The following is a 115,343-nucleotide window of genomic DNA, read 5'->3' as shown; positions in this document are numbered from 1 at the left end:
GCCATTTTGTATACAAATTAAGTTGAATGCTTACGATTAGATTGTTTGTCCAGCTGCACGCAATTCTTTAACTACTGCATACAAACCGTTTTTGTTGATGGTTCTTAACGCATCAGCAGAAACTTTCAAAGATATCCAGCGATCCTCTTCCGCCAGGAAAAAACGTTTTTTCTGCAGGTTAGGCAGAAATCTTCTCTTAGTCTTAATGTTAGAGAAGGAAACATGGTGACCCGTAATAGGCTTCTTTCCTGTCACCTGACATACTCTTGCCATGATAGAAAAATTTTGGACTGCAAAAGTCGCAAATTATTTTGAATTTGCAAACTATCACATCCCGTGATTAATGAATAAAAGTATTTATTGTAATGTTTTTCAACATTAAAGCGGTGGTCATCAATCATTTACAAACGCATTGCGCAAATAAATATTAATTATCCACACCTTAGAAACCTGATTAAATGACCACCTTCCGGCAGTACTTTAATAGCTTTCCTCTTCAACCAGTAACCGGTACAGCCTTATGGCGGACAATACCTGCTACCTTCGATGGTTAGCCCCGTCCTGTTTTACAACAGTATTTAACCAGACTTCCGCACCTTGAAAAATTTATCCACATTAACTGTCGGCAGGCCATTCATCCCTCCGAAATGCCCATGGCAATGACGAATTTCAGGATTATTGTTCTTTCGGTAAGATCTTTCCCGGTAAGAAACCTATCACTTACAGTAACACGATTAAACTTCTCAAAACCGCGCCCAGCCTAACTGCATCTAAGATACGGTTCTGGGTGGTGCCGTGTTTTATCAGTGCTTCTTCGTGCGAAGATACACACATTTCACATCCGTTCAAAGCAGAAACTACTAAACTTATCAATTCGAAGAATTCTTTCCCTAAAATCGGGTTCGCCATGATACTCATACGGATACCTGCTGGCTGGGTAGTATAGAACTCTTTCTTCACAAAGTGACGGAAACGGTAATATACATTATTAGCTACCAGCAGACTGGTACAGCTGATCACTTCTGCCACCTCTTTATCATTCGCACCCTCTGCTATTGCCAGCTTTTCAAATGCTGCCTGCAACTCAGCGTTCTTCTCATTTACCGCTACTGACAAACCGATCAGGTAAGCTTCCTTCTTGGTTAAGTTGCTGGAATTCAGACCATTCGTCACATTTATCTTCAAATCTTTCAGATATCTTGCGTCTGCATTAGCCAATGCATGTAAACGTGTAGATAATGCACTCTCTGTCAATCCCACTGCCTGCAGCAACTGCACAGCTGTATCCTGGTTGGATGTTGCGAACATATATATAATATTACAAAGTTACGGGTAAGAAAAAGTCCATAGCCGGACAACCTGAAAGGCGCTGACTATGGACCTCGAAATAAAAAATTACGCGTTCAGGGTAGCCTGACCTTTTTCCCAGTTACAAGGGCACAGCTCGTCTGTCTGCAATGCATCCAGTACGCGCAGTACTTCCTTCACATTACGACCTACGTTCAGGTCATACAGGGATACCCAACGTACAATACCTTGAGGATCAACGATGAAAGTAGCACGGTAAGCAACTTTTTCATTTTCTTCCAAAATACCTAATTCTGTAGCCAGAGATTTGCTGGTGTCAGCAAGCATTGGGAACTGCAGACCACGCAGATCTTCGTGATCTCTTCTCCATGCTGCGTGTACGAACTCACTGTCGGTAGAAGCACCGATCAGGATCGCATCACGGTCTACGAAATCCTGGTAAGCTTTGTTGAACTCAGCGATTTCTGTAGGACATACGAAAGTGAAATCTTTAGGCCACCAGAACATCACTAACCATTTGCCGGAAGCTTTCAGCTCCTCTGAAGTCAGTTCGTAAAACTCTTTTCCTTTCTCGATAGATACTACTGCCGTTTTCTTAAACTCGGGGAACTGTGCACCCAGAGATAAAGTTGCATTCTTCATGTGCTTGATGATTATTTATATTGTTGGTTACTATTTCTTGCTGCGGTTAAATTTTCGGTGCAAAGGTCACAGTCTATTCATAATTAGTCAAATAGATTTTTCCTAATAGGTTATTGAAAAAGTCTATATACTTCGTTGCGCCTGTACTGCATTGAGGAAATTCAAATCTTGTTTCACTTTTTCCCCTGTTTAATACTTTCTTAACGATTTTCGAAAGGAAACGTAACTTTTTGGCACGTTATTTAGTTATATAAGTATACTCATCCATTCACAATAAAACGACAGGATATGAAAGCGAAAAACGTACTCTTAGTGATTATAACGATAGGCCTTGCTCTGATTCCGTTCATTAAAAACAGTTTCAGTAAACATGATGAATTTGATGCCACTCAAGATCTGTTCATCTAATGTTTGAAGGGCAACGGTGTACCGTACTCATACCATTTTCTATTCCCAACCCGGGAATCAGATTCTTATTGCCCTTAATTATTCCAATCTTTTTAATAATATAAAATGTCTGTTCCTTCGCTGTTATATATGGCAAAGGAACAGTGTGTTTTAAGCGCCACAGTTCTACAACAGGTTCCACAAATTAGTTATTCCCAAGCGCCCCAACCTCAGGTAACATTTCCAATAAGATCATTAAAACTCCTGATTCCCAGCATTTTAGCTGTCGTAAATCCTTCTGCATATGCTACCCCCACCAGCTGGCCAAATGATCTGTCACGGCTGATAATATTCTCAAAAAACGCAGGTGAAGAAATATAAGTAGCAGGCTCATTGTCTGCCGCCGGGGCTAAAAACTGTGTTTTAAAACTCCTGATCGCTTCCTTCTTCCGCTCTATTACCCCAGAGATATCTACCACAAAATCAGGGTTTTCTATTTTATTCTGCAGCATATGGAATACCTGTTTCGGGCGCCAGGCTTCCTGCTCTTGTCCTTCTAATGTTGTTGTTATCTTCCTCAAACCAGATAAAAAACAACTATCCGCCACCAGCACCGCCGCACGTCCATGATCCGGATGACGGTCCTCACGGGCATTCGTCAGCACTATTTCAGGGCGATATTTCCTGATCATCGCTATCACCTGCAATTGCTCTGCTGTATCATTTCTGAAAAAGCCATCCGGCAATCCCAGGTTTTCTCTTACATCCAGTCCCATAATCCTGGCAGAATCTGCCGCCTCTGCTGCACGGGTTTCGGGGGTGCCCCGCGTACCCAATTCTCCTTTTGTCAGGTCCAGTACGCCTATTTTCATTCCCTGGGCCGCATGTACCATAAGGGCACCTGCACAAGCCAGCTCCACATCATCGGGATGCGCGACTATTGCTAATATGTCTAATTTCATCGTGAATTCTTTCCTTTCGGGTGCAAATATAACCCTAATGAGGAAAAACATCCGTTTTGAGCGGAATATGTGACCCTTGGGATAAAGGATGTTTATATGGAATAGAGAATAAACATCCATTTTGATAGGAATACCTGATCCTTTCGGATACCAGATGTTTATTTTAAATGGAGAATAAACATCCATTTTAAAATAAATACCTCATCCTTTCGGATATCAGATGTTTATTTTAAATGGAGAATAAACATCCATTTTAAAATAAATACCTCATCCTTTCGGATACCAGATGTTTATTTTAAATGGAGAAATACAGCCTTCCTGAAACTATACCTGCCTCTTTCATATAATGAGTTATATTTTTTGTGAGTACCCCCCTCACAACCAGGTTTCATATCGTTTTATTTCGATGTAATAATCACCCCCACTTTCCTATCCTTCACATCATACGTCTTCTTCAGCGTATCTCCATCCACCACTACCAGGCTGGTAATATTTTTCTTTTCCAGCGCCGCCAGCATATTCACCGAGTTGTCATCTATCTTAGTACCATCCAGTATGTACTGAAATTTACTATCATCCCCATATTTCTTAATCGCTGCCTCAAAAGCAGGTGACAAACTCGTAAATAACCGATTATACCGCCTGCGTGCAAATGGCCTGGTCTCAATATACATGATCCCATTCGCCGCCTTAGCGCCATACTGCGCCTGTAAAGTCGGACTTTTCACAATATTAATAAGGGCGATCTTGTCGGGTGTAAGTTGCTCAAGGCCATTCGTCGCCTCTACACTGTCAACAATGTACAATACGCTGTCCTGGGCCATGGTTGCAGCACTCCAAAGCAGGAGGCCGCCTAAAATAATTTTGAATCGCATGTGTGAAAGTTATAAAAAAAGCGGCAACCGCCGCTTCAAAGTCTTGTTAAATATAGGTTGGGAGCCTTGTCGTTATAATCTTTAAAATCATTTAATTATTATTCCTACACCACTTAATTGGATGCCCTCGATCCCCGATATATCTCTATCTCCTGCACAATCGCCTCTATATCCTTATCCTCATTCAAATCATACTCACTCTTCAAATTCCCCCCGAAAAAGAAAGCCACCGTTTGCCACATCCGTGCAGAAAACCCTCCCTTCAATTCCTTAATGATCTCATAACAGTTCTGACCAGTCTGCCTGTTTATCAACTTCATTAATATACGCCCCTGATAAATTGACAAATTCTCCAGCTTATCGCCGAACTGCGCCTTCATCTGTTTCTCTACACTTGCCAGGTAAGCCTTCCGATCCTTTTTGTCATGTAAAGTAGCCAGTCTGCTATTCACATCTTTCAGAATCCTGGAAGCCTGTACTGCATAAGGATAAGTTACATACACCGCGTTGCGCAGACGAGTCCATGCTTCACGCTGTTTACGGAACTTCTTTGGCAATTTATCGATAACTTCTACTATGCGGAGAGTAATGCTTGGAATGGTGTCGCCATTGACTATAACAGCACTGAGAGGAATACTATCCAGACCGTGTTTGGTCTGGGCAAAGACCCCTACACTACTAAAGAGGCAAAGCATGATAAAAATGAAAAATGCGGATATTGAACGACCCATTTCTTAAAGTATTCCTAATACTATGCTAAAGTTAAGGTAAATATCAATAGGAACTGATATTAATCTTTTATGATATTTCCGGGGCTTTCTCCTTCCGCAAAATGGCCTGTGGCCGGCATTAAGCGCAATTCCCTGCATCCACAAATCTCAAATAAACTCAATTATCCGCCTTCTGCATCACCGTATCCATCTTCAACTTCCGCTGCGCAAACTCATTAATCGCCTTCTCCACACCCTTCACATCATGCGATGTCATATAACACCCAATCACATGACTCCCCGCCTCCGGTATTGCCACCGCCTCCTTCAAACTATCCGCCGTACCCAGCCAATTCTCCATTTTCAATATCGCACTCACCTTCACTGTCGGATCCTGGTGTAAAGGATCCTTATAATAATATAAATTCAGTACCGGCTGCTTTATCTTCCTGAATGTAGCCGGCACCATCGTCGTTTCCAACAATCCCTGCAACTCCCCTACCGCTTCCAGCCTGTACCGCGTGTACCAATACTGCGCCCGCAACGGATCCTTATCCTTCGACTCACTATAATTCCCATGCATCACAATCCTCGACAACTGCAACCCCCAGGGATTATTTGTCAAAAAAGCCATGTCATTATTAATCTCAATATTTGGCGACAAATTAATCACCGCATACACATCATTCGGATACGTCGCCGCCAGTTCCAATGCCAGCGTACCACCTGTAGATGTACCCATCAAAATCACTTTCTCCCCCAATCCCTTGCCAATCGCCAGCGCTTCTTTGGCATCCTTCCATAACCCTGTCGCCGTCATTGTCAGCAATGGCTCAGTCGTATCCAGTCCATGCGCATCCAGCCTGGACAGGTACAGGTTACACCCATATCGCTTTGCAAAATTCAGGTGCACCGGGTTCCCCTCTCCCTGACTGGCAGAAAAACCATGCAGATACACCAACGCATATTCCGTTTTCGCATGCAGGGAATCACGCCACACGATCCTCGCCTCATTATCCGGCTTCAGTTTATGCTGTGCCTCTTTCTGACGAACGTATTTGTCCAGCTCCGTAACATTGTCCGGTACCTGCGGAAACTTTGGATCATACACCGGCACAGCTGGCCTTGGCCCCAGGTAATATACCAGCACCAAAGACGTAAGGATCATAAGAGAAACGCGCAGCCATCTGCTATTCATGGAGAGTCAATTATTATTAAAAAACAATACAGGTAATAACCGAGATTATTACCTGTATCAATTCATTCATTTATATCGTCAGACTATTAAACCACCTTTTCCTTTGTCAAAGGTTTCTTTACAGCTGGCTTTTCTTTGTTTTGACGCAGACGCTGGAACATACTCATAATGAATCCGATCACCGTTACGATCACCCCTATCCACAATACATTGATGAATGGGAAGATGAAGGCTTTCATCACTATGTAATCCCTGAAAACGGTGGATTCTTTTACTTCAAGTTCAACCTTTTTATCCTTTGGCAGGATTTTACTAAAGCGAACATAGAGTGACAGTGGTGCCACGGTATCCGGGATATTATATTCGTAACTACTGTCGCGGATCAGGTAAATCGGCTTCAGGTTATACTGGTCATTGTTCTTGGTATATACTTTCAGGGTTGCACCCACAGCCAGGTCATTGGGCTCAGCAGCATAGTTACGGCTGGTTGGCTGAGGGTCAAGGCCTTCCATCACCATGTACCCGTTGGAGAAGAAGATAGAATCACCCTGTGCTACCACATGCGGCTGATAAGTAGCCGTATCGCTGTCATCTTCTTTCAAAGGAACAGCTGTAATATAAGTAAAGATATCCTTGTTCCAATAATGTTTTGAATCCGGGTTGGGTGTCAGCGTCGCTTCTCCCTTGTTGCTCAGGAACGCATCCGGATGTAAGGTAAACGCTTCCAGTGTTTTACCGGTAGCTGGATCTTTACGATCGTACCTTACCAGGTAGAATGTCTTCGATTCGCCCGCCGGCAGGGAGTCACCTGCGTAGGTGACGTGGTAATCCCCCATCTGTACAGGGAAATTACGTGGCAGCATCAGGTTCTCACGTGGATTCTCCTTACTGTTCGCTCCAAAGAAACCGCCATCCAGCATTTTCATCCTGTCGATTGAGATGGTTTCTTTCTTGGACGAAGTGATCACGATACCCAGCAGCACCATACCAAAACCGATATGTGCCACAGAAGCACCTGCCGCCTTTAGCTTACCTTTCTGACCGATCCAGATGTAAGCAATGTTCGCAATGATCGCATAGTAGCTCGCAAACATCATCAGGTAGATCGCCATCAGGAAACCCGCGCCGTAAGCATCATAGTTTACTTTGCCCAGCCAGCCGGAGAGCACGGTCGCTACCAGTGCCAATGCTGTCGGGATCATCAGTTTACGGGTAAACTCCCCTCTCGGCGTATCCTTGTATTTCAGGAACTGCACGACAGCGGTGAGTATACCGATCACGATTGCGACCCAGATCTGGATCTTATTATAATGGAATACACCATCCGCAGGAGGTGCTATATCATTTGTCAGGTTCAGCAATTTCTTGATACCCAGGTTGTTAATCAGCTTGTTCCACACCGGGATGGAAGTGGTAAAAGTGATCTGGATAGCGGCAATCATCAGGATCAGGGAACCGATGAAGAGCCAGAACTCGCGGGAATAAGTACTTTCTTCTTTGTGAATGGCCGGGATCTCTTTCCTGCGCGCGATCAGCATGGCAAAAGCCGGAATGAACGCAAAGAGGAAGAAGGCCAGTTGTCCGCTCATACCCAGATCCGTAAAGGAGTGTACAGAAGTGTCACCCAATACGCCACTACGGGTCAGGAAGGTAGAGTACAGTATTAAAATAAAGGTAATGAAGAAGAAGAAGAAGGTCGCTTTCAGCGCATGGCCGGACGACTTAAAGGCCAGTAAAGTGTGAATACCCGCTACCAGCGTGAGCCATGGCACGAGGGAGGCATTTTCTACCGGATCCCATGCCCAGTAACCACCAAATGTCAGCGACTCATACGCCCATGCAGCACCCATCATAATACCAAGACCCAATGCAGCAGCGCTGAACAGGGCCCATGGCAGGGCTGGTTTGATCCATTCTTTATATTCCCGGGTCCACAGACCTGCAAAGGCAAAAGCAAAAGGTACAACTGTAGAAGCAAAACCTAGGAACAATATCGGCGGGTGAATCACCATCCAATAGTTCTGCAGGGACAGGTTCAGACCATTACCATCTTTGATAAAGTTGAGGTAGTTCGGACTATTTACCCATGGCAGCCCCTGGTTTTCCGCTGCATGGCGCAACAACAGGAACGGGTTGCTACCCACTTTGTAATCTAAAATGAAGATACCGATCAGCATACTGCCCAGGCACACCTGTGCAAATGAGAGCATGGTCATCACAGGTGCTTCCCACTTTTTAGTGGTACGGATCAGTACGAGACCCAGTATGCTCTGCCAGATAGACCAGAGCATAAAACTACCTTCCTGGTCAGACCAGAAACTGGACAACAGCAAACTAACCGGAAGATCACGGCTTGAGTTGCGCCAGACATATTTATATTCAAAAAAGTGATTGTACAATGCATAATACAGGCAAGCAAATACGGCGAATACGGATGCCGCCTGAATGATAAATGCCCAACGGCCCTGCAGCTTCCATGAACGCTTCTTTACCTCATCGTCGGTACGTACGCTCACCCAATAGCTGGCAGTGGCCACTATCGAGGCTACGAACGCCAGAACTGCAAAAAAATGTCCAAACTGCCCTGGCAATAAATGCTCTCCTATATATGTCGTCTTCAAGATAATTGGTGCTAGAATGAAGAAATAGCCCGACGGTGCGGGCCATTAACTACTATTTTAATATTATAAGGCGAATGGCTTATACTTTGTTGCCAACCGCTACCTGGTCGTTTTTATATTTAGACGGGCACTTCATGAGGATCTTGCCACAGTGAAATTCACCATCTTTGATCATTTTGCCAGTCAGCACAACGCTTTCTGCTTTTTCGAAGTCGGTGGGTTTAGTACCGAAATAAATTACTTTGCAGACTTCACCGGATTTGTCCTGCACATAAAAGGTAAACAGGTTAGCATCCTTTGCAGGATCATACAGCATAGTTTTGGTGGTATCCAGTTTTCCGATCACCTGGAATTCTTTTCCTTCTTTCTGACGAGCTGTGGCGAATGTTTCATAGGTGCTGAAATCACCGGCCACTGTTACAATCACCCCTATTGCTACAGCAATCAACACCAATAAAACAATATTAGACTTCTTCATATCGTAATAGATCTTAAGCTTCCCCTTAATGTGTTTTTTTATCCATCAATGCGCTTCATTCACACTTCGATGCGCAAAATTACGGCAAAATGAGGTTTGAAAGTGGAATTTTTACATGAAAGGGAACATGATATTTATCATAAAAGCCGGCTCTGCCTTTATGCCTCCATTTCGGGGCCACGCTGTGCAATACCGCTTTATATAGAAAGTACTATCTTTGCGCCGAAAATTAGTATAAGAACTTCATAATCATGGCGGATTTATCCAACTTTGATCCTAATTCTGTCAGCCTGGTATCCAATAATATCTTTGGTTTACCAACCACTGAAGAGGATGCATCACTCGTTTTACTCCCCATTCCATGGGAGGTGACGGTTTCCTACTGTCACGGTACGGCAAGAGGACCTGAACAAATCTGTAAAGCGTCGTTACAGGTCGACCTCCTGGATCCTGATGTAAAAGAAGGGTGGAGAAAAGGCTTTTACATGCGTGACCCGGACAAGCACATGTTGCTCCGTAGCGATTACCTCCGCAAAGAAGCTGAGCTCTACCTCAAATTCCTCATAGAAGGTGGCGATATTTCCGAAAATGAATTTCTGAAAAAGACGCTCGTAGACGTGAATAAAGGTACGGCACTCATGAACGAGTGGGTATATAGTCAAACGAAATCCTTACTGGAACAGGACAAGCTCGTAGGCCTGGTAGGTGGAGATCACTCAACCCCGCTTGGTTATATTAAAGCGCTGGCGGAAGAGAAAGGTGAATTCGGCATCCTGCAGATCGATGCACATTGCGATTTGCGCAATGGGTACGAAGGTTTCCAGTACTCCCATGCATCTATTATGTACAATGTACTGAACGAAGTGCCAGCCGTGACGAAGCTCGTTCAACTAGGTATACGTGATTACTGCGAAGAAGAACTGCAATACATAGAAGATAATAAGGAAAGGGTCCATACTTTTTTTGACAGGGATATCAAACACCGTCAGTACGAAGGGGTGAACTGGGCGACGATTGCGAATGAGGTGATAGACTGTTTGCCACAACAGGTGTATATCAGTTTTGATATAGATGGTCTGGATCCGAAATTGTGTCCGCATACGGGTACGCCGGTGCCGGGTGGGTTTGAGTGTGAGCAGATTTATTATCTATTTGCAAAGATCCTGGCGAGTGGTCGTAAGCTGATTGGGTTTGATCTGAGTGAGGTAAGCAGTGCACATGAAGAGTGGGATGCGAATGTGGGTGCGAGAGTGCTTTTCAAGTTATGTAATTTGATGGTGCATCCGGATAATAAGTAATGCCGGCGGGGTTTTCAAAACAAGTAATTACACACATGCAATCTTATAAAATAAGGATCTTACATCCCAATGCCATGACCCGCTTGCGGTTGCAGCCAGCTATGCATGGCCTCATCGGCATACTTTTTTTATTAATTACCATCGGTATTTACAACAGGCCCAACCCTAACTGGTTCGTGGCGGGTTTCTTTTTCCTGCTGGGCATTGGTAGCCTTGTCTTCCCTTTTATGATGAGGAGGTTTAAGAATATACAGTCTGCCAACAGTCTTGCACGTACCGTACAGGCGTTTGCCTGTCTCACAGGGTGTTTGTATGTGTTAACCCATATGCAGCCGCTGGTAGCCGGTTTCCTGTTCCTCACAGGTATTGCCACGGCGTACATTGGTTATGCAGAATACAAGATTTTCATGCCTTCATATATTAAAGTAGATATCAATGGTGCTATCCTGCCTACCACCTTCTCAGAAAAGGTGATTAGCTGGAGCCGCCTGAATAACTTAATTTTGCGCAACGACCTGCTCACTTTAGACTTTAAAGACAACAAAGTACTGCAACTGGAAGTTTTGGATGAACCCGGTGCAGATAAAGAAGCTGAAATGAATGCATTTTTTAAGAGCAGGCTTTAATCACAACTCAGTATGTTAAAACAGTCGCCGTACATTTTATATTCCGACGGTCAGGGGAATATTTTCGAAGATACAACCATGCTTACCACCGGCCGTAGTGGCTGGGATGCATGGCCTATAGAACTGGACGAATGGATAGAACTGCCGGAAGGCGGGTCATTGTATGAATTGCCTGGTCGTCGTGGAATTGGATTGAATGCCGAAACCGGCGAGATGCAGTTGTGCGATAAAGGATGGGCGGTAGCTGCCTTTATTCCCCCTGCGCATACAGGATTTTATATAGCGGCATATGAGACCTTGCCGGATGCTCCTACGCTGCCATTGTTCTGCTATACAGCAGTAGGTTGGCTGGATGGAAAGTTTTATGTACCGGCAGTGAGAATTGAAGATGATATCAGACAGGAATGTGGTGGTTTTGATGAGAAGAAAGTAAAGCAGGGAGTAAAAGACCTGATCCAGGCATATCCGCACAACAGATTGGTAAAACACCTGGCTGATAATTGTGCGTTGACGTATCATTGTCCTGCGGCGCGTAATTATTTTATGGGTCGTTGGGAATGTCCGATTCCTTCATCACCGGCTTGTAATGCCAATTGTATTGGTTGTATTTCGTTCCAGCCGGAAGAGGAAACGATTGTTTCTACACAGGATCGTTTGCGGTTTAAGCCGACAGCGGAAGAGATTGTAGAATTCACCGTACCCCACCTGGAAACAGCGCCTTTCCCGATCGTGTCTTTCGGACAGGGTTGTGAAGGAGAGCCGTTGCTGATGTGGGAGACGATCCGTGAGTCGATCATTGAGATGAGGAAACATACTTCGAAAGGGAGTATCAATATCAATACGAATGGTAGTAAGCCGGATGCGGTGAGAGAATTGTGTAAGGTGGGGTTGAATAGTATTCGTGTGAGTTTGAATTCTGCGCAGGAGAAGTATTATACGCCTTATTACAGACCGAATAATTATCAGTTCGAAGATATCGTGGAGAGTTTGAAAGTGGTGAATGAGTTCAATGGATGGACTTCAATTAATTACTTCGTGTTTCCAGGAATGACGGATAGTGAGGATGAATATGAGGCGCTGCGCAAGCTGATCAGGGATACGAATCTGAAGATGATACAGTGGAGGAATTTCAATATTGATCCGGATTGGTATCTCGGAAGATTAGGAATTACAGATCCAGGTCAGTGTTTGGGTGTGAAGCAATTGCAGGATTTGATACATGAAGAGTTCCCGCATTTGAAGTATGGGTATTTTAACCCGCCGATGGAGAGGATAACGGGAGATTACACGCAGGATTTTGCTCATTTTTAGTTGGAAGAATATTTGAATTAAAAGAGCTTGTATCAGGATAAGATACAAGCTCTTTTAGTTATTTCAATTCTTTAACAAGAAATTCTGATACGGCTCTTTTCTCAGCTGAGAAATTAATACCGACAGCTATTTTTTTTCTTGGATCCAACTCGTAAGAACGAAGATATCCCTTCTCTACAATCTGATCAATTGCACCCTGTGCATTGCCATTCAGCTTCAGTTCTACAGCAAAAATATATTGATCAGTAAAAACCAGTACATCGCACCTTCCGGTAGCGCTATGCACTTCGCTACGGACATCAAGACCTAAACGTTTAAAGGAGAGATGGACAATGATGTGAAAAATAGATTCACTTTCTGCTTTCCAATGATCATATGGGATGGTGGATAAAAGTACATCGAGTGCTTTTATCATTCGGGGGATATCATTATTCTTCAGTGCTTTGCCCAAATCATTAGTAACCGCCATCGAGTCATTACCAGGATATACATTTCTGTAAGCGCTCAGTAAGGCATCATTCAAACTATCCTCGACTTCCTTATTGGGATATTTTAACTCATAAATTGTATCATTATAATTTTTAATAGTCAGATAACCTGTCTGGAACAAAACAGGGACAGTAGCAATGTTTTCGACATTAAAATTGCTCAATGCATTTTCCCCAATTTCAATATTTTCAAGGTTAAACTCCCTATTATGCTTCATTAAGTTTACTAACCAGGTAGGTGTCCCCGTTTGAAACCAGTAATTTCTAAAATCACGGCCATCCATATATTTCAAAACCGAAAAAGGATTATAAACCCGATCAGCATCCTGATGCCAGGCATATCCATTGTACCATAGCTTTAATTTGCTTAATAAATCAGGCTGCTGTGTCTGTATATCGGCTATCTCTTCTGCAAAGGTTTTCTCCAGTTCCTGCTGAGTAATACCAACAATAGTGGCATAGTTACGATGGATCGTAATATCATTAAGATTATTTAAATCTGAGAAAATACTCACCTTGGGAAAACGGCTTACGCCTGTGATAAGTAACAAACGGATATATTCGTCGGCGTCTTTTAATACAGAATAAAAACTTTTAAACACTGCCCTGTGCTTCTCCACTTGTTCCAGATCTTCCAGATAGTCTGTAATGGGTTTATCATATTCATCAATCAGGATCACCACCCGGCCATTCTTAGCCACTTTCCTGATCAGTTCCCTGAATTTCAATGCAATACTTTCTTCACTTAACTGAATGCCAAATTCTGATGCTAAAAAGTCGAGCTCTTTACTAATCGCTTCTACCAACCCGAGTCCCTTATAATCAATCTGACTATATCTGAGATGTATCACAGGATGCTTTTGTTCCCAATTCCATTTATCATGTATCCACAGCCCTTCAAAAAGCTCTTTGTTCCCATTGAAGATCTCCTTAATAGTTGACAGTAATAGTGATTTTCCAAAACGCCTTGGACGACTCAGGAAATAATAATTTCCAGAATCTATCAGATTATAGATTGGTTGAGTTTTATCTATATATATAAACCCCTCCTTTCTTATTTTTCTAAAATCCTGTAAGCCTATTGGATACTTATTCATGTAAACAAATATAAATTAAATTCCACGACAATGCAGCAAGGTATTGGGCAAATGTTCCTGCGGCCTTATCACTGCGATCATTTCTTACTAAAATACCCCAGATGCACCATTTTTATTACTTTTTCTTTTAAGGATGCGCCATACTTTCTACGCATATTTTTTGTTCTTTTGCTGTCTTTGTTTTGTAAAGTTAAATAAATTAACTGTCTGGATCTAATGTTGCATCTCACCATTAGTAGTAAGAATATTTAAAACAAAAGAGCTTGTATCTTTTGTTGATACAAGCTCTTTTGTTTTAAGCAAAAATCCGAAGCGATTATTTGTGCATCAATACCTGATCAACCACATGAATCACGCCATTGCTCTGATGAACATCCTTAATCGTTACTTTTGCCACATCACCTTTTTCATCCTTGATCATCAGTTTACCACCTTCCATCCAGAGCCATAATTTCCCACCCTGCACCGTTGTTAATTCCGCTTTGCCATTCCCTTTTTTAATCAGCGCTGCAATCGCTTTACTATCCAGATTTCCGGCTACTACATGGTAAGTGAGTACACCCTGCAGCATTGTTTTGTTTTCTGGTTTAAGCAATGTTTCGACAGTACCTTTTGGCAATTTATCAAATGCCTTGTTAGTAGGTGCGAAAACGGTGAAAGGACCTGCTCCCTGCAGTGTTTCTACAAGACCAGCAGCTTTTACTGCGGCAACGAGCGTAGTATGATCTTTTGAATTAACAGCATTTTCGATGATATTCTTAGAAGGATACATAGCAGCACCTCCTACCATAACTGTTTTTTCCTGCGCCTGAGATGTAGATGTTATAATTGTTGCAAAGGCGATCATTGCAAACAGTGCCAGTTTTTTCATAATTGAAATTTTTGATTAGGATTGTTAACACCTTTATCTACGGGGGATGTAAGAGGCTGGTTTTCAAGAAAATGTTATTGTTTAAAAGGGGCAAAAAGGGAAACTGAAAAGTGGATTAGTGCGTATATAGGGAGTTTTGGTAACGCTGGTGAAGCTGTAACGATCCTGCTATAAGTTCAACATAAGGACATTAAAAGGATTGGCAGTATGGGGTTTTAAACCGCAGATAGAGAGGACATCGGGAGATTACACCCAGAATTTTAATAGTAAGGATATCTGAATTAATAGCGCTTGTATTTTGATATAATGCTTAACTATGTATTGAACATTACAATTTAAGGAGAAGCATTATAGAACTTGTTTCAGGTATACATTTATGTGAACCATCTTTTTCCTACTGCTTCCGCAAGCATCCATCCCATTACACCAAACTCAGAGTCTTCAAGTTCATTTACTGATCCTAAAAATAAGGTCTTGCCATCTTTAGATATTGATATTCCGTCCGACTCTATAAAATCATCTTTGATGGATTTCCATCCCTCGCTGATACTCCTCAAAATACATCCATCACAATAATGATCAAGTGGGCTTTTAACAACCTTACATTCCTTATCTTTACAATAAAAAACAGCCGCTTTCAATTCTTACTTAGAAGGTTCAAATTCTTCAAGATAGTCACTTACATTATCCCTATTAAGGGCATGTGATACAATACTAAAGACGGTCAATCTTCTACCTATAATAACAGGCTGACCAAATCCTCTTTTTGCATTACGTTCTATATGTTTCATAACTAACTAATTCTGGGTTTGCTAAAGAACTACTTTACAGGAAAAAATATCGAAGGTTTAGGCTGCACTTTATTATCCAATATTCTGGTTAAAGGAACAATTGTTTTATAAACCTGATAATTTTGTTTTGACAATCAAAATGGATTATGGATCTTACACGTTGATATAATATATGGTTCCCATATTTCAGGAAATTGCTCCGTTCCCAATTTTCGAATAGATCCAGCAAAATTACAATAGATAAGCGATATCATTTCCGACAACAAAATTAAACATCATAAGGCCACACCGAAATTATTCTCAACATACCTTATTCAAAACCCCTTGTGAACTCTTCATATGAATTAAGATTTAAAAACTCTTCCATTCGCATAAGTGTTCCGTGGTCATTATCAATGATAATTTTTCTTTCCGGGGGAATAGCTGCTACTATGCTTTTCAAATAACTGAATTCATAAAAGAGGCAGGCAAAAATATTGAAAGTAATAAACTCAGATCTGATAAGATCCTGTTCATTATTTTCCATTAAATTAAAAATAGTATTATCCTTTGATATGGAAAAATAACTTTCCTGTTCATAAGGAATATAATATTCAATTTGAAATTCATTTGCGTCATTAAATTTAAATAAGCTCTTTGCATATTCTTTAAAATTGGACAATTCAAATTTTGAGTCTGTGATAATAATCGCATCTTTCATAATTTCTATTACATTTTTGATGTAACTCTGTTTAGTCAAATTATAGTTCTTTACATATTATAGTCGAAACTTTGCACGGAAGCGGGTTTTGCATACCTTTGCATCATCCCAAAAGAAAAGCCCAAACAGTAGAAACCGAACGGGCTTAATTAATAAACAAAAATATGAGTCGAAAATAAGCAATTTCCGACTCGTAGAGAGTCGGTTGTTACAATTTCTTCTCAGCTTCACATTTTACTTTAAAAGCAAGACAAAAGACGGAACAGCAAATGCATCTTCTTATTTGAAGGGCTTAATGGTTAGTCGACGACGTAATTGCCAGGTGATGGCTCAGGAACTTCAGAATACTAGTCAGCAATGCTTACACCATTTTATAACCGTTGGCAAGTGGTGTTATTCGAAGCTGATGGATAAGATAACTTTAGACTTCTGGCATCTTTTACAACAGTGTGGACTGGAAGACGATACTTGTTTTATAGTTGATGAAAGCGGCAATCCTAAAAAGGGGAAGCTCTCTGCAGGGTGAAAAGGCAGTACTGCGGCCAGATTGGAAAAACAGACAACTGTCAGGTTGGTGTGTTTGGAGCTTTATGCGGAGGTAGCCTTGTTAATCTTGTTCAAGCCAGATTGTCTTTAGGATCAGAAGCCACTAAAATTGACCTTGCTAAGGAAATCATTGATCATGTAGTGCTAAAATTAAAGGTGAAGGTAAAATGGGTCTGCTTTGATGCATTTTATGGCCGAGATGCAAATCTATTGTGTTATTTGATAAAGATAGGTTTACCATTCGTTGCCGATGTACCAGATAGCCATGGGATCTGGCTGGAGGCATTCCAAATGAGAGTTCCAGTCAGCGTACCAGGAAAAAGAGGACCTAAAAATGTTTACGCACGACCAAACAGAGAATCTATATCAATCCGTAAATACATGTCTGGATTGAAAAAGAAGGATTGGACGTGGATGAAAATACGTCATCAAAGCAAAGGAAAAAAACTGTTTGCCTGGTTCCATTGCAGAGAGATTTATATATTCAATCCGTTAACAGAGAAGCGTCAGGTGCTTCAATTATTAATTAGAAAAGATGTTGATGGTACCATTAAATATAGCCTGTGCTATAAACCTGGGGCATCAATAAAAGAGTTGGCTTATATGCAGTGCAAGCGATTCTTTATTGAAAAATCATTTAGAGAAGGTAAAAAAGAGTTAGGACTAAATGAGTATCAGACCCGGAGCGCTCAAAGCTGGCATAAGCACATGGCTATGGTGATGTTGGCGCAACTGTTCCTGAACACTCAAAAACTCTTTTGCTATGAAGAAAAGGTTTGGGTAACAACACAAGACATCATCTTATTGATAAGATCTGTTCTCAAATTAACATTACGATCAATACGAAATATCATAGATGATATTCTTGCAAAACAGCCACCAGATTATAGAAAAATGAAGAAATTATTATTTATTCGAATTTGACTAAATCAAGGTAATATATTCAAGTAAATTTTTTAACCTCCAAAAGACCCGCTAAAATGAAGGATGTATCTCCTAAACTCTTATTATAATAATTGGAAAATTCAATGATAGAACGTTCTCCTTTCCTACCCGCCTTACCACAATAACCATTATTAAAATCAAATTTTCTGGATAAAACCACTACTGCTTTGAATGATTTAAATACCACCTCACTTTCCCCATTCACATTCACATACACCGCCAGCACATTCCAGGTCTTATCCGTCATCCCATCATGCCTATAACACTTATACACCCTATTTGAGTATTTCGCACCAAAACCAGCCACTAATTTCACATAAACCAGCCAAATATTCCGCGTGAAACCCGGCCAATTATTCCTAAGATAATTAGCAATATTCTCCTTTTCATTTTAAAACCAGCCAAAGTTTTCATCTGTTAACCAGCCAAATATTTCACGGCAAAACCAGCCAATTCTTTCATATAGTATCCAGCCAAAGTTTTATGGCGTTGATAATGAGGGCATAACAATCTGTAAAGATTGATTATTGGAATATTACTTATCCGATATATTAATTCGTTGATTATTAATTTATTGTCAACGAGTGGTATGCCTAACAAATTCATCAACATGCTAATAGTAAGAAGGCTGATTCAGTTATTACAAAGAGAATTCTCAATGCGAAACATTGCCATTGAGCTTGAACTGAACAGGGAAACAGTTTCTGTTTATGAGAAAAGAATTAAAGCCACAGGAAAAAATCACGATGAATTACTAGAATTGAATGATGAAGAATTAGCTGCTGCTCTTCAACCCAGACAGGCATCGGAAGAAGATCCGAGGCTAACTGATTTTATGGCCCGGAAGGAATCTTTTTTGAACGAATTAGGAAAGAGAGGAGTTACCAGGAAGTTACTCTTGAAGGAATACAGGAAAGTGTATCCGGATTGCTATGGTTATACCAGGTTTTGTGGGTTGCTGGATGAACAAATAGCCCTTAAAGGTGTCAGCATGCATCATGAACATAAAGCAGGAGAAATTATTCAAATTGATTTTGCTGGTGATAAGATGTCTTATGTAGAACCTGAAACCGGTGAGTTGATCGAGTGCGTGATATTTGTAGCAGTCTTACCTTTTAGTGGGTATACCTATGTAATGGCTCTTGCAGATGCTACATTGCCTCATTTAGTGAAGGCATTGAATAATTGTCTGCTATACTTTGGAGGTGTAAGTGTTTACATTAAATGCGATAACATGAAGCAGGCCGTTATTAAACCCTGCCTCTATGAACCTACATTGAATGAAATACTAGAGCAATGGTCGGTATATAACAGCACGGCCCTGCTTACAGCGAGAGTGAGAAAGCCCAAAGACAAACCGCATGTTGAACAGGGAGTACATCTTTCCTATCAACGTATTTTTGCTCCATTGCGCAATGATGTGTTTTTTAGCCTGAAAGAACTCAACGATGCTATCTGGCGTGAGTTGGAAAATCACAACCATGAACCTTTCCAGAAAAAGAGATTTACACGGTATGAACGGTTTATTGACGGTGAAAAATCTAAGCTGTCACCCTTACCACAATTTCCATTTGTGATAAGGCATAGACAACAAAAACTTGTTGCTCACAATTATCACTTTCATCTAACTGAAGATAATCATTACTACAGTGTACCATACCGTTTTGTAGGATTTAAGCTGACTGCTATTTATGATACTACAACTGTCGAAATCTACAATGGATCAGAGAGGATAGCTACGCACAGTAGAAGTCCTGTTGCAGAAGGCTATACTACAGAAACCTCACACATGCCATCCAATCACCAGGCATTTAAAAAGCAGAAAGGATGGGATAGCACTTATTTTTTACAGGAAGCAGGCAGAATTGGCTCTCATGTGCATGCCTATATGGAAGCATTACTAAAGTCCAGACCGCAGGAACAGCAGGCATATAATGCTTGCAGAGGCCTGCTGAGTTTAGCGGTTAAGAAGCAAATTGGCCCGCAAAGATTAGAGAATGCCTGCCTTCGTGCCTTAAATGCGGGTATTGTATCATACCGTACAATAAAAAATATGCTGGCAAATAACATGGAAAAAGAAGAGTTGGGAGTAAAATCCAAACTTCCTTCCCACCAAAACCTCAGAGGTCCGGAGGAATACAAATAGTTCATTATATCACTCTAAAATCATAATACATGGAACAAAAAAAAGTCATTCGTATCAATATTCCTGGTAGCATTGATAACCCACAAAGCACCACATTATTGGCAAATCTTGACACTGAAAACGATCAGCACGAGGAAATGATTAGACATATTGAATATGCTGCAACTTGTGAACCATCAAGTATACAGGACTTTTTCATTTTATTAAATGAACACATCAAAAACCATATTTAAAAAATCATCTTAAAATCAAACACATGAACACACAGCACACTTACGAGAAACTGGTCTCCCTAAAATTAAATGGTATGGCCAGTCGATACAAAGCAATAATGGATACCCCGATCCACCAACAGCCCGAAATGCATAGTCTTCTGGCTTTATTGACAGAAGCGGAAGAAGAGTATAGGGTTCAAAATCGAAGTGACCGATATCTTCGGCAATCACGTTTAAGATATGATGCAGTCATAGAACAAGTCAATTGCTCCATCGATCGTGGGTTAAGTAAAGAAAGCTTCCTAAAATTATGTGACAATAGCTACATTAAAAAAGGGCAAAACATACTGATATCAGGGTCTACTGGTTGTGGCAAATCCTTTCTGGCATGCTCTCTGGGAAGACTGGCCTGTGATCATGGATATCCTTGCAGCTTCTTCCCGGTTAACAGGTTGATGGATGAACTGGCGGCTGCAAGACTGGATGGATCATACCGCAAGGCGTTGAAGAAGATTGAAAGGACACCACTAATTGTTCTCGATGATCTGGGGTTAAAAACATTAGACTTAAGTAGTAGTCTGGCTCTTATAGAAATCCTGGACGATAGATACAAAAGAGGTGCAGTGATTGTAACCTCTCAACTGCCAGTGGACAAATGGTATGAACTGTTTGACGAGGCTACGCACGCAGATGCCTTTATGGATAGGCTAACAGCAAATGCACATAAAATTGATCTGAAAGGTGGATCTTTGAGAAAAGGTTAATTTAGTTAAATTTGACCGTGCGAATCAGTTCTTTATAAGATTGTTATGCCTTTAGGATAAGCATAAAGATGCTATGTAACTCTTTAAATAGCCAGGAATACAGTGAATCCAATGGCAGGATTGAAAAATGAAATCCACGAATAATTTGCTAATTATTTTAGTTCACCTGGCTGGGTTTCACGCGAAATAATTGGATGGTTGATGTGTGAGACGGTGGCTGGTTTTTTGTGAAATACTCAATTTACCTTGCCGCTCACCAGGTCATATTGATAATCCACCTGCTTCACCCCCAGATCCTGCACCTGCTGCCACAAAGTTTTTACATTCCCTATCTGGTCATAACTATAATAACTCGCCTGCAACGGCGTAGTTCCCGCATCCTGGTAAGTAGTCGCCGACACCCGCTTACGCAGGTTCTCCTGGTTTAAACCCGCTGCCACATACGCCTCATCATAATATGTTCTCGTTATCTGTGCATCACTTCCCGCACCCAAAAACACCTCCGGCGAAGACATAAATATCTCCGACGCTGTCAGGGTAGCACCACTCTTCTCTCCTACCTCTATCACTCTCCCCTGTGCATCATACTTCGTATAACTATACCTCCCTGTAGCCCCACCATTCACCGGCGCCACCTGCTCCGCATTCTGCGACGTTACCAACCGCCCCAACCTGTCATACCAATAGAATCAATAAAAATAAACCGAGTAAGATGATAGGTGTGGTTGCCTTACAGCGAAAGATGCTGATCCTGGCCTATACCTTATGGAAGAACAACACGGTTTATATGCCATTAGAGCAAAGAAGTAAGTAAGGGAATAACAATAGAAATACCTATAAAAGCAAACAGGCAAACCCTTGAGTCTGCCTGCACAGGATAAACCTTTGCCATTTTGAATCGACATAAGTTTTCCTTCTTAATTGCAAAGATTAAAATTTATTTGGTATTTATCACAGTACCTTTTTTCTTCCCTTTTTTCTTCCCTTTTTTCTTCCCTTTTTTCTTCCCTTTTTCCTCCTGTTAATATCTTTTGCAAAAAACTATTTTTATCCACACTTTTGGACACCTGGGTTTAAAAACTACCGAACTATTGTAATAATAAAAACATCCTCGTATCATAATTTTACAAATGGTAGCTCTTTCAACATATCATATACTTTATCGGATGTTGTATATTTAGTTAAATACTTAAAATTCCAACTTACGGAAGATATTTTAGTCCCAATATCATCATCTAGCCCCTCAAATAAAACATCTAAATTATCAGGCCATTTGATTGATCTTAATAATTCAACATGTAACGCAGGATCAAACAAAGTGAAATTCGGCCATTCCGGGAATCTATTACTTTCTGCACTGCTATCCAAAATACGACAAGAAGCCAAATCACATTTTGAAAAATCACAATTAACAATATCCCCTATTCTTTTCTCGTCATCCCGAATAAAATAGGATGGCCAATTTCCAAAATCATTGCCTGATAACTGCCCCTCAAAAGAACAGCTATCAAAAAAACAGTCAGCCCAGCAATAATTTGTGAATCTTTTTTTGAATATTAATTTTGAATTAATAAAGGAAAGATTGCGTGTAACTAAGAATTTGGAGGTTACATTTATAGTAATATTACAATTCTTAAAAATAGTTTCTCCCCAATAGGAGCTATTGTCTATAATAATCTTTTCTCCCTCAACTAAAGTATAATAAAATGGTACCATAATTTATTTAAAAAGTAATTAAACGATAATCTATATTGCTCATCCTTTTAGAATGCAGTGGGAAAAATATTAATGGCCGAAAAAGACATCTTGCTGTTTATAGCCTTGGCTTACCAATAGCTATAAGTGTAAGTGCTGCAGATGTGCATGATTCCATGGGTGGATATGACTTATTATGGAGAATAGAAACAGTTAGTTCTAGAATGAAGCTGATTCGTACTGATAAAGCTTACAGAGGTGGATTCACTGATATTGTTGAAAAATATTATAAATGGAACATTGAAAAATGACCCCATAAAATCTCAGTCAATTCCACACCCCCTTTTCCATGCATTAAAGAAACTAATAAGCTGGTGTTCTGTATATGTTTTCTTGTGAATTTTATTAGCAGCATTTTTTACCACAACAAAGGGGTTTATCTCAAATTTCTTTTTCTTAATTATTGGTTGCCCATAATCAGCAGACCTGATATTTTTATCCAATCCCCACATGATAGAGCTATCTAATGCTATCATTAATTCTCCCATATAAATTCCGATATCATAACAAATTGAAATAGTCCTACGATCTAGTATAAAGTCTGGAACATTTGCTATTTTTTTTAATCGATCGGACATTCCACCATATGCTCTATCATATTCATCTTTAGGCATAGGCACTGTCCCTACTGAATTAAACAAAAAGTTTTCAACCACTTTTAAATTATTCTCAGATAAAAAATCATAATCTCTATTAAAAAGATAAGTGCCAAGTTTCATTAACCTATCATGCTTAATATGCAGAAACCAATTGTAATAATCTTTTATTTCCTGCACGTCCAGATCCTGAAAAGACTTTTTATAATCTACGGGTATAGTTAATGTTTCATAGTTACTTGCCATTAGTCATTTTTTAACATTCTTGTCCGGGTAAATTGTGTATAAAATAGCCTGTATTGCATTGTGGGCAAAGTTTATAGAGTATAAATTTATTACTTCAGAATCAGGGGGAGCTCCCCCCTGATTTGACTATGGAGAAAATCCAAGTGACAGATCATGTGTTTCCTCCATGCTTTATATGTATCTTTTATAAAATCAAGTAATTCTACATAACTCATCAGATGTAACCTGATCACAGTAATCATATTGGCAAATGACTTTTTGGTAGCTACCTTTTTACGGATTACAACCACAGCCAGGCTAAACGCCGGGCTTAATACGCCAGTTTAAAAACGGCTTACTACGGAGCGTAACACAAAGTTATAAGGAAATATCTTTACCCCAAGTAAAAGGAGCTAAACGGAATTGAATAATAATTTGGAACATGATTGTTAAATCTGAATCCTATTGAGGATATGAAATTAACACAAGAAATTTTCTAGTCTCTAATTCTTTATTACAACATTCATTTTATAATCACATTTAAACATCCGGTCACTGAATATTAATTTTATTAAACATTCACAAGTAATTTACATTATCCTTATCTCTTAAAACACCTTTTTCCCCGTCCCAAATATCGATTAAATTGTCATAAATACTTCTTGCTAAATTTAGTACTTTCAAGTGATTATATTGGTCTGGCTTGGCTAGGCTTAGCCCAACTGCATTAGATAGATCCGCATTCGTTTTATTACAGGAAATAGATAATACATGTGACTTACTAAAATCTAACCCAGACTTCAGATAAATTCGACAACCTAATTCATCAAGAATATTTCCAACGTCATCATATTTCCTGCTTGAATCCAGTAGTTTAATTATACCTTCATAAGAGCAATCGACAGCCTCTACAAGCTGATGTTTTTTTGGGCTTTAATGTAGAATACCAGTATGTAAAACTTTGATCTAATTGCTGCAAAAATTTAAATGTTTGCTCAACCCTTTTCGCACAATCTTCAATAGATTGATACCTTGGGCTCCAATAAATGCCGATAAACTCAATGTTCATAATTTATTAAGGCTTGATATATGGTGTATAAAATACCTGAATATTAATATTTTCATTTTGAAATAATTGCCTAACAACATTTGCAGCTTCTTCCTCTGCGAAATGCCATTCAATTCTTAACCCTTTTGCCGCAGCTACTTGTCTTTCTGCCTGTTCCAATAGTTTCGTTTGTGCCCAACCCTTTTCCAACAAGAAAGCATACTTGCCTTTTGCATCAAGTGCTCACTCCAATGGAAAGATTGATATCATCACCCGCCTTACAGACTGTGGTAATTTGGAACGAAGCCATGTTACAATTTAAAAGGGAACTTTATTGAACTCGTTTCGGGATAATCATCATTTTGAAATACAAATCTGTAATAATCAGCATATTCATTACCTCCAACTGCCGTAACAACCCTCTCCCTAAACATCAAACCAACTCCATTCTTATTTTTTATTTCATTTGGCATAATCCTATATTCCAGATAAATCCGAAGATAACTAAGAAATCCGCTCTCACTATCAGCAATGTAGGTATACAACTTGTCCATATCATCGAACAAAATTACTTTTCGACTAACCAAATCAAAACCAATATCCAAATTATAATTACTATCGCGACCAAACAATACAAACCTGTCCTCTACATAAAATGGTTGCTCAAAGCTAAATTGTGGCAACACCTGAATTACCTCTACTAAATTGCTATTTTCTAACAGTTGAACAAACATTCCTTTAGTATCATTTCTTTCCATTCCCTCCATCTTATACTTAACTAAAATTTCACCAAAATCGCTTTCATCAGGCACAAGCGAATCAAATATTGCTCGTACCTGATAAAATACTGCATACTGATAAATACTAATAAACTCCTTTAATTCTAATGCATCCATTTATTGTAATTTATTTGTAAATGTGTTGTGTACTTTGTTTGTAGGCATTTCCTCCGGTTTTACCATTTCGATAACGTTTACCGGTGTAAATCCCTTTGATCCATTTTGCTGGAAAAATATTACGGCATGCGTCACCGTCTTATTAAGTTTTGCAGATGCCTGTGATGCATCCTGATAATAGGCATTCCATCCACCTACAACAAATGTCTCTGGACCAGCTTGTGAGAGGTTGAAAAACTGAAAATTTGCCATCTCACTTTCTGATGCGTAATAAATCCCAACAGTTCCTGGACGCATAGATCCAGTTCTGGAATTATTACCACGAGCGAAACGAACCACTTGTTGATAATCCTTCTGACCAAGTCCGGCCTCCACCATCATCAACTCATCTTCATGCCATTTAGCATCAGTAAAATCACCTACCAATAAAGGATCTTGACCGTATGTTTGCTGGTAAACTGTTAGCATCATGCCTAAAATACTTACTGCTCCCCCAAACTTATGCCAAAGAGAAGTAAAGCCTTTCCCACGATGTAATTGTTGTGGTAATGCAATGCCTACTTTGTTTTCCTGATTTAGATGGTGTATGTCCAACGTTTGTCCCTTAAAAGCTTCGAATGCTGGAAACTGCCTTACAAATTCGGCATCAGCTTTAGGTGAGAAACCATTATCCATAGCATATTTGTTTGAATTACTCCAAGTGATTGATGGGTTATTATTACGTATCTGATCCCAGCACCATGGAGCATTCTCCTTTATACCATTCAATCTGGTATTAGTCGACTTAATCCCTGTACCATTAGCCAATTTATGCGAATCTGGCATCTTTGTCAGATCAACCTTCAACTTATTATAAATATACTTCTTACTACCCGGAGGTGTGCCCGTAGAGGCGCCATTCTCATCTATGAACCTAATAGGATTGTTTGACGCATATGAATAGGGACTGAGCCACGCAAATTTGTTCATGTAAGGATCTAACGAGGAAAACATACCAATCCTAGGATCATAAATTCTCGCACCAAAATCGATCTGATTCCCCTCTCCCTTCACCTCATTATCATTCTCCTTCCCATTAAACCCGTACCTGTATCCACCAGACTCTATTCCATTACTTCCCGTGTTATTGCCAGTACTAACTAAAAACAACTCATTCAAAAATGGTAATAGAATTTAAATATTTTTCTTTTTTAAAGTATTAACCCTTTTCTTATTTCTTATCGCAGTGATCAGTTTTTCAATTTCTTTATCTCTTTTTTTATCTACTCCATTTAACTTACTTTTTAAAAAACCTATATCATCCAAAGTAGCGTATTTTTTATAGGGCATAATCCAATAATCTGAAAAATGCCGATCGAAAATTAGCTGCAAAAATGCAATCAGTTCTTCGTTTGTATTAAAACCTCCCTTTCCAGGGAGTCCAGGTATTAGGCTTGCTGACTGAAATAAAACCACTTCATTTAACAATTTGTTCCTCATCCAATTTGAGATATCATAGGTTGGAGCATATGACAATACATTACCTATACCATCTTTAATAACATCGTTAAGCTCACTATTATCATATAAATCGATTAATACACTCGGATCAAATGGCTCCGTTGCTACAATTAAAGAACGTGCCAAAATATCTCCGGTACCCAAATGCTCTTTGTAGGCTTCAGGCAGATACTTCAATATTATATCAACTTCCGCTAATTCATGAGTCTTCTTATCAAATATCTTATTAACATCTCTATAGTTATACCCAGCTTCTCTTAATTCAATCAATATTTGCTTTTCTATTTTTCCCATTTGAATACTATTTTTTTGTTTTAGGTATTTGCTTAATTATTATCCTCCCATTGTCAGCTTCCTCTTTTAGTTGTTTTGAGATATTTTTAGGATCTCTTAGGTATAAGATAAATTCCCTACCTATTTGTTCAGCATATGCGAGGGCATTCTTAATTTGGCTACTATAGTACATGTAAGCCACATTTTTAACTTCCGTCAAGAACTTCTTTGTTAGCTTATCTGCTTTTCTTGACTTGCCAGTTAATGGTCCTCTGTAGGTATGTTGCTGTCCAGGCGGATCTGCATTTACTCTCTTTTCTGCTTCCTTACCTAAATTATTCGCATCTTTCCCTCCTTTTGCAAATAGGAAAGCGGGCATTTTTAATAACGCAAGAGAAAAGGACGTTAGTTGAACCAGTTTATTCGAACTAACCAATGCCAAACCGGGAGATGCAGGAGGTACTCCTTCTCCTACCACCAAATCGACACCAGGGGCAAAACTACCGGTTACAGTTGCATAATCATAAGCTGCTGCATATTTTTCATTGAGCCCAATTTGTTCAGCTGTTCGACGATATGCTCCGAATGAATGATTAGATAACATCCCATTCATTGTACCAAGAACTGGTGGCATAACTGCGTCTAATAGCATATTCAAATTTTGCCGCCCTGTCACTGTTGGGAAAATATAATCCAAAGGATTAAGGCCAAAAGTCGGAGCCAAATCCGTATGTGTGAATACATATACAAACGGATTAGGATCATCGGGCTTACCGGGCCCCATACCTAAAACATCAATCAATTTGATTGGACTATTCCCTGCAAAAATATAAGAACTCAATCCTGGGTATTCACCCGTCAACGGATCTACACTCAAAAACCTCCCCAACCTCGGATCATACACCCTCATCCCATAATCCTGCTCATTCCCCTCCCCCTTCACCTCATTATCATTCTCCTTCCCATTAAACCCATACCTATACCCCCCCATTGAATATTTCCTATCCCCCATCCCCATCCCAAAAGGATAATAATCCCCCGCACTCATCACCTCCGCAACATAATGATCCCCCTCCAACACAGCCTTATCACTCACCGTCGCCAACACATTCCCCAAATGATTCACCAACTCATACCTCCTTACCCCCACCTTATTCCACGTCGAATCCACCTCGCCACCGACTACCAACCCCGGCTCCCACAATCCCAACCGACTACTCCCATACAAATGCTGTTCCTTCCAATACTTATCACTCCCTCCTCCAACATTCCCATACACCGCCAGCACATTCCCCGCCGCATCACGCACATACCACGTCTTATCCGTCACTCCGCCATGCGTATAACCCTTATACACCCTATTCCCACCCGCATCATACCTGTATTCCAAAGAGCTCCCATCCCCCTTCGTAATCCCACTTATCTTACCATACACCGTCCACTTTATATTAACTATACTATCCCTAACATTGCTAATCTTCTAAAATTCCAAATGACGATGCATTAGCTGGATTCTGATACGTATATAAACAAAACTCACTTCAAAATATCCACTCCGTTTTCTTTGCCGATGTGAACCACGTATCTTATGTAAAAGAAATTAAAGCTTAAATGGGAACGTTATATTAACAATTTCCTCATTTTGATGTCCCGGAAATACAAACCTGTAGTAATCATTATATTCTTCCCCTCCAACCGCTTCAATAACTCTCTCTCTAAACATTAGACGAACTTTATAATCATTTTTTAATTCATTAGGCATAATTTCATACTCCAGATAAATCCGAAGATAATCGAGGAATCCACCTTCGCTATCCGCGATATAGGTATATAACCCATCCATATCATCAAACAAAATAACTTTGCGGTTGACCAAATCAAAACCTATATAAAAACGATCATTATCACGCCCAAACAATATAAATCTGTCTTCCAAATATAACGGCTTAATAAAGTAAAAATAGCTTAATACCTGAACTACATTTGCTAAGTTGCTATTTTCAACCAATTCGGCAAACAATCCTCTTTCTTCGTTTTCTCCTGTAAGCGATCTATTATAGCGAATCAAGGTTTCAGGAAAATCGTCCTTGTCCGACGGCTCAAGCGAATCAAATATTGCCCTTACCTGGGAAAATACTGCGTACTGATAAATAGAAATAAACTCTTTTATAGCTAAAGCATCCATCTATTGTAATTTATTTGTAAATGTGTTGTGTACTTTGTTTGTCGGCATTTCCTCCGGTTTTATCATTTCGATAACGTTTACCGGAGTAAACCCTTTTGATCCATTTTGCTGGAAAAATGTCACTGCAAGTGTCACCGTCTTATTAAGTTTTGCGGACACCTGTGAAGCATCCTGATAGTAAACATTACATCCCCCTACAACAAATTTTGCTGGATCAGCTTTTGAGAGGAAAGCTTTTTGAAGTGCCTGTCGATCATGAAGATGCTGTAACTCTTAAAAGCATTTGGAAGATAAAGTAGCAGCGTGTAGTGGTATAATAAATGTCTCGCCTTTACCGCACCCTGGCCGGCATGCCTTATAAGCGCACCTGATGCGGTGTGTAATAAAGATACATCAGGATGTCCCGGCAGGTGCCATAAAGGTAATATGCCATCTTTGACACGAGCCTTCAGATATTTCCCTATACCAATGGGAGTAGATACAGAAATACGAAACCTCGCTAAATTATCCCAGCCATCTCCAGGATCTTGTTCCGAAAAATTATAATAAGTTTTCCATTTGACAGAAAGGGAGTGTAAAATATTTTGTGTAAACTCCTTCCCCATTGTTTGAAACCCTGCCGGGATGGGGAAGGGAGAATGGCGCGGCAGCAGCGACTTCCCCAGTTTTTGGGCCGATTGAGATAATTCACCACCATAGGCCGTTAACGCAGGAAATTTTACAGTCTCGACAGAAAAAATACGTCTCTCCCTTAAGATTCTCTAACGTTGCATCATCCCAATTGAAATCATATACATAAATTCGCGACATATTTCTCCTTTGAATTACTTGCCTATTTATTAGTAGTCGTACCACGACCAATCGTGGTATAATCAACTTTTTATCGACTTCAATGTGAAAAATATATTTGTCTGCTTCAGCTTCTACAATACCTTTCACTTCATCTGAAATTCTTTGCTCAAAATCACATCAAGTCCTATTCTAATCAATAATTAAAAAGGCAACAATTTCTTTCTTATATCTTCTATAACCCGTATTATTTCATCAGGAATCTCACCTTCTTTACACCTTTCCAAACCTACTAATCCCGCCCACTTTAAACAGAGTCTCAAATACTCAATAAAAGAAATTGTTTCAACAAAACCGATTATATTACTATCTATCCGTTTTGTCTGGTGCAGCTCTAATTCATATCCCATATCGCCACTTAAAATTTCCTTAACATATTCGCCTGGGGAAATAAGCACCCTCTGGGATACCATCTATTTTTTTTAAAATGAGGGTCCCTGTTCTTTACAACATTCCCATTCCCCCCAGATGCATACATTTGTAAACAACTGATTCCATTACAAATTAATTGCCCACGCATCGTAATTTCCATTTTTCACTTCAAATGAATATCCCACTGGTAATGCCAAAAATTGTATTAAATCTCTTCGCCTTGGAACAAATGAAAAAAGATCAATTACATTTAAACTATTTATATCCCCATTATAACTGTCTGAAGTTATATACCATCCGCTCATATGCGGAGGCGCATCATATCTAATTCCTTGTACCTCCTCTCCGCCTAATGTACCATTATCTACTGCAATCTTCTGATTTAGATTTGGCAACATGGATTTTACACCTATTTCTTTACAAACAATCCTTTGTAGCTCAAGGTAATAAGTTGCATTCTTCGCTCCCGTTACCCAATCAGAAAAATCAGCATTCAATTCGTGTATGCTAAGCAATTCTTTATCAGAAAAGAGCTTTAGGCTCCACAGACCATATGTGATAGTTGCATCTTCCTTTAGTATTATATTTTCCTCAATAATATAATCAACTAAAAATCTCAATAGATTCAAATCAGCTTCTTCGTTATTAGAAGCTTTTAACCGTAAATTCTTTTGATTAAATCTTTCGAGATTCCGTGTAATAAAACCATTGTCATTTTTTTCAATTTCAATTAATTTATATTTCATAATATTCTATTGATTTCCTGGTAATGATTGATCAATCGGTGGAGGTGAGTGACCTGGCACAGCTCTAGTCGCTTGTCTAACCTCACCACCTTGAACCCTTGAGCAATTTATACAATGTGGATATAACTGTTGCGGTCCACCACTGGGATTTAGCTGATTGGCAGGTTGATGATCTGGTACAAAATTGCCACTTTTAGTCCCTGGATTCGTTGCTCCACATGTGTGACAACCATCTGTTTCACCTATTTGGTTTATCGCATCCCTTTCAGCTTGAGTAAAATTTCGAGCCGGCCCCCTAGCTGGTATTGATCTTCTAGCATATGGCCCGACTTCCAATGTTGATGTTCTTACTGAATTAGGACTGGCAGGCGTAGCAGTTTCTTCAGCTGTAGCATTTGTTTGAACTTGTATAGGTCGGACAACCCGTGTATTTAATAAAGATGCACCTTGATATTCGGCATATGCTTTTAAGCCTGTGTTTATTGTATTCAGAGCTAAACCAGCACCTGACATAAACAAGTGCTCGGGCCCCATTAAATCGCCATTCTTAAATTTATAGGCTGTTGGATTATTTAACCAATGATTAAACTTATCGATTGTATTAACACCCTGAGTAATGTAGCTATGCTCAGAAAATTTATAACTACGGCTTCCGAATGGTCCTTGAGGATAATCGACTATATATACAGTCCCAAATAACTTCTGATAAGAAACACTAAATAAACCTAAACTATATTCTAATTTTACACTAGTTAAAATCAATTCAGGCTTACCAATCTTACTATTAAATTTAAGTGTAAAGTGGAGCTCCTCTTCACCATCTAAATCGATTGACTCAATCGGTTTATTACCTGCATAACTATAAGGAGTATAATGTGGGTAATCCTTACTTAATGGATCCACACTCAAAAACCTCCCCAACCTCGGATCATACACCCTCATCCCATAATCCTGCTCATTCCCCTCCCCCTTCACCTCATTATCATTCTCCTTCCCATTAAACCCATACCTATACCCTCCTAAACTCCACTTCCTATCCCCCATCCCCATCCCAAAAGGATAATAATCCCCCGCACTCATCACCTCCGCTACATAATGATCCCCCTCCAACACAGCCTTATCACTCACCGTCACCAACACATTCCCCAAATGATTCACCAACTCATACCTCCTTACCCCCACCTTATTCCATGTCGAATCCACTTCTCCACCTACTACTAACCCCGGCTCCCACAATCCCAATCTGCTACTCCCATACAAATGCTGTTCCTTCCAATACTTCTCACTCCCCCCTCCAACATTCCCATACACCGCCAGCACATTCCCCGCCGCATCACGCACATACCACGTCTTATCCGTCACTCCACCATGCGTATAACCTTTATACACCCTATTCCCACCCGCATCATACCTATATTCCAAAGAACTCCCATCCCCCTTCGTAATCCCACTTATCTTCCCATACACCGTCCACTTTATATTAACTATACTATCCCTAACATTGCTAATCAAATTACCAATATTATCATAAATATAATTATTTACCCCCTGACTTGAAACATCCTCCGTATAAGGATCACCCGCAATACTATCCAACACCTGCGTCAGCTTATTACTACTCAGATACCCCTGACCATCCCGCGCATATACATACTTCAAACTATCCATCTGTAGCTGCTTGCCATCCGCTCCACTCCCATACCGCGTATACCGCAATATATTCCCATTCCCATCATAACTGATATCCTCCTTATATGCATTACCAACAGATACCGTACTCCATGTAGCCGCTCCACTACCAAGCGTATGCTGACGCATCGCCGTCAAACGGTTCAACTGATCATACCGGTAAGAATACCCAACAGGATTCCCGGAATTGATTTTTGAAAGCGCTAAAGTACTCCTGCTGATATTCCCATTATACAAATTCCGACCCATCACATCCCCCGTCTGTCCAACCCATCTCAAACCCAATGAATTTGTATCTACAATCGCCTTATAATCCCCCGCATAATAATCCAGGCTATATGCATACGCATCCCGCGCAATAGCCCCTCTAATGCCCCCTATCACCCCATCACGACCCATATCAGTTCCTGCTGTCAAATAGTTCCCATTCACACCCTTTAACCACCCCTGCAAGGTATACGCATAATCTACCCCCTGCACCAACTCCATATCCCCTAATTCCATCCTCGCCAATGGTCCATGCAGATAATAACGATACCCCGCATCTGTCTTCGGATTCATAATCTCCCAGCCATCTGCCGATACACTATCTATGCCTGTTCCCGCCTTCGTCAACCTATTCTCCGCATCATACTGATAATTATAATAAAACCGATCTGCTGCCCCCCGCTGATAACGTACCTTATTCACCTTGCCACTTACAAGGTCATATTGATAATCCACCCGTTTCACCCCAAGATCCTGCACCTGCTGCCACAAAGTTTTTACATTCCCTATCTGGTCGTAACTATAATAGCTCGCCTGCAATGGCGTAGTTCCCGCATCCTGGTAAGTAGTCGCCGCCACCCGCTTACGCAGATTCTCCTGGTTTAACCCCGCTGCTGCATACGCCTCATCATAATATGTTCTCGTTATCTGTGCATCACTTCCCGCTCCCAAAAACACCTCCGGCGAAGACATAAATATCTCCGACGCTGTCAGGGTAGCACCACTCTTCTCTCCTACCTCTATCACTCTCCCCTGTGCATCATACTTCGTATAACTATACCTCCCTGTAGCCCCACCATTCACCGGCGCCACCTGCTCCGCATTCTGCGACGTTACCAACCGCCCCAACCTGTCATACCAGTAACTACTTACCCCCGCATCCGGTGTACGCTGTTGCGTTATTCCATTCAACGACTGATATCCATAAGACGTCGCCAGCGTATGCCCCGGATACACCGCCGAATACTGCATCTCCACCGTACTACCACCTGTGCCAACAGCAGGCAGATTATACCGCCCCCAATAACTCAATGCCCCATTCAACACTGAATCATACGCCGGACTTAACCCCAGACAAGGAACAGCCGCATTCGCCGCTATCTCCGCCCCCGACAATAACCTGTTGTATAACCGAAAATGCTTCAGCGTACTCAAATTCTCTGGATAGATAAACCCTGACCCTGTATTCGTCAACGTCCACCCACAACCGCCTGCCGGCGCGCCTGCACTCAATGGACACGATACCCCATTCACATACACCCCCAGATCTCCACTGTTCAACCCCTGACCCTGCAATACCACATGTGTCCACTGCCGTAACGGTAATACCGCCTGCAGATCTGCTACCAGGTGCTTTGATATCGCAAAATCTATGGTCGCACCATCCACCGCCGGTGCCATCGTATAAATGGACATATACAAATACCGTCCACTGATACAGGTATTAAACAGGTACTTGTTCCCTCCTGTCGTAGCTAATACCTGGTTATTATCCATGGCAGGATTATACAACCACCACTCCATTGCCGAATTGGTACCCGCCTGCAATACCGTACTTAACCTGTTTAAAATCGTATCCTTATTGGCCGCTACTACTGGACCACTATACGTACAGGCAGATGCTACATTATCCCGTGCATCCCATACCTGTTGCTGATAAGACGCATCCAGCAGGTGTACTCCCTCCGGTGGTATCGTGCGCACAAGGTTACCTGCCTGATCATAATAGTATAATGTAAAATGGTACAATTGCTGTAAAGCCGTCAGTTCCAACTTTGGCTTCACACTGCTGCAATAAGCGATGTACCCTTTCCTGAATTGCCGCTCCTCTTCCGCTATATATTCTTTATAAAGTACAATCCCACTTAATGCCGCATGATTGATCAGCTGCTTCATACAGCTATATGGATCCTGACTCACGGTCGCAAACACAGGCTGATTCGTTAATACTGCCGATGAATTCACCAGCAACCTCGCCTCAAAATCTTTATAATCTGCATAAGACAACGTAAAGCCCCAACGGTGATTCAGGTAAGTGGCATAAATGCTTTCGTAATTAGCACTGGTCGTATCCAGGGACATCTCCGATTGCATGGCCGCTACTCCCTGCTGATAACCAAAGCCGCTAACGTACCCCTGCGCTCCCGGATCCATAAATACAGGCAACTGTATCTCATCCGCCAATAAGTAACGGCAATTGTTACAGCCATTCTGCAGACTCGTAAGTTCTGCTTCACTCAGCGTCATCGCTGCACCAAACTTATTTACAAGGAACTGATAAAATCCGCCCGCTGCGTTATTATATTCCTGTGTTAGTGCTGCCAGCTGTGCACAAATACCACTATCCGTTCTTTGAATAGTAACATTTGTCGCCTGTAGCTTTACATTATATGGATAAGGTGCATCCAGTAACCACGGGTTACAAAGCATATCCAGGCTGGTAATGCCCAATACTCCTTTAATGGCCTCTTTAAAGGATACATAACCTCCGGAAGGCGCTGCACCAGGTACTGTACTCGCTCCATTCGGATGATCCACATCACCTCCCGCCTTACATACCTGCAATAATTTTGTGCGCAGCAAAGCTGCCTTTGATGCATAAGCTGCATTGCTGTTTAAACAACCCGCCAACTGCTGCATCCAGTAATCTGCCTGCGCTTCACAGTTCTCACTCACAGACTGCGTTACCGCCGTTGATACCTGCGCCGCTAACGCGGTCGTATCTGTTGATACCCCTGTTGTACTATAAGAAACACTGTTGATACGGGAAACTTTATATTTTAAAGCCGCCGCACAATTGTTAGTGACAGGTGTAGTAGGATTAGGATTACTACAGCCCGAACCTTCTATCGTTCCTCCCGCATCACTTACACCCTGCAATACATACGTCAGCGATTTTGTACTACCTGTAAAAACATAACTGTAAATTTTCGCACCCGGATTCTCATGAAATGAAAACTCCACGCCCACTGTTACACTCGCCCCTGACGGAATATCAGGCCCGGAATAATGCATGATACAATTCCAGTTCGCAATACCTGTTGCCGGATCGTAGGTAGTATTATCCCTTTGAATACTCAGCGTGAAGTTTGACAAACTCTTCGCCGCATCGCAATCGAAAATAACGCTACTATCATCAGGACGACAGGAAATTCCCTCCACCAGAACTGAACTCGTATTGATGGCACTTGAAATACAGATAGATGCTTCCGTCTGACCCGCTGCAAATGCCACCGAATCGACCTGTGTCAATCCAGCATATTCGTCAGGATAATAACTTTAGCGGTGGAAATGAGGATAAAATATGGTCAAGAGGGCGGTATTTTTATGGAGTATGAGGATTATCAGAAAATGCTTCAACAACAAACCCCAATAAATTCATAGTCAGAGATATGCCATTGGCAGTTTTTGCTACCACGCTGGATTTTGGGTATTTTAAAGGATGTAACTCTTTCGTATAGTTATTATGAAAACTTTCAGAGATAGCAGTAGCAACTTCTCCCTGATTAATATGATAATGTATTAACTTTTCTCCTTTAAATGCTTTATGGGTGGAATTTGCTTCAATCCATACTTCGTCAACTTCTGGCGCCTTTCCATTAGCAATCCATGCCAAATTTCTTGGGCTATTACAGGCATTAAAACATTTGATCGGTAAGTTTCCTTTGATTTCCACCCTTTTTCATTATAGTGGTTTAAAAAGTGAGACAATAATATAAATCCGCCTTTTGGCAGGATGGCTAAAGACTGGATAGCATTTGGAATGTCTCCTCCCTGGTTTCTATATCACCATAAAATGCACATATTTCACTCAAGTCATTTTCAGATGATTTGCATTGTGCTTCAACAAGAAGTTTATACTAATTTTTTCACCGAATGCTACCAGAAAATCCGCACCAATATGAAGTTGGGTCAAGTCTTCATGCTTGCCATGTAATTTTTCAAAAATATAGAACCCTATTTAAACAATAACCTAAATGGCGATAATCTTTTCCCTTATTCCTAAAATAATGTTCAGTATATCATTAGGAATCTCACCCTCTTCATACTTATCTAATCCTACTAACCCTGCCCATTTCAAACAAAGTCTCAAATACTCAATAAACGATATTGTTTCAGTGAAATCTATAATATTAGTATCTATTCTTGGGGTTTTAGTTAACTCTAATCCATAACCTATTCCACCGCTTACATTTTCTTTCACATGTTCATCCGGAGAAATAAGCACCTCATATCCCCAAGTTTTTTCATCTACCATAAATTCACCTCGGTATTGATTTACGTCTAAAAAACCATGAAGTGAATAGATATAAATAGCATCCAGATAATAAGGATTCTCCCAATTACTAAAATATCCCCTAAAATCTATAGTTCTTATTTTTTTATAAAAGTAAAGTAAAGAGTAAGGTATAAATCCTTCTGGAAATATTTTCTGTAAACTCAATAAGTCAACTTTTTCTTGATTAGGTTCAATTATGCAATAATCCGGATTAAGTTCCTCTATATTTTCAAAAATGTATCCATTTTCTTCCAACTCCTTTTTTATCATGATAAAATTATTCAATACCCTTTCCATACAATCTTCCAATACTAGTAAAACATCATCCAAATAAGGTTCTGTTAAAACCAAATCTCCTAACTCAACAATTTTCTTCCACACGATTTCTTCTTCTCCCTTTTTATTATATTGTAAATAAAGGTTACTCTCCATATTATTTTATTTTAGATTTACTTTTGGTTACTCTGGTTGCTGTTGGTGTAGTATTTCGTCTTCTTAACTCTTCACAATTTCTACAAAATGGTCTACTTGGATCAATTGAAGTTATTGTCAAACCCCATCTTTTTGCAAATTCATAAATATTGCCTTCTGCATGTGCATCTGGGTCGCTAGCTGGCACTAAAATCTCCCCTGGTTTCAAACTTGCTATTAATGTTTTCATAATAGCATCAAACTTTCTCATACTAGAATTAATACCAATTAATCTAAAGTGCTTCCCATCTAAAGTCTCTGCATCAGCAACAGCAATAGTAACTACATTACGCCTCACATAATCAGATATATCCATATTGGTTAACAAATCATTAGCCCTATCTTTCGTTGGTTGAGCACTTATAAATGACGAAAATAATAAATCCTGAGCAGTTCCATCGCTTGTCCATAACCTCTTTCTCGCTGCTTGCTTATCTGCCTCTGTTAAATCATTCGGATTATTAGTTATATGTTCATATGAACTAGCAGAACTTTGAAGGTGATGCTGAGGCACTTCATTCCCATCCTTACTACCTGGTCCTCTATAATCAGCATTTGCAGGCTTTAATAAATAAGTCAAAACATTTGAGGCCCCATTGAAGAATTGGGCTATTTGAATGAGGTTACCAGCCCTGAAGAAACTTGTTTGCTTCGGAGATTCAGGCGGTTCTGGGACCTCCGTAATCGTTCTAATCCTCCTAATTGTATAGCTTTTATCTGGTCTAATTTGAGGCGTGGTCTTTGTAGGAGGATCTGCAAAACTAGGTCCAGCCCCATAAACATCTACTAAAAATATTGGAGAATTAGCTGCAAAACAGTATACGGATTGATAAGGATATGAGTTAAATAATGGATCAATACTCAAGAACCTCCCCAACCTCGGATCATACACCCTCATCCCATAATCCTGCTCATTCCCCTCCCCCTTCACCTCATTATCATTCTCCTTCCCATTAAACCCATACCTATACCCTCCTAAACTCCACTTCCTATCCCCCATCCCCATCCCAAAAGGATAATAATCCCCCGCACTCATCACCTCCGCTACATAATGATCCCCCTCCAACACAGCCTTATCACTCACCGTCACCAACACATTCCCCAAATGATTCACCAACTCATACCTCCTTACCCCCACCTTATTCCATGTCGAATCCACTTCTCCACCTACTACTAACCCCGGCTCCCACAATCCCAATCTGCTACTCCCATACAAATGCTGTTCCTTCCAATACTTATCACTCCCGCCTCCAACATTCCCATACACCGCCAGCACATTCCCCGCCGCATCACGCACATACCACGTCTTATCCGTCACTCCACCATGCGTATAACCTTTATACACCCTATTCCCACCCGCATCATACCTATATTCCAAAGAACTCCCATCCCCCTTCGTAATCCCACTTATCTTCCCATACACCGTCCACTTTATATTAACTATACTATCCCTAACATTGCTAATCAAATTACCAATATTATCATAAATATAATTATTTACCCCCTGACTTGAAACATCCTCCGTATATGGATCACCCGCAATACTATCCAACACCTGCGTTAACCTGTTACTACTCAGATAACCCTGACCATCCCGCGCATACACATACTTCAAACTATCCATCTGCAACTGCTTGCCGCCAGCTCCACTCCCATACCGCGTATACCGCAATATATTCCCATTCCCATCATAACTGATATCCTCCTTATAAGCATTTCCAACAGATACCGTACTCCATGTAGCCGCTCCACTACCAAGCGTATGCTGACGCATCGCCGTCAAACGGTTCAACTGATCATACCGGTAAGAATACCCAACAGGATTCCCGGAATTGATTTTTGAAAGTGCTAAGGTGCTCCTGCTGATATTCCCATTATACAAATTCCGACCCATCACATCACCCGTCTGTCCAACCCATTTCAAACCTAATGAATTCGTATCCACAATCGCCTTATAATCCCCCGCATAATAATCCAGGCTATATGCATACGCATCCCGCGCTATTGCCCCTCTAATGCCCCCTATCACCCCATCACGACCCATATCAGTTCCTGCTGTCAGATAGTTCCCATTCACACCCTTTAACCACCCCTGCAAGGTATACGCATAATCTACTCCCTGCACCAGCTCCATATCCCCTAATTCCATCCTTGCCAATGGTCCATGCAGATAATAACGATACCCCGCATCTGTCTTCGGATTCATAATCTCCCAGCCATCTGCCGATACACTATCTATTCCACTACCCGCCTTCGTCAACCTATTCTCCGCATCATACTGATAATTATAATAAAACCGATCTGCCGCACCACGCTGATAACGTACCTTATTTACCTTGCCGCTCACCAGGTCATATTGATAATCTACCTGCTTCACCCCAAGATCCTGCACCTGCTGCCACAAAGTTTTTACATTCCCTATCTGGTCATAACTATAATAACTCGCCTGCAAAGGCGTAGTTCCCGCATCCTGGTAAGTAGTCGCCGCCACCCGCTTACGCAGATTCTCCTGGTTTAAACCCGCTGCCACATACGCCTCATCATAATATGTTCTCGTTATCTGTGCATCACTTCCCGCTCCCAAAAACACATCCGGTGCAGACATAAATATCTCCGACGCTGTCAGGGTAGCACCACTCTTCTCTCCTACCTCTATCACTCTCCCCTGTGCATCATACTTCGTATAACTGTACCTCCCTGTAGCCCCACCATTCACCGGCGCCACCTGCTCCGCATTCTGCGACGTTACCAACCGCCCCAACCTGTCATACCAATAACTACTTACCCCCGCATCCGGTGTACGCTGTTGCGTTATTCCATTCAACGACTGATATCCATAAGACGTCGCCAGCGTATGCCCCGGATACACCGCCGAATACTGCATCTCCACCGTACTACCACCTGTGCCAACAGCAGGCAGATTATACCGCCCCCAATAACTCAATGCCCCATTCAACACTGAATCATACGCCGGACTTAACCCCAGACAAGGAACAGCCGCATTCGCCGCTATCTCCGCCCCCGACAACAACCTGTTGTATAACCGAAAATGCTTCAGCGTACTCAAATTCTCAGGATAGATAAACCCTGACCCTGTATTCGTCAACGTCCACCCACAACCGCCTGCCGGCGCTCCTGCACTCAATGGACACAATACCCCATTCACATACACCGCCAGATCGCCACTGTTCAACCCCTGACCCTGCAATACCACATGTGTCCACTGCCGTAACGGTAATACCGCCTGCAGATCTGCTACCAGGTGCTTTGATATCGCAAAATCGATAGATTTGAATTTGTCTATACCCCAAAGCATGGAAGTTGGTTAAATATGGCGGAAATAGAATTACAAGTATTGAATGGGCAGTGTTTAAATAGACATCTATCTACGATAGAAAAAGTGAAAGAAGAGATTTCAGAGTGGCAAATAAACAGAAATAACAAAAACTGCCAAATAAATTGGCAGTTTACAAACAAAGAAGCAAGAATAAAGTTAAAAAGACTCTATCCGTCAATTAATTGTTAACATAACACTAGTTTGTATTTTTTATATCCTCATACCTCTCCCATACCGTTCTTCAACGCTTCCCATTCACCTTCCATAACTCCCCATAACTATATACTAACCTCTACCCGCATGAACAATTCCTCATAATAGGGGTTCAATGCGGAAGGTGTAGCCCCTGTGAAAAATCTTTCTGAACAAGGAAGATAAGCTATACCCGAATTTTAAAATCTAACTCTGATATAAATACATCAGATAATGGGACCAGACTTTCTGATCACCTGAGGCTGGAAATAACGATACTGAAACCAGCTGAAGATTTTATAACAAAAGTCTACTCCATTATCTGTTCATCAAGAGAAAAATTTGTTCAATAGTAAAGAACAATTAGCTTCACTAAACTCCAAAGAACTATATAACTCAAATACTCTACATCCCTCCCCTAACAAATACATTATACTTCTCTCAATAAATTGTATAGTATCTGCATAATCATCCTTTTTAAGAATGGACATTCCAATATAATTTCTGTTCACACTGGAAAAATAGGTTATAGGAAAAAACTCAATGTACCTATTTGCATTCAACTTCAAAACACTATTCAACTGAACCCAACTATGATGCTCAAGATTCGTTTCAATTAAAATACTAAACGCCATAAAATATTAAATTAATATTTCAATTTCAATTCCTAAAAGAGATGATTTATCCTTAATAACTGCATTGATTATATCTTCTTTCATTTTCCTTGCACGATTAAGTAGTGTCAAGGCTTGTCCTCTTAAATCTAACACGACCTTATAATTACATGGTGGAATATTTTTCATCGCCCATCTTAATTTGCCTACTGCAAATATAATACCTCTTTCTACTCTCTCTTGCGATGATATGTCAAAATTAAATATAAAAACCACCTCATTTTTCTGCTCATTATACCCTTCAGGAGTGATATTACCCCAATCTAAACTAAATGGATCTACTACTTGCATTATTAATCTGTTACTCTGTTTTAAAAATTACATTAACATTATTACCTGCTTGCGTGCTTAATCTATTTCTTACATTCTGCATTAATTTTATTGATAAATCTTGCCCTCTCACATCTAGCACAACATTTTGTATCGTACCTTTCGGTAGATTAACGTTTCTCTGCCTTACTTGTCCTACCACATTTCTAATCATACTCTTAATTCCCTTCTCAGTAGTTAAGTTATAATTTTTCACCTCTATAGAGCTTCCTGGCTTAATACCTTCGGGACGAACTGACCCTCTTGATAAATTGGGAACCCTTTTACCATTTTTGAATGACACCTGTTGTTCATAGTCTGGTGTAACGATATCAGCTTCAGATTGTTGCCATGATGGCCGAGATGGCACATTAGCCTCCTCTGCCTCAACAACAGCTTCAGCGACAGCTTTAACAGGTGCCACTGTCTTTCCTTTCATACTAGCTATACGCTTACTTAAAGCGATTTGCGCTACTATACCTAACAGTTGACCTTGCGCTTCCTTATTTCCATCATAGGCAGATCCAACAAGTTGACTAGCGTTTTCTACAATTCCTACAACTGATAGCGCATAAGCTTCTTTTTTGGCACCTTCAATATCACCCGTCAACACAATTTTCCACCTATCGTACATGAGTGAATTGATATCCAATGATCCAAATGAATTTATAAAACCGCCTAACATCGGATGGCCTGCAGCTTTTGCTTTGTCAGCCAACCAACTAGTGGCAATTCTTATCTCTCCCCCATCCAAATCGACTCCTTGTATAGGCTTATTACTCGCGAATTGATAAGGCGTTAACTCAGGATAGTATTTCGTTAGCGGATCTACACTTAGGAACTTTGCGATTCGTGGATCGTAAATTCTCATCCCATAATCCTGCTCATTCCCCTCTCCCTTCACCTCATTATCATTCTCCTTCCCATTAAACCCATACCTATACCCTCCTAAACTCCACTTCCTATCCCCCATCCCCATCCCAAAAGGATAATAATCCCCCGCACTCATCACCTCCGCAACATAATGATCCCCCTCCAACACAGCCTTATCACTCACCGTCGCCAACACATTCCCCAAATGATTCACCAACTCATACCTCCTTACCCCCACCTTATTCCACGTCGAATCCACCTCGCCACCGACTACCAACCCCGGCTCCCACAATCCCAATCTGCTACTCCCATACAAATGCTGCTCTTTCCAATACTTATCTCCCCCGCCTCCAACATTCTCATACACCGCCAACACATTCCCCGCCGCATCACGCACATACCATGTCTTATCCGTCACGCCACCATGCGTATAACCCTTATACACCCTATTCCCTCCCGCATCATACCTATATTCCAAAGAACTCCCATCTCCCTTCGTAATCCCACTTATCTTACCATACACCGTCCACTTTATATTAACTATACTATCCCTAACATTGACCTTACGAGACTTAAATGGGTAATTCTATATAATTATTTACTCCCTGACTTGAAACATCCTCCGTATAAGGATCCCCCGCAATACTATCCAACACCTGCGTTAACCTGTTACTACTCAGATACCCCTGACCATCCCGCGCATACACATACTTCAAACTATCCATCAGCAACTGTTTCCCATCCGCTCCACTCCCATACCGCGTATACCGCAATATATTCCCATTCCCATCAAAACTGATATCCTCCTTATATGCATTCCCTACAGATACCGTAATCCATGTAGCCGCTCCACTACCAAGCGTAGTCCAGAGTTATATCTGTAAAAGTTAATCCTTTAATTAATGCAATCACATCATAGGCCACAAAATTCACTTTAGCACTGATCAGTTCATACTGGTATAGTTAAATCGAAGCATAGAAAATATCCCTCAATCAACCTAATAGCATTTGATAAAATTCAATATAGCTGGATCCTCCGGCCTTATCTGCACACTCTTCTATCATTGCAGTTCTTATTTCATCATTTTCACGAAACTCATCATCAAATCTGCCTTTTGTTATATAGCTATCACAAATTAATAGTGCATCTAATAATTGATCTCCATTAACAGCGCAGTCACATAAGATATGAGATGGATTATCGAATTCCAAAACCTGTATTATTCCGGTCAACTTACTTTTAACAATCAAATCTACTTCTATGTTACCTATGTAATAATATTCATCGTCCTCTATAAGTTCTGATTTAAAAGTTATCATGCCAATCTGAATTTTACTTAAATCATAATCATTTACTAAATTCAACAAACTATCACTATATAACAACAAATTATTTCGCTGTTTAATATCATACATAGACAATTCCTGCTCTATATAATCTTCTGGCAAGCCCATACCATTAAAAGATTCTCGATCTGGTACCTGCATTTTAAAAGTGATTACAAATGATTCTGCGGTCATATTTAATTATATTTAATCATTATTGTCCGGCAAAAAATATACTTATTCGGATGTAATCCTCACCGGTAAGTGGTTATATCCGATTTTCAATTAATAATAAAAGTATATAGTTCCTCTTCTAAGCGGAACTCAGCACCGGATTATTTACCCTTCGCCATGCCAGATAAGTATCTTTTATAAAACTTAATAACTCAACATAGCTCATTAGATGTAGCCGGATTACTGTTATCATATTGGCAAACGACTTTTTCGTTGCAGATTTCCTTCTTAAAACTACCATTAGCAACTGAGCTATTAAAACACAATAGATCTGAGTTTTAATAGCATTTTGGCTATCTCCCCAAAAATATCTCAATGGGAAGTTCTGCTTTATCTGTTTAAATAACAGCTCAATCATCCATCTGTATTTATAGATGCGGGCAACCTGACTAGCACTGATCTTGAGATTGTTTGTTATAAACACATATATCCGTCCGTCCTCTGCCTTGTAAGTAACTCTTCGCATACGCAGCCGTATTACCTCCTTTTCCTGCTTGTAACCGACTGTTATCAGCTGGTCTTTAAGCACTCCATTACATTTCTTCTTTCTGGTGTTGTCTGTCAATACTTTACAAACATGATATACTGCGTTTTCTTTCATCCTGCATACAAACCAAACTTGCTGGTTACTCCAGGAATGGAACTGCCGATAATCATTGTAAGCCTTATCAAATACAATAAAGCTTTCCTTTGGTAACTTCAATTTTAACAGGAACTGCCGGTCATGTACTTTGGCTGGTGTCATACGCACAAACTCTGTGACACCACTAAACGCATCCATCAGGGCATGTACCTTGATTCCGCCTTTACGTCTTGCTCCATCCAATCTGGGACGACCTACTCCACGCAGAATATCTCCGAACAAGCTTATTGTGCTACTGTCAATGATCTTGAGATTGCTTATGCTTAATCCCTTTAGCCGGCTGTCCGATATAATTCCATGATATTTCTCCAATAACTGCTGATAGATAGTTGCAAATACTAAATAACTTCTACTACTATTTGCATCTGAAAGGGTACTTCTGGCTGGGGACTTATCAAATCCCAGATGTGACAGCTTCCCTTCACAGGCCAACAGACCTTCACAAAGCTCCCGCAATCCATTACAATAGCTAAATACTCCGTACAATAAACTAACCAGGTGTACACGCAGCGGCAATTTTTTATAATAACGATTGCTATGATGCTTATGCGCAGCGGCCTGTATCAGCTTCGTGGATAATATCTGAGACAATATCGGCTGTCCGGTAAATTTTCTATCTTTATCCAAGTTTATTTGTTTAAGGTGTGGTAACCCAAACTTATAAACTATTGGGGGCTTGGCCCCCTTTTTTTCTCTTAATCATTTATTTTACCCGGACAATACTGATATTTAATTAAAGCATTTCAACTTGTTTAGTGGATGTTCTGTTACCATTAGAATCATAATTCCATATTTCTGTCTTTGTTGCCAACTTATTTATCCCTATATATTTTTCATTATCTTCATCCCATGCGTAGTCAGAATAAACGTCAAATGTTATAGCTTTTGATGTAATCTTGCCTTTTTCATACTGAGTGCTAACACTGTTAACTGTATAAAACAATTCACTTTTGACATCTTTTTGCACCCTACCTATGAAGTCTTCAGGGGCACATCCAATACAAGGAAACATTGCCATTAGTGATTCCGGATTACCATTCATAAAACTGAAAATATCTCCTGCCGTACTTAATATACCTAAAGCTGTTCCCAATGTCGAACTAATCTTAGCCCCTCTCAATTGACCTTTTAACTCAGGATGCAATTTCTTAAAATAATCAGTATGTACTTTTTCAGGAATGGCGGCTGCCAAATTACCCTGCTCTATATGATGATGCACCAATTTACTGCCTTCATAACCAGCATGCGCAGGATTATAAGTAAGCCATTGTTCATCTACAATAGGGGCTCGCTGCGCTTTAATGGCCATTCTATTTTGTTGGCTAAACATTTCTGGGTGTTGTTCTAGGATTTTAGACCAAAACCATCTTGAGTTTCTCGGGAAACCGGCAGCATTAGCTGGACCAGGAGCAGTAGTCATGTCTAATTGCGGGGCATGAGTATAAAATGCAGCTACCTCTGGATCTACTTTCTCTAATCCATCAAGATCAATATATTTAATTGGATTATCTCCTGCAAACTGATATGGTGTATAGTAAGGATAAGATTCGAATAACGGATCTACACTCAAAAACCTCCCCAACCTCGGATCATACACCCTCATCCCATAATCCTGCTCATTCCCCTCTCCCTTCACCTCATTATCATTCTCCTTCCCATTAAACCCATACCTATACCCTCCTAAACTCCACTTCCTATCCCCCATCCCCATCCCAAACGGATAATAATCCCCCGCACTCATCACCTCCGCAACATAATGATCCCCATCCAACACAGCCTTATCACTCACCGTCGCCAACACATTCCCCAAATGATTCACCAACTCATACCTCCTTACCCCCACCTTATTCCACGTCGAATCCACTTCTCCCCCTACTACCAATCCCGGCTCCCACAATCCCAATCTGCTACTCCCATACAAATGCTGCTCTTTCCAATACTTATCACTCCCGCCTCCAACATTCCCATACACCGCCAGCACATTCCCCGCCGCATCACGCACATACCACGTCTTATCCGTCACTCCACCATGCGTATAACCCTTATACACCCTATTCCCACCCGCATCATACCTGTATTCCAAAGAACTTCCATCCCCCTTCGTAATCCCACTTATCTTACCATATACCGTCCACTTTATATTAACTATACTATCTCTAACATTAGTAATCAAATTACCAATATTATCATAAATATAATTATTTACTCCCTGACTTGAAACATCCTCCGTATAAGGATCACCCGCAATACTATCCAACACCTGCGTTAACCTGTTACTACTCAGATAACCCTGACCATCCCGCGCATACACATACTTCAAACTATCCATCTGTAACTGCTTGCCGCCAGCCCCACTCCCATACCGCGTATACCGCAATATATTCCCATTCCCATCATAACTGATATCCTCCTTATATGCATTACCAACAGATACCGTACTCCATGTAGCCGCTCCACTACCAAGCGTATGCTGCCGCATCGCCGTCAACCGGTTCAACTGATCATACCGGTAAGAATACCCAACAGGATTCCCGGAATTGATTTTTGAAAGTGCTAAGGTGCTCCTGCTGATATTCCCATTATACAAATTCCGACCCATCACATCACCCGTCTGTCCAACCCATTTCAAACCTAATGAATTCGTATCCACAATCGCCTTATAATCCCCCGCATAATAATCCAGGCTATATGCATACGCATCCCGCGCAATAGCCCCTCTAACACCTCCTATCAACCCATCACGACCCATATCAGTTCCTGCTGTCAGGTAGTTCCCATTCACACCCTTTAACCACCCCTGCAAGGTATACGCATAATCTACCCCCTGCACCAACTCCATATCTCCTAATTCCATCCTTGCCAATGGTCCATGCAGATAATAACGATACCCCGCATCTGTCTTCGGATTCATAATCTCCCAGCCATCTGCTGATACACTATCTATTCCACTACCCGCCTTCGTCAACCTATTCTCCGCATCATATTGATAATTATAATAAAACCGATCTGCTGCACCACGCTGATAACGTACTTTATTTACCTTGCCACTCACCAGGTCATATTGATAATCCACCTGCTTCACCCCCAGATCCTGCACCTGCTGCCACAACGTCTTCACATTCCCTATCTGGTCATAACTATAATAACTCGCCTGCAACGGCGTAGTTCCCGCATCCTGGTAAGTAGTCGCCGCCACCCGCTTACGCAGGTTATCCTGGTTTAACCCAGCTGCTCCATACGCCTCATCATAATATGTTCTCGTTATCTGTGCATCACTTCCCGCACCCAAAAACACCTCCGGCGAAGACATAAATATCTCCGACGCTGTCAGGGTAGCACCACTCTTCTCTCCTACCTCTATCACTCTCCCCTGTGCATCATACTTTGTATAACTATACCTCCCTGTAGCCCCACCATTCACCGGCGCCACCTGCTCCGCATTCTGCGACGTTACCAACCGCCCTAACCTGTCATACCAGTAACTACTTACCCCCGCATCCGGTGTACGCTGTTGCGTTATTCCATTCAACGACTGATATCCATAAGAAGTCGCCAGCGTATGCCCCGGATACACCGCCGAATACTGCATCTCCACCGTACTACCCCCTGTGCCAACAGCAGGCAGATTATACCGCCCCCAATAACTCAATGCCCCATTCAACACTGAATCATACGCCGGACTTAACCCCAGACAAGGAACAGCCGCATTCGCCGCTATCTCCGCCCCCGACAACAACCTGTTGTATAACCGAAAATGTTTCAGCGTACTCAAATTCTCTGGATAGATAAACCCTGACCCTGTATTCGTCAACGTCCACCCACAACCGCCTGCCGGCGCTCCTGCACTCAATGGACACAATACCCCATTCACATACACCGCCAGGTCTCCACTGTTCAACCCCTGACCCTGCAATACCACATGTGTCCACTGCCGTAACGGTAATACCGCCTGCAGATCTGCTACCAGGTGCTTTGATATCGCAAAATCAATCGTGGAACCATCTCCTGTCGGTGCCATCGTATAAATGGACATATATAAATAACGACCACTGATACAGGTATTAAACAGGTATTTATTACCCCCCGTCGTTGCCAGTACCTGGTTATTGTCCATAGCAGGATTATACAACCACCACTCCATTGCCGAATTGGTACCCGCCTGCAATACCGTACTTAACCTGTTTAAAATCGTATCCTTATTGGCCGCTACTACTGGACCACTATACGTACAGGCAGATGCTACATTATCCCGTGCATCCCATACCTGTTGCTGATAAGACGCATCCAGCAGGTGTACTCCCTCCGGTGGTATCGTGCGCACAAGGTTACCTGCCTGATCATAATAGTATAATGTAAAATGGTACAATTGCTGTAAAGCCGTCAGTTCCAACTTTGGCTTCACACTGCTGCAATAAGCGATGTACCCTTTCCTGAATTGCCGCTCCTCTTCCGCTATATATTCTTTATAAAGTACAATCCCACTTAATGCCGCATGATTGATCAGCTGCTTCATACAGCTATATGGATCCTGACTCACGGTCGCAAACACAGGCTGATTCGTTAATACTGCCGATGAATTCACCAGCAACCTCGCCTCAAAATCTTTATAATCTGCATAAGACAAAGTAAAGCCCCAACGGTGATTCAGATAGGTGGCATAAATGCTTTCGTAATTAGCACTGGTCGTATCCAGGGACATCTCCGATTGCATGGCCGCTACTCCCTGCTGGTAACCATATCCGCTAACGTAGCCCTGCGCTCCCGGATCCATAAATACAGGCAACTGTATCTCATCCGCCAATAAGTAACGGCAATTGTTACAGCCATTCTGCAGACTCGTAAGTTCTGCTTCACTCAGCGTCATCGCTGCACCAAACTTATTTACAAGGAACTGATAAAATCCGCCCGCTGCGTTATTATATTCCTGTGTTAGTGCTGCCAGCTGTGCACAAATACCACTATCCGTTCTTTGAATAGTAACATTTGTCGCCTGTAGCTTTACATTATATGGATAAGGTGCATCCAGTAACCACGGGTTACAAAGCATATCCAGGCTGGTAATGCCCAATACTCCTTTAATGGCCTCTTTAAAGGATACATAACCTCCGGAAGGCGCTGCACCAGGTACTGTACTCGCTCCATTCGGATGATCCACATCACCTCCCGCCTTACATACCTGCAATAATTTTGTGCGCAGCAAAGCTGCCTTTGATGCATAAGCTGCATTGCTGTTTAAACAACCCTCCAACTGCTGCATCCAGTAATCTGCCTGCGCTTCACAGTTCTCACTCACAGACTGCGTTACCGCCGTTGACACCTGCGCCGCTAACGCGGTCGTATCTGTTGATACCCCTGCCGTACTATAAGAAACACTGTTGATACGGGAAACTTTATATTTTAAAGCCGCCGCACAATTGTTAGTGACAGGTGTAGCAGGGTTAGGATTACTACAGCCCGAACCTTCTATCGTTCCTCCCGCATCACTTACACCCTGCAATACATACGTCAGCGATTTTGTACTACCTGTAAAAACATAACTGTAAATCTTCGCACCCGGATTCTCATGAAATGAAAACTCCACGCCCGCTGTTACACTCGCCCCCGCCGGAATATCAGGCCCGGAATAATGCATGATACAATTCCAGTTCGCAATACCGGTAGCCGGATCGTAGGTAGTATTATCCCTTTGAATGCTCAGCGTGAAATTTGACAAACTCTTCGCCACATCGCAATCGAAAATAACGCTACTATCATCAGGACGACAGGAAATTCCCTCCACCAGAATGGAACCCGTGTTGATGGCACTTGAAATACAGATAGATGCTTCCGTCTGACCCGCTGCAAATGCCACCGAATCGACCTGTGTCAATCCAGCATATTCGTCAGGATAATACAAAGACAAGGTAACTGCACCCGTCAACCCCGCACCACTATATGTAATTTTCAGGGATTGTAAATCAGTGCCACAGGTGGCAGTTCCCGCCTCTACTTTAAAAGCAGACAACTCCGGACAGGTGGTTATGGCATAACTCAATGTATCGCCTACTACGCAAACTCCTCCACAATAAGCCGAAGTGCTCCGCGCTGTTGCGTAGTATCTTTCCTTCAACTCAAGATACTTATCACGATACATCCGCCACTCCAGATCTGCTATCCGGCAACTGGATACCGGCGAACAGGAAGACCAGTTATTTGCATTCGGTAACGGGTTATTATTTGTGTTCGTACTCCCTGTATTATCCGCACAATACAACAGGTAATCTACATAGTCCGGTAAATTTTTAACAGCATAACCAGAGGCATTAAAACCAACCACATTTTTGCTATAATCGGTAAGATCTGCTATAAAACTGGTCTTATAACTACTTAACACACCACTAAATGCTGTATCCTGCGCTACCAGCCAACTGATATTACTTTTATCATAAACAGCAGCTGGTAATACACCCGTAATTCCTGCTACCGTTTGCACCTGCTTTATCTTATCATCCCACTGATACGCCGTACTGTTATCATAACAAAACCGCAACGCACAATACTCCGGATGATATTTAATAAAACGTGCCGCCCATTCCGGCTTCCAATACCGCAACAACATCGTCAGCGTAAAATGCGCATCATAGGGAGACATCACCGAACCATCCTCCATCTCAAACTGCGCTTCAATATATTCACTACTGGTCGCACTCTTTATCGGAAACTCCTCCCGCCAGTGGTTATACAATACATTTATGCTTCTTTCCAATGCAGAATCTCCATCAAATAATGCATACTGCCCTCCCGGACTTACATCCAGTTTTAACGTATTTTCCAGATCTTCACAGGGCGATGATTGACAGGAAGCCTGCAAACGCTGACATTGTGCCAACAATGAATCATACAATGTATTGGACCAGGTATTAATCGCAGTACCCGTCACCCCATTCTGCGCTAACCTGGACACCACAGCAGCCGTAAAATCCGTCTTTGCACCCAATGATGTCAGACAGGTACTACAATCGCTAAAACAGCCTGAAAAGTCCTGACTTTGCAAGGCCTGCTGTACAAACTGCCACTGCGTCTTCAGATTGGTATTCCTCTTTATAAAATCAGCCGTATAATTAGCAATGGCTGAATCATTCAGCCCTAATTCAAAAGACACGTAATACTCTCCGATCTGGTCAAAATTCAAATTGATTAACCCAGTCAAAGCATTCACATCATTACAATTGCTGACCAGACTTCCAACAGGCCTTGCCCCTGCACTATCATACAAGATCCTGTTACAGTTGTCCGTAACCCGGATCTTTAAGTCATAATAACAGTTACTACATATTGTAACACCACTCTCACTATAGGTTTTTATCAGCTTATCTATATTATACCTGAGCGTAGCAGGACCAGGCACTGCCGATGAATAGGTCGTGGTTGCACTCAGCTTCAGCTTTGCAGGATCAAATGTATACTGGCTGGGTTCTATTAATAAAAATGTCTCTTCGGTAGAATCAGGCTTCGAAGGTAATCCATCCAAATTAGCAGGCGCCCCACCCGCCAGTGCCGTCGCTATCGTCTTACCCGCTGCGTTCAGGTAACTGACACTTACCTGCCCATTTCCATCCATTACCATGTTTTTCAGGTAATGAGATGCATAACCTACATCATTGCCAAACATCCTGTCTAATTCCCATTGTGCAGGTTTCCCATAATATAATTTCGTCGCTTTATTCCCCGGCTGAAACAACTCTCCCACTCCCCCCTGCACACTCATCCTTCCTGTATTATCAGGCGTATAAAGATTTACAGCAAATGGATACCCATTCGCATCCGGGATAAATTTATTCGTACTGTCACTTAAAAACGGGTTCAAAGGAGAATAATAACGTGCCGCCCCTGAATCATTACTCATCTTGCCCGGAACAGGAATACAGTCTGTCGTATTTCCATACACATTTGCATAAGTATAGTTTCCACCCCCTAATGCAAGATGCATACCCGGGTAATAATTCAACCTGCTCTGTGTAATTGGTGCCGGCAATATATTCACCAGCGGACGCCCAAATTCATCATACAGGGTCTCCTGTATCATAGCCCGCTGATCAGAATTATTGACCGTTACTGTCTGCCGGGTACGAAGCGTACCATCAAAATAACTAACCACCTCCTTCTTCTTTCCGCCCTCCGCATACACAGCACTATACTGCCAGTTCAAATCAGAACGGTGCCTCGCCGAATCCAGCAATATTACCGACGGTCCTGCAACCCCACCTTGTTTCAACTGGTAAAACCAGTCTCCTTCCTGCCTGAAACCGTCATCCGTATACTGAACAGGCCTTATCCTGATTGGTAAATACTGGGATATATGAATAAGCGATATCTCAAAATACTCCCGCGGAATCGTTACTCTCGTTGCATTATTACGGAACAAACCAGCCAGCGTAGCCGCAGTAACATTACTTCCCTGTTGCGCCAGTAAGCTGCCATTATCTGACAACTCATCGATGAACGTCCATTCCAGGTCATACTCCTCCGCTCCTGTATATTTCTCCCAGGTAAGCATCACGGCAGAAGTATCGACTACAGCAACCGGCACAATTGTTTTGGTGAGATCCCAATCGTATGACCGCTCTACCACTACCTGCCCCATCAACCGGAATATGGTTGGCAATGTTGTCCCTAATTCTGCACTGGTGATACTATTGACGGTGACCTTCACCTTAAATCCATTCAGGAATTTATACGTATCGGCAGCACTGTAAGCCACGCCTTCCGTCGGATTATAAGTCACATGCAATTTCACATGATCATTCGTAATCGGATCTACCTGACCCGGTTGTGACCAATACTCTACCTTCAGGTCTATCTCACATTTGAAGGCAGTTGCTGGCATAGTCCCCCCATCTCTATACAATCCAAACGTGATGATATTCGTCACTGTCCGGTTATGAATTTTTGTCCAGTCAACATTACTATTCAAAAACTTCTCGTCCTTGATTTCCAGCACATCCCCCTGCTTTAAATCTCCCTGCAGCTGGTTCTGATATGATTCAACTGCAGTAAAGGCCTTTGCTGTATACAAAGTGCATAACATCACAGCCAGTAACATGATCTTCTTAAAAGCGGAACCCATATAAAAAGATTAACGATCTTTAATTAATTCATACCCGGTAAGCGCCACTGCCACGCCATTGCTGATTTTAATATAACGGCTGCTGTTCAGCAACTCCTTGCGCACTACACCCGGTTTACAACTACTGATGCGGATACCGATAAATTTATCTCTGGTGGTATCGGTAGGATGCGCTTCATCCGTCACTCTCATATACGTCTGCTTTATCCACCCTGTACTGTCAAATGTGATATCATAAGCACGGCAGGTAGGATGCCTGCGGTTTAATAAGGAAATATGTACGCCCGCTTCGTTCACACGCCGCGTGATTGCATATCCCTCCTCCGCCAGCAGGGTCGTTTCCTTCCCTACAGATAACTTCATCGGGTTCACTACCTCCCTGGGCGGTGAAAGAAATACCTTATGTACATCATGTGCCACCACGATATATGCATCCTGCAATGAAATCATCTCCTGCCGACCCACCCGGTAATATGCTTCCTGCCCATTCCTGGTATAACAAAAAGTCGTCTCCATATTCCGCGAACTATCCACCAGATCCCTCGCCGTAATAGTTCCCTCTATCGTGAGCACGGTCAATGTGTCCATTTTATGTAGTACGGTACTCAGCTCCTGCAAAACACCTGTCTGATCAGGAGCAACAGGTTTACTTGCTGCATTCGTACCCGGTCTGATCACCGCATAACCAACAGCCACCAATATCAATACAGGAATCACCAGCAATATTTTTACCTTCATAATCCAGCAATTAATTTTTTCTTAATGCAGAACGGTTTTCTTTAATAGTCATAATTCCACGCTCGGTTTCCTTCTTCACGCGTATCAATGATCCTTCATCATCATACTCATAGAAGGTGGCATAGTTATTCTCATCTAACTCTGCCATCACCCGCATATTTTTATCATCATAAGTGAAAGTCTTCAGCTGTCCGTCATAAGGAAATATGCGGATGTCATCTATCGACACATTCGCACCACCGCTCAGTGTTACATCCACAGCAGCCATATCACCCGTACCTATCCAGGTGGGAATCTCCAGATTACCTTCTACCAGTTTCCACCCTTCTACCACCGCTTTCTTTTTAAAGACGACGGTATTGTTATTCACTGTAAGCGTAATACCCGCACTCGCACTGGCTGGTTGTCCATCTCTTACCCATGCTGTGAAAATATACCGGCGATTGGTCACAGGGCAGAACCCGCGCAGGCCCAGCCATCCGTCTGGTTTACGGAAATACTCTCCCCACTGGTTATTGTTCAGATAAATACCTGGCGTATGCTCGTAGGCATATACATATGTTTTCAGGTTAATCGGGCTGCTTAATTTCAGGCTATAATTACCACTATGCGCATTGACACTATCCAGCCGGCTCACGTAATTATCGCCCAGGGCCTTGCGGATATCAAATTCATCCGGCTTACAGGGTAGCACATTCACACAGGATGCGTTGAATTTATAATCATCAAACCCATCGTAAAATATCTCTCGCTGTCGCATATTGGCACCTACAGCCACTGGCAGGGAAGATTTAAATCCAAAACGCACGGCACTATATATCCCAAGTGCATTCTTCGTTTCCTGCTCCTGTGCGTATTCATCATATAAACCAATTGTATTGGATACGACCCAACCATTATTGGTAGACATCCCCCAGCCATTGTTATAGAACCAGTAGGCACTAAACTGCTGATAGGCCCCATTATTTCGTATATCTGCCTTCACGGCATTATTTGCTGGTAACTCCTGCCCGGTGCGGGAAGTGAGCCATACCATTTCCTTCCATGGCAGCCAGTTACCCAGGTAACCGGTTACATAAGGATTTAGTACCTGACCATTAGGAATAGCAGGACAACCAGCCACACTATCACATAAACTCACTGGTCCGCCTGAGCAGGTGAACCGCTGGGCTTCAATGACACCGTTCACGTTTTTTACATAGGAGTTATATGGCTTGCCAGTCAGCAGATCATTGGTGGAGAAGATCCTGTTTAAATTGGGATAGTCTGTATTCAACTGCTCCAGCGTATTATTATATACTTCCACACCTACTGCATGCTGAGCAGCCGAATTATAGGCTTCGATGGTGATGATATGTTGTCCCTCCGAAAGATATACAGGCCTTACATTCCACAATACAAATGGCTTTGAATCTGTGGCACTTTCCATCAGCTCTTCCCGCCACAACATTCCATCAATATATATCCTCACCATATTATCCGCGCCATATCCTATATAGTACCATTTGCTTTCCGGCACTTTCAGACATGCTTCAACACCGATCCACTTAAGGTCATAAGCTTTACTTAACCAGATACCTGTCGCATTCAACATACCACAATAACCGGATGATCTTGCAGCGCTGGTCTCTACAGAGTCTTCTATTGCCGATGCACCGGTCACCTGGCCTACCCTCGAAAAAGTATAGATCTGACAGCTATCCGTACCCCACATAGAACTTTTTCGCCGGGTAACTTCTGTTCCCGCTACGTTATAAAATACAGCTCCTTCCTTCGAATAAACACCCGTCTGGTTACCTTCTGCTACCAGCAAACCTGTATCGGCACTTACAGTTGTGGAGTTGGGAATACATGCCTGTCCATCTGCCGTATTGGTATAACCATCCGGACATGCACCCTTAGGTTTGAACCCACAGTTGGGCGTACCATCGCACATGGCAGGCGTTGCACCATTCGAACACCTGTAATTGACTGATTTTTTTCCGCCTGAAGGATCCAGGTAAAATGCCAGCAGGTTATTGTCAGTCGCAGCATTTTTAGTAGAGAAAAGAGTAATATTATTGAGCGCTGCAGCAGAGTTGACTGCCCGCAATGTAGCCGAATCCGTATTATAGATCTCCATTGCAGCAGCCTTCTGATAGTAAAGGTTCAACGCATCCATGCGGATCACATGCTTACCGGCGGGTAACTTTACCTGACGGATATTCCAGATCTGCTGGTTATTCTGATCCTCACCTGTAAACTCCTTGATCAACCTCCCGTCCACATAAATACGCATCAGGTCATCCCCGGCATGACCGATGTAATAATTCTTTGTGACCGGTACATCAATGCACTTTTCAATTCCCCACCAGGTATTATCCTTTGCCTGTTTTAGCCACACACCAGCCGTTTTAAGACGATTCTTCCAGGTAGTATCGCTAAGGATCAATTTCTGATTATTACTGGTGCTATCATACCAATAAGCCCCTTTAATACCATAGGTTTTATAATAATCACCAGGTATAAAATCAAACCCACTTGCTGCAGGCGTAGCTGGCAACATACAATCCCCGTTCGGTCCCTCTATATACCCTTCCGGACAACTCTTTATATTACAATCCGCCGCCTGCCCCCACGCCTCTGCATACAGCATGGCAGAGGCATTTAATACCTTGTAGGCAGACAGGTCTTCATTACTTACCATCTTCAACACATTCCCTGAAATTGGGTTTTGTAAGGTGGTCATGCCAGCAGCCGATGCACCCAGCAGGTTACGATAGCCGGACCGGCATATCTTCACTGTTCCCCGGTAGTACTTCACAATTCTGCCGGAAGCCTCTATTACACGCAGCTTATTTACGGTCGATGTATTTGTTGGTGAATTCACTACCCACATACGCATACCTGTCATTACATCGATCAGTTCATCGCCGGGAGACAAATAATTCAAATAAGAAGAACCCGGGAGCGCATTTTCATCCGTTGTAAAACTATCCATCAGCAAACCGAGGTTCTGGTAAGCCATCCCCATCTGCTTATACATCCAATAAGCCGGAATATTGGTAGTATACACAGGATCATTGAACTCATTTTCACTTTGCGTCACCACCGGACCACCCGTATTCTTGTCGAACAAAACATTCACAGATGTAATACCTGATCCATTTATTCGCTTCACTACTTTCGATACCACACCAGTATACTCGATCGTTTTTACGATAGATGCAGACCGGAACAACCTGTAATCATCATTCTTAGACCAGGGGAAATGCGGAAGTGGAACTACCCACGGCCCAAAAGGGATCACATCTATACCGAGATTAATACTCTTGCCCGTATTGTTCATCTCTGACTGGCGCATATCTGCAAACATTTCTATCTCCCGCCCTATCACCTGATCTTTGGTGATCTTACCTGTTTCATCAACAACATCTACCACGTTTGATAAGCGCATAGTTCCACCTTCCTCAGTAGCATTATAATAATATTCAGTAGCGGAGATCTCCTGACCGGACTGGTTGAACACTCTTTCTGCCTTAGCCCTGCCATGCATGTCATTCAGGAAAATGGCATATCCCTGTGACATAGTCAGTTCATAAATAGATTTACCACCAAAGAAATTTGCCCAGGTTTTAGGATTATTCAGCACCTGTTCCGGCATGGTCTGCTCTATTCTAACCGGGAATTCTTTTGCTGTATAGAATTCATAGGTTAGCCAACCGGTTTTATTCGCTTCGTCTGCCACACCATTCGCCCCGAGGCTTTTCACCTTCACTTCGCGATATACCACCTGGGGCGCCGGGAAAAAAGATTCACCCATCGGTTCTTCCAGGTAGAAATAATTATTAAGTCCCCACTTTACATCCTGGGTATATGCTACCGGCAGGCGCATAGGGTTTTCATCGCCCCCCACAGCCGGTTCATAAGAGGCTACACCACTACTGATGCGCTGACCATTCTGTATAGTCGTATATTCATATTCCTGCCCATAAGCCGCGGCTTGTTCTGCCCATTCATCCTGTAGTTTAATCCGCTTCACACGAACACCACCTCCCAGTTTCGGTTTATCCTGTTTTGCAATTCGTACAAAACTTTTATCCAGGTTTATTTTAGCAGCAAACTTTTTCCGGTAAGCTCTCTTATTAAAATTCTCCCAGAGTTCAGAAAGGTTTTTAATGGAATTACCCAAGGCTTTTACCGCGGCAGTGACGGGTCTGTCATCATTGATACGGTTATTGTAACCTGGATAGGCATAACGTGGCAGTTCCAGCCGCATGCGCTGCCAGGCAGCACTGATAAAAGGATTAACACCAGGATTGCCTTCTGTATCATTTTCCATCCCAATGATAGCGGTATTTCCGTCAAATTTTACGGAAGCGATCTTTCCATAGACAGGTACGAACTCAAACTTATTTTCTGTTGTTGCATTTACATCATCTGTCAGGTTAACATATACCTTCGCATAGAGGTAGACAGAACCATCCAGGTATGTGTTTATAAACCACTGCTTTAATAGATCCGGATCATTCGCTACTGATACATCCGGTATCTTTGGAACAGTTAATTTAAACAACTTAGCATCCCGGAGTGAGGTAGTAGCATTATTATCCCCATCCAGCATACCGGCTATTTTCAACATCTCCATGGCACGCCGATTCTGTACATAAGCATAATCATCTGATTCATAAGTGACCTTAATCACCCCTCCTGATGGTAGTTTGATTTCAGACAAATGCCACATGGAAGCATTTTGTGCTGCCCTGGCTGAATCCCGGGTAGTATAGGGGAATTCATCATTCGCTAACCCGGAAAAATTATCCAGGCTATTCGTGTTAGAAGGTTTTAAGGTTCCCCAGCGGTCTGATGACAGGTAGGCATATGTCTGGCCATCGTTGTAGTTAAAGGAGTATGCATTCTGCTCTCCTTTGCCTGAGCTGGCATATTTGAAATAAACTTTTTTAAGCGTCAGTTTTCCCCAACCATGTATACTATTCGGTATGCCCTGACACAAAGATGAATCATATTCAAACACCACCGTTTTCACAGGGGTTTTCAAATTACTCCTCGCATACAGCCTGATCTCTTTCAGGTATTTCTGTTTGACGGTCGTATCCATATTTCCATAGAGATCGCAGCCCAGGGCATCCATTCTGTCCGCTGTGATAAAATAGGCGATCATATTTTTTGTTTCAATGGAGTGCAGATATCTCAGTTCTTTTTCTCCATATACAAAGGATGCTTTATCATCATCAGGATCCGCATTGAGGGAACGGTTGTAGTTGGCCGTTCTCGTGCCGTAGGGGGTACGCCAGTGAAAGTCCTTATTGACCTTTGAATAGTTAAACTTTATAGCAGTGCCCCTGTCATCTTCACTCACACCATCACCTGTTACGTCTACATAATCAGGAGACAGGATAGCCGTCAACAAATAGGATGTCGCATAAGCGGGCTGCACTTCTTTATGAAAATATTCATTGGTAAGCGATGACCCCCCGGATTTTGGTACATGACCTGGTTCTCCCTTTTCAACAAGGAATTTCACAATATTTTTGTCTGCCTGCAGTGAATCTTTATTGGTGGCAAATGAGTATTCCACCTGTTGTTTGTTATAAACCGGCAAGCCATATACCATTCGTTTTCCATCACCACCGGTAATCGTCATTTCAGAAATATGATGATCCTTTCTGAATGCGTTCACTCTTTCTTCTTCAGTATAAGACAGCTGACTACAGGACGCGGTGGCGAAACTATTATAAACATTAAAAGCGTAATTCCGGATCTTCTTATCCAATGCAGCCTGCGCAGCTTCCCCGGCAGTCAGGTACATCACTGGTGCATTTCTGATCTGCCTGCCCGAACGTTTATAAGGTGCGGAAGGAGTAACTATACCCGTACTATCCCTCAGTTTTCCCTGTGCACGCTTCCCATCAAGTGGTACGCTGACAGCTCTTTCTCCCAGGATACGGTTAAAAAATGCCGGATCCTCCAACTGCTGTTCACCGGTATGTTTGAAATATGCTTCCTCCTCTCCTACATTACTTCTTTGTACAAAGTCACCCTTCGCCAAAAAGTCATTTGCTGCCTGCCATTTACCATTGGTGCTGCTGATGTCCTGGTTATAAATAGAAACACCTCCATGAAAATAGGCCCCGGCACCGTATTCCACACTGGCAGATGTATTGTCTGTTACGTCCTGCGTGCGGTTATCAAAGAATACCCCGCTGTGGTTCCGGTACAGCCGGATCTGTCCACCACCAGCCTGACTGGTATAAGAGAAAAGATCAGGAGTAGCCACGGGTAAAGCCAGGTTATGCATGGATGTGTCAACCGGATTATCTTTTTCACGCATAAAATCCATCATGGCTGCTGGTACATCTTTCCCTTTTTCTGCGTATAAGAACCCATATGTCGGGTTGTATTGTAACTGGTTTTTAACTTCCCTTTTTGTTTTGTAGCCAGTCACTCCTACACCGCCGTATACTCCCCATGCCGTGCCACCAATATCACCACTGAATGTATAATTGGCGGATTTAAAAGAGATTTCAGATGTAGGATAAAAAGGAGGAGTATTATAATTTTTGGTAACACCTCCTACATACATACTGGCACTTTGACCTTTTCCATCCTCGTCCTGATCTTCTTTGCTTCCTTTAAACGAAAAGGAAGAACCTAATGTCAATGATTTCAGTCCTTCCCGGGTATTATATCCCAGGTTCATGGAAAGCGAGGAGGATGTGGAACCATATCCTGCCATCCTGTGGGATAATGATAAGGATACGGAAGGAGTTACCGATACGCCATCGGATGTATTAGAATTCACACCCAGTCCAAGGCCAATCCCGGGGGTATAAGCAGAAGAATTTGTCAATGATAGGCTGAGACCAGCGTTAGCACCCACCTCTGCGCCTATCCCTGTATAGTTATCACTGAAGATACCGACGGATAAGGAGCCATCCAGGCCTACAGAAGAGTTACCAAAGAGCTCCCCCCGCACTGTCAGCCGCGCACCCACCGTGATCTTGGGCTTCATATAATTCGAAGTCAACACACTGTCTCCATAGCTATCATCCGGCAATCCGCGCAGCTGCCTGTTCACAGCGCCTGTGTTCAGGTTCCACCCCAAACCTACCCAGCTGGCTTCGTCATCCATCCCAATGCCTGACTGGTAATTGAGGTTGATTGGATACCCTTCCACATCCAGCAGCGGGATATTATATTTGAAGTTACCTGTTGACAAGTCTACCATATCACTGGTACCTGCCTGCATAAATTGTTTGGCTTCCGGCTGTGCAGGACCAGAGGTCAATGCCCATGCAACAGAGGGGTATATGCTCTGTATGAAAAGCAGGGCAAGGAAAAAACAGGCGATTCTCTTACGGCTACTAGTATTGCTGATAATCATATCTGCTGATTGAATGAATCTACATGTGCAATAGCGCTACCCTCTAATGGGAAACTCATTAACTGGTTGGTAAAAAGCCAGTCTTTAAATACTAACTCACAGTTTACCTGGGAAAAAGCATGGGGGCGGTTAAATAACAGCAGGTATTCAATCCCGTTCATATTCCCATTGGCCACCCTGATCACGTCTACCGGGTGCAGGGTATCTTTTACATTAACAAAAGAGAATAGGGTATCCAGGCCATAATTGAACCTCACATGATCTGTATTTTTCAATGGAGAACCGTTACTGTTATTTATATTCAACCTGAAACGAAGCAGGGCTTTGTCATCAGATGGCAAATATTGCAGGCTCAGTGAAAAGCCATTGATATTTTTTTCCTGAACCAACAGCGCCTTCTTTCCTTTTTTACAGGCACAGCATATCAGCAACAAAGCTGTGATGATCACTTTATTTCTCATTCTGCATTTTTGTAGATAAACCTTAATTGTTTTTCTTCTCCATCAGGCAACTTCACATTCATGATGTAGAAATAACTATCAGTGAAGGATTTATTATCAGAAAGATCAATCACCACCTGGTTGCTGCCTCTTGTTACTTTTACCTTTGGCAGTTTTGTTACCTGTTGTTCCGGCTTAGTCAGGCAACGAATAGTGTATTGAAGAGTGGTGGCTTCATAAGTATTGTTAAATGCAAATAGCAACTCCCCTCTTGCTATATAAAAATTGCCTTTGGCTAAATCTTCTATGTTCCTGAATGCTTCCCTGGATGCACTTGTAGAATCTTTTTCGCAGTCAATATTGAATTCCCATATTTCAGATTCAGCAAGGATTAGATCATTCCTATAAGCGGCTACCTGCCATGCATATTTTTTCCCTACAGCCAGCTCATTCGCTATAGAAGGATATAATTGCAGGGGCATGGGAATATTCCGTTGATTAATTATTGCGAGGTTGGTCCTGATAGCTTCTACGGGTTGCTGACCATCTTTCACTTCTACAAGGATCATTCTGTATTCCACACCGTTTACAGCTGGTATAAGTGGTTGCCAGGAAAAAGCCGGGCGTTTATCACATATCTTATCTCCATCATAAGGCTGAATGAGTTGCAGGCTACTGAATGGCTCCAGGTTGTAGTTAAAACATTGATCGCCTGATAAGGAACCATTATGAGATGCACCTTCGTATAACTGAAAACAATAATCATAGTCTCCTGCCGGGAAAAAACCACTCTGGCTAATCACAGTAGCCAGTTTATTATTGGCGAATGCTACCGATGCATTATAAGCTGCATTGGCAGGTATATTGTTGACACCTGGTAATAGTTCAAAAGGGGGTGTTTGAATGGTGAGCACCGTACCAGTAGATGCCTCGGTGATTATTATTTTGAGATTTACTGTTTGCCGGGCGCCATTATTGCCGATACGTGCTTTCCAGACACCATCAATAGTGCGTCCCTGCACCTCCGGCATAAAGGCAATAGTCAACTGTGCCTTTACGATTATACACAAGCAGGTAAACAATGCGGTGAATATTACTCTTATCATGGTGCTAGTTTATCTGGTAATGCAAAGAGGTGGTCGTATTAAATCTGCCATAGTAGAAATTGGCAGGCGTATTCTTCAGGTTCTTCCTGCCATCTGCAGAAAGGGCAAGACTCCACCGTTTGAATAACTGGGCAGATACCTGCTGACGCAATCCTATTTGCCGGACTACATCCTTACTATCCATGTAAATAAGCGCGCTGCCACAGGAGATTTTTTTCCATAGTATGTATTGATAACCTGCATCTATATTTAAAAGGTTATTATAAATAGCAGCATCATGTACATCTCTGTTGTAATAGATATTTGTTATTACCATACCCGGTCCTGCCATAAAGGTGTGCATGCTGGATAGGTTTATAAACAGGCTCTTTAAATCCTGGTAATTCATTTGCTGGATGCCTATAGAAGAATTATTTGTAAACGGTATGCCGCCTATTTTGCCATTTGCCTGTGACATGACGGAGAGTTTTCTATTGAGAAATGCGGTCACTCCATTTTCCCGCAGTGTATTTTGTAGCAGGTTCATACTCATCGTCAGTTTGCGGGTAAAACGATAACGGGCGTCAGCAGAGAATTGCAGACTCCTGCGTCTATCATCCGTCAGGGGCGAAACTGCCTGGTTTCGCATATCCATTCTTACGGTGGCGGCGGCTTTGTTTTTTAGCCAGTTGCGGCGCAACATCAAACCATATTGCAATACGCCCCGGCTACCAAAAGGGCTACCGGGATTTACATAGCCTAACCCTGAATAGTTCATATATGCTTTTTGTGAAAGCCCCCATTTGCTCACATCTCCGGAGTAGGCCAACCCGATAGAAGCGGTTGCCCAGAGATCATCCATAAAGTGTGAAGCTGCCGATTTTGATACAGCCGCAGCATCATTAAAACTGCTGGAGGATTTTGAAACGTCGATATCAATTTTACCAAGGCTGCCAAGATCACATTGTTTAGAAATGGATCCAACGAATACATTCCTGCTCATAACAGCCGTGTTAAATCCATTATTCGACTGGGGCTTTGCATTGGCATTCAGCACGGAAACATGGGTTTGTTTAGCTCCGACATCACCACGCCCCATTCGCAGGTATTGCATCGCATATGAACTATTCCCGGTAGATGATTGCATGCCCACATCCTGAATACCTAATTCGTTAGCTTTACCAGCTGCCAGCATAATAAACCTGTTATTTTTAAGATAGGAACCGGCTGCTCCTGTCATAAATACATCTGACAAGGTACCAATGCTTCCCGCTTTCAATTCTTTCACACTCATCATAAATCGCTGTAGCGAACTCATATTAAGTAGATCAGGAGCGATGCGGGATGCATTTTCAGGATGCTGTAATACAGATGCAATACGCTGCTGTGCTGCTTTTTGCGCACCTGCCAGCTGGTTCATTTCTTTCACATTCCCCAGTTGCTGTTTCAGTGCCATCACTTTTTCCTGATACTCCTGTGGGGTATGCTGTAATGCATTCACTAATTGTGAGCTATCCAAAAACATCACCTGGTCAGGAGATATATGTCCTTTCAGACTATCGTAGGCAGAGAGCTCAGTAGCCAGGTAAGATTGAATGCTGCTTTTGATGTCTATATCATCGAGGAAATATTTGTTGAGGTCATAAGATTGCTGTAGTTGTTTATTGACTTTATCCAGGTAGGCCTGTTTGTCAAAATTCAGTTTCAAAAACTGCGCATCCTTTAGTCCATCGTTATAACCAGAAATAGTAGAATAATTAAATTGCACCGGGATACTTCCAATAGTCACCTGATCCTGGATGATCCCTTCATTCCACCAGGGAGATAACATAGCCGTGGTATCGCTATAGATCGTTTGCCAGCTGATGCCCTTGAGTTTATTCTGGGGTATACCCGGCAGATGTACGGGTGATTGAGGTTTCAGCGCATAGAACCCCCTTAGTTTATTATCAATAAATCCGGCCAGCTTGAGGCTGTCATGAAAACCGGTGAACATTCGTTGCATCCGGTTAATGCCAGCTTTCCCATTGCCGGCATTCAGATATTGTATAAATTCCTGACGTGCACCTGGTTGAAGATTGTTCAACCCCAACCGGCTAAAGGGCAGGCTATCAGGAACAAACTGATGACGTATTCCAGCATATCTCGTATTCAATGAGTCCATCACTGCCTGCTTTAATACGACCCCTTTCAATGGATCGGGTAAGGTATCCGCAGCAATAGCACAGGTACTAATAAAAAGTACCAGCAGACTGACCACTTTAGGGATCACATGCATAAGAAAAGATTTAATTCTCCTGAACGATTAAACCATTGATGTAAGAAAAAGAACCATAGGTGGTACTGGTAGGTGCATGCACAGACAATTTGATCACACCACTGGCATCAGGCGAAACACTTGACACGGTTGTTTCTCCTGTTGTATTTCCCAGCGCGTTTTGTAGAATTTCAGCACCTCCGTTTACTCTCCATGCACCATATCTTGGGGCAGAAGCAGTGGTATTGCGGGAAGCATACAATTTGATCGTATAGGTTTTGCTGGGGTTCAGGCCTTTAATGAGCAGGTTGTCCATGCCAGCTGCATACTTCAGGCTGTAGTTATACCATAGGCCCTGCAATACGATATCCGGCACTACACCGCTATTATTCCCTGTGGTAGAACCATCTGTATTCGATGAGCTATTGCCGGCGTATGGTGCCCAATAAGTGGTGGCATCACTCACGTTATCAATCGTCCAGTTAGTAACAGTATCGGTAGCTATGATATGGGTACCAGCCACCTGACCATACACATTAAACCAGCCGGGAATGCTGGCTACAGCGGTTTTACTGAAGTGTACTCTAAGTGTCTTTTTGCCACCATTATCAGGATATACTTTCACAGTAGCATCCGTGCTCAGTACTTTTCCGGAAGTATCAGTACCGGTAACCCTATATATAAAGGTCCCATTGGTCAGACCAGAGATACTGGCGGTAGCACTGGTAGTGGCTGCAATGGTAGAAGTATTAGGTCCTGAAATCTGGCTCCAGTTAAACGAAGCGATACTTGCTCCATTAATAGGATTCGCAGTAAGTGTGAGTGTACTGGCGGTTGTACTGGTATCTCTCAGTTTTATCTGGGGAATCAGTGGCAGTGGGCCAACTACGCCAATATCAACGATACTAACGTGTGCAAATGTACTGGTGCCGCCTGTGCGGAGATTGATATCTAATGAATCCAGGCCGGAGATGTAATTAAAGGTGACTGCCCGACTGTATTCACCAGTAGCGGTGGTGGCATATTTGGTATCAACAGATTGAGCAGTGGTCCATGTTTCGGATCCCAGTTTTGCCTGCAATGTTCTTGGTGTAGACGCATCATCCAGTCTGGCACCCCATAATTTTATGTAATAGGTATTGTTTTTTGCAAGGCCTTTTATTCTCATAATAATCCCATCCGGATTGACAGAAGAATGAATAAACATATTGTCATACACAGCCTGAGATGGATAATCCCCAACAGCGACATTGAAACCGCTATAGTTGATGGATTTAGTATCAGAGGTACCAAATGTACCCTGTGGTAATCCAATGACCTGCACGCTCATGTCAGTAGCCTCATTGGTAGTAGTGCGCAATGCATTGAATGCGGATTTATCTGCAAACCCGGCTACACCGCCTACTCCATACCAGTTATTCCAGTATTTACCGGCATTATCAGGTGATGGCGTTGGTTTACCATCCACCTGGTTAGAGCCATTGAGGGTAGTCAGACCATCACCTCCCAGGTCTATCAATAATCTGTAGGTGTAATCGTTCACACCGGGTAGAGTAGGATTGTTAATCTGATCCAAAGTGGCAACATTGGAATAGGAGGTATAGGTGCCATCCTTTAACTCAGCCCTGACGCGGAAATATTGTTTGTTATCATTAAAACGGGCGTAGTTGTTTTTTACAATATTGGGTTCAGTTTCTATAGTAAACTGGGACCAGGTAGACTTATCCAACGATGAGTCGACCAGGTATCTTTTTACAGTTTTTACCGGCTGAAAATAATCCAGCCATCTATCGAACAGGCTATTGGCAATAAACTGATTACCGGCGCTTGTGAGGTGTACACCATCACCATTGTTATATTGTGGCAGAATAGCTGCGGTGGTAGCAGGGTCTACGACATCTTTAAATCCTTCTACATACCGTTTGGGCCAGATGGCCCTGATGCTGTCGGCCAGCTGTTTAAGCATGAGCTGTTGGGCTTCGTTGTAGGTAGTTCTTGGTTGGGTAGTTTCAAAGAATACGGGAACTCCCTTTGCAATGGCCAGCGAATCTACTTTCTTTAGATTAGCAATACTCTGATTAACAGATATGCCTGCAGAGGGATCATTTGTAGGCAATGAAACAAAGATAAAATCCGGGTTTGAGGTTAAAGCGGATTCAATGTTATGACCCAGTACTCCGCCATTAGCAACAGGCAGCACATCAGTACTGGAATAGCCTGCTACAGAGAGGTTTTCCCATACTGCGCCATATGTATTGTTTGTCAGCCATGCTAATATTTTATCGCCTAGCCTGTCTGGTGCAGTTAATCCATATCCAGCCAAAGTGGAAGATCCTATGCCGACTATTCTTGGCCCAATATATAATGACTTGGCATTTGTAAGCCAGCGAAGTGTGAAAGTTTTATTCCCGTTATCAAAAATTCCTGCATTTAATTTTAAGGAGTCAGTGTTACTTACACTACCATTTGCAGCGCTGCCATTGAGCGAGAAATCGATTCCGGTTAGCGCTTCTATATAGATAACATCATTGGTTTGTAGTACGGGGTAAAATGTAATCTTACCCGTAGTTTCATCTACTTTTACGCCTTGCGCAGTATCCCTGTATTGGAGTAACCCGTTGCGTAAAACTTTCAGGAAATAGTTGGACAATGCGGTATTCTGATAAATACTGTCACCAGCTACCGGGAAGCCTGTAGCGCCCACCCGGAACTGTATTCCTTTTCCTAATTTTCGGAATACTGTTTTTCCATTACCCGTATTATACAGGAAACCGTTTATATCCCTTGTATTGTTTCTTAATACAAGTTCAGTATTAACAAACTTGACAGAGTCTGGATCTACTTTTAGTGAAGTCTGGGCAAGAGCTGCAATAGAAAGCAGCAGGAACGGGATTATCAGCAATTTATTTCGCATACACATGACAAATGTTATAAAGAGAGATCTACACTATTTAAGGCTTCTATATATATTCTTTCTTTTAGCGTAAGCGCAGGACGGAAAATGACCTTGCCTGTCAGCGTATCGATGCTGACGCCATTTGAGCTATCAGCAGGTTGTAACAGGCCATAACGCCATACTTTGACGTTTCTTTTAACAAGCTCACTGCTGGTATAAATAGAATCGCCTGCAGCAGGGAATCCGGCATTACCAACTGTAAACTGAATAGCTTTCCCTGTTATTTTAAATGCCGTAGTACCATTTCCGTTATTAAACAGATACCCGGGAATATCCTTTGTAGCATTACGAACAACGACTTCGGCATTTGTTACTTTTATGGAATCTGGTGTTACGCGCATAGGAGATTGCGCCATGACCTGGTGTGCAGACACAAGCAGGCATGCAAATACTAAAAAACGTCCCATGTTTAAAATTTTAAACAATAAACCCCTTTCCCCCTGCCATGCAGGAGCTAATTAGTCCCTCTTAAATGGATAAATGAAATGACTGAACACAGAATATGTTATTCAGTACTGGTACGGAATAATAAGTTCACATATATGGGTATTTGATTATTCTTTTACGGGATTAGTAAAATTTTCGCATTCTGACGCTCACGGGTATTTACTCACAGTAACGGGATATAACGTCAACAACAATACTCAAGGTTACGATGTAAATATAGAGTAGAAAAAATTGACAGCATATAACACGTTGATGTGATAATTGATTAATTATCAGATAGTTAATTTCTTTCAATTATTTATTTTCAGCATAAGTAGTAAACAGGGTATTTGTGATTTCTTCAAATTCCCGGCTATGTTTTGTAATGAACTTTAAATTTTACCGGATAGCGTTGCACCATACATTATCAATCAGCATTGCCCGATTAGTTAATGAAGCTATACCATGAGTATAATTCTATAAGTACATCATAAGTACATTAAAAGGGCACTTCAATATCGAATCGATATTGAAGTGCCCTTTTAATGATGTATTAGTACTCAATTAGTGCTATAGTTGCACTATAATCCGGGAGAAGATTTTACTTTTATTCCTGTAACCTCAAAATGTTTGTTATGGCACTTGTAAAAGACAATTTACTCCTTCATGCCGTGCGGGGCACCCTCGGCAAGCAATTCACGATTTACGAACGGAATGACCAGATTATCATTGCTCAAAAGCGCGGCCCGTCAAAGAATAAGCCAACGAAAAAGCAACTGGCAGCCAGGTATAAGATGAAAGTAGCCGCGGCTTATGCAAAGGCGATCCTGCTGGATCCGGCTATTAAGGCTTATTATAAGTCATTGGCAGGGCCGGGGCAGAATGCCTATAATATGGCGGTGAAGGATGCTTACAAATCTCCTGAAGTACAAAATATCCGGTTCGAAGATGAGACGGTAGTGGTAACTGCAAAAGATGAATTCAGGGTAGCCGCAATGACCGTGCGGGTAGTCGATGCGGATGGTGTGATAATGGAAAGAGGCGCCGCTGTTGTAGGCAGGAACGGCGTGGATTGGTATTACAAGGTGGCCAGCCGGCCACCGGGTGGTAAAATTATAGTCGTGGCTGTAGATCTGCCCGGGAATGAAACTGTGAGAGAAGTGAAGTTAGAATAGAGCAGATTTTGCTTATGCAGAAGCGATTATATTGCTTTCTACACTCAAAATTAATTTGATTTTCGAGTAGTCTGATTTGCCCTGGAAAGAGCAACTTCTTTTCTATTTGTTGTACCCAAAACAAGTATGAAAAATGTAAGGCTCTTATACCGCATAACTGCCCTTTTTCGCAGTCACCTTCTGGTATAAAAAATTAAACCCTACCGCTGCTATCAAACAAAAACCTGCTGCTACATACCACCATACCTTAAACCCGAAATGGGCGATCGTAGCAGACCCGATAGTCGGCGACAGGATCGTGGATACCGCAAATGATACTGTATACAATGCAGCATACTGTCCGCGGTTATGCTCTCCACTCCTGCTGATAAAGAAGGCTGTCATAAACGGAATACTCAGCATCTCGCCTGCAGTAAATAAAACGATGAATACAATGCTTACAAAACCTGCTGCAGGCAGGATATTAAAACTCAGGTATGCCAGGCTGGCAAGTGCCACCCCACGGGTCATGAATTCCAGTGGGTGCTTCATATTTTCAATTTTATAGATCAACACCATTTCAATAGCAGCGACAAGCAGACCGTTGATGCCTAATACCATCCCGATCTGTGCTTCTTCCAAATGGAGCACTTCTTTAAAATATAAAGCGACCATGGTGGAGAGTTGTAAAAAACCGGTGGTAAATATTATACTGAGGGCGATAAAAGCAAGGTAAATTTTGTCTTTGTAAACACTATCGCGTTTAGGTTGGGTTACACGGGCCCGTCTACTTTGGGTGATGCGCCCAGTTTCACCATTGTCTACATGTTCAATTTTGCCATTGTCAACTCTATCAGTTTTGCTATTGTTGACGATGTCACCATGCTCACCCTCGTGTCTTTTTACCGCTACATGTACCGGCGGAATCATCAACCGCATCACGATGATAGCGATCACACAAGTCAACCCATCTACCCAAAAAAGCAGGTGATAACTATAACTTGCCACTATCCCTCCCACTGCCGGCCCTACGGACCAACCCAGGTTAGAAGCCAGCCTGTTCAGGGAGTAAGACCTTGTCCTGTTTTCCGGACTGCTGTAGTGTGCAGTAGCAGCTGTGTTGGCCGGACGAAATGCATCGCCCACCGCACTCAGGATAAATATACAGATACAGAATTGCAGGAGTGTATGCATCTGCCCCAATACTAAAAAGATCAACCCCTGCAATAGCAAACTCCAGAACTGCACAGGATAAAAGCCATAACGGTCAGATAACCGCCCGCCGCTAAAAGCACCGACAATGCCACCTATCCCATAGCAGGTCATGACCAAACCAGCCTGTTGTACGGAAAAGTGTAGCTGCTGTGTGAGGTACACTGTCATAAATGGGATAACCATCGCACCACAGCGATTGATCAGGAGTACAACAGCAAGTATCCAGGTGGAGGTCGAAAGGCCAGCGTAGGCTTTTTTATAAAGCGAGAACAAGAGAATGCGATTTTAAAGGGCAAAATTCTGCGCGAAGGTAATCAGAATTTTGGTGGTTCCCCTTCAAAAAAAGAGCAGGTTCCAACGTACGCGGAGTTACGCTGAAACCTGCTTATGGTTTTTTATCCAAAAAGTGGCTACATGACCTATTGCTAGCCAAAGGTCACTGAATGATCCTTTGTTATCCTAATAAAACCTTACATGACCTATTGCATATTAAAGTTTCCTCTCTCCCTGAAACCTCTATCCAGGAAAGAACGATCCTTCTCAGCCCCCCTCCCTTCCAACAACCGGTAAAAATCCATTACATTCACCGGCTTCTCTGCCCCCTTTGCCAACTGCAAAAGCTCCGCTACCACACTATTCATTACATCCTGCCCCAACACTTCACTCAATTGGTACAACACCGCCCCGCCTTTTTCATCATACACATACGCCGCTTCTTCATCTGCATCCAACAAAGACGGTTCTTCATTATGATCTGCCGCACGGCCTTTCAGGTAATTATCTCTATCTTTTTCCAAATGCCGCTGCAGGGAAGCTTTCCCATTATACTTTGCCAACTGTAGTAATGCCAGATACCCAGGCACTGAATGCGTCAACACAGGATACCCGGCAGTATGACTGATATTCCCTTGCTGCATGTATTGCTCCGCAATCAGTTTTGTTGTAATAAAACGAAGGTAATCCAAATCATCCTGTCTGCGAATATCTGCTATCCAGCCATGATTTTCTGGCAATACCATGATATTACCTGCGGCATACGCTTCTTCATTATAATGCGGTTTTTCGGCAATACGTAAAGTGGTATAAGGGTAAGGGCCTAAAATAGTATCCAGTGTACCTAATGCTTCATGGGCTACAGCCAGCAAAGACCTTATATTGTAACTATGCCCCGGATGATAATAGACTTCAATTACTACCGGATGGCCGCTTACCTTCACTGTATCTCTTTGCTGGCTCACGGGATGCGTTTGCAAACTCCCTGGATCCATTTGCTGCACCCTCACGGTATCCTTTTCCATCGCATACGCCGCCGACAAAATCCTGAAATCATACACCGCTATTCCTTCCGATACAAAACGATAATGATTTCGGCCCTTTTCAGTCCACTGTTTTTCTAAAATTCCCGGTGCAACAATGGTTTGATTTTCCGCTGTACTGATATTGAACACATACCTGATATCATCACCCTGTGTAGATGCAAAACGCTGCTTTGCCGCAAAAGTATCCGTCACCGGCGGAATGCGGGAAACCATTTTCGCCAACCCTAATTGTTCACGATAATTATTGGCTATCAATTCACGATCTTTATCATAACCAATATGCGGAATCACCTTCTCTGTTATAAAACTACCATTAAACGTCAGCCCCGCCTGTGGATCACTATTTGTAAAACCTGCATATTGCTGATGCCCGCTAACCAACAATGTAAATGAATCATGTGGCTGCAAGGGCACATCTAAAACATACTTCGCATGCCGCAATACCGTATCCATCTCAACTAAACGCGCACCCCTGATGACATCTATCGCAGAAAAATCCATCCATTCCAAATGCAATGTATCAATCATGCTATTAGATGGATTGCGTAATAACAACACCGCACTATAATCCAGTTTACGATCAGCAGGATAAATATTCAAATCCAGTTGTACCTCCTGTACCTGCGGCTGTACCATGTGCTCGTATTTTTTATACATTCTCTCATATAATACCTGCTCTGCCCGTGAAACGGATTTTGACTGAAACTTATTCTGCACATTCACCGTTTCATAAATCTTATTCCCGCTAAAAAAGAACAACCCAATCCCAATTACAAACAAGGATAAAAACACCGGAGATTGTCTACGTCTTCTCATTCTTGTAATCAATGATACCGGTGTACCCCGCTGCCATACCAACACCCCTATCGCAAACAATGCCAGTGCCAACGCACACCAGTATAACATATACCAACCATGCGCCAAACCAAAGAAACTCATCCCATTCATATCCGTATGCATACCACTACCCGGAGAGAAGATGAAATTTAAACGACTCTGTTCTATCACCTCCATCTCATGGAGTACAGTACTGATCACCAAAAATAAAATACAGATCCAATGCGTGGCATACCGGTTCGATGTCACACCTGCTACAAAAACCGTCAACAGGATGTAACCAATGTATTTCGGCATCCACCTGATAAATAGATCATCAAAATATACAGCCAGTTCAAAATGATAATATCCTTTACAAACCTGTACTATGATCCCAAAAAGCAAGAGTGACAAAGTCATCAGGATCACCACACCCAACATAGCAAATACCTTTGATAAAATATTCACCCATGAAGGGATCGGCAAGGCATCTCCGATCTGCCAGAAACCGGAGGCCTGTTGCCGGAACAATAATTCTGTTGTATTGATAATGATAAACAACAGCAGGTAAAAGGATAAAGGGACCGTTACACCGGTAATCACTACCGTCACCGGCAATGTAGGGGCAGCGGAATAATACTGCTCCTGCCATACCACCATATAACCTATGTAAATAACAAATATGAAGAAGAGGAATAATCTAAATCCAATAGGACGCACCACGCTTTTAAATGCCAGCCATGAAAGGGTAAAGGTGTGTTTCCAATCGGTCGCTGATGAGAAGGAAGTGGTTACCTGTCTGACTGGTGCATGCATCGAAACTGCCTGTGGTGAGAGCCCCTCACGCTCCCCCTTCCCTTTCTCCTTCTCCTGCCTCACCACCCCAAACCTCCTGAACGCAAACACCCTATACCCCCACAACACCGCCACTAAACTCACCCCTCCCCAGATCAACCGGTTATACAACAACAATCCCGCAAACTCAGGTGAAAACACATTCTTTTCCTCAGGTGATAAATGCAATAACTGATAATGCAACACTGAAAACCCGGTAGGATCCAGCAATGTCCCCTTAGGCTCACTATCAAAAGTCGTCTCGCCAAATATCATCAGCAGCATCCCTGCCATCGCCACACCATAAGCCGCCCTGCCACTCCGCATAAACACCGACACCGCAAAACACAAACTATACAACACAATTACATTCGGCAAAAAGATCAATACAAACGCTTTCAAAAAAGCCCCTCCCGAAAAAGGACCCAAATTCGGTACCGGCAAAAGATTATACAATAAGATCCCGACCAGGTACCCTCCATATAAAAACAACAATGTCAGCAATGACCCCGTATACCTACCCCAAAAAAATGAGGACTGGCGTACACCTGTCGTGTACAACAACGCCGTAGTCCGGCTATCCAGATCCTTACCCAAAGCCGCCCCACCTAATATTGCAGTGACAATAAAACCAATATATCCCAATCCTGCCATCACGGTATACAATATCGCAGGTGCATTTGCAAAGGTCTTGTCCGCACTGAAATACTCCCCCGCATGATGCATATAATACACGCCCTGCAACACCATCAGCAACAAAAAGATCCACGTAAACGGCTTGCGAAACTGCTGCCTGACTTCGAATTTAAACACTGTACTAAACATAATTAACATTTTAACTGTTCGAAGTAAGCATCTTCCAGCGATGGTGTCTTTGCGACAAAACCTTCATGTGGCGGTGCATCCGCCAATACGGTAATGATCAGACGGCCTGCATGAAAACGACTGGAAATGATCTCCATCCCTTCATAACGATATTCCTGCAAGGTATCTTTGCTCACCACCTTCTCCCACAACTTACCAGACAACGCCTGTTCTATCTCTTCCGGCTTGCCATACCTCAACACCTGTCCATCTCCAATAATGGCCATGTCATTGCACAGCGTTGACACATCTTCTACAATATGCGTGGAGAGAATAACGATGGTATTCTCCCCTATCTCACTCAGTAAATTATAAAAACGGTTCCGCTCCAATGGATCAAGGCCTGCAGTAGGTTCATCTACGATGATCACTTTCGGACTGCCAAGCAATGCCTGCGCGATACCGAAACGTTGCTTCATCCCTCCGGAATAAGTACCTAGCTTTTTTCTACGTACATGATGCAGGTTCACACGCAGGAGTAATTCATTCACGATATCTGCCCTGTCACCCGCATGCAAAATGCCTTTCATCTCTGCAATATGATCCAGCATTTCTATAGCAGATATATGCTGGTACACACCAAAATCCTGTGGCAGATAACCCAGTACTTTTCGCATGGCAGCAGGGTCTCGCAACACATCGATTCCATCCAGCATAATGCTGCCTTTATCCGGTTCCTGCAAAGTGGCAATGGTGCGCATGAGTGTAGACTTGCCTGCACCATTTTGCCCCAGCAGACCAAACATTCCCCTGCCAATGGTCAGGGAGATGCCTTTCAAAGCCTGTTTGCCATTGGCATACGTCTTATGAAGATCTTTTATTTCGAGTTGCATAATTTATATAAAGATGTTTAGCAGCCGCCGGTAGCAGCTAAATAATAACAATAGATCAAATCCAAGTAATACGATGTCGTAGCACATATAATCGGTATTGCCGGATATAAATACATGCGTGGCCAGCAGACAAAGCAATAAGGGAATCAGCATGACGGCACCCAACAGGTATGTCTTTTTAAATACTAACAACAACCCGCACAGTAATTGAAAGAAACCGACAAAGTAGAGGTACCCCGTACGATGCAGGAGTAAATAAAACGCCTGAAAATCCACACTGCCATGAATGCCGTCTGCATGAAAAGGCAACCACAATTTTTCAATACCCACATAAATAAATTGCAGGGCCAGCAAGCCTCTGAGGATGTAGTACACGATCTTCATGTTAGAACCTTGTTTTCAGTGACACACCATAAGTAAGCGGAGTCCCCAGCAACAACGGCGTATTCTCCTTTGTCTGCGTTGCATACGCATAAGAAATGTATTTTACATTCCCCAGGTTCTTCCCCCATCCACTCAATTCAAACCGTGCATACTTCACACCCACCATGGCATTGATCAGACTAAACGGATCTTGCACCAGGTCATTATAATATGTCATGTATTGCTTACCTAACAACTTCCACTCAGGACGTACAAACAGGCTCCACCTATGCCCGAAATCATAGGTATAAGTAAATGCCAGTGAAGATGTAAATGCAGGCGTGAACACCTGTTTATTCCCCTTGTAATCTTTGTTCTCACTATTCTCATCAGGTAGTATCAGCGCTTTGAACTCACTACTTACCACCCCAAGATCGTAACTCACTTCCAGCCCTTTCACAGGAATACCTGTCAACTCAATATCAGCACCTTTATTCTCCATCTTACCCACATTCTGAATTGCAACTACCGGCAGACTCAGCGTCTGCTGCTGATCGCGCCAGTTTGTATAGAACACAGCCACATTTGCACGAAACCTGTGATGGAACCATTCTGATTTAAAACCCAGTTCAAAATTGTCAGTATACTCTGGTTTGTAATTTAACTTCGTTACATCCGTTGTATACTGGTTAAAACCACCTGTACGATAACCTTTCGAATAGGTTGCATACACCAGCACATTATTCGCAGGCATATAAGACAAACTCAGTTTCGGAGAAAACGCATTATTATCTCCCTTCAGTTTTTGCTCAGGACTTATCACCACAGGTGCACTACCATCTTTTACATAATCGGTACTGGTCACCAAATCTCTCTTTTCTATATCATAACGCAAACCACCTGAAACCTTCCACTTTGGAGAAATCGCATAAGTGAGATGAGCATATGCAGCAGCACCATAAATATGTTTATCGCCATAAATGTTGGTGGTATAAGGTGCAGTGGGATCATATAGTGCATAGTCATCCCCATAAGTATACACCGTCTGTGAATGCTTACGGTCAATAAAACCAAAAAGTCCACCGGTGAATTGCAGTTTTCTGTCAGCCGCAGTCACTACTTTCAGTTCCTCCGTCCAGGTCATCTGGTCATTCATCGGGGTAGAATAAGTAATCATATCATAGACAGAATAATCCGCATCGTAGTTTCTATAAGTATCACTCAGGTAAGTATAACCAGTAATAGAAGAGAAGGTAGCGCCATGCGTTTTATACTCTGCCAGCAGGGAACCGGTATACAATTTCCTTGTCTCCTGATTAGTGCCATTCTGGTTTATTTTATACGGATTGGCCAATGCATTCTCTACACCTAACACGTATGGAAAGGCACCGCTTACATTGTCCTGCTCCTCTTTCAGATTGAAAGTAAATGAGAGGCGATCACTGGCCAAGTACTTCAGGTAAGCATTGCCACCGAATATCTCCGGACGGTCGTATTTGGAGTTTGTATAAAGGTTGGTATAATAACCATTGCGGGTATCATACATACCAGAGAACCCTGCAAGCAGTTTATGTTTTACAATAGGACCAGATATACTTAGTCCGTAGTGCTGACTGGCATACTTACCAAAACCTGCTTCTGCAAAACCACGCAGGGTATCGCCCGGCTGACAGGTAAAGATATTGATGATACCACCGAGCGCATTTCGACCATAAAGCGTACTTTGAGGCCCACGTAATACTTCGACCCGTTCGATGTCGTTCAACCGGATAGAACTGGAATACCCATCAAACATCGGAATACCATCGATATACACACCTACAGCAGGATCTACAGAGAATGTCATAATCCCCCTGATCGAAATCGTACTCAGGGTAGGTGCCCCTACATTCATTGCCATCAGGTTCGGTACCTGTAGCAGCAGGTCTCCCATCTCAACTGTCTTAGATCTTTCTAACTGCGCCCCCGTCAGCGCTGATACAGATAAAGGGGTCTTTTGCAGAGAGCCTTCACGCTTTTCTGCCGTTATAATGACTGGTTTTAATTCAACACGGTTCATCGTGTCTTTCTCTTGTGCATAGATATTGGAAAATAGCAACAGGCAAAGCCCAAACGATACAATTCTGACCATTTTATGACATTAATTAACTAAATTGAAAGAATACTTAAGGGAAACAAAAGTAGCTTTGTCAGCTGTAGGACCTTATACGCCAGAAGGAATAAAAATTACAATTAACGGAGTTTCTTAAATATGCAATTCAGCATCAACGCCGGCGATCTTTCAGAAATGGTTTTAGAAAGTAATTTCCCCGAAAATTATTTTGATATTAATACGACCATTTCATCGCGCACCACAAAAATTTCACAGTCATTTGGAGAAGGTGTGTTCGAAGAGATCTTCTTTGAGGGGATGCATATTGCCTATGGGGATATGCGTTTCAAACAACATACAAAGTTATTCTTTGAGAGTAATTATGAAACCGTCGAGATGCATTTTGATCTCTGTGGCACCACGTTCACGGATATATCAGGCGGGCAGACCTACACATTCAGCGACAACCGCCATAACCTTATTTATGTACCGGGTGTAAAGGGGCAGATTCAATTTGCAAAAGAAAATGTGCGGATGCTGGAGATCAACCTTATGCCTGCTCTGTTCAAAAAATACATGGAAGATGAGGAGGCGTTTGAGCAGTTTATGAAAATGGTACGTAACCAATCACCGGCTTTGTTAGGAAAACATAATTTGCCTATTCCCCCTACCATGATGCATATTATTAAGGGGATACTGGATTGTCCGAAGATGGGAATGTTTAAAAGAATGTACCTCGAAGCGAAGGTGATTGAGTTATTATTAATGCAATTGGAGCAGTTCTCTACTCATGACTGCAAAGACTTTTGCTCATTAAAAAAAGCAGATATCGACAAGATGCATCATGCAAAGGAGATCATCTTAAAGCAGTTATACAACCCCTGTTCGCTGATAGATCTGGCCCGACAGATAGGTACAAATGAGTTTACCCTGAAGAAAGGATTTAAGGAAGTATTCGGTACTACGGTATTTGGAATGGTTTCTGATATTAGAATGGAAGAGGCGAAAGCCTTATTATTGAGTGGGGAGAAAAATGTGACGGAGATCAGTGAGCTGATCGGCTATAAGCATCCGGCACACTTCAATACAGCATTTAAGAAGAAGTTTGGGATCACGCCGGGGAAGTTTTTAAAGTAAGGCCTCCCATACGTATTAGAAAATATCTTATTTTTGACCTATGCAGCAAAAACAGAACGATAATAATACCGATAAAAATATAAAAGCAGTAGGTGTCACTATTGCTGTGCATGCATTAGTCTTATTAGCATTGATCCTCGGCGGATTCAACGCACCACCCCCACTCCCTAACCAGGACCTGGGTATGGAAGTGAACCTCGGCACCTCCGACGATGGTATGGGCGATGAGCAACCACTCAACCCCAACCCTCCCAGCGCCGACGCTGCCAATGCTTCTACCCCTCAGAACCAGCCGGTACCTACGCAGGACAATTCAACACAGGAAGATATTGCTACTCAGGACAATGAAGACGCCCCTGAGGTAAACAAACCGGAAAAACCAGTTGAAAAACCAAAGGAAGTAGCTAAAAACCTGGATAACAAACCTACCAAAACGACCAAGAAAACTTCTGAAAATAACCCGGTTGCAGTAGAAAAACCACAAAAAGCAAAAGCTGTATTTGGTGGTGGTACTTTCACCGGCAAGAACAGTGGTAACAACGCTAACGGTTCTAACAACTCTACCGGCGAAGGTAATACCGGCAAACCCGGTGATCGTGGCCAGATCAATGGCGACCCGAATGCCAGCGGTTATACCGGCGGTGGTTTAGGCGGCGGTAAGTCTGATTTCCGGCTGAATGGCCGTAGCCTGATCAGCAAACCATCGCTCACTTACGATGGAGACGAATCAGGTTATGTAGCTGTCAATATTAAGGTTGATAGAAATGGTAATGTGATCGATGCATCTCACTCCCTGAAAGGGTCCACCCTGAACAACCCCAGATTGATTGAAATTGCTAAAAAAGCAGCCAAAGAATTGAAATACAATACAAATTCCGACGCGCCTGAAGTACAGTTTGCACTGATCCGCTTCTACTTTAAAGTACAGTAACAAGAGATTATATATAGAAAAATGAATCCCTTCCCATACCCGGGAAGGGATTTTTTTGTGCATACTTATTAATAGCTAATTTCATTCTTATTTATAATAACATAATTTAATAACAATAATATATTTGGATATATTTGCATGGGAAATTCTTTTGTAGCGCTTGCCAATATATAGGTATGTTTTGCGTTATAATGGGGAAAAAACCATCTGCCAACTAATTAGATATATGCTGTTTAGAGTAATTCGAGTCTTAAGCCTTGCAACTGTCATTGCCATATCTTTAATCGAGCCATACAAGGCGAAGGCCCAGATGAATATGAACATGGGCGGGTATGCAAATAGTCATTATGCCGGGATTTATGGCGTACCATCCAACCCCGGAATGGCTGCCGGTACGCACTATAAATGGGACGTAAATGTGGCTGGCGTAAGCGCCGCTTTAGGAAACACTTATGCACGCTTTCCAAAGTCACTGATCTTCCATCCACCAGATTCCCTGGAAAGGCTGAAACGTAACAGGGACTACTTCCTGGACACCATGTCTACAGGAAAACAATTTGGATGGGGCAATATGGATGTCATGATGCCATCCGTACTCTACTCTATCGACGAGTCGAGATCTATTGCTTTCGTATGGCGTGTGCGTGCACAGGCAAACGGTGGTAATATGAGTACCGACGTGGCAAACTTCTTTGCAAACAACTTCCCGAATGCTGCTTATAATAACCAACGTTTTGATATGCAACTTGCAAATGCGAGTTTTCATATGTGGAACGAATATGACTTTACCTATGCCCAGGTAATTAAAGACGATGGTATGCACCTGCTGAAAGGTGGTGTGACCCTGAAGGTGCTGAATGGTATCGCTGCTGGTTATGCGCAGGTAGAAGATGCGAGTTTCTATATGAACTCCACGACCAATGCTAATATTACCAGTGGTACACTGAAAATGGGTTACAATGATGGTATCAACAACTGGAAAAAACCGAATACCAGCAACTACAGACCGTTTACCGGCAACTGGGGCGTAGGTATGGACCTCGGCGTGGTATATGAGTGGAGAGCTGAAATGGATGGATTGCAGGGCTATGGCGAAAACGACTGGAACCCTGAAGGCGATGATTATAAAATGAGACTGGGTGTGAGTATCACTGATATCGGTGGTATCTCTTACAAAAAAGTAGCTTCTAATACCGACCTCAATCTGGTGGCTTCAAATATCAACCCGAATGAGATCAAAATGAGAAGAGGTGAAGGTTGGCAGGCTTACTACCGCCGCCTGCAGAACTACTTTACACCCATTGCCAGCGACGAAAAGTTCCGTATGAACCTGCCGACTGCACTGAACGTAGCATTTGATTATAATATCGATGCCCGCTTCTTTATCAATGGTAATGCAGTGATGTCGCTGAACAGCGGCCGCTACGATGCGAGCAAGACTTACATGGTGTCTCACTTTACATTGACGCCAAGATATGATGCCCGTAATTTTGGGGTGTATATTCCAATCGATGTCAATAACCACAGCCAGTTCGATATGGGTGCTGGTTTCCGTCTGGGTCCGCTCACGATTGGTTCTAATACCGTGTTGTCTAACCTGTTCCAGAAGAATAAGAACAGGCTGGATGGTTTCGTAGCAATCCGGTTGATACCAATGAACTTTGGTAAGACAGTGCTGGGATGCCCTGCTACACAGTTCTAAGTAAAGGTTAATTTTTCCAAAATAAAAATTTCATGAAAACGGGGACTCTCCAACGGGCATGAAATCTATTTCGAAAATAAAAGGCTTGTGTTTTACGACACAAGCCTTTTTTACTTTTCCGGAAATGTGAATTTCATTTAATTTTGGGCATGAACTACCAACAAACTCTGGACTACCTTTATGAGCGCCTGCCCATGTTCACCCGTGTGGGGGCCAGCGCTTTCAGAAAAGACCTGCACAATACCATCGCTTTATGCGAACAACTGGGCAATCCCCAACGCCTGTTCAAAACAGTTCACGTAGCCGGTACTAACGGCAAAGGCTCTACCAGCCATATGCTGGCAGCCATTTTTCAGCAGGCGGGTTACAAGACCGGATTGTATACCTCTCCGCACCTGAAAGATTTCAGGGAGCGGATCCGTATCAATGGTGAGATGATTGACCAGGAATTTGTCGTAGAGTTTGTACAACAAATACAACCTTCTATTGAACAACTTGATCCTTCCTTTTTTGAACTGACAGTGGCCATGGCGTTTCAGTATTTTGCACTGGAACAGGTAGATATCGCCATTATTGAAGTAGGCCTTGGTGGCCGGTTAGATAGCACCAATATTATCACTCCCGAATTGTCAGTGATCACCAATATCAGTTATGATCACATGAACCTGTTGGGCAATACCCTCCCTGAAATAGCCAGTGAAAAAGCAGGCATTATCAAACCCAATATACCGGTGGTAATCGCGCAGACACAGTCTGAAGTAGAACAGGTATTTATTGATAAGGCAAAAGCCATGGAAGCCCCCATTACCTTTGCAGACCAATATTGGCTGGTGCAGGATAATGACCTGCACAACGGGCATTTGCAGCTGCAATTAAGACCACATCAGGGTGAACAGGTATGGGATATCAAACCAGATCTGGGCGGACAATACCAGGTAAAAAATATCATGGGTGTACTGAGTGCCGTGAAAGTATTGCAACAGGCAGGATGGGAACTACCGGATGAAGGCGTAAAAACCGCCCTGAGTCATGTGAAAAAATTAACCGGCCTCAGAGGCAGATGGGATGTGGTGGCACATAACCCGCTCACCGTATTTGATGTAGGCCATAATGAGGCAGGCATTGGTGAGGTTATGGGGCAGCTGGAACATATGACATACAGACACCTGCATATAGTGACCGGTTTTGTAAAAGATAAGGAAGTGAGTAAGGTATTAAAACTCTTTCCACCGGCAGCCACCTACTATTTTACAAGGGCACAGATACCCAGGGCACTCGATGAAAATGAGCTGGCAGAGATGGGTGCAGCAGCGGGTCTGAGAGGCAAGGTGTATGCAAATGTGCAACAGGCTTTTTCAGCGGCCAGGCAGCATGCGCATGAGGAAGATGTGATATTGGTATGTGGTAGTTTCTTTATCGTCGGCGAAGCAATGTAATGAAAACATACATGAAAGAGAGAATTTACCAACGGGGAATGAATACCATTTTCAAATGAAAAGAGCGTGTATCTGTTTTGAAGGTACACGCTCTTTTCATTTGAATGCGCTTTCTATTATACGAAAGTCAGTTCTTTCAACTTTAACAATGCATAGAATACGCAGGTCACATGCAGACTTTGCAGCAATTGATTTTCTTTCAGCATCGCTTCCAGTTCTTCCATTTCCAGCAGCACGATTTCAATTTCCTCATTCTCATCCAGGTCCTGTTCCTGTACCTTCTTCCCTCCTGTAGCCAGGAACATATGCGTGAGGTTATTACTACTCGCAGGGTTCGGAGCGATTTTGCCTAAGCTGATCAACTGATCAAATTCGTACCCTGTTTCTTCCAGCAGTTCACGACGCATGGCATATTCAGGAGAAGGATCGTCGTTATCCATCGTACCACCGGGTATTTCCAGCAAGGTCTGTCGGATTCCATGACGATATTGTTTCACCATAATCACCCGCCCCTGATCATCCAGGGCTAAGCAATTCACCCAGTCATTGTATTCCAGTACATAGTACGGGGCTACAATTTTGCCTTGTGGTGTCTCGCATTTATCTTCGCGGGCTGTTAACCAGTTACTCTTAAAAAGATACTTTGATTCAAGCAGTTTCCAATCTAATGCAGACATATATTCAGTTTAAAGTTTATTGCCAGTTATTCCGTTCTTTCAGCCTTTCGATGTGAGCCAGGTGGTGTTTTCCATGCCAGGAATAGGTACCTGCTACTTTTTTCAGGAAGAAAGTTTCACCATGTTCCGGGTGGGTAAACACGCGTTCCCATTGTTCAGGAGTCATGTTATCCATCAGGGACACCCAGCGGGTATGCAGGGAGTGAAGCAGGGTGAGGGAGATATTGATGGGTGTTTTTGTAACATCCGGGAGTTCGGCCCAGGCGGCTTCGTCGTATGGCTTGATGACAGGGTTGTCTTCTGTCAGGGCCAGCTTGAAGCGGGTGTAGGCATTCATATGACTATCTGCCAGGTGATGCACGACCTGTATCACAGTCCATCCACCGGGGCGGTAAGGCGTAGCGAGTTGAGGTGCATCGAGTGTTTGCACAGCTATTTCTACCAGTGATGGCAGGAAGCGGATATCGTTGATATAGCTCTTTAACTGGAGGTCAGAGATGTGCGATGGGGCCTGGAACCGGCCGATTGGGTATTTGAGATCTTCCATGATGATGTTTCGACGATGAAGGTTGGCGTTACTTAGATTATTAAAAGGCTTTCATTATTAAATGACTTCTATTAAAAGACTTCCCTTATTAAAGGGCTTACTTTATTAAAAGACTTCCCTTGTTAAAAGGCTTACTTTATTAAAAGACTTCCCTTGTTAAAGGGCTTACTTCTATTAAAAGACTTCCCTTGTTAAAAGCCCCCTTATTAAAGATTTCCTTTGTTAAATTACGCCTCTCTCAGCGCCTCTCCTGTCAGATGAATAAACACATCTTCGAGGTTTGCTTTCTTCACTTCTTTTTTCCTTTCAAACCCGCCTGCTACTAATTTATCGATCAGCGCATCAGGCGATTCCAGGGCAATAATCCGTCCATGGTCTACAATCGCACAACGATCACAGAGTATCTCTGCTTCGTCCATGTAGTGCGTGGTGATCACCACGGTAGTACCCTGGTCCCGTACCTGCAGGATCAGGTCCCAGAGGTTACGACGTGCCTGCGGATCGAGACCGGTAGTCGGTTCGTCAAGGAAGATGATTTTGGGTTTATTGATGAGCGTAGTCGCGATGGAGAAACGTTGTTTCTGGCCACCGGAGAGCTCTTTAAACTTATTTTTCGCTTTATCTTCGAGATTGAAGAGTTTGAGTAGTTCTTTGGCGTCGGCTTGCTGGTTATAGAGACCGCAGAACAGGTCGATGAGTTCTACCAGGTTTAAACCGGGGTAATAACCGGAGCTTTGCAGCTGCACACCAATGACTTTTTTAATCCTCTCGGGGTCTTTGTCAAGGTCGATCCCATCTACGAATACCTTCCCGGAAGTCTTTTCACGGAGGGTTTCGATGATTTCCAGGGTGGTAGATTTTCCGGCACCGTTGGTACCCAGCAGACCGAATATTTCATTTTCGTATACGTCGAAACTGATACCGTTTACTGCTGTAAAATCACCGTATTTCTTGACAAGGTCCTTTACTTCTATGATCTTCCTCTTTTCCATAGGACTAAATTAGGATAAAAAAATTGCTGTGAAAGAGAAAATCTGCATTCCCTTTCGCTGTCTTCATATTCTACAAACCACAAAAAAAACGCTCTTACCATAGGGCAAGAGCGTTTTTTTTGTGAAGGGCCTGCAGCCGTGTATATTTCTAATGGCCTGCGGCCGCCTTTATTTCTAATGGCCGGCACCCGACCTTATTTCTTAGCCGGCGCCTCCTTATGTACGATGAACACCTGCGTAAAGAATATAATCCTTGGATCTTTACTGGAATGTGCGGAACCAATCCCGATCCGGTCAAAATCACCCAGCATATTTTTTCTATGCCCCGGGCTCTTGATCCAGCCATCTACTACCTGCTGCGCATCCAGGTTACCATAAGCTACATTTTCTGCTGCACCAGGTATACGGCCAAACACAGTCGTCAGGTTGTTCACGCGCTGCTCAAAACCGTCATGACCAAAGGCCGTCGCACCTGTCGCCATAGCTTTACTATGCTTGTACGCCTGCCCGCTACATGTGGCATCCAGCAATAACGGTGGTTTTCCCTGAGACGCCCTGAATTTGTTGGTGTAGTAAAGGATCTCCTGCTGCATATTCTTATTGTTGTCATCCACACGGGTAGAATCTCCCGGTGTAATACTACGTGTACAGGCCAACAGGTTCAACGACAGGATACCGAATAGCGTCAGTAATGTAAGTTTGCGTGTCATATGTTTTCGAATAAATAAAAGAAATTCGTAATTAGACTAAAATAACTGATGCTGGTTTAGCAATAGTTATACCAAAAACTTACATGTTAGTATTTTTTTAACTATTCACTATTCTCTGCCAAACCTCCATCATGTTCTTAGATCCCAGGAACACTGGTACCCGCTGGTGCAGTTTGGATGGTTTCAGCTCCAGCAAGCGCTGTCTGCCAGTAGCCATCGCTACCCCGCCTGCCTTTTCGATAATGAATGACATCGGGTTGCACTCATAACATAAACGTAAACGCCCCCCTGCATATTTTCCAAAGGCCGGATACATAAAGATACCGCCCTGGATCAGGGTTCTGTGTACCTCTGCCACCATACAACCTACAAAGCGGTGGCGGTAGATCTTGCCATGCTCGTCCTTGGCCAGCCAGTAGTCGATCGCCTTGCGAACGCCGGTTTCGTAAAGGTGGTAGTAACCTATATTAACGGAAAAAATGTCACTTTCGGTTGGACATTTCAGGTTCGGGTGTGACAGGCAGAACTCGCCGATGCTTGGATCGAGGGTAAAGCCCTGTACGCTTCTGCGGGTAGCATAGACCAGCATGGTGGAGGAACCGTAGATAATATAACCTGCCGCGATCTGCTCGTAGCCGGGCTGTAAGAAGTCTTCCAGCTCGCACACGCTACCCACGGGGGTCAGACGCCGATATACAGAAAAAATAGTACCGATGGATACATTTACGTCGATATTGCCGGAACCATCCAGGGGGTCGATCAATACTACGTACTTGGAAGCTTTAGAAAACTCGTCGGTAAAGGCAATGAAGTCTTCATTTTCTTCAGATGCCACGCCGGCACAGTAAATACTGCCTCTCAAGGCATTGATAAACTGGTCGTTAGCGAACACATCCAACTTTTTCACGTCTTCACCCTGTACGTTGACCTTGCCGGTCTCGCCCAGGATATCGGCTATTCCAGCCTTATTCACCTCCACATTTACGCGCTTTGCTGCCAACCCGATATCGCGCAATAAACCTGATAACTGTCCTGTTGCGCCGGGGTAATTCCTCAATTCCTGGATTGTAAACTCGTCCAGTGTCATTACTTTTCTGTTGATACTCATTCTATAATGGATTAGTGAATATTCATTGCATAAGGTTACACTAATGTAACAGATTTCGCCCTATTTTAATGGAACTGTCATTTTCATCGAAACAAATTTTAAAACATATTCAAAGTTGATTTACTTTGCCCCGAATTTTTTTAACGGAAGATAAACTCACATATGAAGGTTTTCAAATTTGGCGGTGCAAGTTTAGAAAGTATTGAACGAATCCAACAAGTAGCTGCGATTGTTCAGTCATTTCCTGATCAACAGATCCTGATCGTTATTTCTGCCATGGGCAAGACGACGAACGAACTGGAAAAGGTAGCCGAAAACTTTTATCTCCGTAAGCGCGAAATTGCGGCACAGTTGCTTTTCAATATCGAAAAATCGCACACAGAAGTGGCAGAAAAGCTGCTGGGCAACAGGACACACCCTGTTTTTGATCAGCTACAAACGTTCTTTACAGAGGCCGAATGGACGCTGGGCGAGAAACCAGGCCGCCCTTACGACTATTATTACGACCAGCTGGTTAGCCTGGGTGAACTGCTCAGTACTGCCATCGTAAGCGCTTACTTCAACCTGGCAGGGGTACCCAATATCTGGATGGATGTGCGCGATGTGTTCAGAACAGACGATACTTTCCGCGAGGCGAATATCGACTGGGAAGTAACGGCGCGCCAGGTAGAGCAAAAGGTACTGCCCCTGTTCAAAAAAACCAATATTGTGGTGACACAGGGTTTTATTGGCAGTACGGACGAAAATGAGAGTGTGACATTGGGTCGTGAGGGGAGTGATTACTCCGCAGCCGTGTTTGCGAACCTGCTGAATGCGGAGAGTGAAACGATCTGGAAGGATGTGGAAGGGTTGAAAAATGCGGATCCCAAGTTATTCCCGAATACGATCAATATTCCTGAAATTAGTTTTAGTGAGGTGATTGAAATGGCGTATTATGGTGCACAGGTAATACATCCGAAGACGATCAAGCCTTTGCAGAATAAGCAGATCCCTTTGTATGTGAAGAGCTTTTTGAATAAGGACCTGGTGGGCACCGTGATCAGGGAGGATATTGATGTAAAACAGCTCCCTCCTATTATTGTGGTGAAGAAAAACCAGGTGTTGCTAACGATCACGTCCAAGGATTTTGGGTTTGTGACGGAAGATAGGATCAGTGATATTTATGAGCTTTTTCATAAATTGAAGATCAAGATCAACCTGATGCAGAATGCGGCGATTAGTTTTAGCTGTTGTATAGATAATAGTCCGGAGAAGATAGAGTCGTTGATAAAGGCGCTGCATGAGAGGTATAAGATTGATTATAATGAGGGGTTGGAGTTGTTGACGGTGAGGTATAATAAGGATGGGGTGATGAATGAGTTGATTGGTAACAGAACAGTGTTGCTGGAGCAAAGGTCTCCGGTGACTATACAGGCGTTATTAAAATGATCCGAAAATATATAGAGATATTAAACTCCCTTAGGTCGAATGAGATCGGCTTGGGGGAGTTTTTGGTTTTGGAGGGGAAGTCACCTCTCCTTGAATTTGATGGAAAAGGCGGGTAAGAGCGGAGAATTAATGCAGGATTTGATGTTTAGCGAACGGTTTTATAAAAAATTAGAAACGGCGAAACTGGCCTATGCGGACAGGAATCAGCCTAATAAAAAGAGCCGCCTCATGTCATTTATGAGACGGCTCTTTCGTTATTGATAAATATTATTAATCCAATCTTTCCAGGTAATACCAGGTACCACTATACCAGGAGTTATACAAAATCAGATAACCATTCTTTGTTTCCAACGGACGTAAGTCAAAATCATCTGACTCACCTCCTGCCACACCACTCAAATTCATCCTATAATAAATTTGTGTCTGTTTCTCAACATCATATATCCATTGCATCGCATAATTATTTACTGTGTCATTCTTTGACCAGATCAGAGAATCAGCTGTAATACGAATGTAAAAGTTGGTATACAATGTAGTATCCTGCAAAGAAGGCATTGACCCGGGGCCATAAATAGTTTGTGTCACCTTAAAAGAACCGGTTGAATACTTTTGAATTACATCGAGGCTTTCCTTGGCAAAAGAGTGGTTAGCCTCAATTACAAACGGCGCATCTTTCTTGCAAGAAGCCATTACGAACACTAATAGGCTAATAATCAGACATCTATTCATAAGGGTATAGGTTTTCAAGGATATATTGAACATTTTAATAATACAAATTTATTAAAATTTTTAATAATTCCTTACAAAATGGCGCTCTGTGTTAAAATTGATGATTTGGCCATTTTATTCCCGGATATTTTAAAAAAATCAGGACCTTCCTGCAACCTTTTTTCACCCCTGTCGTCTTTCTATAAAACAACCTATATGAAAAAGGTATTCATATTCACCATTATAACCCTGGGTATGCTTACCATCATCGCGCTGGAAGGCCGTTCCCTACATGACCAACAACTAAGGGACCACTGTTATGACCGAAAGATCTTACCTGTGTTCCTGCTAAACTTTGGATACGAATGGACTAAACCCATAGGTCACGACCACAGCCATCAACTAGAGATCTGATTGTTTATGAAAAAACTCATTTTGCTTATTCTGCTTACCTACGTAGGCAACGGGGAATGTTCTGCCCAGAGTGTAAATGGGAAAATCACCGTCAAAGTGATTGATGGGAAAGGGCACCCCCTGCCATTTGCCAGTGTCGTAGTGCGGCAATCGAAAGATTCCACCCTCGTAAAGGGTGAGCTGAGTGCAGCAGATGGCAGCGCCAGTTTTGAGAAAATCAATACTGGTCACTATTTTGTACAGACCTCCCTGGTAGGCTACCAGACAGCTTATACACCGGCCTTTTCCATTGATCCCCAACATACGGCTATACAGTTTGCAAATATCACATTGTCCAGCTCTTCCAAAAATTTACAGGGTGTGACCGTCACGGCTCAGAAACCTTTTATTGAAAGAAGAGAAGGGGCGACTGTATTGAATGTAGAAAGCAGCGTGGCCGCCGCAGGCAGTAATGTACTGGACGTACTGCGCCGTGCACCGGGTGTACAGATTGATAAAGATGATAATATACTCTTAAAAGGAAATGGTGGGGTCACCGTCATGCTCGACGGAAAACTCACCTACCTGAGTGGCGAACAACTCGCCAACCTGCTGAAAAGTTTGCCGGCAGAAACGGTCTCACAAATTGAGATCATGACTTCTCCTTCCGCCAAATATGATGCTGCCGGCAACAGTGGGATTATTAATATTAAAACAAAAAAAGGAGTCGCTACTGGTATCAACGGCTCCGTAAACGGTAGTGGAGGTTTTGGCCGGTATGGATTCTGGAATACCGGCTTAAACCTAAACTGGCGAACAGAAAAGTTCAATGTTTTTGGAAATTATAACCATGGAGACAGGCATTTTTATAACCAGCGCCTGGCCACACGGGTAGTGAATGGAGATAATAAGGAGGAAGCCCAGTTCTTTTCGGCGCCACAGTTCGGGAAAAGAAACTTTATCAGTAACGGGTACAAATTAGGGTTTGATTATTTCATTACCCCTAAACATACGGTGGGCGTTCTGCTGAATGGGAATAACAATTTCTTTCGCAGCAATATTTACAATACAACAAATATTTATCAACTAGGTCATTCTTCACTGGATTCCGTCCTGTATTCGGTAACGAACAATGACCACAACTTTAACACCAATACCATCAATTTCAATTATAAAGGTCAGTTGGATACACTCGGTACAGAAGTGAGTATAGATGCGGATTATGCGAAATTCGGTTACCACCGCAGGGTGTATTTGAATGATAGTATGTACTATCCGGAAGATCCGCTCAATAAGAATCCCCATGCGATCAGGAACTTCACGACGACCAATATTACGATCAAAAGTATTAAGGGGGATTTAGTACTGCCTTTCAACAAAACGACCAGATTGGAAACGGGTGTGAAGGGCAGTTTTGTCACGACAGACAACGTACTGTTGTACGACTCATTATATGAGGGCAAGTATATACCGGCGCTCTCCCAAAGCAATCATTTTATTTATACGGAGAATGTGCTGGCGGCGTATGGATTGATTAAGAAATCATTTAAAAACGGTACAGATGTGCAACTGGGCTTGCGCGTAGAAGGGACCTCGTCTGCAGGGAATTCGGTGACTTACAATTCTGTTGTAAAGCGGCACTATGTGAGTTTCTTCCCTAACTTTTCGGCGGATCATACATTTAGTAAGAATCATAAGCTGGGGGTGACGTATGCCAGAAGGATCAACAGACCGGAGTATGAGGATTTGAATCCGTTTATATTTTATTCTGACAGGTATACGTATGGCAGGGGAAATCCTTATCTGCAACCTGAGTTTACGAATATCGTTGAGCTGACGTATTCATTTAAGCAGAAGTATATTTTGAGTTTGAGTTATGACAGAACGGAGAATTTTATATCGGAGTTTTTAGAGCAGAACGATTCCACCAAGGTGACAACGAGTTATGACAAGAACTATGATTACAGGCAGGGGTGGCATGTATCCCTGACAGTGCCGGTCAATCCGACAAAGTGGTGGAGTATCAATAATAACCTGAACATGAATTATAATTACTATGCACTGAAGGATTCGGGGATGAATATTGTGAATTCAGCTGTCGGGGCGCATTTTGAAACGACATCTACGTTTACATTGCCGGGGAACTGGAAGATAGAAGTGAATGCGTATGGGGGTACACCTTTTCAGTGGGGAGTATGGAGAGGCAAGGCGTATTATGCAATCGGTGGCGGGGTGCAGAAGACGCTGTTTGATAAAAAACTAAATATGAAGTTGAACTTTACGGATGTGACAAATGGGGACCAGTTCAGGGGTGCAGCGGTGTATGGGAATGTAGATTTTCATATCCATAATCAGTGGCAGAACCGGACGGCTACGTTGAGTGCAACGTATAGTTTTGGGAATAGTAAGATCAAAGGGGCGAGAGAAAGACAGACCGCTACGAGTGCAGAAGCGAAGCGATCAGGAGGTTGAGGATAGGCAAATGAGTTTTTTTAGGTTTTGACAAATAAAATAAAACGGCTGTCCATTTACAGGGCAGCCGTTTTTAATTTTACCTGGTACCTTTTATATAACCTTCAAGGTTATTTATAATATATTTTTGCTCGTCAATAACGTGCTTGACCACATCCCCTATGGAAATCATACCTACCAGCCTGTTTTGATGGTCAATGACAGGTAAGTGGCGAATGTGCTTTTCCGTCATTTTTACCATACAATCCTCAATCGAATCATTTTCGGTGACGGAATAAGGGTGTTCCGTCATGATCTCCCTGATAAGGGTTTCCCTGGAGGCGCGGCCTTTTAAGATCACCCTGCGGGCGTAGTCACGTTCAGAGAAGATGCCAAGGAGTTTTTCATTGTCTAAAACAATGAGTGCACCGACGTTTTTGTCAACCAGCACACTGAGTGCATCGAAGACGGTGCTATCGGGATCGATGGAGTAGACTGCATGCCCTTTGACTTGCAGAATGTCGCGTACTGTTCCCATAACGAGGAGATTTTGGAGGTGAAGAAAAGAGTACTGCTTTATTTCCAAGTTAAGAATTTTGGAGCAAAAAACCTCCTTCAAGGTTAAATTCCGTCCTTAACGTAAAATTCGTTGACAAAATATTGCATTACAAAATTTTAAATATTACTTTACGGCAATTTTACATCAAAATCTACCCTATAACATTCATCATATATGAATTATCGAACACAATTCCGGGTTTTGATCGCTACGTCAGCGTTGTTCGTGAATCTGGGAGGGACATTTGGCCAAAAAATATTCAAGGAATGGCCCCTTGGCAATGAACCGGCCGTTATTGGTCCATATGTAGCTAATCACTATGTAGCATCTAACTTTGACAACTTTGGGTCTTCTGAGGCCCCTACTTCCATTACTTATCCTGAAGTACTCACCTGGTATGGCGCCCTGCAGCTGGCCAAAGTAACGGGTGATAAAGCTCTTGCCGAAAAGCTGGCACTCAGGTATGAACCACTCGTGGCACAGGCGCACCATATGATGCCTATTCCCGACATGCTGGAACATAGCGTATTTGGCGCTGTTCCGCTGGAACTCTACCTTCAGACCAATCAGAACCGTTACCTGGACGTAGGTAAGCCTTTTGCAGACCAGCAGTGGGAACTGCCTGAAGGTCCTAAACCGGAACAACAGGTATTGGCCGGCAGAGGCCTCTCCTGGCAGTCCCGTATGCAGGTAGAAGATATGTTCCTCTTCACCCTGTTGCAAACACAGGCTTTTCGTGCCACCGGTACCAAAGAATATATCAACAGGGCAGCCACGGAGCTGGCCGTTTACATAGACGCCCTACAGCAACCAACAGGTTTATTCAACCAATCGGCCGACGTTCCCATTTACTGGAGCCGTGGTAATGGCTGGGCAGCAGCAAGTATGGCATTAATACTCAACTATTTACCTGTTGAAAATCCAAATCGCGCCCACATCCTGGATAGCTATAAGAAAATGATGGCCGCCCTGAAACAGTATCAGACACCTGATTTCAAATGGGGACAGATTATAGATGATGAAAAGAGCTGGACGGAGAACTCCGGCGGGGCGATGTTCACTTATGCTCTCGTAATGGGGGTGAAAAGGAAATGGCTGGAAGATGAGGCGTATGGTACAATGGCCAGAAATGCGTGGATGGCAGTTGTAAAAGGACTCAATGAAGCAGGAGATCTGAAGGATGTTTGTGAAGAAACGAAGAAGCGGAATGATCCAAATTATTACCTCAACAGGGAGAAAGTAACAGGTAGCCTGGTGGGTCAGGCGCCGGTGTTGTGGACTGCTGCGTTGTTGCTGGATAAGTAATGATCATCTGAATGTATATAGGCCGCTGTTACCGAGGGTAGCAGCGGCTTTTTTTCTGAAAATAGTGTTCATGCCTGTTTGTGAACTACCTTTTTTATGAATGCTTTTTGGAATGGGGGTTCCTCCCTTTGGGTAAATCCCCGGTGGTAGCAGCTGCTTTTTTTCTGAAAATAATTTTCCTCCCTTTGGGCAAATTATCTCTTTCAGGATTGTTTTTATACCTTTAAAAAAACTCAGGTCTATTTATGAAATTCCACCCATGGCTTGCATGCGCCTTCCTGTTAGGAAGTGCCTCCGCCATTCATGCACAACAAAAATTCACTTTACTGTCACCAGACAAGTCTATTACCTTGTCCGTATCCGTAGGCGCCAATATCACCTACAGCGTATCGCAGGATAACAAGCCGTTGATCGGTAACTCGGTGGTTTCCTTCAATAAAGGCAACTGGAAAGTGAGCAGATCAAAACAAAGCTCACACGAGGGTCAGCTCACGCCCATCGTAAAACAAAAAACCGCTACTATCGACGATCGCTACAATGAGCTGCATATTGATTTTAACAACGCATTGTCGCTGGAATGGCGGGCATATGACAATGGGGTTGCCTGGCATTGGATAACCCGCGAAAAAGGCCCTTATAAGGTCACAGACGAGCAGGCGGAATTCAATATGGACAAGACAGGCAAAGCGTGGTATCCACAGGAAGACGGGTTCTATTCTCATAATGAACGGAAATATATTCCTTATGGGGTGGGTGAAATAGACGAAAACAAGTTGGCCAGTCTGCCGGCATTGTTCGAAGTCAACGGTACAAAACTCCTTATCACAGAATCAGGTTTATACAACTACGCAGGTATGTGGCTACGTGGCGGCAACAGCATCCATGGGGTGTTTCCGCATTTTCCCAAAACAGTGAAAATCACCAGCGACAGAGACGAGCAGGTCGAATCAAGGCAGGATTATATTGCAGAGCTGAAAGGTCCGCAGGCGTTTCCATGGAGAATAGTCATGATCGCACGCAAAGACGGGGACCTGCTCACGAACCAACTGGTATACCAGCTGGCACCTGATGCCAAAGGCGATTTTAGCTGGGTAAAACCCGGTAAAGTGCAGTGGGACTGGTGGCACTACAACAATGTATACGAGGTAGATTTCAGGGCAGGTATTAACAATGATACTTACAAGTATTACATTGATGTAGCCAGCAAATATGGTATTGAATACGTATTGCTGGATGAAGGCTGGTGCAGCACCCGCGACCTCTTTAGCCTGGCGCAGGATATCAATGTAAAAGAACTGGTGGCATATGGAAAGAAACGTCATGTAGATATATTGTTGTGGAGCAGCTGGATGGTGCTGAACCAGCAGATGGATATGGCATTGGATACCTTTGCAGCATGGGGCGTGAAAGGCATTAAGGTCGACTTTATGCAAAGGGATGATCAGCCTATGGTACAGTACTATGAAAAAGTGGCGAATGCAGCTGCCAAAAGGCAATTACTCGTAGATTTTCATGGGGCGTACAAACCTATTGGATGGCTGCGTACACATCCGAATGTACTTACGTCTGAGGGGGTGATGGGAAATGAGATCAGCAAGTTTGCGAACCTGATAGATCCTGTACATACTACGACCCTGCCCTTTATCAGGCAGGTAGCAGGGCCGATGGATTTTACGCCTGGCGGTATGATCAATGTACAGAAAGACCAATGGAGTGCACAACCGGCCGAACCAATGACATTGGGTACGAGGTGTAATCAATTAGCCATGTACGTTATATTCGAAAGTCCGTTGCAGATGTTGTGTGATATTCCTACGCATTACCTGCATGAGCCGGAGGCGATGGAGTTGTTGAGTAAGGTGCCGGTACAATGGGCAAAGACGATTCCTTTGCAGGCAAAGGTGGGAGAATATGTGGTGATGGCGAGACAGGCGCTGAATGGAGATTGGTATGTGGCGGGGATGACGAATTGGGATGCGAGAGATGTGGAGGTGGATTTGTCATTTTTACCGGCAGGTACTTACCAGATGCAGTTATGGAAGGATGGTGTGAATGCGGATAAGAATGCGAAGGATTTTAAGTTGGAGAAGAGGGCGATAGGAAGTGGTGCAAGGTTGCCGCTGAAACTGGCACCGGGTGGCGGGTTTGTGATAAGGTTGAGTGGGAATATGGAATAGTTTTTTCAATACGATTGAAATAAGTTTATTCATAAAATTTAAAAAGGAGTTTCTTTAATGAGACTCCTTTTTTCTTTGAAGATAGTTAGTCTGTGCCTTAATTTTCCCTGAAAATGGCTTTCATCCCCGTTGGTGAATAACCTCTTGCATGAATGTTTTTATTCAATAACCGTTGTATCAGTTTTGCATGAATGCGCATAACAGCATCATTTCATCTGCTTTGGTGTTGTACCCCCCACTCTTCCAGTTGTTTCCATATGGGCGCCAGACTCCTGGCACTTTCAGTCAAACTATATTCCACACGTGGCGGCACTTCTGTATAGGCTGTCCTGGTAATCAGGGCATCCTTTTCCATCTCCTGCAGGTGTAGAGCGTGTATCAAAATATACACGCTCTTTTTATCCGGATACCTAATGGAGCAAGATTGCTATTTATGCGATTTTCAGAGGTTCTATTTATGACAACCTCTCTATTTATTATTCTAAAGTCTTGGCACCACCTACAGTAGCAGCAGTTGTTTGCAACAGATCAAACACCACAATCTCATTCTCCCCTTTCTTCAGCCATGGAGCCGGACAATACAAACGTTTCTGCGGGCCAATTTCCCAGTAGCGCCCCAGGTTATGTCCATTCACCCATACAATCCCTTTCTTAAAGTTACTCATATCGATATAAGTATCAGCAGCGGTAGTGAGATTGAAACCTGCTTTGAAGAAGATGCCCGGACGGCTGGTATCAGCACCCGGTTTCAGCTGTGACACAAAACCATCGTTCATTGGCAAACCATATACCTGCCAATCCATGAGCGTCATTCCTTCGAGGGTGACACGATCAGTGATACCTTTACGGTCTATCAGTTCCTGTGCGAAGTTGATACGGCCCATTGCTTCTACAAAGATTTCCAGTATCGGATCTTTCACATCACTCTTTGGCAGATTGATGCTGTTTTCACCAAGACGACGATCTATTTTACCAACAAATTTTCCATTCAGGAATACAGTAGCATAGTCATGCAGGTCAGTGATTTTCAGCGTACCATGTTTACGACCGATCAGTTTTGTTTTGTACACCATGAAACCATAATCCTGGCCGTAAGCTTCAAAAGTTTTTGGCTGTACTGAGGCAACAGGTGCAGGCAGGTTTTCCCATACGCTTGCATAAGGTTTCACTTCGAAGTTAGCCACTACAGTAGCAGGAATGGGTGCTGGAATAGCAGGTAGTTTCTTCCTGGTATAACTGGCGATGAGATTGCGCAGCGCTATATATTTAGCAGTCGGTACACCTTGTTCATTGATAGGTGCATCGTAGTCGTAAGTAGTCAGGTCCGGCTCATACCCTTTGCCACCGGAGTTAGCGCCGGCAGTATAGCCAAAGTTAGTACCACCGTGAATGACATAGAGGTTGAAAGAGCGGTTAGTGCTAAGCAGGAACCTAACCTCTTTCAGAATACCGGAGGTATCAGGATGTGCGAATTTCTCGCCCCAGTGTGTTAACCAGCCTGGATAAGATTCGCTGCTGAAAGAAGGTACGTCAGGGTTCTGGCGTTTTGCAGCTTCGAAGTCGCCTTCAGAGCCACCGGAGTCAAGACCAATTGCAGCACCGGGTACTGAACCAGCTTCCAGCAATGGATCTACAGGACCATCGGCAGTATAAAAAGGTACATTGATACCATTTTGCTCCCAGAGGCCTTTCAGTTTGTAGAGGTATTGTTTATCGTTGGCATAGCTACCATATTCATTCTCCACCTGTACCATGATGATCGGACCGCCGTTAGTCACCAGCAGGGGTTTTACCTGTTCGCTGAGGGCTTTTACATAGCGCTCTACAGCAGCCATGTAGCGGGGATCGAGGCAACGTACTTTGATGTCTGGCGTACGGAGCAGGTAGGGTGGTAAGCCACCGAATTCCCATTCGCCGCACACATAGGGACCTGGGCGGAGGAGTACCCACATGCCTTCCTGCTGAGCGATTTTGATGAACTCAGCTACGTTGCGGTTTTCCGAAGAGAAGTCGAAAGCGCCTTCTTCCTGTTCGAGATAGTTCCAGAATACGTAGGCAGCAATGGTGTTGCAGCCCATAGCTTTGGCCATCTGGATACGGTGCCGCCAGTACTCTTTTGGAATACGGGCAGGGTGTAGTTCGCCGCTGATGATCTGGTAAGGTTTTCCATCGAGGAGGAATTCACTCTTAGCTAAGGCAAAAGTGTGTTTGGCCTGGGCCTGTACCATTTGACAGCTGAGGAGCGCGAGTGCGCTCATGACAATTAGTTTTCTCATTCGTCCCTGTAACAATTGATTAAGCTGGCAAAATAAGGAATGTTATGGTAATATAAAGGTTAAAATAGTATTAGTAGGGGTATCAGTATTGTAAAATGTTTCTTTGCAGGATATGGCTCCGATGCCCGGAGGTAAATATATTTCAGATAAATCCAATCACACCACTCATAGCCGCACCGGCAAATAATACAACACCGGCACCGCCTTTCCATTACACATCCCCGGTTTCCACTTCGGCATTTTCACTATCACATTCTGAATGCAACTATCCAACAATGTCTGCGGATTCTTATAATTCGCAAACCTGATTTTAGTAATCTTCCCATTCGCATCTATTAAAAATTCCGGAAAACTAGACGCATAATACGGCTGCTCTATCCCCTCCCTTTCCGGAATATGCAAATTCTTTGAGATATACTTTACCAACGCCTCCTCTCCCCCCGGAAATGAAGGCGCCACCTCCGGATAACGCACCACCCACTCATGAAACATCGTATCCTCTAACGGCTTGCAAAAGCCTCCGGGCAAGGTATCTGCCCTGTTGATCATACTGCAGAGTAAAAGTGTAAATAACATCAATTTATATTTTATTTAAATATAAATAAAGCTGCCCGGTATGCATAATTTATTTTATCAATCTTAAACAATTCCGCCGGCCATGTTGTTATCGTTGTTGCCCTTTAGCAACATACATCAACATACATTAAATCACAACTCCCTATATGATACCCCGTAGTGTCTTGTTCCTCTTTTTCTTTCTGATAGCCACCGCTGTCTATGCACAACTACCTACCGTTACCTCCTTCACTCCCACGACTATCTGTCAGGGGGGCCAGGTCGTAATTACAGGCACCAATTTCACAGGGGTTCAAAATGTGGTTTTAGGCTCACGGGCAGCAGCAGGTTTTACTATCAACAACGCCACTACTATCACCGCCATTGTAGCAGAAGATGCTACCACCGGCAGTGTCAGTGTAGAGGGCATAAGCGGAGGCGGCACACTCACCATCAAACCTTCGCCCAAACCTTCCCTGAAAGATCTCAACCTACTGGATGCTCCTTTTACAAACTGTAACGGAAATAATAACTATACCCTGAAGGTGGAAAACACCTCCGTAGTAACCGGCACCGGTAATAACTATGAGATCAACTGGGGCGATGGCAGTCCCACGTTTACACAAATGGATTGGGCATCAGGATCGCAGTTAACACATGCCTATAGTTCACAGGGTTATTTCGTACTGACAATAAAAATCACCCCTACAAATGGTTGTACCAGAATCACCACTTACCAGTTTTACAATGGTCAGAACCCACTGGCAAGTCTGACCACCTCTACGTCAACTACAGGTCTTTGTGCACCGGCAGCAGTAGAGTTCCAGATCGGCAACTGGTTCACTAACTCACCGGGCACGGAGTATATCCTGGATTATGGAGATGGCACCACTCCTCAGACATTGACACATCCATTGAATGCGACAAATACCGTATTTAAAATCTCTCATCCCTATACAAAATCTTCCTGTCCCAAGGCAGATTACACCGCTACTTTATATACCAGGAATGCCTGTTACACCACTACCTATACCCTGAACCAGATTGTGATACGCTCCAAACCGGTGGCAGATTTCTCTGTCAAGCCTACGGTATGTGTGAATGAGAATTTATGTGTCATCAATAAATCCAGTACAGGTACGAGTGGAAATAACTGTAGTTCCTATACAGACTATCTATGGGATTTTGGAGATGGATTTACTTCTACACTAAGCGATCCGGGTTGTCACAAGTATGCAGCAGCAGGTCCATACAGAATTACACTGACAGCGACCAGTATAACCTGTGGTTCGGATACGAAATACATCGATATTGTCGTATTACCCGTTTCTCCCAAACCTACGGTGACAACGCCGGTGGTATATTGTCAGGGCGCAACAGCGACAGCACTGACAGCGACCGGCACGAATATAAAATGGTATACAGCCGGAGGAACTTTATTACCCAATGTACCAACACCATCTACGACAATTGCTGGAAACACCACCTATTATGCTACACAAACCCTGACCGGACAATGTGAAAGTGAGCAGACACCTATTGTGGTAACTGTAAATGCATTGCCTGCAAAACCCGTGGTGACCACGCCCGTTACGCTTTGTCAGCATACAACGGCTTCCCCATTAACAGCGACAGGCACTAATTTAAAATGGTATGATGCAAATGGCGCCTTATTAACAGGTGCGCCGACACCATCAACAACGAACATTGGCACAACTAAATATTATGTAAGTCAGACTACGAATAATTGTGAAGGACCGAGAGCTGAGATCGATGTGATCATCGGTACATTTCCCACCACACCAACAGTGACCACACCAGTCAATTATTGCCAGGGACAGTCAGCAGGTGCATTGACAGCAAGTGGTACGGGGCTAAAATGGTATGATGCCAATAATGTATTATTACCGGGTGCTCCCACCCCTTCAACTGCTACACCGGGTAGTACGACTTATTCCGTGAGTCAGGGCAATGGTTGCGGAGAAAGTCCGAAAGCTACGATCACCGTGAATGTCAATCCTGCACCGACAGCGACTATCAGCTATTCGCCTGCTGTATTGTGCAATGCAGCCGGAAGTGCAGTCGTCAATGTCACGCAGGCAGGGAGTACCGGCGGTGTGTATAGTATTTCGCCGGCAGGAATGACGATCAATTCATCAACCGGCACGCTGAATCCAGCGGGTGCCTCACCGGGAAATTATACCATCCGATATACGGTAACAGGTACAGGTGGTTGTGCGAATGTAGTAGCGACAACAACTGTAACAGTCAATGGTACTCCTAACGCCACTATCAGTTATCGGGCTATCTGTTCTGCCGATGGGATCACGGCAGTTACTTTAAGTGGCAGTGCAGGCGGTGTATTTTCCACTACTACAGGTTTGACACTGGATGCAGCTACGGGAGCGATCACGCCTGCGACCAGTACACCGGGTAATTATATTGTCACTTATACGATTGCCGCAGCAAGCCCCTGCCCGGGATTCCAGACCACCGCTAATGTTACTATTACAAAAACACCGGTAGCCAATATCAGTTATACAACTGCTACTTTATGTAATACCCCCACAAGCACGCCTGTAAATGTAACACGCACTGGCGATGCCGGTGGCACATATAGTATTTCGCCATCAGGCCTCACCATCGATCCTTCTACAGGAACACTATCCCCTGCTGGTGCTGCGCCGGGGAATTATACCATCCGTTATACATTAACAGGTAGTGGTGGTTGTGCGAATGTAACAGCGACAACAACCGTCAACGTTAGCAGTACACCCCATGCAACGATACAATATGCCGGTAGTCCTTACTGCGGAGATATCAGTACACCACAGCCAGTCACACAGACAGGTACTCCAGGGGGCATATTTTCTTCTACAGCAGGGTTGAGCATCAATGCCACTACAGGAGCTATTACCCCAGCGGCAAGTACACCGGGTACCTATACGGTCACTTATACGATTGCGGCATTAAGTCCCTGTCCCGGATTTACGACAACTACCCCTGTTACCATCTATGAAAGTCCGGTCATTCATTTCCCTGTACCGGATCAGGCAGTCTGCTCTGGTACGGCAGCAACTTTCACCCCGGTTTCATCTGTTCCAAATACAACCTATTCCTGGGCTGTTTCCGGCACTTTGCCTTCAAATGTGACTGGCATTAGCAATGGAGATTTTACGGGCGATTTAAGCCTCTTATTTACCAATAAAGCGAATAACGATGTCATCATCACAGTAAGGGTCACGCCTTTCAATCCTCAGCAGACCACCTGCGCCGGTGTTGCATACGATATTCATCTCACGGTGCATCCCGAGGTACCTGCGCCGGTTGTGAGTGATGTGAGCACCTGTATGGGTGGGGCTTCTGTCACGCTACAGGCCACTGCCCTGCCGGGTCATACCATTCACTGGTATGATGCACAACAGACTTTACTGCCTTCTGCACCCATAATCACTACGACTGATTCCATTCGTTTGCAATACTACGCCAACCAGCGCAGCAGCTTTGGCTGTGAAGGGCCTAAGGCAGGTGTGATCGCCATTGTGCACCCTACTTTAAAGATCACTGGTGCGGACTTTACCAATCCTACTGCCTGTGGCATTCCTTCAGGTACCATCGTATTGCAGACAAGAGATCTGAATGACCAGGTCGTTGCGAATATTCCTGTCATCGTTCACTATACAAAATTCAACACGCCACTGGTAGCGACAGGTTTTACCGATAACGATGGCAAGATCACCCTGTCACTGACCGCTGGCAGTTACACTGATTTTTATGCAGAAAGCACAGGTGGTTGTACGACCGCACATCTGAATGATGTCTTCGTTTTAAAAGATCCTGATCCACCTGCAAAACCGGTAGCAGGCTATAATCCCCCTATCTGCAGCGAGACACCATTGACGTTGACAGCGCTGTCAGCCACCAGTCCGCAGGCTGGCGAAATCGAATACGTATGGGCAGGCCCCGCCTTTGGCCCTTACCCGGATACGGTAACTAATACGGTCGTGACATTCCCTTCGGCCAGCGTTTCGGATGCAGGTACCTATGTGGTGTATGCCACACAACATAACTGTATCTCTGCTGCCGATAGCTTTATTGTAGTGATCAACCGGTCTCCGTCAAAACCTGTAATCAATACCCGCACCCCTCTCTGTGTAGGCGATGAGCTGTACTTAAGTGCCACCAGCGGTATTGGTGACAACTCTACACTGACCTATCTCTGGACAGGCCCCGGTCGCGGTTTCCCCGTGAATGGTACCTATGCCGGCATTGACAAGGTAGCCCTGACTGATGCAGGCAGATATGCGATAACCGTGACATCCAGCGAAACAGGTTGCGCAGCTACCACAGATACGTTGATTGAAATCGGGAACTATCCGATCATACATTTTGCGACAGATACACTTATTCTTCCAACCGGGTTCAACATCCAGCTTGATCCTGTCCTCACTAACGCCACTGAACCCGGTATTCTGCCTATGCAAAGCTACATCTGGACACCGGCCGATGATCTGCAATGCAATGATGCATTGTGTAACAATCCTGTATTGACGGTAAAGAACGATGCCTGTTATGCCGTAAAAGCCACCAATATATATGGCTGTATCGGCAGCGATACGATCTGTGTACGGGCCTTCTGTAAAGAAGCACAGGTCTTCGTTCCCAATGCCTTTGCACCTGAGGGGCTGCCGGAAAACAGGATTCTGATGGTACGCGCCAGTGGTATCTCAACCGTAAAATCTTTCAGGGTCTTTAACCGCTGGGGCAGGATCATGTACGAGCGGAGCAACTTCGCACCAAACAGCAGTGAGTTTGGCTGGAACGGGTATATCAATGGCAGGAAAGCAGATACCGGTGTGTATGTCTACACCGTGGAAGTTGTATGTGAGAATGGTACCCCTTATACATTGAAAGGGAATGTAACATTATTTTAAAGTATGTAGTATGAAAAAGATCATCGTCTTTTTATTTTTATATAGCCTGAAATTAAGCGCACAGGATGTGGGCTACTCTCAATATTACGACCAGCCGTTGCTCAGGAATCCCGCATTGGCTGGCATCTTTGAAGGAGATGTGCGGGTCACGGCTTCTTATCGGAATCAATGGGAAAGTGTGACGGTACCCTATAGAACTTTTGGATTGAGTGCAGAGTATAAAACCCCTTTCCATGCATTGTTTTCAGAGAACAGTACCGTCACTTATGGCTTGCAGGTATTGCGGGATGTAGCTGGTACTTCGGAGTTCAGTACTACGCAGATCATGCCAGCGGTAAATAGTAGTTTTTATATCGGGAGAGAAAAGGTCTCCTATATCTCTGTTGCATTTATGGGTGGACTCATGCAACAACGGTTTGATCCCAGTAAGTTACAATTCAACGATCAGTTTGTAATGGGCAGCAATGGTGCTTTCAGTATCCTGCCCTCTTCCAGGCAAACATTTGATATGACCAGCGTAAATTATTTTGATATGGCTGCGGGCGTAAGTTATAACGGAACGTTGAAGAATGAGGTTGATTTGTTTGTAGGCGCAGCAGGGTATCATTTGAATAGTCCGCAGGTGGGTTTCTTTAAAGGGAACAGCATTACTTTAAATAAAAGAGTGTCTCTCAATGCAGGGTTATCTGTACCTACCAGTGAGGTGAACAGGTTTATTTTGTATGCAGATTACTTCAGACAATTCAGAAGAATTATTCCAGTGGAGGCAGTAGGTATCAGCACTATGCAGTTTGGAGCGATGTATAGCTGGGACTTATCGGACGAAATAGACCTCTCTAAGAATTTCACGATAGGTTTGTTGTACAGGAAGAATGATGCGATCATACCTGTAGTCAGGATGGAGATGTATAACTTTCTTTTTGGATTGAGTTATGATGTGAATGTAGACAAACTGGCCGCTGCTTCGCAACGGAGAGGTGGCCTGGAGGTGATCGTTTCTTACAGAGGGTTTTTAAGCAGCAGGAACGAAAGCAGGCGTCAGACGTTGTGTCCTACTTTCAGAAGATAGGTTTCTTCCCATACTTTGACAAGAAAATCAACAGCTTCAATATCTTTATTATTCAGCAGCATACGAAAAGAGTGACCATCCAAGCTGATAATATTATTTGTACCTGACAGGATCACCGGGGTTCTGCTGAATGTTGGTTCTCGTTCAATACTGACATTGATATTTTGCATGTCTTTTATGAGAAAGCGTTCTCCATTGGCAGTGATATGATGATAGCCAAGAATGATCTCGCCGGTGATTTTATAATTTTTAAAATAAGACCTGGCAATAATCAGCGGATAGCAAAGCAAAAAGCATGTAACACCTAAAATCGGCCACCGGGAAACTGCCGCAATTCCACCAGCCAGCAGGGTAAACCAAAGTATGTACACTGCCTTGTAAAATTTAGAGTAGTATATTTCTACTAATGGTACTTTCAGTTGTATTTCCAGCATAATATTATCAGGTGAAATGTCCATATTAAATCTATACAATTTCTCCCATTTCTGCATAAGAAAGCCACCGCCTCCATTTCATTATCATTCAATAATACCGGTGATTTTGTTTGACCTCATGTACATAAAAGCAAATAACCTTGTTAGTAACGGATTCCGTCGCGGGCAGTGGAGGAGTTGAAGAAGGAGGTTATGGTGATGCCGGCGGTGAATAGATTACAAATTCTCATAAGCAGGACTTGTTACTGCAAATAAAAAATATGCTTGAAGCACCGTACAAATGATAAGTGCAGATCCTGCGATTCTTCGAAGGGTTTTTAATTTTGTTGGTGTAAGGCATCATAGGTATTTTCTATAGTTGGCCTGATGTGGAGGTGCATATAGGTGAAATAAAAAAGGCTGACTTTTCAGGTCAGCCTTTTTATATTTTAGATATTACCTTTCTTCAGTTCCTTGTACATATAGTCGACTGCACGTGCCGTGAGCGCCATATAGGTGAGCGAAGGATTCACACAGGCGGCCGATGTCATACACGCACCATCTGTTACAAACACATTCTTCACGGCATGCATCTGGTTGTACCCATTCAGGATAGACGTTTTAGGATCACGGCCCATACGTGCGGTACCCATTTCATGGATCGCCATACCAGGATAAGAGCCAGCGTCATAGGTCCTGATATCCTTCATACCAGCTGCTTCCAGCATTTCTGCCGCATCGTTCATCATATCCACACGCATCTTCTTTTCATTCTCTTTGAACTCAGCATCGAACTTCAGTACGGGCTGTCCCCAATCGTCTTTTACAGATGTATCGAGGGTTACCTGGTTCGATTCGTAAGGCAGACATTCGCCAAAACCACCAAGTCCTACTGACCAGTTACCCGGTTCTGACAGCATATCTTTGAAGTCTTTACCTACACCCAGTTCAGCTACCCCGCGTGCCCAACCTTCGCGGCTGGCTCCACCCTGGTAACCAAATCCACGCAGGTAATCACGCTTATCACTACCAATGTTGCGATAGCGTGGAATATAGATACCGTTTGCACGGCGGCCAAAGTAATATTTATCGTCAAAGCCCTCTGCCCTGCCGGATGCACCGGTACGGAAGTGGTGATCCATCAGGTATTTACCCAGTACGCCACTGTCATTGCCCAAACCATTCTGGAAACGGCTGGAGGTAGAGTTCAGCAATACAAAGGTGGTACCCAGGGTAGACCCGTTTACGAAGATGACTTTTGCATAAAATTCCGTCATCTGTTTGGTATGTGAATCAATGACACGTACACCGGTTGCTTTGCCCGCTTTCTCATCATAGATGATGGAGTTCACAATGCTATCCGGACGTAAGGTGAGGTTGCCCGTGGCCATAGCTGCAGGCAATGTGGAAGACTGGGTGCTGAAGTAAGCGCCAAACGGACAACCACGGCTACAAAGGTTACGGTACTGGCAATTGGTACGGCCAGGCAGTGGTTTGGTAATATTCGCCACACGACCCATAGTCATGATACGACCTTTGAAACTGGATTCTATGCGTTTCTTCACTTCTTTCTCCACGCAGTTCATTTCCATCGCTGGCATAAACTGGCCATCCGGTAGTTGTGGTAAGCCTTCTGCCTGTCCACTGATACCTGCGAACTTCTCAACATAATCATACCATGGTGCGATATCCTTGTAGCGGATCGGCCAGTCGACTGCAATACCATCTTTGGCATTGGCGCCAAAATCGATATCGCTCCAGCGGTAAGACTGACGGCCCCACATGATAGATTTACCACCCACGATATCAGGACGGAACCAGTCGAAACGTTTTACCTCATTGTAAGGCGATTTGGAATCATTGAGCCAGAAGCGCTCATTGTATTCACTATATGGATAGTCACGGCTTAGTTTAGGATGCGTTTCTCTCTGTTCAGTAGTAATTTTGCCACGGTGTGGGAACTCCCATGGAGCCTTGGTGGCGGTATCGTAGTCCTTAACGTGTTCTAATTGTTTGCCCCTGTCCAGCATGAGCACTTTGAGACCTTTTTCTGTCATTTCCTTGGCAGCCCAGCCACCACTTACGCCAGAGCCGATCACGATGGCATCATACGTGTTCTGCTCCTGAGCCTTAGTATTCAGATTCATGGAATTCTACTTGAGTTGATGAATTAATGTGCGCGAACGAGTCTTATCTATTTAACGTCGAATGATTACGCAGTGCAGGTTTTAGACCTTTTGACTGACTACATAGTGCAGGTTTCAAACCTCTTGACTGACTATATAGTGCAGGTTTTAGACCTCTTGACTGACTAAATAGTGAAGGTTTTAGACCTTTTGATTGACTACATAGTCCAGTTTTTAAACCTCTTGATTGACTACATAGTGCAGGTTTTTAACCTTTTGATTGACTACATAATCCAGGTTTTTAACCTCTCAGATTACTATATAGCCCAGGCTTTCTCGCCTTTAGCATAAGGTATACAACCTTCATATTTTCCTGGTACCGGTACATAACGGAGCGCTTTGGTAGCACCGGCTTCAGAGGTGAAATACCCGGTGAGGGTCAGTTCTTTCAGGATCTGGAAATAGTGCGTGGGATCCTTTTCCTTTTTGTTTTCACGTTTATTATAAGCAACACGTTCCTTATCGATATCAGTCAGAATAGTAGTTTTCTGATCTGCACTCAGGTCCACGAATGGCTTTTTGAATTGCTTTTGTGCTGCCTCATCGATCTTTTTCAAACCATCCAGTACCAGTTTCTGGTCTTCAGGTTTGTAGCAATCATTCAGCATGAGTGCAATAAACTCGTCTACTTTGGCAGCTTTTGCTCCAGGTGTATCGGTTTCCGGGATGATCGTATCTACAATCTCGGCCAGCATCTTTTTGGTTTCAGGCGCCTGCAATGCATAATTGTCTGGGCCTTTTGGGTTACAGCCTTCAAGGGCTGACAACGTGGACACGGAAATTGCCGACCCTAAGAGAATGGCAACGTTCCGAATGGCTTCTCTTCTGTTCATAATAGTAAATTGATTTGACCTTTAGTCTCAAGTTTCGAAAAAAAACTGACTTTTCATAGAAAAAATAAATAAACGGAAGGAAAAGTTACAAAAAGAAAGGGGGGTATAAAAGCAAAAAGCGCTCTTACCTGCGGTAGAAGCGCTTTTTATAGAAGCAATGAATTTCTTACATAATATATTGCCCTTTGTTGTCTACAAGGACAACCGGAAGGCGGTGGTGCTGTTCAAAGTAATCATAAGCGGTTTTGAGGTCCGCCCAGAACTTGGTAGACGTTTTATCGTCCGGGTTCAGTTTTACCCCCTGCAGGTATTCCAAAGAACGGGTGCGGCCGAACTTAACCGGGAATACGTGTACCGGGATGAAGTCCTGACCAGCGTTCTTGGCATTGACAGCCAGGATGTACACTTCGTCGATAAATTCATCGGTGAGCGGAATGCAACCGATGGTCAGACAGCTACCATGAATATAGATCTCATTACCGGGTTTCTTCGGATCGCTGAGGATCTTGTCGGAGAAGTTCGGATAATTGATACCCAGTGAAAGGTGGTAATTACTGTTCGGATTGAAGTCATTGATATAGTAGAACCCTTCTGGCACCTGCTGGTCCCCTTCCTTGCGTTTAGGGCCCATTTTGCCTGACAGGGTACATACCCGGTAAGATTTAAAAAGACGAAAAGTGTCGGTAGCCTTGTTTTTCACCCAGATTTCCAGTTCACTATCCAGTTTGAACGACCGGAGGAAGATGTATTTAGCCGGGTATTCCAGGCCTTTCTTTTCAAACTCCTTCTTTAACTGCTCCTCCTTATCCCTGTAAGCTAAGCCTACTTTCGGGAACATCTTCTGGTTGTCCAGAAATGACTGCTGCTGGGCAAACACTTTTCCTACCCCAAGTAGTATCATTACTGCTAAAACGACCTGCTTCATAGATATTTTAACCCTTTATTATTACACGTTTACGGTTTAGCCGGTGTGGCGCCCGGTTGCGCATTGAACGTTCTATATGCAAGATAAAACAATAATATTGAAAAAATAGCGTATATCACGATTCCGACCTTGCGGTTTGCAAAACGGAGTATGTAGTGGCGCTCTCCCTGATAGATCAGCACAGCTGTAATCATTTGAAAAATTCCTGCCAATAGAAATAACGCGCCTAATAGTGTTTGTATTCTCATAAACAACGATCTGTTATGCAAATTATTTCAAAATTTGCAACAATATCAATCCCCCGAATGTGGCATGCCGGAGGCATCAGGGCCATAGTCGCGGCTGACGGGGTTAAAGCACTGGTTGTCAAGGAAATGTTAAACTATCAAACAGGGCGGATTTTCGGAAAATTGAAGAAGAATGGCTAAGGGTTATAGTATATAAAACTTAGCAGTAAGCGTTTTTAGGAAACCCTTTTCACAAAAAAAGGGCTGTTCCGTACGGAACAGCCCTACTTGCTAAAACAACAATAGAACGGCGGATCTTCGATAGAACAGACCTACCCGGATTTTTACAGGTTACCTCTTAATGCCTGCTCTCTTTCAATAGATTCAAACAATGCCTTGAAGTTGCCCTTACCAAATGACTGGGCGCCTTTGCGCTGGATGATTTCAAAGAAAACAGTGGGTCTGTCCTGTACGGGTTTGGTGAATATCTGTAACAGGTAACCTTCGTCGTCGCGATCTACGAGAATACCCAGCTCTCTCAGTGGCTGGAGGTCTTCGTCGATCTCTCCTACCCTGTCCAGCAAGGTATCGTAGTAAGATCCCGGCACTTTCAGGAATTCTACGCCCCTGTTCTGCAGGTCGGTTACTGTCTGAATAATATTATTGGTTGCGATGGCTACGTGCTGTACGCCCGGGCCACCATAGAAATCGAGGTATTCTTCGATCTGTGATTTCTTCTTACCTTCTGCAGGCTCATTGATCGGGAATTTCACACGGCCGTTGCCATTGCTCATGACCTTACTCATGAGGGCAGAATATTCGGTAGAAATGTCTTTATCATCGAAGCTGAGCAGGTTGCGGAAACCCATTACCTGTTCGTAGAAGTCTACCCAGGTATTCATTTCATTCCAACCCACATTGCCTACGCAATGGTCTACATATTGAAGGCCGGTGTCAGTTGGGTTGTAAGTCGTTTTCCATTCTTTGTAACCTGGCAGGAAAGGACCGTTGTAGTTCTTTCTTTCTACAAAAAGGTGTACGGTATCGCCATAAGCGTGAATACCACTGCGTACTACGGTACCAAATTCATCTTTCTCTTCTTTTGGCTCCATATAAGGTTTAGCACCTCTCTTTACAGTTTCTTCAAATGCAGAGCGGGCATCGTCTACCCACAGGGCGAGAACTTTTACACCATCACCGTGGGCGGCAATGTGTGCAGCCAGGTCATTGTTAGGCTGAAGCGGTGTGGTCAGTACAAAACGGAGTTTGTTTTGTACCAGTACATAGGAGGAGCGATCTTTCACACCTGTTTCAGGACCTGCATAAGCGAGGGACTGGAAGCCGAAAGCGGTTTTGTAATAGTGGGCGGCCTGTTTTGCATTACCTACGTAGAATTCAACGTAGTCAGTGCCGTTCAATGGTAAAAAGTCTTTTACATTGGCAGGAGCTGCTGCCAGGGCAGCATCAGGAGCAGTACTCATGGTGGTTTGATTTTTAAGAGATGTAGAAAGTTTTGGTGTATGTGTATGAGAACGAATGAAAGCAATGCAGGTAAGCATTGACATCATTACAAGGAGAGGTTACAGATATGTAATAGTGAAAATCGGGCGCATACCTGTAATCAGGCGATTACAGCATCCATGGCCAGCGTGGACATCAGGAAGCAGTACTTGCTGTGACGCTGGTCTGATTTGGAAGAGTGATATGTGCGCGTATTGAACATGAAATGGTTGCTATTGCAATAATATGCATTCCTTTTGAATAAAACAAAAACTCTCATTTGCGGAAGTGTATCAGTTTGATACATGCCCCATACCTGATTTACTATTTTGCTAATCTATCGTCGACGCTCCTTCGACACTTCTTCGACACTTCTTCGGTACTCCTTCGACACTTCTTCGACGCTCCTTCGTCACTCCTTCGACACTTCTTCGGTACTCCTTCGGTACTCCTTCGACTGGAACAATACTCAAAAAGGGTACCTCAATATCCCTACAATAATGAAGTACCCTTTTAATAACAATATGTACCAAACTTGCAGCAAGTTGCTAACTCTACATGAATTAAATCAATTCCAGCTGATATAGTTTATCATTGATATACTTGATCTCCTCTGCACCCAGCTTTACATGAATAGCTCTTGCATTCTGTATGGCCTGGTTTGCATCGCGGGCACCTACCAATGCCACTGTAATACCCGGTCTTTCGATCGTCCAGCGGATCACTAACTGAGCCAGTGTTACATTCTTGCTTTCTGCCATCGGGCGGATCTGGTCAAGGAATGCATTGATACGAACCAGGTTATCTTCCCTGTAGTATTTAGAACCCGGACGGGTATCGCCCTCTCCGAACTGATGACCCGGTTTGATCTTCCCTGTCAGCAAACCCCGCTGCAGCGGACTGTAGGCCAAAATACCTTTTTTGTTTTCCATGCAATAAGGTACTGTTTCCTTTTCGATATTGCGCTCTACCATACTGAAAGGCACCTGGTTGGAAGCGAGTTTTACCACGCTGTCCGCTTTCTTCATCTGCTCAACATTGTAGTTGCATACACCTGCTTCGCGGATCTTACCCTGCTGTTTTAATTGTGCTACCGCTTCGAAAGTTTCTTCAATCGGTGTAGTCGGGTCAGGCCAGTGAATCTGCAACAGATCGATATAATCTGTACCCAGTCTCTTCAGACTATTCTCACACTCAAGGATCACACTTTCCTTCCCTGCATATTTGTAGATATCAATATCTTTCCCGCTGTTGTCTTTGCTCTTAAAACCAAACTCACCTTTTGCCAGATCCCATCGCATACCAAATTTTGTAAGGAGCTGTACCTTGCTGCGGTCTGTTCCTTTCAGCGCTTCGCCTACAATTTCTTCGCTTAATCCCTGGCCATAAATGGGTGCCGTATCAATAGAAGTCACGCCTTCATCAATAGATGCTTTGATGGCTTCCACAGCGTCTTTCCGCTCTGCGCCACCCCACATCCATCCACCAATTGCCCATGCACCAAATGTAATGGCGCTTACCTTCAGTTCGCTTTCGCCTAATTGTCTAAATTCCATTTTGTTCCCGTTTTATTGTTCTGCAATATAAAAAAATGAGGGTGTATCACAAGTTAGATACACCCTCTTTAATTCGGATACCTGATGAGCAGGATCCCATTTTATGCGTTTATCAGGAGTTTCATTTATTTATGATACACCTTCATTTTTTAATTTGGTCCTGCGGCCCTACTCCTTCCAACTCATTGTATAACTTTCATCCTCTATCCCCAATCCCTCCTCTGTAATCTGCAATGGATGAAAAGTATCCACCATCACTGCCAGCTCTTTCGTCTCCGTCTTCCCGATACTCTTCTCCACCGCCCCCGGATGTGGGCCATGTGGAATACCACCAGGATGCAAGGTGATCATTCCTCTTGTCACATGCTTGCGACTCATAAAATCACCATCTACATAATAGAGCACTTCATCACTATCAATATTACTATGATTGTAAGGCGCAGGTATGGACTCCGGATGATAATCATACATCCTTGGCACAAATGAACACACGACAAAATTATGCCCTTCAAATGTCTGATGCACTGGTGGGGGCTGGTGCACGCGCCCAGTGATTGGTTCAAAATCGTGTATGGAAAAGGCAAACGGATACTCGCATCCATCCCACCCTATCACATCAAATGGATGATGCGCATAGTGTATAGGATACATCATGCCTTTCTTTTTTATCTTAATTAAATAATCACCTGCCTGATCCACCGTTACCAGGTTCTCCGGCTGGCGAATATCCCGCTCGCAATAAGGTGCATGTTCCAGCAACTGTCCAAACTTGCTTAAATAACGCTGCGGATAACGGATAGGACTAAATGATTCTACGATAAACAGCCTGTTGTCTGCCGTATTGAAATGTATCTGGTAAATGGTGCCGCGTGGTACCACTAAATAATCACCATAGGAAAATGACAACTGTCCATACTGCGTTAGCAACGTACCACTCCCTTCATGCACAAAGATCATTTCATCTGCATCTGCATTTTTATAAAAGTACTCCGTCATACTCTCCTGCGG

Annotated in this window: 89 protein-coding genes and 1 pseudogene (2 of these 90 cut by a window edge); 22 read left to right on the top strand and 68 right to left on the bottom strand. The window is 43.0% G+C overall.

All coding sequences use genetic code 11. From position 1 onward, the window contains the following. The 10 genes from rpmG to SIO70_RS17620 all read right to left on the bottom strand — a co-directional run. Positions 1-5, bottom strand: the start of a protein-coding gene (gene rpmG / locus SIO70_RS17665; protein ID WP_012790733.1) for a 50S ribosomal protein L33. 178 nt of this gene lie to the left of the window's left edge; only the first 5 of its 183 coding nucleotides appear in the window; it begins with the start codon at positions 3-5; the stop codon falls past the left edge of the window. 31 nt (positions 6-36) lie between these two features. Beyond that, positions 37-273: a 50S ribosomal protein L28 gene (gene rpmB / locus SIO70_RS17660; protein WP_072357217.1), complete on the bottom strand. Its 237-nt coding sequence runs from the start codon at positions 271-273 to the stop codon at positions 37-39. 447 nt (positions 274-720) lie between these two features. Next, positions 721-1,308 carry a carboxymuconolactone decarboxylase family protein gene (locus SIO70_RS17655; protein ID WP_320572788.1) on the bottom strand — a complete coding sequence of 196 codons (588 nt, stop codon included), beginning with the start codon at positions 1,306-1,308 and terminating at the stop codon, positions 721-723. Positions 1,309-1,395: 87 nt separating this feature from the next. After that, positions 1,396-1,950 carry a peroxiredoxin gene (locus SIO70_RS17650; protein WP_072357215.1) on the bottom strand — a complete coding sequence of 185 codons (555 nt, stop codon included), beginning with the start codon at positions 1,948-1,950 and terminating at the stop codon, positions 1,396-1,398. A gap of 617 nt (positions 1,951-2,567) precedes the next feature. Next, on the bottom strand, positions 2,568-3,299 hold the full coding sequence (gene bshB1, locus SIO70_RS17645) for a bacillithiol biosynthesis deacetylase BshB1 (RefSeq protein ID WP_320572784.1): 732 nt from the start codon (positions 3,297-3,299) through the stop codon (positions 2,568-2,570). A gap of 398 nt (positions 3,300-3,697) precedes the next feature. Further along, positions 3,698-4,174: a hypothetical protein gene (locus SIO70_RS17640; RefSeq protein WP_320572782.1), complete on the bottom strand. Its 477-nt coding sequence runs from the start codon at positions 4,172-4,174 to the stop codon at positions 3,698-3,700. Between the two features lie 113 nt (positions 4,175-4,287). Further along, a complete protein-coding gene (locus SIO70_RS17635; RefSeq protein ID WP_320572781.1) occupies positions 4,288-4,905 on the bottom strand; it encodes a DUF4294 domain-containing protein in 618 nt (205 codons plus the stop codon). Positions 4,906-5,062: 157 nt separating this feature from the next. Next, positions 5,063-6,082 (bottom strand): alpha/beta hydrolase, encoded by a 1,020-nt coding sequence (locus tag SIO70_RS17630; RefSeq protein ID WP_320572779.1) that lies wholly within the window; start codon positions 6,080-6,082, stop codon positions 5,063-5,065. 86 nt (positions 6,083-6,168) lie between these two features. Then, the gene (gene ccsA / locus SIO70_RS17625) at positions 6,169-8,703 is read right to left on the bottom strand and encodes a cytochrome c biogenesis protein CcsA (protein ID WP_320572777.1); all 2,535 of its coding nucleotides are present in this window, start codon (positions 8,701-8,703) and stop codon (positions 6,169-6,171) included. A gap of 79 nt (positions 8,704-8,782) precedes the next feature. Next, the gene (locus SIO70_RS17620) at positions 8,783-9,181 is read right to left on the bottom strand and encodes a cytochrome c maturation protein CcmE (RefSeq protein WP_083728996.1); all 399 of its coding nucleotides are present in this window, start codon (positions 9,179-9,181) and stop codon (positions 8,783-8,785) included. Positions 9,182-9,432: 251 nt separating this feature from the next. Between SIO70_RS17620 and SIO70_RS17615 the strand changes: the two genes are divergently transcribed. From SIO70_RS17615 to SIO70_RS17605, 3 genes are read left to right on the top strand one after another with little or no spacing between them, the layout of a single operon-like run. After that, entirely contained in the window at positions 9,433-10,479 is a 1,047-nt protein-coding gene (locus SIO70_RS17615) for an agmatinase family protein (protein ID WP_320572773.1), read from the top strand. Positions 10,480-10,514: 35 nt separating this feature from the next. Continuing rightward, positions 10,515-11,105 carry a hypothetical protein gene (locus SIO70_RS17610; protein ID WP_320572771.1) on the top strand — a complete coding sequence of 197 codons (591 nt, stop codon included), beginning with the start codon at positions 10,515-10,517 and terminating at the stop codon, positions 11,103-11,105. Between the two features lie 12 nt (positions 11,106-11,117). Beyond that, complete coding sequence (locus SIO70_RS17605) at positions 11,118-12,416, top strand: radical SAM protein (RefSeq protein WP_320572769.1); 1,299 nt, start codon at positions 11,118-11,120, stop codon at positions 12,414-12,416. 58 nt (positions 12,417-12,474) lie between these two features. On the opposite strand, the gene SIO70_RS17600 is transcribed toward SIO70_RS17605, so the two are convergent. From SIO70_RS17600 to SIO70_RS17580, 5 genes are all read right to left on the bottom strand, one after another. Next, entirely contained in the window at positions 12,475-14,001 is a 1,527-nt protein-coding gene (locus SIO70_RS17600) for an ATP-binding protein (RefSeq protein WP_320572767.1), read from the bottom strand. Positions 14,002-14,317: 316 nt separating this feature from the next. Continuing rightward, a complete protein-coding gene (locus tag SIO70_RS17595) occupies positions 14,318-14,872 on the bottom strand; it encodes a fasciclin domain-containing protein (protein ID WP_320572766.1) in 555 nt (184 codons plus the stop codon). Positions 14,873-15,246: 374 nt separating this feature from the next. After that, a complete protein-coding gene (locus SIO70_RS17590) occupies positions 15,247-15,513 on the bottom strand; it encodes a hypothetical protein (RefSeq protein WP_320572764.1) in 267 nt (88 codons plus the stop codon). Positions 15,514-15,516: 3 nt separating this feature from the next. Next, positions 15,517-15,663, bottom strand: coding sequence for a hypothetical protein (locus SIO70_RS17585; RefSeq protein ID WP_320572762.1), 147 nt, complete (start codon positions 15,661-15,663; stop codon positions 15,517-15,519). Between the two features lie 310 nt (positions 15,664-15,973). Then, complete coding sequence (locus tag SIO70_RS17580; protein ID WP_320572760.1) at positions 15,974-16,363, bottom strand: hypothetical protein; 390 nt, start codon at positions 16,361-16,363, stop codon at positions 15,974-15,976. A 295-nt stretch (positions 16,364-16,658) separates the two neighbouring features. Here SIO70_RS17580 and SIO70_RS17575 point away from each other — a divergent pair, with 295 nt between their 5' ends. Both SIO70_RS17575 and SIO70_RS17570 read left to right on the top strand, forming a co-directional pair. After that, positions 16,659-16,889, top strand: coding sequence for a transposase (locus SIO70_RS17575; RefSeq protein ID WP_320572758.1), 231 nt, complete (start codon positions 16,659-16,661; stop codon positions 16,887-16,889). Continuing rightward, on the top strand, positions 16,886-17,833 hold the full coding sequence (locus SIO70_RS17570) for a transposase (protein WP_320572756.1): 948 nt from the start codon (positions 16,886-16,888) through the stop codon (positions 17,831-17,833). Before SIO70_RS17575 ends, SIO70_RS17570 begins: the two co-directional genes overlap by 4 nt. 19 nt (positions 17,834-17,852) lie before the next feature. Here SIO70_RS17570 and SIO70_RS17565 read toward each other — a convergent pair whose 3' ends face one another. Next, on the bottom strand, positions 17,853-18,128 hold the full coding sequence (locus SIO70_RS17565; RefSeq protein ID WP_320572754.1) for a hypothetical protein: 276 nt from the start codon (positions 18,126-18,128) through the stop codon (positions 17,853-17,855). A gap of 336 nt (positions 18,129-18,464) precedes the next feature. Here SIO70_RS17565 and istA point away from each other — a divergent pair, with 336 nt between their 5' ends. The 3 genes from istA to istB are packed head-to-tail and all read left to right on the top strand — an operon-like array spanning position 18,465 to position 20,979. Beyond that, positions 18,465-20,000 (top strand): IS21 family transposase, encoded by a 1,536-nt coding sequence (istA, locus tag SIO70_RS17560; protein ID WP_320572752.1) that lies wholly within the window; start codon positions 18,465-18,467, stop codon positions 19,998-20,000. Positions 20,001-20,029: 29 nt separating this feature from the next. After that, the gene (locus SIO70_RS17555; RefSeq protein ID WP_320572750.1) at positions 20,030-20,233 is read left to right on the top strand and encodes a hypothetical protein; all 204 of its coding nucleotides are present in this window, start codon (positions 20,030-20,032) and stop codon (positions 20,231-20,233) included. Positions 20,234-20,256: 23 nt separating this feature from the next. After that, positions 20,257-20,979 carry an IS21-like element helper ATPase IstB gene (istB, locus tag SIO70_RS17550; protein ID WP_320572748.1) on the top strand — a complete coding sequence of 241 codons (723 nt, stop codon included), beginning with the start codon at positions 20,257-20,259 and terminating at the stop codon, positions 20,977-20,979. Between the two features lie 236 nt (positions 20,980-21,215). On the opposite strand, the gene SIO70_RS17545 is transcribed toward istB, so the two are convergent. Together SIO70_RS17545 and SIO70_RS17540 are read right to left on the bottom strand one after the other, a co-directional pair. Continuing rightward, entirely contained in the window at positions 21,216-21,650 is a 435-nt protein-coding gene (locus tag SIO70_RS17545) for a hypothetical protein (protein ID WP_320572746.1), read from the bottom strand. A gap of 445 nt (positions 21,651-22,095) precedes the next feature. Further along, positions 22,096-22,695, bottom strand: a complete 600-nt coding sequence (locus SIO70_RS17540; protein WP_320572744.1) for a hypothetical protein — start codon at positions 22,693-22,695, stop codon at positions 22,096-22,098. 35 nt (positions 22,696-22,730) lie between these two features. Here SIO70_RS17540 and SIO70_RS17535 point away from each other — a divergent pair, with 35 nt between their 5' ends. After that, positions 22,731-22,985 carry a transposase gene (locus tag SIO70_RS17535; protein ID WP_320572742.1) on the top strand — a complete coding sequence of 85 codons (255 nt, stop codon included), beginning with the start codon at positions 22,731-22,733 and terminating at the stop codon, positions 22,983-22,985. Positions 22,986-22,997: 12 nt separating this feature from the next. Here SIO70_RS17535 and SIO70_RS17530 read toward each other — a convergent pair whose 3' ends face one another. From SIO70_RS17530 to SIO70_RS17465, 15 genes are all read right to left on the bottom strand, one after another. Continuing rightward, positions 22,998-23,576, bottom strand: a complete 579-nt coding sequence (locus SIO70_RS17530; protein WP_320572740.1) for a hypothetical protein — start codon at positions 23,574-23,576, stop codon at positions 22,998-23,000. Positions 23,577-24,441: 865 nt separating this feature from the next. Beyond that, positions 24,442-24,624, bottom strand: coding sequence for an Imm52 family immunity protein (locus SIO70_RS33425; protein WP_414017867.1), 183 nt, complete (start codon positions 24,622-24,624; stop codon positions 24,442-24,444). 6 nt (positions 24,625-24,630) lie between these two features. Beyond that, a complete protein-coding gene (locus SIO70_RS17525; protein WP_320572737.1) occupies positions 24,631-24,783 on the bottom strand; it encodes a hypothetical protein in 153 nt (50 codons plus the stop codon). A 131-nt stretch (positions 24,784-24,914) separates the two neighbouring features. Then, on the bottom strand, positions 24,915-25,499 hold the full coding sequence (locus SIO70_RS17520; protein WP_320572736.1) for a hypothetical protein: 585 nt from the start codon (positions 25,497-25,499) through the stop codon (positions 24,915-24,917). Further along, positions 25,500-26,657, bottom strand: coding sequence for an RHS repeat-associated core domain-containing protein (locus SIO70_RS17515; protein WP_320572734.1), 1,158 nt, complete (start codon positions 26,655-26,657; stop codon positions 25,500-25,502). Between the two features lie 15 nt (positions 26,658-26,672). Beyond that, complete coding sequence (locus tag SIO70_RS17510) at positions 26,673-27,293, bottom strand: hypothetical protein (RefSeq protein WP_320572732.1); 621 nt, start codon at positions 27,291-27,293, stop codon at positions 26,673-26,675. A 7-nt stretch (positions 27,294-27,300) separates the two neighbouring features. Then, positions 27,301-28,707 (bottom strand): RHS repeat-associated core domain-containing protein, encoded by a 1,407-nt coding sequence (locus SIO70_RS17505; protein ID WP_320572730.1) that lies wholly within the window; start codon positions 28,705-28,707, stop codon positions 27,301-27,303. Positions 28,708-28,872: 165 nt separating this feature from the next. Continuing rightward, positions 28,873-29,457 (bottom strand): hypothetical protein, encoded by a 585-nt coding sequence (locus SIO70_RS17500; RefSeq protein ID WP_320572728.1) that lies wholly within the window; start codon positions 29,455-29,457, stop codon positions 28,873-28,875. A 194-nt stretch (positions 29,458-29,651) separates the two neighbouring features. Then, positions 29,652-30,062: a hypothetical protein gene (locus SIO70_RS17495; RefSeq protein ID WP_320572726.1), complete on the bottom strand. Its 411-nt coding sequence runs from the start codon at positions 30,060-30,062 to the stop codon at positions 29,652-29,654. Between the two features lie 387 nt (positions 30,063-30,449). Next, the gene (locus tag SIO70_RS17490) at positions 30,450-30,719 is read right to left on the bottom strand and encodes a hypothetical protein (protein ID WP_320572724.1); all 270 of its coding nucleotides are present in this window, start codon (positions 30,717-30,719) and stop codon (positions 30,450-30,452) included. 84 nt (positions 30,720-30,803) lie between these two features. Next, positions 30,804-31,424 carry a hypothetical protein gene (locus SIO70_RS17485; protein ID WP_320572722.1) on the bottom strand — a complete coding sequence of 207 codons (621 nt, stop codon included), beginning with the start codon at positions 31,422-31,424 and terminating at the stop codon, positions 30,804-30,806. 6 nt (positions 31,425-31,430) lie between these two features. Continuing rightward, positions 31,431-36,632 (bottom strand): RHS repeat-associated core domain-containing protein, encoded by a 5,202-nt coding sequence (locus SIO70_RS17480; RefSeq protein WP_320572720.1) that lies wholly within the window; start codon positions 36,630-36,632, stop codon positions 31,431-31,433. A 73-nt stretch (positions 36,633-36,705) separates the two neighbouring features. Further along, the gene (locus SIO70_RS17475) at positions 36,706-37,056 is read right to left on the bottom strand and encodes a hypothetical protein (protein WP_320572717.1); all 351 of its coding nucleotides are present in this window, start codon (positions 37,054-37,056) and stop codon (positions 36,706-36,708) included. A 297-nt stretch (positions 37,057-37,353) separates the two neighbouring features. Next, positions 37,354-38,091, bottom strand: coding sequence for a hypothetical protein (locus SIO70_RS17470; protein ID WP_320572716.1), 738 nt, complete (start codon positions 38,089-38,091; stop codon positions 37,354-37,356). A 1-nt stretch (position 38,092) separates the two neighbouring features. Beyond that, entirely contained in the window at positions 38,093-39,130 is a 1,038-nt protein-coding gene (locus SIO70_RS17465; RefSeq protein ID WP_320582068.1) for an RHS repeat-associated core domain-containing protein, read from the bottom strand. A 2,280-nt stretch (positions 39,131-41,410) separates the two neighbouring features. Between SIO70_RS17465 and SIO70_RS17460 the strand changes: the two are divergent. Beyond that, positions 41,411-41,656, top strand: a pseudogene (locus SIO70_RS17460) (transposase); the annotation flags it as partial. A 644-nt stretch (positions 41,657-42,300) separates the two neighbouring features. On the opposite strand, the gene SIO70_RS17455 reads toward SIO70_RS17460, so the two are convergent. The 13 genes from SIO70_RS17455 to SIO70_RS17395 all read right to left on the bottom strand — a co-directional run bounded on the left by SIO70_RS17455 (position 42,301) and on the right by SIO70_RS17395 (position 70,091). Beyond that, complete coding sequence (locus SIO70_RS17455) at positions 42,301-42,624, bottom strand: hypothetical protein (protein WP_320572714.1); 324 nt, start codon at positions 42,622-42,624, stop codon at positions 42,301-42,303. A gap of 10 nt (positions 42,625-42,634) precedes the next feature. Continuing rightward, a complete protein-coding gene (locus SIO70_RS17450; RefSeq protein ID WP_320572713.1) occupies positions 42,635-44,038 on the bottom strand; it encodes an RHS repeat-associated core domain-containing protein in 1,404 nt (467 codons plus the stop codon). Between the two features lie 49 nt (positions 44,039-44,087). After that, positions 44,088-44,240 carry a hypothetical protein gene (locus SIO70_RS17445; protein WP_320572712.1) on the bottom strand — a complete coding sequence of 51 codons (153 nt, stop codon included), beginning with the start codon at positions 44,238-44,240 and terminating at the stop codon, positions 44,088-44,090. A 268-nt stretch (positions 44,241-44,508) separates the two neighbouring features. Beyond that, a complete protein-coding gene (locus SIO70_RS17440; RefSeq protein ID WP_320572711.1) occupies positions 44,509-45,036 on the bottom strand; it encodes a hypothetical protein in 528 nt (175 codons plus the stop codon). 118 nt (positions 45,037-45,154) lie between these two features. After that, the gene (locus SIO70_RS17435) at positions 45,155-46,345 is read right to left on the bottom strand and encodes an IS4 family transposase (protein WP_320572710.1); all 1,191 of its coding nucleotides are present in this window, start codon (positions 46,343-46,345) and stop codon (positions 45,155-45,157) included. Between the two features lie 106 nt (positions 46,346-46,451). After that, entirely contained in the window at positions 46,452-54,824 is an 8,373-nt protein-coding gene (locus SIO70_RS17430) for an RHS repeat-associated core domain-containing protein (protein WP_320572709.1), read from the bottom strand. A gap of 9 nt (positions 54,825-54,833) precedes the next feature. After that, complete coding sequence (locus SIO70_RS17425) at positions 54,834-55,562, bottom strand: hypothetical protein (protein WP_320572708.1); 729 nt, start codon at positions 55,560-55,562, stop codon at positions 54,834-54,836. Positions 55,563-55,572: 10 nt separating this feature from the next. Next, positions 55,573-62,946, bottom strand: coding sequence for a hypothetical protein (locus SIO70_RS17420; protein WP_320572707.1), 7,374 nt, complete (start codon positions 62,944-62,946; stop codon positions 55,573-55,575). Then, positions 62,943-63,407 carry a hypothetical protein gene (locus SIO70_RS17415; RefSeq protein WP_320572706.1) on the bottom strand — a complete coding sequence of 155 codons (465 nt, stop codon included), beginning with the start codon at positions 63,405-63,407 and terminating at the stop codon, positions 62,943-62,945. Before SIO70_RS17415 ends, SIO70_RS17420 begins: the two co-directional genes overlap by 4 nt. After that, on the bottom strand, positions 63,404-64,492 hold the full coding sequence (locus SIO70_RS17410) for a hypothetical protein (RefSeq protein ID WP_320572705.1): 1,089 nt from the start codon (positions 64,490-64,492) through the stop codon (positions 63,404-63,406). The genes SIO70_RS17415 and SIO70_RS17410 overlap by 4 nt, the downstream gene beginning before the upstream one ends. Positions 64,493-64,496: 4 nt before the next feature. Beyond that, a complete protein-coding gene (locus tag SIO70_RS17405) occupies positions 64,497-66,749 on the bottom strand; it encodes a hypothetical protein (protein ID WP_320572704.1) in 2,253 nt (750 codons plus the stop codon). Between the two features lie 10 nt (positions 66,750-66,759). Next, positions 66,760-69,642, bottom strand: a complete 2,883-nt coding sequence (locus tag SIO70_RS17400) for an SGNH/GDSL hydrolase family protein (protein ID WP_320572703.1) — start codon at positions 69,640-69,642, stop codon at positions 66,760-66,762. A 14-nt stretch (positions 69,643-69,656) separates the two neighbouring features. After that, a complete protein-coding gene (locus SIO70_RS17395) occupies positions 69,657-70,091 on the bottom strand; it encodes a hypothetical protein (protein WP_320572702.1) in 435 nt (144 codons plus the stop codon). A 654-nt stretch (positions 70,092-70,745) separates the two neighbouring features. Between SIO70_RS17395 and SIO70_RS17390 the strand changes: the two genes are divergently transcribed. Next, positions 70,746-71,285 carry a hypothetical protein gene (locus SIO70_RS17390; RefSeq protein ID WP_320572701.1) on the top strand — a complete coding sequence of 180 codons (540 nt, stop codon included), beginning with the start codon at positions 70,746-70,748 and terminating at the stop codon, positions 71,283-71,285. A 144-nt stretch (positions 71,286-71,429) separates the two neighbouring features. Here SIO70_RS17390 and SIO70_RS17385 read toward each other — a convergent pair whose 3' ends face one another. The 5 genes from SIO70_RS17385 to SIO70_RS17365 all read right to left on the bottom strand — a co-directional run bounded on the left by SIO70_RS17385 (position 71,430) and on the right by SIO70_RS17365 (position 79,639). Continuing rightward, positions 71,430-72,752, bottom strand: coding sequence for an MFS transporter (locus tag SIO70_RS17385; protein ID WP_320572700.1), 1,323 nt, complete (start codon positions 72,750-72,752; stop codon positions 71,430-71,432). Positions 72,753-72,958: 206 nt separating this feature from the next. Then, positions 72,959-76,273, bottom strand: a complete 3,315-nt coding sequence (locus tag SIO70_RS17380; protein ID WP_320572699.1) for a hypothetical protein — start codon at positions 76,271-76,273, stop codon at positions 72,959-72,961. Between the two features lie 2 nt (positions 76,274-76,275). Beyond that, entirely contained in the window at positions 76,276-77,145 is an 870-nt protein-coding gene (locus tag SIO70_RS17375) for an ABC transporter ATP-binding protein (protein ID WP_320572698.1), read from the bottom strand. Positions 77,146-77,148: 3 nt separating this feature from the next. Beyond that, positions 77,149-77,529, bottom strand: a complete 381-nt coding sequence (locus SIO70_RS17370) for a hypothetical protein (protein WP_320572697.1) — start codon at positions 77,527-77,529, stop codon at positions 77,149-77,151. Between the two features lies 1 nt (position 77,530). After that, on the bottom strand, positions 77,531-79,639 hold the full coding sequence (locus SIO70_RS17365; RefSeq protein ID WP_320572696.1) for a TonB-dependent receptor: 2,109 nt from the start codon (positions 79,637-79,639) through the stop codon (positions 77,531-77,533). A gap of 120 nt (positions 79,640-79,759) precedes the next feature. Here SIO70_RS17365 and SIO70_RS17360 point away from each other — a divergent pair, with 120 nt between their 5' ends. From SIO70_RS17360 to SIO70_RS17345, 4 genes are all read left to right on the top strand, one after another. Next, positions 79,760-80,737: an AraC family transcriptional regulator gene (locus tag SIO70_RS17360; protein ID WP_320572695.1), complete on the top strand. Its 978-nt coding sequence runs from the start codon at positions 79,760-79,762 to the stop codon at positions 80,735-80,737. Positions 80,738-80,777: 40 nt separating this feature from the next. Next, positions 80,778-81,668: a hypothetical protein gene (locus SIO70_RS17355; protein WP_320572694.1), complete on the top strand. Its 891-nt coding sequence runs from the start codon at positions 80,778-80,780 to the stop codon at positions 81,666-81,668. Between the two features lie 226 nt (positions 81,669-81,894). Beyond that, the gene (locus SIO70_RS17350; RefSeq protein WP_320572693.1) at positions 81,895-83,370 is read left to right on the top strand and encodes a DUF5723 family protein; all 1,476 of its coding nucleotides are present in this window, start codon (positions 81,895-81,897) and stop codon (positions 83,368-83,370) included. A 149-nt stretch (positions 83,371-83,519) separates the two neighbouring features. Beyond that, the gene (locus SIO70_RS17345) at positions 83,520-84,806 is read left to right on the top strand and encodes a folylpolyglutamate synthase/dihydrofolate synthase family protein (RefSeq protein ID WP_320572692.1); all 1,287 of its coding nucleotides are present in this window, start codon (positions 83,520-83,522) and stop codon (positions 84,804-84,806) included. A gap of 116 nt (positions 84,807-84,922) precedes the next feature. Here SIO70_RS17345 and SIO70_RS17340 read toward each other — a convergent pair whose 3' ends face one another. The 5 genes from SIO70_RS17340 to fbp all read right to left on the bottom strand — a co-directional run bounded on the left by SIO70_RS17340 (position 84,923) and on the right by fbp (position 88,840). Beyond that, positions 84,923-85,483, bottom strand: a complete 561-nt coding sequence (locus SIO70_RS17340; protein WP_320572691.1) for an NUDIX hydrolase — start codon at positions 85,481-85,483, stop codon at positions 84,923-84,925. A gap of 16 nt (positions 85,484-85,499) precedes the next feature. Then, complete coding sequence (locus tag SIO70_RS17335; protein ID WP_320572690.1) at positions 85,500-86,030, bottom strand: YfiT family bacillithiol transferase; 531 nt, start codon at positions 86,028-86,030, stop codon at positions 85,500-85,502. A 227-nt stretch (positions 86,031-86,257) separates the two neighbouring features. Beyond that, positions 86,258-87,022, bottom strand: coding sequence for an ABC transporter ATP-binding protein (locus SIO70_RS17330; RefSeq protein WP_320572689.1), 765 nt, complete (start codon positions 87,020-87,022; stop codon positions 86,258-86,260). A gap of 194 nt (positions 87,023-87,216) precedes the next feature. Then, the gene (locus SIO70_RS17325) at positions 87,217-87,732 is read right to left on the bottom strand and encodes a CAP domain-containing protein (protein WP_320572688.1); all 516 of its coding nucleotides are present in this window, start codon (positions 87,730-87,732) and stop codon (positions 87,217-87,219) included. A 97-nt stretch (positions 87,733-87,829) separates the two neighbouring features. Then, entirely contained in the window at positions 87,830-88,840 is a 1,011-nt protein-coding gene (gene fbp, locus SIO70_RS17320; protein ID WP_320572685.1) for a class 1 fructose-bisphosphatase, read from the bottom strand. 162 nt (positions 88,841-89,002) lie between these two features. On the opposite strand from fbp, the gene SIO70_RS17315 reads away from it, so the two are divergent. Beyond that, on the top strand, positions 89,003-90,268 hold the full coding sequence (locus SIO70_RS17315; RefSeq protein ID WP_320572683.1) for an aspartate kinase: 1,266 nt from the start codon (positions 89,003-89,005) through the stop codon (positions 90,266-90,268). 270 nt (positions 90,269-90,538) lie between these two features. On the opposite strand, the gene SIO70_RS17310 is transcribed toward SIO70_RS17315, so the two are convergent. Then, the gene (locus tag SIO70_RS17310) at positions 90,539-90,997 is read right to left on the bottom strand and encodes a hypothetical protein (protein WP_320572681.1); all 459 of its coding nucleotides are present in this window, start codon (positions 90,995-90,997) and stop codon (positions 90,539-90,541) included. 195 nt (positions 90,998-91,192) lie between these two features. Here SIO70_RS17310 and SIO70_RS17305 point away from each other — a divergent pair, with 195 nt between their 5' ends. Beyond that, positions 91,193-91,390 carry a hypothetical protein gene (locus SIO70_RS17305; protein WP_320572678.1) on the top strand — a complete coding sequence of 66 codons (198 nt, stop codon included), beginning with the start codon at positions 91,193-91,195 and terminating at the stop codon, positions 91,388-91,390. A gap of 6 nt (positions 91,391-91,396) precedes the next feature. Then, positions 91,397-93,841, top strand: a complete 2,445-nt coding sequence (locus SIO70_RS17300; protein WP_320572676.1) for an outer membrane beta-barrel protein — start codon at positions 91,397-91,399, stop codon at positions 93,839-93,841. A 79-nt stretch (positions 93,842-93,920) separates the two neighbouring features. On the opposite strand, the gene SIO70_RS17295 is transcribed toward SIO70_RS17300, so the two are convergent. Next, positions 93,921-94,358, bottom strand: a complete 438-nt coding sequence (locus SIO70_RS17295) for a CBS domain-containing protein (RefSeq protein ID WP_083728723.1) — start codon at positions 94,356-94,358, stop codon at positions 93,921-93,923. 195 nt (positions 94,359-94,553) lie between these two features. On the opposite strand from SIO70_RS17295, the gene SIO70_RS17290 reads away from it, so the two are divergent. Then, positions 94,554-95,684 (top strand): glycoside hydrolase family 105 protein, encoded by a 1,131-nt coding sequence (locus SIO70_RS17290; RefSeq protein ID WP_320572672.1) that lies wholly within the window; start codon positions 94,554-94,556, stop codon positions 95,682-95,684. Positions 95,685-95,929: 245 nt separating this feature from the next. Further along, positions 95,930-97,861 carry a glycoside hydrolase family 97 protein gene (locus SIO70_RS17285; RefSeq protein ID WP_320572671.1) on the top strand — a complete coding sequence of 644 codons (1,932 nt, stop codon included), beginning with the start codon at positions 95,930-95,932 and terminating at the stop codon, positions 97,859-97,861. A 211-nt stretch (positions 97,862-98,072) separates the two neighbouring features. Here SIO70_RS17285 and SIO70_RS17280 read toward each other — a convergent pair whose 3' ends face one another. The 3 genes from SIO70_RS17280 to SIO70_RS17270 all read right to left on the bottom strand — a co-directional run bounded on the left by SIO70_RS17280 (position 98,073) and on the right by SIO70_RS17270 (position 100,713). After that, positions 98,073-98,243 carry a winged helix-turn-helix transcriptional regulator gene (locus SIO70_RS17280; RefSeq protein ID WP_320572669.1) on the bottom strand — a complete coding sequence of 57 codons (171 nt, stop codon included), beginning with the start codon at positions 98,241-98,243 and terminating at the stop codon, positions 98,073-98,075. Positions 98,244-98,337: 94 nt separating this feature from the next. Further along, a complete protein-coding gene (locus SIO70_RS17275; protein ID WP_320572667.1) occupies positions 98,338-100,119 on the bottom strand; it encodes a beta-galactosidase family protein in 1,782 nt (593 codons plus the stop codon). A gap of 183 nt (positions 100,120-100,302) precedes the next feature. Beyond that, positions 100,303-100,713, bottom strand: coding sequence for a hypothetical protein (locus SIO70_RS17270; RefSeq protein ID WP_320572666.1), 411 nt, complete (start codon positions 100,711-100,713; stop codon positions 100,303-100,305). Between the two features lie 146 nt (positions 100,714-100,859). Here SIO70_RS17270 and SIO70_RS17265 point away from each other — a divergent pair, with 146 nt between their 5' ends. Next, positions 100,860-105,626, top strand: a complete 4,767-nt coding sequence (locus SIO70_RS17265) for a PKD domain-containing protein (RefSeq protein WP_320572664.1) — start codon at positions 100,860-100,862, stop codon at positions 105,624-105,626. 10 nt (positions 105,627-105,636) lie between these two features. After that, positions 105,637-106,695 carry a PorP/SprF family type IX secretion system membrane protein gene (locus tag SIO70_RS17260; protein ID WP_320572662.1) on the top strand — a complete coding sequence of 353 codons (1,059 nt, stop codon included), beginning with the start codon at positions 105,637-105,639 and terminating at the stop codon, positions 106,693-106,695. Here the strand turns inward: SIO70_RS17260 and SIO70_RS17255 are convergent. From SIO70_RS17255 to SIO70_RS17225, 7 genes are all read right to left on the bottom strand, one after another. Next, a complete protein-coding gene (locus SIO70_RS17255; RefSeq protein ID WP_320572660.1) occupies positions 106,665-107,153 on the bottom strand; it encodes a hypothetical protein in 489 nt (162 codons plus the stop codon). The genes SIO70_RS17260 and SIO70_RS17255 overlap by 31 nt on opposite strands. A gap of 404 nt (positions 107,154-107,557) precedes the next feature. Continuing rightward, complete coding sequence (locus SIO70_RS17250) at positions 107,558-109,255, bottom strand: GMC family oxidoreductase (protein ID WP_320572659.1); 1,698 nt, start codon at positions 109,253-109,255, stop codon at positions 107,558-107,560. Positions 109,256-109,551: 296 nt separating this feature from the next. After that, positions 109,552-110,127, bottom strand: a complete 576-nt coding sequence (locus tag SIO70_RS17245) for a gluconate 2-dehydrogenase subunit 3 family protein (protein WP_320572657.1) — start codon at positions 110,125-110,127, stop codon at positions 109,552-109,554. A 166-nt stretch (positions 110,128-110,293) separates the two neighbouring features. Beyond that, entirely contained in the window at positions 110,294-111,052 is a 759-nt protein-coding gene (locus SIO70_RS17240) for a L,D-transpeptidase family protein (protein WP_320572655.1), read from the bottom strand. Between the two features lie 571 nt (positions 111,053-111,623). Beyond that, positions 111,624-112,760 carry a 4-hydroxyphenylpyruvate dioxygenase gene (hppD, locus tag SIO70_RS17235; RefSeq protein WP_320572653.1) on the bottom strand — a complete coding sequence of 379 codons (1,137 nt, stop codon included), beginning with the start codon at positions 112,758-112,760 and terminating at the stop codon, positions 111,624-111,626. Between the two features lie 582 nt (positions 112,761-113,342). Beyond that, entirely contained in the window at positions 113,343-114,335 is a 993-nt protein-coding gene (locus tag SIO70_RS17230) for an aldo/keto reductase (protein ID WP_320572651.1), read from the bottom strand. A gap of 168 nt (positions 114,336-114,503) precedes the next feature. Further along, positions 114,504-115,343 carry the 3' portion of a homogentisate 1,2-dioxygenase gene (locus tag SIO70_RS17225; RefSeq protein WP_320572649.1) on the bottom strand. Its footprint extends 318 nt past the window's final position, so only the last 840 of its 1,158 coding nucleotides appear in the window; its start codon lies off the right edge, out of view; the stop codon is at positions 114,504-114,506.

The organism is Chitinophaga sancti (assembly GCF_034087045.1).
Taxonomy (GTDB): Bacteria; Bacteroidota; Bacteroidia; order Chitinophagales; family Chitinophagaceae; genus Chitinophaga; species Chitinophaga sancti_B.
The sequence above is the reverse complement of the archived record's forward strand: the minus strand, read 5'-3'. Positions and strand labels throughout refer to the sequence as shown.

What these genes read in the sequence shown, in the direction of transcription:
- rpmB (WP_072357217.1), bottom strand. Translation starts at nt 273, where the DNA reads ATGGCAAGAGTATGTCAGGTGACAGGAAAGAAGCCTATTACGGGTCAC.
- SIO70_RS17655 (WP_320572788.1), bottom strand. Translation starts at nt 1,308, where the DNA reads ATGTTCGCAACATCCAACCAGGATACAGCTGTGCAGTTGCTGCAGGCA.
- SIO70_RS17650 (WP_072357215.1), bottom strand. Translation starts at nt 1,950, where the DNA reads ATGAAGAATGCAACTTTATCTCTGGGTGCACAGTTCCCCGAGTTTAAG.
- bshB1 (WP_320572784.1), bottom strand. Translation starts at nt 3,299, where the DNA reads ATGAAATTAGACATATTAGCAATAGTCGCGCATCCCGATGATGTGGAG.
- SIO70_RS17640 (WP_320572782.1), bottom strand. Translation starts at nt 4,174, where the DNA reads ATGCGATTCAAAATTATTTTAGGCGGCCTCCTGCTTTGGAGTGCTGCA.
- SIO70_RS17635 (WP_320572781.1), bottom strand. Translation starts at nt 4,905, where the DNA reads ATGGGTCGTTCAATATCCGCATTTTTCATTTTTATCATGCTTTGCCTC.
- SIO70_RS17630 (WP_320572779.1), bottom strand. Translation starts at nt 6,082, where the DNA reads ATGAATAGCAGATGGCTGCGCGTTTCTCTTATGATCCTTACGTCTTTG.
- SIO70_RS17620 (WP_083728996.1), bottom strand. Translation starts at nt 9,181, where the DNA reads ATGAAGAAGTCTAATATTGTTTTATTGGTGTTGATTGCTGTAGCAATA.
- SIO70_RS17615 (WP_320572773.1), top strand. Translation starts at nt 9,433, where the DNA reads ATGGCGGATTTATCCAACTTTGATCCTAATTCTGTCAGCCTGGTATCC.
- SIO70_RS17610 (WP_320572771.1), top strand. Translation starts at nt 10,515, where the DNA reads ATGCAATCTTATAAAATAAGGATCTTACATCCCAATGCCATGACCCGC.
- SIO70_RS17605 (WP_320572769.1), top strand. Translation starts at nt 11,118, where the DNA reads ATGTTAAAACAGTCGCCGTACATTTTATATTCCGACGGTCAGGGGAAT.
- SIO70_RS17600 (WP_320572767.1), bottom strand. Translation starts at nt 14,001, where the DNA reads ATGAATAAGTATCCAATAGGCTTACAGGATTTTAGAAAAATAAGAAAG.
- SIO70_RS17595 (WP_320572766.1), bottom strand. Translation starts at nt 14,872, where the DNA reads ATGAAAAAACTGGCACTGTTTGCAATGATCGCCTTTGCAACAATTATA.
- SIO70_RS17585 (WP_320572762.1), bottom strand. Translation starts at nt 15,663, where the DNA reads ATGAAACATATAGAACGTAATGCAAAAAGAGGATTTGGTCAGCCTGTT.
- SIO70_RS17580 (WP_320572760.1), bottom strand. Translation starts at nt 16,363, where the DNA reads ATGAAAGATGCGATTATTATCACAGACTCAAAATTTGAATTGTCCAAT.
- SIO70_RS17575 (WP_320572758.1), top strand. Translation starts at nt 16,659, where the DNA reads ATGGTTAGTCGACGACGTAATTGCCAGGTGATGGCTCAGGAACTTCAG.
- istA (WP_320572752.1), top strand. Translation starts at nt 18,465, where the DNA reads ATGCTAATAGTAAGAAGGCTGATTCAGTTATTACAAAGAGAATTCTCA.
- SIO70_RS17555 (WP_320572750.1), top strand. Translation starts at nt 20,030, where the DNA reads ATGGAACAAAAAAAAGTCATTCGTATCAATATTCCTGGTAGCATTGAT.
- istB (WP_320572748.1), top strand. Translation starts at nt 20,257, where the DNA reads ATGAACACACAGCACACTTACGAGAAACTGGTCTCCCTAAAATTAAAT.
- SIO70_RS17540 (WP_320572744.1), bottom strand. Translation starts at nt 22,695, where the DNA reads ATGGTACCATTTTATTATACTTTAGTTGAGGGAGAAAAGATTATTATA.
- SIO70_RS17530 (WP_320572740.1), bottom strand. Translation starts at nt 23,576, where the DNA reads ATGGCAAGTAACTATGAAACATTAACTATACCCGTAGATTATAAAAAG.
- SIO70_RS33425 (WP_414017867.1), bottom strand. Translation starts at nt 24,624, where the DNA reads ATGAACATTGAGTTTATCGGCATTTATTGGAGCCCAAGGTATCAATCT.
- SIO70_RS17520 (WP_320572736.1), bottom strand. Translation starts at nt 25,499, where the DNA reads ATGGATGCATTAGAATTAAAGGAGTTTATTAGTATTTATCAGTATGCA.
- SIO70_RS17510 (WP_320572732.1), bottom strand. Translation starts at nt 27,293, where the DNA reads ATGGGAAAAATAGAAAAGCAAATATTGATTGAATTAAGAGAAGCTGGG.
- SIO70_RS17500 (WP_320572728.1), bottom strand. Translation starts at nt 29,457, where the DNA reads ATGGATGCTTTAGCTATAAAAGAGTTTATTTCTATTTATCAGTACGCA.
- SIO70_RS17495 (WP_320572726.1), bottom strand. Translation starts at nt 30,062, where the DNA reads ATGGGGAAGGAGTTTACACAAAATATTTTACACTCCCTTTCTGTCAAA.
- SIO70_RS17490 (WP_320572724.1), bottom strand. Translation starts at nt 30,719, where the DNA reads ATGGTATCCCAGAGGGTGCTTATTTCCCCAGGCGAATATGTTAAGGAA.
- SIO70_RS17485 (WP_320572722.1), bottom strand. Translation starts at nt 31,424, where the DNA reads ATGAAATATAAATTAATTGAAATTGAAAAAAATGACAATGGTTTTATT.
- SIO70_RS17470 (WP_320572716.1), bottom strand. Translation starts at nt 38,091, where the DNA reads ATGGAGAGTAACCTTTATTTACAATATAATAAAAAGGGAGAAGAAGAA.
- SIO70_RS17465 (WP_320582068.1), bottom strand. Translation starts at nt 39,130, where the DNA reads ATGGGGGATAGGAAGTGGAGTTTAGGAGGGTATAGGTATGGGTTTAAT.
- SIO70_RS17455 (WP_320572714.1), bottom strand. Translation starts at nt 42,624, where the DNA reads ATGCAAGTAGTAGATCCATTTAGTTTAGATTGGGGTAATATCACTCCT.
- SIO70_RS17445 (WP_320572712.1), bottom strand. Translation starts at nt 44,240, where the DNA reads ATGGATAGTTTGAAGTATGTGTATGCGCGGGATGGTCAGGGGTATCTG.
- SIO70_RS17440 (WP_320572711.1), bottom strand. Translation starts at nt 45,036, where the DNA reads ATGACCGCAGAATCATTTGTAATCACTTTTAAAATGCAGGTACCAGAT.
- SIO70_RS17430 (WP_320572709.1), bottom strand. Translation starts at nt 54,824, where the DNA reads ATGGGTTCCGCTTTTAAGAAGATCATGTTACTGGCTGTGATGTTATGC.
- SIO70_RS17425 (WP_320572708.1), bottom strand. Translation starts at nt 55,562, where the DNA reads ATGAAGGTAAAAATATTGCTGGTGATTCCTGTATTGATATTGGTGGCT.
- SIO70_RS17420 (WP_320572707.1), bottom strand. Translation starts at nt 62,946, where the DNA reads ATGATTATCAGCAATACTAGTAGCCGTAAGAGAATCGCCTGTTTTTTC.
- SIO70_RS17415 (WP_320572706.1), bottom strand. Translation starts at nt 63,407, where the DNA reads ATGAGAAATAAAGTGATCATCACAGCTTTGTTGCTGATATGCTGTGCC.
- SIO70_RS17410 (WP_320572705.1), bottom strand. Translation starts at nt 64,492, where the DNA reads ATGATAAGAGTAATATTCACCGCATTGTTTACCTGCTTGTGTATAATC.
- SIO70_RS17405 (WP_320572704.1), bottom strand. Translation starts at nt 66,749, where the DNA reads ATGCATGTGATCCCTAAAGTGGTCAGTCTGCTGGTACTTTTTATTAGT.
- SIO70_RS17400 (WP_320572703.1), bottom strand. Translation starts at nt 69,642, where the DNA reads ATGCGAAATAAATTGCTGATAATCCCGTTCCTGCTGCTTTCTATTGCA.
- SIO70_RS17395 (WP_320572702.1), bottom strand. Translation starts at nt 70,091, where the DNA reads ATGGGACGTTTTTTAGTATTTGCATGCCTGCTTGTGTCTGCACACCAG.
- SIO70_RS17390 (WP_320572701.1), top strand. Translation starts at nt 70,746, where the DNA reads ATGGCACTTGTAAAAGACAATTTACTCCTTCATGCCGTGCGGGGCACC.
- SIO70_RS17380 (WP_320572699.1), bottom strand. Translation starts at nt 76,273, where the DNA reads ATGTTTAGTACAGTGTTTAAATTCGAAGTCAGGCAGCAGTTTCGCAAG.
- SIO70_RS17375 (WP_320572698.1), bottom strand. Translation starts at nt 77,145, where the DNA reads ATGCAACTCGAAATAAAAGATCTTCATAAGACGTATGCCAATGGCAAA.
- SIO70_RS17370 (WP_320572697.1), bottom strand. Translation starts at nt 77,529, where the DNA reads ATGAAGATCGTGTACTACATCCTCAGAGGCTTGCTGGCCCTGCAATTT.
- SIO70_RS17365 (WP_320572696.1), bottom strand. Translation starts at nt 79,639, where the DNA reads ATGGTCAGAATTGTATCGTTTGGGCTTTGCCTGTTGCTATTTTCCAAT.
- SIO70_RS17360 (WP_320572695.1), top strand. Translation starts at nt 79,760, where the DNA reads ATGCAATTCAGCATCAACGCCGGCGATCTTTCAGAAATGGTTTTAGAA.
- SIO70_RS17355 (WP_320572694.1), top strand. Translation starts at nt 80,778, where the DNA reads ATGCAGCAAAAACAGAACGATAATAATACCGATAAAAATATAAAAGCA.
- SIO70_RS17350 (WP_320572693.1), top strand. Translation starts at nt 81,895, where the DNA reads ATGCTGTTTAGAGTAATTCGAGTCTTAAGCCTTGCAACTGTCATTGCC.
- SIO70_RS17345 (WP_320572692.1), top strand. Translation starts at nt 83,520, where the DNA reads ATGAACTACCAACAAACTCTGGACTACCTTTATGAGCGCCTGCCCATG.
- SIO70_RS17340 (WP_320572691.1), bottom strand. Translation starts at nt 85,483, where the DNA reads ATGTCTGCATTAGATTGGAAACTGCTTGAATCAAAGTATCTTTTTAAG.
- SIO70_RS17335 (WP_320572690.1), bottom strand. Translation starts at nt 86,030, where the DNA reads ATGGAAGATCTCAAATACCCAATCGGCCGGTTCCAGGCCCCATCGCAC.
- SIO70_RS17330 (WP_320572689.1), bottom strand. Translation starts at nt 87,022, where the DNA reads ATGGAAAAGAGGAAGATCATAGAAGTAAAGGACCTTGTCAAGAAATAC.
- SIO70_RS17325 (WP_320572688.1), bottom strand. Translation starts at nt 87,732, where the DNA reads ATGACACGCAAACTTACATTACTGACGCTATTCGGTATCCTGTCGTTG.
- fbp (WP_320572685.1), bottom strand. Translation starts at nt 88,840, where the DNA reads ATGAGTATCAACAGAAAAGTAATGACACTGGACGAGTTTACAATCCAG.
- SIO70_RS17315 (WP_320572683.1), top strand. Translation starts at nt 89,003, where the DNA reads ATGAAGGTTTTCAAATTTGGCGGTGCAAGTTTAGAAAGTATTGAACGA.
- SIO70_RS17310 (WP_320572681.1), bottom strand. Translation starts at nt 90,997, where the DNA reads ATGAATAGATGTCTGATTATTAGCCTATTAGTGTTCGTAATGGCTTCT.
- SIO70_RS17305 (WP_320572678.1), top strand. Translation starts at nt 91,193, where the DNA reads ATGAAAAAGGTATTCATATTCACCATTATAACCCTGGGTATGCTTACC.
- SIO70_RS17300 (WP_320572676.1), top strand. Translation starts at nt 91,397, where the DNA reads ATGAAAAAACTCATTTTGCTTATTCTGCTTACCTACGTAGGCAACGGG.
- SIO70_RS17295 (WP_083728723.1), bottom strand. Translation starts at nt 94,358, where the DNA reads ATGGGAACAGTACGCGACATTCTGCAAGTCAAAGGGCATGCAGTCTAC.
- SIO70_RS17290 (WP_320572672.1), top strand. Translation starts at nt 94,554, where the DNA reads ATGAATTATCGAACACAATTCCGGGTTTTGATCGCTACGTCAGCGTTG.
- SIO70_RS17285 (WP_320572671.1), top strand. Translation starts at nt 95,930, where the DNA reads ATGAAATTCCACCCATGGCTTGCATGCGCCTTCCTGTTAGGAAGTGCC.
- SIO70_RS17275 (WP_320572667.1), bottom strand. Translation starts at nt 100,119, where the DNA reads ATGAGCGCACTCGCGCTCCTCAGCTGTCAAATGGTACAGGCCCAGGCC.
- SIO70_RS17270 (WP_320572666.1), bottom strand. Translation starts at nt 100,713, where the DNA reads ATGTTATTTACACTTTTACTCTGCAGTATGATCAACAGGGCAGATACC.
- SIO70_RS17265 (WP_320572664.1), top strand. Translation starts at nt 100,860, where the DNA reads ATGATACCCCGTAGTGTCTTGTTCCTCTTTTTCTTTCTGATAGCCACC.
- SIO70_RS17260 (WP_320572662.1), top strand. Translation starts at nt 105,637, where the DNA reads ATGAAAAAGATCATCGTCTTTTTATTTTTATATAGCCTGAAATTAAGC.
- SIO70_RS17255 (WP_320572660.1), bottom strand. Translation starts at nt 107,153, where the DNA reads ATGGACATTTCACCTGATAATATTATGCTGGAAATACAACTGAAAGTA.
- SIO70_RS17250 (WP_320572659.1), bottom strand. Translation starts at nt 109,255, where the DNA reads ATGAATCTGAATACTAAGGCTCAGGAGCAGAACACGTATGATGCCATC.
- SIO70_RS17245 (WP_320572657.1), bottom strand. Translation starts at nt 110,127, where the DNA reads ATGAACAGAAGAGAAGCCATTCGGAACGTTGCCATTCTCTTAGGGTCG.
- SIO70_RS17240 (WP_320572655.1), bottom strand. Translation starts at nt 111,052, where the DNA reads ATGAAGCAGGTCGTTTTAGCAGTAATGATACTACTTGGGGTAGGAAAA.
- hppD (WP_320572653.1), bottom strand. Translation starts at nt 112,760, where the DNA reads ATGAGTACTGCTCCTGATGCTGCCCTGGCAGCAGCTCCTGCCAATGTA.
- SIO70_RS17230 (WP_320572651.1), bottom strand. Translation starts at nt 114,335, where the DNA reads ATGGAATTTAGACAATTAGGCGAAAGCGAACTGAAGGTAAGCGCCATT.